Here is a 114,274-nt window from a genome sequence, read left to right on the forward strand (position 1 = left end):
CGGACCGGCGGCTCCCCGTCCGACGGGGGACGGTCGGCCGGGACCGGTAACTCCGGGGTCGGTCCGGTTCCGCCGGCTGGTGCGCCGGCCGGCGGCGGACTTCCGGTCGTCGGCGCGGACGGCCGTCCGGTGAGCGCGGCCAGGCGGAAACGGGCCCGCGCGGTGGCCCGGCGCATGGCGAGCCGGACCGGCCCGCCGAGCGGGGACACCTGCGCCGCGAGCGCCGCCCGGTCGGGCAGCGCCACCTGACCGGCGAACACCGCCGCCGCGCTGACCTGGCTGGCGGCCGGGTCGTACGGGGTGCCCTCGGGCGGGCAGCAGGACGGCTCCGCGCACAGGTAGGAGAACCAGCGGCCCTCGGTGACCCGCAGCGCGTCGAGCACCACCAGGCCGGTGGCGGTCAGCGCCTCGCCGAGCGCGTCCACGATCACCGTCACCCGGGCGGCCGGACCGTAGCCGACGACAGTGGCGGCATCGGCGTCCTGCCGGGCCACCACCTGCGCCAGGTGCCGGGCCGCCGGACCGGGGTCGGCACCCGGTGCGGGCAGGTCGCCACGGGCGGCGAAGACGACGCGCCGGCCGCGTACCGCGACCACCACGACGCTGTCGGCGGGGTGGAAGCCGAGCAGGTAGGGCACCGCCGCCACCATGTCGGCGGGCGAGCGGACGGAGAGACGCGCTGGCTCGGTGGAGTTCATGACGGGAGCGTGGGCGGCCGGGCGCCACCGCGTCAGCCCCTGTGGACGACACGCGGTCCATCCACAGATACGGAGCGTATCGGTGCAGGTCAGCGGCGATCGGCAACGTCGCACGGCACACGGATGTCCGGGGTACCCGCTACCTTGCGCACATGGACCTGGCGTACCTGCGGGCACACCCGGAGCAGCTGCCGACCTTCCTGACCCACCAGCGGATCCGGGAAACCCCGGTCTCCGGCGGTGACATCTGCGCCGCCTCCCGGCTCACGCTCGACGACGGGCACTCGGTGTTCGCCAAGACCTGGCCGGAACGGGCCGCGCGTCCGCTGCCGGAGGGCTTCTTCGCCGCCGAGGCGTCCGGGCTGCGCTGGCTGCGCGAGGCCGGTTCGGTGCCCGTACCGGATGTGCTCGTCGCCCTGCCCGGCCTGCTCGCGCTCGACTGGGTGGAGCCCGGCGAGCCGACGCCGGAGGCCGCGGAGGCGTTCGGCCGCGACCTGGCCGGGCTGCACCGCGCCGGGGCGCCCGCCTTCGGCGCGGACTGGGCCGGTTTCATCGGCGCGCTGCCGCAGGACAACACGCCTGCCCCCGGTCCGTGGGCGGGCTGGTTCGCCCGGTGCCGTCTCCTGCCCTACCTGCGCATGTCGGTCGACGGCGGCGCGCTCGACCACGCCGGTGCGGCGCTCGTCGAGCAGGTCGTCGACCGGATCGGCGAGTTCGGCGGGGACGAGCCACCGGCCCGGCTGCACGGCGACCTCTGGCCGGGCAACCTGCTCTGGGGTGCCGACGGGCGGGTCTGGCTGGTCGACCCGGCCGCGCACGGCGGGCACCGCGAGACCGACCTGGCGCAACTCGCGCTGTTCGGCGGCCCGCCGCACCTGGACCGGATCATGGCGGCCTACCGGGAGGCGTGGCCGCCGGGTGACGGGTGGCGGGAACGTGTGCCGCTGCACCAACTGCACCTGCTGCTCGTGCACACCGCGATCTTCGGAGCGGGGTACGCGGATGCCGTGCGCTCCACCGCTCGGGCCGCCCTCCGAGGGCTCGACCGCGCTACGGTCGACGGATGAGCGCCCCCCGGACGACGACCGACGGCCCTCTCGCCGACCGGTACGGCCGTGTCGCCCAGGACCTGCGGGTCTCGCTCACCGACAAGTGCAACCTGCGCTGCACCTACTGCATGCCGGCGGAGGGCCTGCCCTGGCTGGCCAATCCGCAGCTGCTCAGCGACGACGAGGTCGTCCGGCTGGTGGGTGTCGCGGTGAGCCGGCTCGGCGTCACCGAGGTGCGCTTCACCGGCGGTGAGCCGCTGATCCGGCCGGGCCTGCCGGGCATCGTGGCGGCGGTCGCCGCGCTCACGCCCCGGCCGCGCATCTCGCTCACCACGAACGGCATCGGCCTGGCCCGGATGGCGACGGCGCTGCGCACGGCCGGGCTGGACCGCGTGAACGTCTCGCTCGACACGCTGGACCGGGACCGGTTCACCGCGCTGACCCGCCGTGACCGGCTCGCCGACGTACTCGCCGGGCTGGCCGGCGCGGCGGACGCCGGGCTGACCCCCGTGAAGATCAATTCGGTGCTGATGCGGGGCACCAACGACGACGAGGCGCCCGCATTGCTCCGGTTCGCCCTCGCGCACGGCTACGAGCTGCGGTTCATCGAGCAGATGCCGCTCGACGCCCAGCACGGCTGGGACCGCTCGACCATGGTCACCGCCGACGAGATCCTGACCTCACTGCGGGCCGCGTTCGCGCTGACGCCGGACCCGTCCGAGCGGGGTGCGGCACCGGCCGAGACGTGGCTGGTGGACGGCGGGCCGGCCCGTGTCGGCGTGATCGCCAGCGTGACCCGGCCGTTCTGCGGCGACTGTGACCGCACCCGGCTCACCGCCGACGGCCAGGTGCGCAACTGCCTGTTCGCCACCGAGGAGTCGGACCTGCGCGGCGCGCTGCGCGACGGCGCGGACGACGAGGAACTGGCCCGGCGCTGGCGTGCGGCGATGTGGGTCAAGCGGGCCGGGCACGGCATCGACGACCCGGCGTTCCTCCAGCCCGCGCGTTCGATGTCGGCGATCGGAGGCTGAGGGTGGAGCTGACCGTCCGCTACTTCGCCGGCGCCCGCGCGGCCGCCGGACGATCCGAGGAGACCGCATCCGCCGGCCGGTCGCTGGACGAACTCCTCGACGAACTGGCCGCCCGGCACGGCGAACGCCTCGGCGTGGTGCTGAAGGCGGCGAGTTTCCTGGTCGACGGCGTCGCCTGTCATGATCGACGGGCGCTGTTGCCGGCCGGGGTGACGGTGGACGTGTTGCCGCCCTTCGCGGGCGGCTGAGGGGGGCACACGTGCTGGCCATGGCGACATTCCTGGGCTTCGTCGTGCTCGTGATCGGCCTGATCCACTTCTACCTGTGGAAGCGGCTGGTCCGGGACACCACGCGCCCCGGGCGGTGGCGCCGGGCCGGCACGGTGGCGATCGCGGCGCTGGCGGTGCTCGTACCGGTGACCCTGGCCGGCACGCGCAACGGCTGGTACTGGCTGGCCTGGCCCGGCTACCTCTGGGTCGCGCTCATGTTCTACCTGCTGGTGCTGCTGCTGGTGCTGGAGGTGCCGACCGCTGTGGTCCGGCTCGTGCTGCGCCGGCGGGCCCGATCGGCGGCCACCGCCGGCCTCGAGCCCGAGCCCGCGCCCGCGCTCGTCGGCGCGGCCACCGCGGATGGTCCGCCGCCGCCTGTCGACAGCACCGAGGCAGCGCCAGCCGGTACCGACGCGCCGGACCACGACCCCTCCCGGCGGCTGCTGCTCGCCCGTGGGGCGGCGATCTTCGCCGGGCTCACCGCCGCCGGCATCACCGGGTACGGCGTACGCACCGCGATGGGTCCGCCGCAGCTCGACCGGGTGCAGATCCCGCTGGCCAAGCTGCCCCGCGGCATGGACGGGCTGCGCATCGCCACCGTCTCCGACATCCACCTCGGGCCGTTGCGCGGCCGGGCGCACACCGAGCGGATCGTCGCGATGATCAACCGGATGGACGCCGACCTGGTCGCGGTGGTGGGTGACCTCGTCGACGGCACGGTAGCCGAACTGGGCGAGGCCGCCGAGCCGCTGCGCGACCTGCAGTCCCGGTACGGCAGCTTCTTCGTCACCGGCAACCACGAGTACTACTCCGGCGTGGAGGAGTGGGTCCGTGAGGTGGACCGGCTCGGCCTGCGGGTGCTGCAGAACGAGCGGCAGGAGATCCAGGCCCGGGGCGGTGTGCTGGACCTGGCCGGGGTGAACGACGTGAGCGCCGTCGGCACCGGGGTGGCCGGGCCCGCCGACTACGCCGCAGCGCTCGGCGACCGTGACCCGAGCCGGCCGGTGGTGCTGCTGGCGCACCAGCCGGTGGCCGCGCAGGAGGCGGCGAAGTTCGGCGTCGACCTCCAGCTCTCCGGGCACACCCACGGCGGCCAGATCGTGCCGTTCAACCTGGCGGTGAAGCTCCAGCAACCGGTGGTCTCCGGTCTCGGCGAGGTGGACGGCACGAAGGTCTACGTCACAAACGGCGCCGGTTTCTGGGGCCCGCCGGTGCGGGTGGGTGCACCGCCCCAGGTGACGCTCGTCGAGCTGCGCGCGCAATAGCGTGCCGGGGCGGCCGAGTCCAGCACCGCATTGCTCAGGTCACCCGTACGCGTGGCGGCGGGCGGGCGGGGGACCGGACGTGACAGGATGCGGCGTGCCTCCGTTCAGCGCCGCACCCCCCGGTGGCCTCCCGCCATACGTCGCGGATCTGCACATCCACTCGAAGTACTCCCGCGCGTGCAGCCGCGACCTGACCCTGCCGAACCTGGCCTGGTGGGCCCGGCGCAAGGGCATCGGCGTGCTCGGCACCGGCGACTTCACCCATCCCGCCTGGTACGACCACCTGCGGGAGACGCTGCACCCGGCCGAGCCGGGCCTGTACCGGCTCTCGCCCGACGCGGAGCGGGACGTCGCCCGGCGGCTGCCGCCCCGGCTGGCGAGCGAGGCGGAGGCCGACCCGGTCCGGTACATGCTGAGCGTGGAGATCTCCACGATCTACAAGCGCGACGACCGCACGCGCAAGGTGCACCACCTCATCTACCTGCCGGATCTGGACGCGGTGGCCCGGTTCAACACGGCGCTGGGCCGGATCGGCAACCTCGGCTCGGACGGCCGGCCGATCCTCGGGCTGGACTCCCGCGACCTGCTGGAGATCACGCTGGAGGCGAGCCCGGACGGCTTCCTCGTGCCCGCGCACATCTGGACGCCCTGGTTCTCCGCGCTCGGCTCGAAGTCCGGCTTCGACGCTATCGCCGACTGCTACGCCGACCTGGCCGGGCACATCTTCGCGGTGGAGACCGGCCTGTCGTCCGACCCGGAGATGAACTGGCGGGTCGGCAGCCTGGACCGCTACCAACTGGTGTCGAACTCGGACGCCCACTCGCCGCCCGCGCTGGCCCGGGAGGCCACGGTCCTGACCGCCGCCCGCGACTACTTCGCGATCCGCGAGGCGCTGCGTACCGGCGACGGGCTCGCGGGCACCGTGGAGTTCTTCCCGGAGGAGGGCAAGTACCACGCCGACGGGCACCGGCTGTGCGGGGTGAACTGGTCGCCGGAGCGGACCCGTGAGGCCGGCGGGCGCTGCCCGGAGTGCGGCAAGCCGCTCACCGTGGGCGTACTCAGCCGGGTCGAGGAGCTGGCGGACCGCCCGGCCGGGCACCGTCCGGCGCACGCGCGCGAGGTGACGCACCTGGTGCCGCTGGCCGAGATCCTGGGCGAGCTGAACCGGGTCGGCGCGCGGTCGAAGAAGGTCGAGGGCAAGCTCAACGAGCTGATCGCCGCGCTCGGCCCGGAGCTGGAGATCCTGACCCGTACCCCGATCGAGGAGATCGGCCGGGTCGGTGGCGAGCTGCTCGCGGAGGGCATCGGCCGGCTGCGCCGCGGCGACGTGCGCCGGGTGCCGGGCTACGACGGCGAGTACGGCGTGATCACCCTGTTCGACCCGGCGGAACTGGGCGGACCGGGTGCCGGGGCGGGGCAGGAGACGCTGTTCGACGTACCCGTGCCGGCGCAGCGGCGGCCGGCGGAGCCGGCGCCGAAGCCGAAGGCCAAGCGCCCGGCGGCGGCCCGGCCGGAGCCGAGGCGCACGCCGCCGCCCGCGCCTCCGATCGCGCCGTCACCGTCCCCACATGAGCCGTTCGAGCCGATGCTCGCCGGGATGGAGGAGGTCGGCACCGGCCTGCTGGACCGGCTGGACGCGATGCAGCGGGTGGCCGCGTCCGCGCCGGGGGGTCCGCTGCTCATCGTGGCCGGTCCGGGCACCGGCAAGACGCGGACGCTCACCCACCGGATCGCGTACCTGTGCGCGGAGCTGAACGTCTTCCCCGACCAGTGCCTGGCGATCACGTTCACCAGGCGGGCGGCCGAGGAACTGCGGCACCGGCTGGACGGGCTGCTCGGCCCGGTCGCCGAGGACGTCACAGTGGGCACGTTCCACTCGCTCGGCCTGACCGTGCTGCGGGAGAACGCGGCGGCGGCCGGGCTGCCGGCGGACTTCCGGATCGCCGACGACGCGGACCGGGCGGCGGCACGCGCCGAGGCCGGTGCCGACGACGAGCGGTACGCGGCGCTGCTGCGCAAGCGGGATCTGGTCGACCTGGACGAGCTGCTGACGCTGCCGGTGGCCCTGCTCAAGGGGGACCGGAAGCTGGTCCGGGAGTACCGCGAGCGCTGGAAGTGGATCTTCGTCGACGAGTACCAGGACGTCGACGCGGTGCAGTACGACCTGCTGCGGCTGCTCAGCCCGCCGGACGGGAACCTGTGCGCGATCGGTGACCCGGACCAGGCGATCTACTCGTTCCGGGGCGCCGACGTCGGCTACTTCCTGCGCTTCTCGCAGGACTTCACCGACGCCCGGCTGGTGCGGCTGAACCGCAACTACCGTTCCTCCGCGCCGATCCTGGCCGCCGCGGTGCAGGCCATCGCGCCGTCGTCGCTGGTGCGCGGCCGTCGTCTCGACCCGGCCCGGCTCGATCCGGAGGCGCCGCTGGTCGGCCGGTACGCGGCGAGTTCCGCCTACGACGAGGCCGACTTCGTGGTCCGTACCGTGGACGAGCTGGTCGGCGGCCTGTCCCACCGCTCGCTGGACTCGGGGCGGATCGACGGGCGGGCCACCTCGCTGTCCTTCTCCGACATCGCGGTGCTGTACCGCACCGACGCGCAGGCCGCGCCGATCGTGGACGCGCTGGCCCGGGCGAACATCCCGGTGCAGAAGCGCTCGCACGACCGGCTGCGTGACCGCCCCGGCGTGCCGGCCATCGCCCGCGAGCTGCGCCACGCCGGTCTGGACGGCTCGCTCGCCGCCCGGGTACGCCAGGCCGGGCAGATCCTGGCCGAGCGCTTCGCGGTGCCCACGCTGGACGGCTCCGGCGCGGTACGCCCCGAGGACGTCCGCACGGCGGTGGACCTGCTCACCCCGCTGGCCCGGCGCTGCGACGACGACCTGGAGCTGTTCCTCAACCAGCTCGCCACCGGCGCGGAGGTGGACGCGCTGGACCCGCGCGCCGAGGCGGTCACGCTGCTCACGCTGCACGCCGCCAAGGGGCTGGAGTTCCCGGTGGTGTTCCTGGTCGGCGCCGAGGACGGCCTGCTGCCGCTGCGCTGGCCCGGCTCCGAGCCGGATGACGACGCGGTGGCCGAGGAGCGCCGGCTGTTCTTCGTCGGGCTGACCCGGGCGCAGGACCGGCTCTACGTCAGCCACGCGGGTCGCCGCGCCCGGCACGGCGCGGAACGCGACACCCGCCCGTCGCCGTTCCTCGACGTGATCGACCCGGCGTTGTTCGAGCGCCTGGACGCGACCGAACCCCGCCGCCCGAAGGACCACCAGCTCCGGTTGATCTGAGCGGCGCGCGTCAGGTCAGCACGGCGGCGAGCCAGGCGCCGCCGAGCAGCGCCGGGCCGAACGGCACCGGCGTGTCAGGGCGTACCCGGCGGGCGGCGAGCAGGACGAGGACCGCGACTCCGGCGAGCACGTGCGGCAGGAGCAGCCCGAGGCGCAGGGCCGGCCAGCCGAGCCAGCCCAGCGGCAACCCGAGCGCGGCGGCGAGCTTCACGTCGCCGAAGCCGAGGCGGGCGCGGGGCAGCAGCGCTAGCACCGCGTACCCGGTGAAGGAGAGTGCGGCCCCGGCCACCGCGACGGCCAGGCGGCGCGGCTCGCCGGTCGCCGCCGTGGCTGCGGTGAGGCCGAGCCCGCCGCCGAGCGCGGCCACGCCGACCAGCGGGTCGGGCAGGCGCAGCGCGGTCAGGTCGGTGACCGCGAGGACCAGCCCGGCGACGGCGACGAGCAGCAGCGCGGGCAGCACCGGATCGGCACCCCGGGCGGCGGCGAGCCCGCCGAACGCCACGACGCCGGCCAGTGCGAACGCACCCCGGCTCGGCGCGTGCCTCCCGGCGATCCGATCCGTGCAGAACGACCGGCCGACCGGGACAGCAGCCCATCCGGTCGCCGCGCCGAGCAGCGCGACCCCCGTCACCAGCAGTGCCGACACGGGCGGGACGCTACCGCCCGGCGGGTTCTCCGGCCGTCCCGTCGACGGCTGGTGGCGGGGACCGGCGCGGGCGTTCGGTGCTGACCACCACCGCCACGCCGACCACGATGACCGCGCCGCCCATCAGCACCTGCGAGGTGACGGGTTCCGCGACGAACAACGCGCCGAGCGCCACCGCCACCACCGGATTCACGTACGCGTACGTGGACACCAGCGAGATCGGCGCGTGGGCGAGCAGCCAGACGTACGCGGTGAAGGCGACCAGCGAACCGGCCACCATCAGGTACGCCATCGCCGCCCAGGACCGCCCGGTCACGTCGGCGAAGGAGAAGCCGCGCAGCTCGCCCCGGGCCACGCCGACGAGCGCGAGCACCGCCGCGCCGGCCACCATCTCGTAGACGGTGGCCACGAACGGGTCGGCGGGCATCGGGATCTTCCCGGACAGGTACGAGCCGACCGACCAGCTCACTGCCGCGGCGACCACCGTGAGCGCCCCGGCCACCGGCACCGCGTCCACCCCGTCCCGGGGCAGCACGAGCAGGACCAGTCCGGCGAAGCCGAGCGCCACCCCGACGAACGTCCACGGCCGCGGCCGGTCGCCGCCTGCCGTACGCAGCAGCACCAGGAGCAGCGGCACGGTGGCGACGAGCAGCGCAGCCACACCGGACGGTACGGCGGTCCCGGCCGGGCCCGACTCGGCCAGCACCACCAGGCCGTTGCCGCCGGCCAGCAGCAGCACGCCGATCAGCGCGGCGGAGCCGACGCGGCGCGCGGGTACCCGCAACGCTCCCGGTCCGCGCCGCAGGCGCAGCACCACGGCGAGCACCACCGCGGCGGCGGCGAACCGCATCGCCGAGGAGACGAGCGGCGGCAGGGACTCGACAGCGACCCGGATGCCCAGGTAGGTCGAGCCCCACAGCAGATAGACCAGCACGAGGGCGGCCCAGATCAGTGCGGTGCGGGCCGGTGGCATCGCGGAATCGACAGCGTTCGTCGCACTCGTGGGGCGTGAGCTCATCGTGGGACCACGCTACGGTGACCACGGCGTCGGCGTCGCCAGTTGGTGGCCGGCCTCTCAGCACTGGCGTACGCAGGAGGCGTTCATGTCGAACTTCGGTCCACCGGGCGGCGGCTCTCCCGAGCCGTGGGGACGGCGCGACGACGGCTACGCCCCGCAGCCCGACCCGCGCTACGCCCCGCAGGGCGACCCGCGCTACGCCGCACAGCCCGATCCGCGGTACGGCCCGCCGGACGCGCGGCCGTACGGCCCGCCCGCCGATCAGTACGGGCCGCCCGACCAGTACGGAACGCCCACCCAGCAGTACGAGCCCGCCGACCGGTACGGCCCGCCGGCCGATCAGTACGGCCCGCCGACGCAGCGATACGAGCCGGGTCCGGCCTGGTCCCCCGGCCCGCCGCAGGGCCACCCGGCCGGCCCGTACGCCGGGCCGCCGCCCTACGCCGGGCCGACTCCACCGAAGCGCGGGAAGGGCCCGCTGCTGGTGGTCGTGATCGTGCTGGCCGTGCTTCTGCTGGGCGGCGCCGGGGCGTACTGGATGCTGGGCCGGGACGAGCGGACCCCGACCGGCGGCACGACCGCCGCCACCGCGCCGGCCGCGGATCCGACCGGGGCGGCACCGAGCGAACCGGCCGACACGACGCCCACGACGGCGTCTCCGGCCTCGTCGACCGATCCGCGTTTCGTCAAGGCGGGCCAGTGCGTCGCCAACGAGGGTGGCGGCGGCCAGCCCAAGCTGGTGATCGCCGACTGCGGCCCGAAGACGTACGAGGTGCTGCGCCGCATCGACGGCGCGACGAGCGGCAAGAAGGACGCGGAGGCGAAGTGCGGGAAGGTGGCCGGTTACACCGACTGGTACTTCTTCGACAGCGAGCTGGACACGCTCGACTTCGTGCTCTGCCTGAAGCGCCGCTGACGCTCCACGAGAGCCGGTAACCAAAACTAGGGCTGTCTAGCATCCACGCTAGACAGCCCTAGTTTCAGGTCGAGGCCGACACGCGGTAGCCGCCTCTACGCGCATCTAGCCTGGTCGCTAGAGAACCCGATACTGTGCGATTCGTGGATCCGGTCCGCAACCCGTACGCGCCGGGCGCCGGCCAGCGCCCGCCCGAACTCGCCGGGCGGGGGCGGGAACTGGACGTCTTCGACGTGGTGCTGGAACGGATCGCACGCGGCCGGCCGGAACGCAGCCTGATGCTCACCGGCCTGCGTGGAGTGGGCAAGACGGTCCTGCTCAACACGCTGCGCTCGGAGGCGATAAACCACCTCTGGGGCACCGGCAAGATCGAGGCGCGGCCCGACCAGTCGTTGCGCCGGCCGATCGCCGCCGCGCTGCACATGGCGGTCCGTGAGCTGGCGCCCCGGCACCGCGCCCCGGACCGGATCGACGCGTTCCTCGGCGTCCTCAAGGCGTTCGCACAACGCTCCGCGCCGACCGGCCGGGGTGGCACGGCGCCCAAGCTGCGCGACCGCTGGCAGCCCGGCATCGACGTACCGGCGAGCAGCGGACGCGCCGACTCCGGCGACATCGAGATCGACCTGGTCGAGCTGCTGAGCGACGCGGCGGCGGTCGCCACCGACGTCGGCACCGGTATCGCCGTCTTCATCGACGAGATGCAGGACGTCGGCGCCGAGGACGTCTCCGCGCTCTGCGCCGCCTGCCACGAGCTGTCCCAGCTCGGCGCACCGCTGATCGTCGTGGGCGCAGGCCTGCCGCACCTGCCGGCCGTGCTCAGCGCCGCCAAGTCCTACTCCGAGCGGCTCTACCGCTACCAGCGCATCGACCGGCTCGACCGGATCGCCGCCGACCAGGCGCTCTGCGCGCCGGCCGAGCGGGAGGAGGTCGAGTACGAGCAGAAGGCCCTCGACCTGCTCTACGAGAAATCCGGCGGCTATCCCTACTTCGTCCAGGCGTACGGCAAGGCCACCTGGGACCACGCTCCCCGCTCACCGATCACCGCGGCGGACGTCCGGGTGGCCGCGCCGGAGGCGGAGGCCGAGCTGGCGGTGGGCTTCTTCGGCTCCCGGTTCGAGCGGGCCACACCCGCCGAACGCGAGTACATGCGCGCGATGGCCACGCTGGCGCTGGTGGACGGCGAGGAGGGTGGCCGGGACGACATGGACGCGGCGGTGCCCACCGCCGAGATCGCCCGCGCGCTCGGCCGCAAGCCGGCCAGTCTCTCCCCGGCGCGGGACGCGCTGATCAAGAAGGGGCTGATCTACTCCGGTGAGCGGGGAACTGTGGCGTTCACGGTGCCGCACTTCGGCCGCTACCTGCGCACCCAGCCCGCCTGAGGGGCCGTTCGCGTCGGCTCAGACCCGCGACCAGGGCGCCGGGAAGACCACCTCGCCGGCCGGCGGCGGTGGCTCGTCGCTCGCCGACGGCGGCAGCACCAGCGCCTGCCACGGCTCCCCCAGCCCGGACCAGGGACTGGTCAGGCCGAGCCGGACCGCCGGGCCGAACCCGAACCGCCGGTAGTAGGCCGGATCGCCGAGCACCACCACCAGCCGTTCCCCCAGCTCGGTCGCGGCATCCAGTGCCGCCTGGACGGCGGCCGTGCCGTGCCCCAGCCGCTGCCGGTGCCGGGCCACCGCCACCGGACCCAGTGCCAGCGCCGGCCAGGTGCCGCGCCCGGTGCGTACATCGACGCGCGTGAGCAGCGCGTATGCCACCACCTCGCCGCCGTACTCGGCGACCATGGCCAGCTCCGGGATCCACGCCGGGCTGTGTCGCAGCTCCTCGACCAGACCCACCTCCGGTGGGGCGGCCACGTCGGGCCGGGCGAAGGCGGCGGCCAGCACCCGGGCCACCGGCGCCTCGTCGGCCGGGCCCTCCGGGCGCAGTCGCAGCGTCGTCACCCGCGCGACCTTACCGAACGCGACGGGTCCATCCGCGACTGTCGCTGAAATCGATACCGTTCGGACGTCCACGTCGGCCGATACCTTTCGTGTGTTGCGGGGATGACGACGCCCTCGACGGGGTAAGACTGAGCCATGAAGCCCGTGCGTTCCCTCGCCCGAGTCATGTTGAGCGGCATCTTCGTGGTCAGCGGCGCCCGTAACCTGCGCAACCCGGAACGCGTGGCGCAGGCCGCGGAACCGGTCACCGGGAAGGTCGCCCCGCTGATCCGGAACGTCCACCCCCGCATCCCCACCGACACGGTCTCGCTCATCCGCGCCAACGCCGCCGCCCAGCTCGCCGGCGGCCTGATGCTCGCCACCGGCCGGTTCACCCGGCCGGCCGCGCTGGTGCTCGCGGGCACGCTGATCCCGACCACCGCCGCCGGTCACCCCTTCTGGACCAACGACGACCCGGCCACGCGAACCAGCAACCAGGTCCACTTCCTGAAGAACCTCGGCCTGCTCGGTGGCCTCCTCCTCGCCGCCGCCGACACCGAGGGCAAGCCGGGGCTGCGCTGGCGCGCGGGCCACCGGATCGACCACTCGCGCCGGTCGGTGAAGCGTGCGGTCCGCACCGCGCGACGCGAGGCGAAGATCGCCGTACGCTCCGCGGCGACCGCCCGCCGCATGCCCGGCTGACCAGGCGTTTCGTACGGCCCACCACCCCCCGCAAGGCCATCAATCACCTGAACCGTCCGACACCCGTTAACGCGGTGGAAATGTCGCAAACACGTGTGGGATCGGACACGGTCGCGTAACGCGGGAGGCAGCAACGTGAGGCGCCGTTCTAGGCTCCGTTCTGGACCTGAACGGGTACGACGACGACCTTGGTACGGGGGTGGCCACGCCATGCCGACGACAGTCGGTAGACGGACCAACCGCCTCGCCCCGGCCTCCCGCGTCGACCGCCGGATCGCGATGCGTCTCGGCGTGGTCGCCGCCGTGTCGTACGCGGCGTGGCTCGCCATCGGCGCCTTCGGACGGCCCTACAACTTCTTCGACATGAAGATCTACCACGGCGCGGTGCTGTGGTGGGCCGGCGGCAACGAGCTGTACGACTTCGTCGCGCCCTCGACCACGCTGGGCTTCACCTACCCGCCGTTCGCCGCGCTGGTCATGCTGCCGATGTCCTGGCTCCCGGTCGACGGCGCCGGTTTCGTGAACGCGCTGGCCAGCATCGGCGCGCTCGCTGTCGTCCTAGCGGCGCTGCTCCGTCCCATCGTGGACCGGCTCGGCTGGCCGCTCTGGTTCAGCGTCGGCATCGCCACCCCGCTCGCCGTCGCCATCGAGCCGTCCCGGGAGACGCTCGGCTACGGGCAGGTAAACCTGCTGCTGTTCGCGCTGATCATGGCGGACATGGTGGGCCTGCGCTGGCGGGCCAAGCGGGGCACCCACCACGAGACGGCCGACTCGCCGCTGGCCCGGTTCGTCTACAGCGGCGCCTGGGCCGGTGTGGGCATCGGGCTCGCCACCGCCGTCAAGCTCACCCCGGCGCTGTTCGTGGCGTACCTGATGCTCACCCGGCAGTGGCGGGCCGCGCTCACCGCTGTGGCCACCACGATCGGCGTGACGATCGCGACGTTCGGCGTGCTCGGTGAGGAGTCCCGCGCGTACTTCACCGGCGTGCTCTGGCAGACCGAGCGGGTCGGCGCGGCGGACATGACCGCCAACCAGTCCCTCGCCGGCCTGCTGGCGCGGCTCTACGACTCGATCGAGACGCCCGGGCTGCTCTGGTTGGCGTTCTCGGTGCTGGTCCTGGCGCTGGGCCTGTCCCGGGCGATGAGCGCCCGCGCCGACGGCGACGAGCTGACCGCGTTCACGCTCGTCGGGCTCACCGCCAACGTGATCAGCCCGATCTCCTGGTCGCACCACCTGATCTGGGTCATCCCGGCGATCATCGTGCTGGCCGACGCCGCGGTACGCCGCCGCGAAGCCAGTCGCGGCCTGCCGCCGCGCGGCACCGGCAGCCCCTCGGCCACCGGCGTGCCGGCACTACGCCCGCCGATCTGGTATCCCACGCTGACCGGGCTCCGCCACGGTGCCGGCGCGCTGGTGCTCTACCTGCTGTTCCTGATCTCACCGATCTGGCCGTACGAGCACCAGCTCCCCGAGGTGTCCCACTACCAGGACGGCCTGTTCGGCGCGCTCATGGAGAACTCCCTGGCCATCGCCCTGATCGTGCTCGTCGCGGCGCTGCCGTGGCGCCCTGGCGCCGAGCCGGCGTTCTACCACGACCGGTTGGGCCGCACCGCCGCGCTCGCCGCCCGGCGCTGAGCCTTCAGGGGCAGTTCACCCACTCTTCGGTGCCGTCGTCGAAGACCTGGCGCTTCCAGATCGGCAGCCGCGCCTTCACCTCGTCGACCAGCCGGGCGCAGGCGGCGAACGCGGCCGCCCGGTGCGCCGTGCTGACTGCCGCTACCAGCGCCACGTCCCCGATCTCCAGCGGGCCGATCCGGTGCGACACCGCCACCGCGTAGACCAGCGGGTCGGCCGCGATCTCGGCCGCCACCTCGCGCAGCACCGCCTCGGCGGTGGGGTGGCCCTCGTATTCCAGCCGGGTGACCGCCCGCCCGTGGTCGTGGTCGCGGACGACGCCCTGGAAGGACACCACCGCCCCGGCCCGGCGGTCGGTGACCGCCGCCTCGTGCGCGGCCAGGTCGAGCGGCCGGTCGGAGACCGTCCCGATCGTCACGCCTGCTTTCACGGTCACGGCGTCTCCCGTCGGCTCGTTCGTCGCGCTCACCCGAATCGCTCCCCCGGGGTCAGCGGCAGCGGCACGAACGGCACCCGGTCGCCGGCCGCGCCGCTGGTGCCGGGCCGGATCACCGCGAAGCCGTCCGCGCCGGCCAGCCCGCGCAGCATCGCCGAGCCCACGTGCCGCACCGGGTACACCGTCCCGGCGACCCGGTCCCAGCGGGCCAGCGCCAGATGGGTGTAGCGACCGCGCCCGGCAACCGGCTCGGCGAGCGTCACGTGTGGCAGCACCGGCATCGGCCGGCCGGTGAGACCGGCGAGCAGCGGCGCGACGAGCGACACGAGCGCCACCACGGCTGACTGCGGGTTGCCGGGCAGGCCGGCCACGAACCGGACCCGCCCGTCGCCGTCCACCAGCCGGGCGAGCAGCATCGGGAAGCCCGGGCGCACCGCCACCGTGTTCACCACGTAGTCGGCGCCGAGCGCCTCCAGCGTCGGGTGCAGGTGGTCGACCGGGCCGTGCATGGTGCCGCCGGTGGTGCAGACCAGGTCGGCGTTGGCGAGCGCGCCCCGCACCGCGGCGACGTGCGCGGGCAGCGTGTCGGCGACCGGGCCGACCACGTCGGCCGCGCGCACCTGGCAGCCGTAGCGGCGCAGCCAGCCCGGCACCGACGGGCCGAGCGCGTCCCGGACCCGCCCGGCGCCGGGCGGACCCGAGGTGAGCAGTTCGTCGCCGAAGACCAGCAGCGCGGCCCGGGGTGGGCGGCGGACCCGCAGCGTGTCGTGCCCGCAGGAGGCGGCCAGGCCGATCACCGCCGGGTCCACCGGCGTGCCGGCGGGCAACAGCTCCTCCCCGAGGTACGCCTCCTCGCCCGGCTCCCGCCACTCCGGCGCCGGGCGGGGTGTGCCGGACACCAGGCCGTCCGCCGTACGTGTCGACTCCTCGATCCGCAGGATCGCCGTCGCGCCCTCGGGCACCATCGCACCGGTGGCGATCTCCACGGTGCTACCGTCCGCCTCCAGCGGCGGCGCGGTGTGCCCGGCGAGCACCCGCCCGACCACCCGCCACGGCCCGGGACCCCGCACCGCCCAACCGTCCACGCTGGAGGTCGGGAACGCCGGCAGGTCGGTGCGCGTGCCCAACGGCTCGGCCAGCGTGTGCCCGTCGGCCTCGGCCAGCGGGCGGGCGACAGCGGGCAGCGCGGCGGACAGGCCCACCGCGTACACCCGGGAGCGGGCCTCCTCCCACCCGGCCGGGGGTGGCGTGCCCGCCTCGGCTGCGGCGGCTTCGGTTTCCGTGCTCATCCGGCGAGCCTAGCGCCGGGGCACGTGCCTCGCGGGTTCAGTGGTCACCGCCGCGAAGCTGGTCCACGGCATGGCGCAGGATCGGCCCGAGCACGGCCAGGCCGTCGCGGGCGCCGCCGCGCGAACCGGGCAGGTTGACCACGAGCGTCCGGCCGGCGACCCCGGCCAGCCCTCGGGACAGCGCGGCGGTCGGCACGCTGTCGCGGCTGTGCGCGCGAATCGCCTCGGCGATGCCGGGGATCTCGTAGTCGAGCAGCTCGCGGGTCACCTCGGGCGTGCGGTCGGTCGGGGTGATGCCGGTGCCGCCGCTGGTCAGCACCACGTCGACGCCGTCGGCGCGGGCCGCCCGCAGGGCGTCGCCGACCGGTTCGCCGTCCGGCACCACCACCGGAGCGTCGACCTCGCACCCCAGCTCGCGCAGGCCGGTCACGAGCAGCGGGCCGCTGGTGTCCTCGTAGACCCCGGCGGCGGCCCGGTTGGACGCCACGATCACCCGGGCCCGGATCACGGCCGGTCCTCCGGCCGGACCCACTCGCCGGTCTTGCCGCCCTCCTTGCGGAGCACCCGGACGGCGTCCACCGAGGCGGCCGGGTCGACCGCCTTGACCATGTCGACCAGGGCGAGACCGGCGACCGCCACCGCGGTCAGCGCCTCCATCTCGACGCCAGTGCGGTCGGCGGTCCTCGCGGTCGCGGTGATCTCCACCGTGTCGGCGGTGAGGTCGAGGTCGACGGTGACGCCGTGCAGCGCGATCGGGTGGCAGAGCGGGATCAGGTCGGGTGTGCGCTTGGCCCCCATGATGCCGGCGAGGCGGCCGACGGCGAGCGCGTCGCCCTTGGGCAGGCCGTCGCGGCGCAGCAGCTCCACCACCTCGGCCGTGGTGCGGAGGCGGCCGGCGGCGACGGCGAGCCGGCCGGAGACCGGCTTTGCGGAGACGTCGACCATCCGGGCCGCGCCGGCCGGATCGACGTGGGTGAGCTGCGCGGGTTCGGTCACGGCCCGACCCTATCCGCCGGGTACGACACGACGCGGCACCCGACCGGTGGCGGGGAAGGGCGCCGCAGCGGCTGCTGGTGCACGACGCCCCTCCCTCGCCTGCTCACCGCCGATTCGTCTGGGAATCGGCGGTGAGGGTCCCGTCCGGCCGGGTCCGCTCCCCCGGGATGAACCCTCCCCGTGGCCGTTGCGGGGGACGCTAGCGAACGCCGCGATAAGAAATCGATAAGCCGCGGTCAGGCCGAGACGGAGAGCTGTCGGCGCAGGTCGTGGCGCTCGGGAGCGCCCGTCCGTTCGAAGATCGCCATCGCTCGCTGCCGGTAGCGGTCCGCCTCGGCGGGGTCGGTGACGGACAGATGGTCGGCCAGCGCGTTCAGGGCCCGGGCCTGCTCGTACGGATGCGCGATGCGGTTGGCGAGGGCGAGGGCCTCCAGGTGCATGGACCTGGCCTGGTCGGCGTGCCCGGCGGCGCTCAGCGTCAGGCCGAGGTCGTTCAACGCGGCCGCCCGCAGATGTCTGTCACTGGAGTCCCGCGCCAGGTCGAGCGAGAGTTCGTGCTGGACGCGGGCTTCGTCGAGCCGGCCCAGACGGCGGTACGCGATGCCGAGGTCGTTGCGGGCCTCCGCCTCACCGAACCGGTGCCCGGTCTCCTCGCGCAGCCGCAGCGACGCCTTGATCAGGCGCACCGCCTTGCGGTGGTTCCCGAGTCGGTTCTCCACCGAGGCGATGTGCCCGAGCGCGTTCGACATGTGGAACAGGCTGCCCTGGCACCGGGCCAGGAACAGGTGCTGCCGGTGAGCCCGGAGCGCTTCGGGATAGCGCCCGACCGCGGTCAGCGCGTACCCCAGGTTGGGCAGGGCCGAGATCGGGTCGACGGCGCCTCGCGTGTCCTCCCGCAGCAACTGCCGCCCGAGGCTCACCGCCCGCTCGGAGTTGCCGGTGAGCCAGTTGACGACCACGAGGTTCGCCCGGTAGCGGTACTCGCCGCGCCGGTCGTGCAGGTCGCGGGAGATGGACACCGCCACCTCGAGGTGGCGCAGCGAGTCCAGGTAGCTGCCGGTCCGGGTGTACGCGGACGCGAGGTAGTTGTGCATCACCGCCTCTGCCGCGCGGTCGCCGGTGCGCTCGGCGGCGGTCAGGCCGGCCTGGTGGGTGGCGACGATGTCCTCGAAGTACCCCCGCATGTAGCAGAACCGCCACATGGCCCGGGCCAGGCGCCACGCGTATCCGGGGTGCTCCTCGTCGAGGGCGAATCTGATCAGGGCGATGAGGTTGGGCCGCTCCCGTTCCAGCCATTCGACGTCGGCCCGGTCGGTCTCGTCGACCAGGTCGGGGCGCAGCGGCGCCCCGAGGCGCAGGTGGGTGGCCAGCACCTGCTGGTCCAGTGAGCCGGCCCGGACGGCCACCTGGTGCAGGACGTGGTCCAGCAGGCGCCCGGCCGCCTCGCGGCGTCGCTCGGCGTCCGTCGACTCGCGCAGGAGTTCGGCCGAGTACTGACGCATCAGGTCGTGCATCCCGTAGTGCCCGGGAGTGACCTCCTCGATCAGGTGCCGGTCGAGGAGGTCGTCGAGCATCCGTTCGGTGCCCTCGAGCGGGGAACCGGCGAGCGCGGCGGCCGTACGCGCGTCGAAGGAGTCGCCGGGATGCATGCTGACCAGCCGGAACAGCCACTTCACGGGTTCGCTCAGGTGCTCGTACGAGGCGGAGAAGGCGCCACCGACGGTCTGCTGCTCCACCGCCAGCTGCCGCAGCACCGTACCGCCGGCCTCGAGCCGCAGGGCCAGGTCGGCGACTCGCCAGGCCGGCCGGTGGGCGAGCCACCCGCCGGCCAGCCGGACGGCCAGCGGCAGATGCCCGCAGCGGCGGACCACCTCGGTCGCGGCCTCCGGTTCCCCGCTGATCCGCTCCGCACCGGCGGTCCGCGCCAGAAGCTCCACCGCCTCGTCGGAGGTCATCACGGGCAGCGAGACGGGCGGCCCGATGTCGCTGACCGACAGCCTCCGGCGGCTGGTGACCAGGACGGCCGGTCCCGGGCCGGCGGGCAGGAGCGGGCGCACCTGGCGGCTGTCGGCCGCGTTGTCCAGCACCACGACCACGCGACGTCCCCGCAACTCGCGCTGCCACAGTTCGGCGCGTTCCTCGTGATCGCCGGGGATCCGCGCGGCCGGCACCTCCAGCTGGCGCAGTAGCACCGTGAGCGCGTCACCCGGTTCGACCGGCGCCCCTTCGGTGTGGCCCCGCAGGTCGATGAAGAGTCGCCCGTCCGGGTAACGGTCGCCGAGCAGGTGCGCCAGGTGCAGCGCGAAGAGGGTCTTGCCGCTGCCCGCCATACCGTCGACCACCCGTACGGCCGGTCTCCCGCCGGCCGCCGAGCCCATCTCCGCCAGCGTCCGCTCGACGAGTTCCCGCCGTCCGACGAAGGGGGCGCCGCCGCGCGGCAGGTGGCGGGGGCGCACCCGCCGCGTGTCCGGGGCGTCCACGCCCGCCCGGCCCGACCCGGCCGGGGAGACCGCGCGTGCCGCGGCCGTGCCCAGCAGGGACCGTCGCAGGCTGAGCAGTTCGGGTCCCGGCTCGACGCCGAGTTGCCGGGTGAGGATCGACTCGGCCCGGTGGATGGCGGCGAGGGCGCCGCCGGCGTCCCCGTCCGCCTTCAGCGCGCCGGCCAGCAACGCGTGCGCCTGCTCCCGGTAGGGATGGCTGGTCACGTGGTCGGTGAGGAGGGCGATGGCCGCTCTGGTGCGGCCGAGTGCGACGTCGAGCCGCGCGCGGAGTTCGATCGCCGCCAGCCGCTGCTCCTCCAGCGCCGCCCGGCGTGCCGACAGGACCGGCCCCACCCGCAGGCCTGCCACCAGAGGGCCGCGCCACAGGCGTTCGCCCTGGCGGAGCAGTTCGTCGGCCCGCTCGTGCCGCCCGTCCGACCAGGCCGAGGCCGCGTCGCCGGTCAGGTGCTCGAACCGACGTACGTCCACCCGCTCGTCGGCCACGTCCAGGCGGTAGCCGCCGGCGAGCCGCACCAGGATCGGCCCGTGGTGCCGGTCGAACGTCCGCCGGAGGTTGCCCACGTAGGTCCGCACGTTCGCCAGGGCGGAACGGGGTGGGTCGTCGGGCCACAGTTCATCGACGAGGGTGTCGACGGTGACCAGGTGACCGGCGTGCAGCACCAGCACCGCCAGCGCCGTCTGCTGCTTGGGCGTGCCGAGCAGCAGGGGATCGGAGCCCTGCCACACCTCCGGCACACCCAGCAGCCGGATATCCACCAACTGTTCCCCCCGCGCGACGAACGCGGCGAATCCCTTTACCCGCACCCGTGTGGACCATGCGAAATGCAGACTTACGGAAGATAGCACCCAATACTCTGCCGACGTTCCGGTGCCGGAGAGCGACGAGGCTTTTTCTGTGAGTTGTCGTGGCGGATGTTACGCAAGGGGAAACCGAACGGCTACAGACACCCGGTGAGGAAGAGCTTGATAATCCCACTTGAAAGCACGCACTGAATATGCGTTCAGTCTCCACTCAAAGACCGAGCGTAACAAGAACCAGGTGCATTGGCGCAATATGCGCATATGGACATCTAATGGATGTATCCGGGCCTAAAAGCCATAACATGTTCGACGTCGGATGGGCCGGCTGGCGCCGGTTCCGGGGGTCGAACGAAGGGGCGAGGCCATGCGCGGCAACGACTGGCTGTGAAGCGAACTTCCGAGGGCGCCTGAGCGGGCCGTACAGTACGGACACACGCTCAGCTACGAACGAGCGCGGTGGAGGCAGACCACGTGACTCGCGCCCACGCACGCGACAATGGGACCGATCGGCGGCTCTTGCTGCTTGTCGGTCTCGTCGTGTTTCTGGCCGGGCTGGCCACGCTGGTGAGCATCCACCTGATCGGCGCCGGCGACCTGGCCACCCGGAAGGACGTCACCCGCGCGGCGACGATCACCTTTCTGGTCGCCGCGGCCGCGACGGTGAATGTGCGAATCCGCATTCGTGCCACCACCCACGGCGTTTCCTGGACGGACGCGGCCACCGTGATCGGGCTCGCCGTCGCACCCGTGCCATGGGTCGTCATCGCCACCGGCGTCGGTGTCGCCATCACCCGCCTCATCGGCCGCCTCCCCCCGATCAAGCTGGTCTTCGGCATCGCCAAGGAGATGACGCTGGCGGCGGCCGGAGGCCTGGTCCTCGTCGCCGCCGGCTGGTCCTGGCCCTGGTCCGGCCCGATCAGCCGCTCGCTGCCCGCCCTGGTGCTGGCCTACGTGACAGTCGTCGCCCTCGACGAGCTGCTCACCTTCCCGGTCCTCGCCTTCGCGACCGGAACACCGATCCGCAAGCGCTTCCGGGAGCAGTGGGACCTCCGGCTGGCGAGCGTGCTCGCCCGCTTCTCGGTGATCCTGTGCACGCTGCTCATCCTCCGGATCGACCCGACCTTCCTGATCGTCGTACCGCCTCTCGTGCTGAGCCTGCATCTCGCCTACTCCAGCCGGCTTCGCAATCGCGCCGAACGGGAAGCCTGGCAACGGCTGGCCCGGACGACTGACGCATTGAATGTAGTCGATCTCAATCGGGTGCTCACGACAGCCGTCACACAGGCGACCGAGCTGTTCTCCGCCGACGAGGTGGAAATCGAACTACGTGAGGAAGCGCTGGTGGTACGCGGCGTCGGCGGAGCGATCACCTACCGTGGCCCGGCCGGCGAACCCAGCACAATCGAAGGTTCGGTACTGACCAACCGCCTCGAAGGCCACGACCGGACCGTCGACGTCGGCGTGCTGCGGCTACGGTTCGCCGGGCCGGTCGAACTCTCCGAACGAGAGCAGTACACGCTGCGCACCTTCGCCTCCGCCCTCTGCACCGCCGTCCGCAACGCCCAGGCGTACGCCGAACTCGCCCGCATCGCCGAGGACCACGCCTACGCCGCCACCCACGACGCCCTCACCGGCCTGTCCAACCGCCGCCACCTGCTCGACGAGGGCGGCGCCCAGCTCACCACCCGGCACGCCGACGGCGTCACCGCCCTGGTGCTGATCGACCTCAACCACTTCAAGGAAGTGAACGACACCCTCGGCCACGGCGCCGGCGACCGGGTGCTCATCCAGGTCGCCGAACGGCTGCGCGGCGCGGCCCGCCCCGACGACCTCGTCGCCCGGCTCGGCGGCGACGAGTTCGCCGTACTGCTGCGCGGCCTGCCCGCCCCGGCCGTCGCCGCGCACCGCGCCGAAGCCCTGCTCGCGGCGCTGCACGACCCGCTCGACCTCGACGGCATGCGGATCAGCGTCGAGGCCAGCGGCGGCATCGCCGTCGCCCCCGCCACCGGCGGCATGGCGGAACTGCTACGCCGCGCCGACGTGGCCATGTACCAGGCCAAACGCGCCGGCCAACGGGTCGCCACCTACGCCCCCGCCCGCGACACCGCCGACCTGAGCCGGCTCACCCTCGGCGGCGAACTGCCCCGCGCCGTCGCCGACCACGAATTCACTGTCAACTTCCAGCCCATCGTCGACCTCGGCAGCGGCCAGGTGATCGGCGCCGAAGCCCTGGCCCGCTGGCACCACCCCACCCACGGACTCATCGACCCGCTGCGGTTCCTCGAAGCGGTGGAACGCTCCGGGCTGCTCCCCGCGTTCGCCGAGGCCATCCTCGACCAGGCGCTCATCGCCGCCGGCTCCTGGCGCGACGCCGGCTTCGACCTGCCCGTCTCGGTGAACGTGTCCCCGCGCAGCCTCCTCGACGCCCGCTTCCCCGGCGCGGTGCTGGCCCGGCTACGCGCCCACGACCTCCCGCCGGACCGGCTCGTGCTGGAACTCACCGAGACACTCACACTCAGCCAACTCGACGTCGTCGACCGCGTCCTCAGCCGGCTACGTGACTCCGGCGTCCGGCTGGCACTCGACGACTTCGGCACCGGATACTCGTCGCTCTCCCTGCTCTCCCGCATCCCCGTACACGAATTGAAGATCGACCGCAGCTTTGTCGGCGCGATGGAGACCGCCCCCGAAGCCGCCGCCGTCATCCGCTCCACCCTCGACCTCGGCCGCAGCCTCGACCTCACAGTCGTCGCCGAGGGCGTGGAGAGCGAACCGCAACGCCGCGCGCTCTGGGAACTCGGCTGCGCCGCCGGGCAGGGCCACCTGTTCGCCCGGCCACTGCCCGCCGCCGCGCTGCTCGCCACCCTCCAACGCGGCCACGGCGGCCGGACCGGCGCGCTCGCACCGGCACTGCACGACGCCGGCGCCGTGATCCGCCTCCCCGGCCGCCGCACCGGCCGCACCCGCCCGTCACCCCCCGCCGCCACCGGCGACGCCCGGCAACCCTGACCCGGCCGGGACACACCACAGGTCTGCCAGACTGGCCCGCGTGACCGCCCTCGCCGACCCACCGACCGCCCTCTCCCGCCGCTGGTCGGCGCTCGACACCGCAGCCGGCGGCCTCGCCCTCGACCTGGGCCTCTACGCCGCCGCCACCGCCTTCGCCGCGATCACCGCCGCCACCTCCACGCTCCCGCCGCACCGCGCCTGGGGAGCCGTCGCCACCATCGGGTACGCGCTCGCCGCGCTCGCCGCCACCACCCAACTGCTCGCCCGCCGCCGCGACCCCGGCACCACCCTGGCCCGCCTGCCCGCACGGTGGGCCATCACCGCCCTCACCTGGGCCACCACCGCGCTGCTGCCCGTCGTCACGCAGAGCGTCGAACGCGCCGCCGGACGCACCGACCGCGCCCAGGAGGAGGTGATCGTCGTCGAACACGCCGGCACCCGCCTCGCCGAGCACGGCACCCCCTACCTCGGACCCGACGCCATCGCCGCCCTGCCCCCCGGCGAGCAACTCCTCGGCTACACCCCCTACCAGCCCGGCATGGCACTGTTCGGACTGCCCAGAGCCGCCGTGGACGCCTGGTGGACCGACTCCCGCGTCTGGTTCGCAGTGGTCACCGCACTCACCCTCGTCGCCCTCGTCGCCACGCTGCGCGCACACGGCGGCCCCGCCGCACCCCGCCGCGACGCCGCCGTCCTGCGCGCCGTCCAGGCCGCCACCGTCCTGCCCGTCTGCGCGCTCACCCTCGCCACCGGCGGCGACGACCTCCCCGTACTCGCGCTCTGCCTGCTCGCCCTCGCGCTCGCCGCCACCGGACGACCCGGCCGCGCCGGCCTCGCCGTCGGCGTCGCCGGCGCGCTGAAACTCCTCGCCTGGCCGGTCGCCGTCGTCCTGATCTGCTGGGCCGCCACCCGCCGGGCCGCGCCCCGCACCGCCCTCGGCGCCCTCGGCCTCCCCGTCCTCGCCCTGCTCCCGGTACTGCTCGTCGACCGCGACGCCCTCGTCGAGAACGTGCTGCGCTTCCCCCTCGGCCACGGCCTCGTCACCAGCCCCGCCCAGTCACCGTTCCCCGGGCACCTCATCGCCGAGACCCTCCCCGCCGGACGCGCCGTCGCCGCCGCACTGCTCGTCGCCGCCGGACTCGCCATCGCCGCCCGACTGCTGCGCCGCCCGCCCCGCACCGCCGCCGCCACGGCGCTCATCTGCGGGTACGGGCTGCTCGCCGCGATCCTGCTGATGCCCTCCACCCGCTTCGGCTACCTGCTCTACCCGGCCGCCCTGCTCGTCCTCGCCCCCGCACTGGCGCTCACCCGACCGGGCGACCCGGCGGCATTCCCGGCAACCGCCCCGCGCGAGGGGGCCCGAAGGCGTACACCTGAGGAATGACCACCTACCGCGACCGGGCCGAGGCGGGACGGGAACTCGCCGAGCGACTCACCGACCTCGCCGGCCGGCCCGACGTCATCGTGCTCGGCCTGGTACGCGGCGGCATACCCGTCGCCCGGGTGGTCGCCGACCGGCTCGGCGCACCACTCGACGTGCTCGTCGTCCGCAAGCTCGGCGTGCCCTGGGCGCCCGAGGTCGCGTACGGCGCACTCGGCCCCGGCGGCGTGCAGGTCCTCAACGAGATGGTCGCCGGCCGGATCAGCGAGAACGACAGGGCCCAGGTCCGCCGCCGCGAACAGGCCGAACTGGAACGCCGCGAACAGCGCTACCGAGGCGGCCGGCCACCACTGGACCTCACCGGACGCACCGCCGTCATCGTCGACGACGGGCTCGCCACCGGCGCCACCGCCCGCGCCGCCGTCCAGGTCGCCCGCCACCTCGGCGCCGCCCGCGTCCTCGTCGCCGTCCCGGTCGGCTCCGAGCAGGCGTACGACATGCTCGCCGCCGACGCCGACACGGTCGTGAGCTGCCAACTCCCGCACGACTTCGCCGCCGTCGGCGCGTACTACGAGGACTTCCACGAGGTCTCCGACGACGAGGTCACGCAGGCGCTGACCGCCCCCGCGTGAGAACACCCGGTACCTTCGTTGTCATGCAGATGACCTGTCCCAAGTGCCGGGGAGAAATGCGCCAGTACGAGCGCAGCGGAGTAGTCATCGACCAGTGCGGCGAATGCCGCGGCATCTTCCTCGACCGCGGCGAGCTGGAGAAGCTGTTCGACGCCGAGGCCAACTGGAACCGGCAGCACGGCGGCGCTCCGCAGCAGACCGCGCCGACCGGTGCCGGCTACCCACCGCCCCCGCCCCCGCCCGCCGCCGCGCCGCACCAGCCCGGCTACGGCGCCGTCCCCCCGCCCCCTCCGCCGCCGCCCGGCCACGGCTACGCGCAGCCCGCGTACGGCCACGGTCAGCAGCAGCACTACGGCTACCACGGCCACTACCGGCGCAAGAAGAAGCACGGCTTCCTCGGCGAACTGTTCGACTGACCGCCGACCACACGCACGCCGGGCCGGTGCACCGCATCGACCCGGCGCGCTCGTCGCCGTGCCGCGCCTGCCACACCGTGGCAGGCTGCTCGGCATGAGCCCGATCCGGCAGCACGAGGCGCTGGCCCAGGCGTACGACGGCATCACCGCCGTGGTCACCCCGCTCGACGACGCCGGCCTGCAACGGCCCACCCGGTGCCGCGGCTGGCTCGTCGCCGACCTGCTCTTCCACGTGCTCTGCGACGCCCAGCGCGCACTCGTCGCCCTGGCCAGCCCCGCACCCGGACCGGCCGACGTGGACGACGTCAGCTACTGGCGCGCCTTCACCCCCGGCGACGACGACGCGAGCGCCGGGCACGCCTGGTGGGCACGCCGCTCCGCCGTCGCCTTCGACCGGCCCACCGGCGTGGTCCGCCTCTGGACCGACACCGCACCCGCCGCCGTCCGCGCGGCGACCGCAGCCGACCCCGACGGGTACGTGACCACGCAGGGCCACGTGCTGCGCGTACCCCATCTGCTCGCCACCCTGACCACCGAGGCGGTCATCCATCACCTGGACCTGGTGGTGGACCTGCCGGACGCGCCGCGACCGGCGGCGGACCCGACGCGGGTCGCGGCGACCACCATGGACGGCCTGCTCAGTGACGACGCGGTGCGTCCGGCCGGCTGGGACGACCACGAATACCTGCTGAAGGCGGCGGGACGGGTGCCGCTCACCGACCGGGACCGGCTGGAGCTGGGCGAGGCCGCCGGCTGGTTCCCGCTGCTCGGCTGACGCCGGTCAGACGATCGCCATGTCCACGAAGCGCGACAGGTGGAGCTGCGCCGCGACCGTCACGGTGTCGGTGGGCCCGTTTCTGTGCTTGGCGATGATGAAGTCCGCCTCGCCCGCTCGCGGCGACTCCTTGTCATAGTAGTCATCTCGGTGCAAAAGAATGACAACGTCTGCATCTTGCTCAATAGACCCGGATTCCCGCAAGTCGGACAATTGCGGCCGCTTGTCAGTGCGCTGCTCGGGACCACGGTTCAGCTGACTCACGGCGATCACCGGGCACTCGACCTCCTTGGCCAGCAGCTTCAGGCCACGGGACAGGTCCGCGACCTCCTGCTGCCGGCTTTCGGTGCGCTTCGGCGAGGTCATCAGCTGGAGATAGTCGACGACGATCAGCTTCAGGTCGTGCTTCTGCTTGAGCCGCCGCGCCTTCGCCCGGATCTCCATGAGGTTCATGCTCGGCGTGTCGTCGACGAAGAGCGGCGCCTCGCTGATCTCGCCCATGCAGCGGGCCAGCTTGGTCCAGTCGTCGTCGGAGAGCTGCCCGCTGCGCAGCACGTGCAGCGGTACGCGCGCCTCGGCCGAGAGGAGTCGCATGACGATCTCGACCTTGCTCATCTCCAGCGAAAAGATCGCCGACGCCTGGTTGGCGCGGATAGCCGCATTTCGGGCGAAGTCCATACTCGCCGTGCTGTTGTGCGTCGGGATCATCGAGCGGCCCGCCAGATACAGATGGTCGGGATTGTCGACAGTCACACAGCGCACCGGAACGCTCGGCACCGGACGGACGTCCACGATGAAACGCGAGTGGGAGCGGACGTCCGAGAGCGTCCGGCGCCGGGCCGCATGGGCGGTCCGCTTCCGGTCCAGCCGGAAGACCGGGTCCGGCGTGGAGAAGTTCAGCGTGTACGCGATCGACGATTCCTCGGTACGGCCGCGCACCTTGCGCTCGGTCATGGTGCACCGATAGCCCAGGCTGACGACGAGTTCCCGTACGCCGTCGATCAAACGCCGCGAGGTGGACGTGTACCGCAGGTTCCCGGTCGGCGCCACCGTGCCGTCGGTGTCCATGAGACCGGCGAGCAACGCCCGGCGCTGGGTCTCGGAGGCGCGTAGATAGTCGTCCGGAATGTGCTTGTCGTAGGCCACCCCGACTTCGCGGAGCAGGGCCAGGAAGGAACCGTTCCGTTCGTAGCACTCGGCGCAGCGGCGGGTTCCGGGGTTCTCCCGCAGGGCACGGGTGGAGCCGCCGCAGTCGACGCAGGTGCGGTCCGCCGTCCTGGCCGACGTGGGCAGATGCACGCTGTAGACCATGGGCCCGCTCGGGCGCACCAGGAAGCCGTCCTGGGCCACGAGGTCGAGCATCTCCGCGTCCGCGGTGGTGAAGCGGCTGGCCCCGGTGTGCCCGTCGCCGAGCCACACCCCGAGGGTGTACGGCGGGACGGCCAGGTCGCGTTCCGGAAGTCGGAGCGGTGCGCAGTTCCGCACGGCGTGGTTGAGACGGCGGTCGGCCGTCTCGGTACGAAGCGTGGCCGCGATCTGCGCCGTCGTGACGATCCCGTCATGCTCGGCGCGGCTGCCGGCGTTCACCGGTCGTTCCGCGCGTGCACCGAGGCCGGAGATCAACGCGCCCACCGGGTAGCCCGGAGCCGTCCAGTTGCGTGTCTTGCCGGCCCGGGTCACCGGGCGGGCGACCTTGCCGTTGGAACCCACCGTCTGCGCCACCGTGTGAAGCACGTTGCGGAATTCCGGGCCGACCTGTTCCAGGGTTTCCGCGAGAGTGACCAGGCGGTGCGGTTCGGCGGATGCGGTCGCCTCGGCCGCCCGTACCTTCGCCAACGCCGGCTCGGCCCAGTGGTGCCGCCGGCGTGCCTCCGGCTGGCGTCGGCCGGCGCGGGTGTTGGTCTTCCACAGGTGCTCGGCGTCCGCCACGATGACGCTTCCGTCGGAGAACTCGACCTCGTAGCAGGGGCGGTCGTACATCACGTCGAAGACGTTGGTGATCGTCGTCGGGGTGCCGTCCGCGGCGAGGAGCTGCTCACCGACGCGCACCTCACCCATGGTTGTCCAGCCCTGCGGGGTGGGCAGCGGGGTGTCGAGTGCGAGCGCCTTACCGAGACCAGGCCGGCCGGCCACGATGATGAGCTGGCCGGCGTGCAGGCCGTTGAGCAGGCGGTCGAGGTCGGTGAACCCGGTCGGCACGCCCGTCATCACCCCGCCCTGGGCGCCGACCGCCTCGATCTCGTCGAGCGTCGGCTGGAGCATGTCGGCCAGGACGGCGAAGTCCTCGCTGACGCGCTTCTCGGTGATCTCGTAGACGGCCTGCTGAGCGAGGTCGACGATGTCGTCCACGTCGCGGCTGCCGCTCGGGCCGGTGCCGTAGCCGAGCTGCACGATCCGGGTGCCGGCCTCGACCAGCCGGCGGAGCACTGCCCGTTCGCCGACGATGCGGGCGTAGTAGGCGGCGTTCGCGGCAGTGGGCACGCTCGCGATGAGCGTGTGCAGGTAGGGGGCACCGCCGATCCGGGCGAGGTCGCCGGAGTCGGCGAGCGCGGCCGCCACGGTGATCGGGTCGGCCGGTTCGCCGCGTCCGTAGATGTCGAGGATCGCGTCGAAGATGGTGGCGTGGACCGGGCGGTAGAAGTCGTTTGTCTTCAGGATCTCCACGACGTCGGCGATGGCGTCCTTGGACAGCAGCATGCCGCCGAGTACGCACTGCTCGGCGGCGACGTCCTGGGGTGGTGTCTTTTCGAACGCAGATTCGCGCGGCGGTGGCTCGGGCGATTGTCCCCCGGTCCGTTCCGCACGCGTCTCGTCGGTGACCGACACGGGTTCCCCCCTCGCTGCGTCGGATCGAGTCCAGCTCTATCGCCGGGGTATGACAACTCTGCGCCGACCCTCCGGTCGATCGGGGGTCATCGCCCGGCGGTCGGGGGCCAACGATACGGAACCCGAGGTCAGCCGCTCAACAAGGCCGGTGGATGAGCCTTGGGACAACCTGTGGACGCCTGGGGACAGGCATGTGCGCAGGGTGTGCACAGGGGTGTGGAAAAGTGATGGGGAATTCTGGGCGTATCGCCTCTGACCTGGGCTTTTCCTATCCCCACCCTGTGGACGGAAGATTTCCGGTCGAGCTTTGTCGTCGTTCGTCCCGTACTATCGCTGCGAACGGCGACACCTGGGACAGCGGGTTTACTTTCGGGTTGAGAGAGGTCACGCTCCGGCCGTGAGACACCGGGACTGGGCAAGCGGAGAGGACAGCCCGCGCGAGCGACGGCCGAGCGGTTCCTGGGACGAGCCCGCCGGGCCGCGCCGGGTCGACTCGTACGCGCCGGAGGGCTACCGCACGGCGAGCCGGCGGCGGGCGATCGAGCGTGGCCAGGACGAGCCGGTGGAGACGTACCTTCCGCGGTGGGCGCTGGAATCCGGGGTGAGTCGCGCGGACGGCGGCGGGCGGCATGCCGCGCCGGACGACGACGAGGTGGAGCCGCCCACCTCGGGAAGTGCCCGGCGGGATCTGCGCGCGATCGGTGCGGGTCCACTGTCGGATCACACCGCCGAGTGGACGATGGACGCCCCGCAGGAGCGGGGGTACGTGGGTAACCGGCGGGCGGACCAGGACGACGAGCCGGTGTCGGGGGCGGTGCCCCGGAGTCGTCCGCGTCGCGCGGCGACGCGCCGGCCGCAGGTGACCTGGTCGGGGCTGCCGGAGCCGGCGGGTTCGGGCGAAGGGCCGGCCGGGCCGGAGGGTGGGCTGCCGACGGGTCGGCGGCGCCGGCCGGCGTCGGGTTCCTCCTGGCCGCCGCCAGCGGGGTCGGACTCCGCCTGGTCGCGGTCGGCGGCTTCGGATGGCGCGTGGTCCCCGTCGGCGTCGGATGCCGAGTGGCCGGCGGCGCCGGATGCGGGCTGGTCGCCGTCGAGGGCCGCGGAGCGGGAGGCCACCTGGGGACGGGCGACGGAGACCGCGAAGGCGGCGGAGCCGGAGGCCACCTGGGGACGGACGGCGGCGTCCGCGAAGGCGGCGGAGCCGGAGTCGGCCCGGTCGCGGCCGGCGGCGGATCCGTGGCAGCGTCGCCGGGCGGCCGGGCGTGAGCCGGTGGACCCGCCCGCTGTGGATCCGTGGGACGCGTCCGGGCTGCATGCCTGGGACCGGCCGGTGCCCGCGAGCGGCCGGGGCCGGGCGGAGAGCCGGTGGGACCGTACCGAGCACACCGGTGAGTGGGACCGGTTCACCGACACGGGTTTCATGGAGCCGGTGCGGGACACCGACGACCGGTACGCGGATGCCGATCCGTGGGACCGTTCGGTGCCGCCGGTGCGGGAGGGCTGGGCGTCGCCGGAGCGGGCCGAGGCGTTCTGGTCGGGTACCCGCCTCTCGGGTGACGATCCGCGCTGGATGGAGACGCCGTCGACGGCCCCGCGTTCACCTGCGGTGGCGTACTCGGCACCGCGTCCGCGTACCGCGCCTCGTCGTCGCCCGGTGGAGCCGGCGCCGTCGACGTTGCGGCGGCGGGTGGAGACGATCGGCGGCGGTTCGTGGGGCCGGCGGCTGGAAGACGACCTGCTGGATCCGGATCCGGGTGGCCCGTTGCGTCCGCTGGTCTACACGGCGGCGTGTTATCTGGTGCCGGCGGTGCTGCTGGTGGTCGGTCTGCTGCTCCTGAGTGGTCAGCCTCCGGCGGGGTGCGTCACGGACATCACCGGTGGCGGCTGTGATTCCCCGCGCGCGCACGCGCTGGAGTCGTTGCTGTCGGCGGCACCGCGGTTCGGGTTGGCGATGGTGAGCAGTCTGGTGGTGGCGGTGTTGTTGCGGCAGGTCGGGACGACGTGGCGGTCGGCCACGGTGGCGCTGGCGGCCGCCGTGGTGGGTGGTGGGCTGTCCACGGTCGTGATCAGCGCGGTGACGGGCAAGCCGCTCGGTTGAGCGGCTTGCGTCGAGCGACTCCGGCCGAGCGCCGGGGATGCTGAAAGGCCCGCACCGGCAAGCGGTGCGGGCCTTTCACGTCGTGCTTCGGGTGTCAGCCCTTGACCACGTTCAGGTCGAACTTGGCGGTCACCTCGGGGTGCAGCCGGATGCTGACCGGGTAGGAGCCGAGCGCCTTGATGTGGCCGGGCATCTCCAGCCGGCGGCGGTCCAGGGTCGGGCCGCCGGCGGCCTTGACGGCGTCGACGATCTCGGCCGGGGTGACCGAGCCGAAGAGCCGGCCGCCGTCGCCGGCGCGGGCCTTCAGGTTGACCTTCAGGCCCTCGACCTGGGTCTTCACCTCGGTGGCGTGGCCGAGGTCGCGGATCTCGCGGGCCGAGCGGGCCCGCTTGATGACCGTGACCTGCTTCTCCGCGCCCTTGGTCCAGGCGATCGCGAAGCCCTGCGGCAGCAGGTAGTTACGGCCGAAGCCGTCCTTCACCTCGACGATGTCGCCCGGAGAGCCGAGGCCGGACACCTCCTGAGTCAGGATGATCTTCATGTCCGTGCCTCCTCTCAGCGGGCCGTGGCCGTGTAGGGCAGGAGCGCCATCTCACGGGCGTTCTTGACCGCACGGGCGATCTGCCGCTGCTGCTGCGAGGTCACGCCGGTCACCCGCCGAGCGCGGATCTTGCCGCGGTCGGAGATGAACTTGCGCAGCAGCGCGGTGTCCTTGTAATCGATATAGGTGATCCCGTCCTTGTCGAGCGGGTTCACCTTCTTCTTCGGCTTGCGCAGTGCCGCAGCCTTCGCCATTGCTCTTGCTCCTGGTTTGCGATCGCGGGCGCTCGGCGCCATCAGAACGGGGGCTCCTCGTCGAAGTTTCCGCCGCCCGAACCACTGCGGGAGGGGGCAGGGGCAGCAGAGGCCCAGGGGTCGTCGAAGTTGCCTCCGCCGCCACCCTGGCCGCCACCACCACCGAAGCCGCCGCCACCGCCACCGGAGCGGGACATCTTCTGCACCTTCGCCGTGGCGTAGCGCAGCGACGGGCCGATCTCGTCGACCTCCAGCTCGATGACGGTGCGCTTCTCACCCTCACGGGTCTCGTACGACCGCTGACGCAGCCGGCCGGACACGATCACGCGAGCGCCGCGCTGCAGCGACTCGGCGACGTTCTCGGCGGCCTGGCGCCAGACCGTGCACGAGAGGAACAGCGGCTCGCCGTCCTTCCACTCGCCGGAGGCCTTATCCATGAAGCGGGGCGTCGAAGCGACCCGGAACTTGGCGACCGCCGCGCCGGAGGGGGTGAATCGCAACTCGGGGTCATCGGTCAGGTTGCCGATGACCGTGATGGTGGTGTCTCCTGCCATGACCATCTCCTCGCGCACTCATCGTTGTGCCGTACAGGCTCTCAGAGCCGTACGACAGCGTGGATGAGGCTTGATCCGGACGTGCCGGGTCTAGATGCTCAGCGCATCTCCGGACGGATGACCTTGGTGCGCAGCACCGACTCGTTGAGTCGGAGCTGACGGTCCAGCTCGCCAACGGCCTCCGGCGTCGCCTGGAGGTCGATGACGGCGTAGATGCCCTCGGCCTTCTTGTTGATCTCGTACGCGAGGCGCCGGCGGCCCCACACGTCGGTCTTCTCCACCGAGCCACCCGCGGTCCGGATCACGTTCAGGTACGTGTCGAGCGACGGGGCGACGGTGCGCTCCTCGAGGCTGGGGTCGAGGATCACCATTACTTCGTAATGACGCAAGACGTGCTCACCTCCTGTGGGCTAAGCGGCCACGGTCCTTCCGTGGCAGGAGGTCGTGCGTCGCTGCCGCGGCCGGTGCCGGGGGAACCCGGCCGGACACGGACAACCGCACCAGGATAGCCGGTCCGGACGATCATGGCCGGGCCGGTGGCCCCGGTGCGCCGGATGCGTGACAGGGGTCCACCTCCGGATGAGAGGTGGACCCCTGTCCACGAGACCGCGGGGCGTCCCGTCCGCATTCCTTGGGTGGGACCTGGGGAGGAACGACCACACCGATGAGGTTGGATCGAAGACGCCCCGCGGAGCTTTATCGTGTTGTCACCTGGTCTGACCATACAATGGCTCTCGTCACCACTTGGGGTAAATGGAAGAATTGGTCCGACTGCTGGTCTCCCGTACCGGAATGACGAGCGGATCCCGCCCCGTCGCGCCGGGCCGCACGGCGGGGCGTCCCGTTGCCGGGGGTCCACCCTCGCCCGTACGTGCTGTGGACCACGTTCGGGCGGAGCGTCGACCATCGATCCCATCTCGGACAACGACCGCCGGGCCCGGTGGTGACGCGTCCGACCCGCCGGGCACCCCGCGCGAGCGCGCCGACCGTCGCAGGCGCGACGTAGGCTGCCCAGCATGCGAATCGGAGCCCACGTCGATCCGACCGACCCGCTGGCCGAGGCGACCGCACGGCAGGCCGAGGCGGTCCAGTTCTTCCTGGCCGACCCGCAGGGCTGGAAGGCCCCGAAGCCACGCGAGGACGCCGAGCGCCTGCGCTCCGCCGACGTCGACCTCTACGTGCACGCGCCGTACGTGATCAACGTAGCCACGCTCAACAACCGCATCCGCATCCCCAGCCGCAAGCTGCTGCTCGCCCACGCCGCCGCGGCGGCCGACGTCGGGGCCAGCGGGCTGATCGTGCACGGCGGCCACGTCAACGCCGGCCACGACGTCGCCGTCGGCTTCGACAACTGGCGCAAGACCTTCGCGTACGCGGCGGACTCCGGCGGCTTCCCGCTGCCGGTGCTGATCGAGAACACCGCCGGCGGTGACAACGCCTGTGCCCGGCACCTCGACTCCCTGGCCCGGCTCTGGGACGCGCTCGGCGACTACGAGGTCGGCTTCTGCCTGGACACCTGCCACGCGTACGCGGGCGGCGAGGAACTGCTGGGCCTGGTCGACCGGGTGAAGGCGATCACCGGCCGGATCGACCTGATCCACGCGAACAACTCCAAGGGCGCGTTCAACTCCGGCCAGGACCGGCACGACAACCTCACCGGCGGCACCATCGACCCGGAACTGCTGGTGGCGGTGATCCGCGCGGCCGGCGCACCGGTGATCGTGGAGACCCCCGGCGGCGTCGAGGGCCAGGCCGCCGACATCGCGTTCCTGCGGGGGCAGTTGGGCGCGACGGCGTGACGACCGAGCAGTCCGGCACGACCGGCCGCCGGTCCCGCGCCGAGAACCGGCCGGACGACGGCACGAACGCGCCGGACCGGCCGGATGACACGGCCGGGGCAGCCCTGCCCGGCGAGGCCGACACGGAAACCGCCGGGGCCGACAAGACCGCCGGGGTCCGGGACGGGGCCGCCGCCGACAGGGACGACGCCCGGCCGGACGACGGCGACGCCGGCACCGCCGATGACGGCGAGAGTGCCGACGCCGGGGACGAGAACACAGCGGGTACGGACGGCGACAAGCCCACCGACCCCTGGTCCGCGTTCGGGCCGGCGCCGGAGCCGGTGCTCGGCCGGCCACGCCGGGCGATCCGCGCGGTCGGCCGCTTCCTGGCGCACGAGTGGACGCTCGCCGCCGTCGCCGCGCTCGCGCTGGCCGCGGCGATGACGTGGCCCACGCTGCGCTATCCGCGGCACACGCTGCCGCAGGACTACTGGGACCCGAGCCTGCAGGCGTGGCAGATGGCGTGGTCCGGGCACATCCTGCGTACCGACCCGGCGATGCTGTGGCACGCCAACGCGTTCTATCCGGAGAACTGGAGCTTCGCGTTCTCCGACACGCTCCTCGGGTACGCCCCGGCCGGCCTGATCGGGGTCGGCCCGGAGCACGCCGTGCTGCGCTACAACATCATGTTCGTGCTGGCCCACGCGCTCGCCGCGTTCGGCGCGTACGCGCTGGCCCGGCAGCTCGGCGCGGGCCGCATCGGCGGTGCGGTGGCCGGGGCGAGCTTCGCCTACGCGCCGTGGCTGCTGGCCCAGGCGGGACACCTGCACATCATCTCCAACGGGGGCATCCCGCTGGCACTGGCCATGCTGGCCCGGGGTCACGGCTGGTCGCTGCGGTACGGCTACCGGCCGCGTCGCCGGCACGCGGGCTGGGCGCTCGCCGGGTGGCTGGTGGCCGCGTGGCAGCTCAGCCTCGGCTTCGGCATCGGGCTGCCGTTCGCGTACATGCTGGCCGGGGCCGTGCTGGTCTCGGTGGTGCTGTGGTTCGTACGGCGGCGCCGGGTGAGGCGTCCGTTCGGCCGGCGGCTGTTCCTGGCGGACGTGTTCGGCGGGCTCGCCTTCGCCGCGGTGGGCGCGGCGCTGGCGGTGCCCTACTTCAAGGTCGCCGAGCTGCACCCGAACGCGGAGCGGACACTCGGCGACATCGGGCTCTACTCACCACCCGCGAGCGGGTTCTTCACCGCGCCGGCCGAGTCGCGCGTCTGGGGCGGGCTGCACGAGGGCGCCCGCGCCGTGCTGCCCTGGCATCCGGAGATGACGCTGCTGCCGGGCTTCGCGCTCTACGCGCTCGCCGCCGGTGGCCTGTTCTTCTCGGTCTGGCGGGTCCGGCACCGGATCTTCCTGCTCGCCGGGGTGCTCGTGACGATGGCGCTGGCCATGGGAACGCGGTTCTTCGGCGGCCGGTTCACCTACGTGCCGTTGTTCGACTACCTGCCGGGCTGGAGCGGGCTGCGGACGCCGGGCCGGATGATGCTCTGGGCCACGCTGCTGCTGGGCCTGCTCGCGGCGGGCGCGGTCACCGCGTTCTGCATGCGGGTACGCGAGCTGGCCGCCGAGCGGGTGCCGCCGTGGCCGGGCCCGTGGCTGCGCCTGGCCACGCTGCTGCCGTTGGCGCTGGTGCTCGTCGAAGGGCTGAACGCCACGCCGCAGCCGGTGGTGCCGCGGCAGCCGGCGGCGCTGCGCACTGTGGACGGCCCGATGCTGGTGCTGCCGAGCAGCCAGAACCTGGACCAGCCGGTGATGCTCTGGTCGACCGACCGGTTCCAGCCGATGGTCAACGGCGGCAGTGGCTTCACGCCGCGCTCCCAGGCGCAGATCCGGGAGGCGACTGTGAGCTTCCCGGACTACGCGAGCGTCGACTACCTGCGGCAGATCGGCGTGAAGAACGTGGTCGTGTTGCGCGACGAACTGGCGGGCACCCCGTGGGAGGGGATGCTCGACCGGCCGGTCGACACGCCGGGAGTGACCCGCGAGCAGCACGGCGAGGCGGTCGTGTTCCGGCTGTAGACCGGAACACGACCGTCTCGGTCACACCGGGACGGGTTGGTCGGATCGTTCGGCGGCACGCGCCCGCCACCGCTGATGCCAGGGCGCGTCGGGGGCGCCGTCGAGCACCCCGCCGTCCGGGTCGTCGGCGTAGGTGTGCCGGACGACGTCCAGTTCGGGTCGCAGGACGTCCCGGATCACGAACCCGCAGAGCACCACGACGGTGATCAGTCGCAGGCTCGACGCCAGCACGAAGACGCCCTCGGGGAAGACCGGCCGGGACATGGCGGTGCCGAGCAGTTCGCCGTAGAACGCGGCGAAGTAGCAGACCTCGGCGATCTGCCAGGCCAGGAACGCGCCCCAGCGCGGCCGGGCGAGCACCGCGAGGGGCAGCAGCCAGAGCACGAACTGCTGGGACCACACCTTGCTGAAGATGAGGAACGCGGCGACCACCAGGAAGGCGAGCTGGGCCAGGCGAGGGCGGCGCGGCGCGAGCAGCGCCAGCCCGGCCACGCCGAGGCAGGCCAGTCCGAAGAGCAGGTACGACAGCCAGTTGAGGGTGGGGATGTTGGCGTTCAGCCACTCGAACGGCCCGAGTTCGCCGGGCGAGGACGGGCTGATCCGGCCGTCCAGGTAGCGGCCGATGTACCAGAGCGTGCCCCAGTCGATCGGGCGCGTGGTGTTCAGGTCGAAGAAGCGTTCCCAGTTCTCCCGGTAGGGGATCGCCACCGGCAGGTTCACGGCCACGAGCGTCACCAGGGCGGTCGTCGTGGCGACGAGCCCGGCCAGCAGCTTGCCGGCGCGCAACGCGAGCACCAGGATCGGCCCGAGGAGGAACAGCGGCCACATCTTCGCCGCACCGCCCAGTCCGATGAGGACTCCGGCCACTGCGGGCAGCAGCATCCCGTACCGGTCGGGTCGGGCGCGTGCCCAGGCCAGCAGACCGAACGCGGCCAGGCCGATGGCGAGCAGGTCCCAGTTGACGGTGGCGGTGAGCACTAGCGCCGGGGAGAGCGCGAACAGGGCGGCGTCCCAGGGTCGTCGTCGGCGCAGGCTGAGGATCACGGCGACGGTGGCGACGGCGAGCGCGCCGAGCACCAGCGCGTTCAGGTTGTAGAACCACTGACCCTGGTTGATGGCGGGGTTGTCGCTGCCGAGGGCGTGCACCGGCAGGCCGAGGGCGCCCATGAAGTAGCCGGTCAGCACCGGGTACTCCACCGGGTGGTCGGCGTAGGGCACCTTGCCCTCGTTGAGCCCTTCGGCGTAGTAGAGCGCCAGCACGTCGGTGTAGCACATCCGGGTGTACTGGACGTTGTTCTGCCAGGCGCCGTCCTGGCAGGGCGACTTCTGCACCCAGTGCAGGGCCAGCGTGAGGCAGACGAGCGCCAGCACGATCCGGCCGGCGGTCCAGAACCGGCTCTCGCGGTCGGCGGGCCGGTCCAGGGCGGCGGCGTGGTCGCCGAGTGGCCCGCCGATCAGACCGGAGGCACCGCGGACGAACCAGTCCGAGCGGGACGGGTGGTCGACCGTCTCTGCGGATCGTGGCGCCGCCTCGGACGCGCCGGGCTCATCGATGCCTGCGGGCGACTGGGTGCTCATGAAGACGCATCCTGCCGTACACCGGGGGTCGCCGTCCCGTCGCGCGCGGAGAAATTCCGGTACGCGAAACGCGGCGGCGGCCGGACCGAGGTCCGGCCGCCGCCGTCGGGTGGTACGCGTCAGTTCTGTCGTGCCGGTGGAGTGCTCGGTAGCAGCCCGCCGCCGCCACCGCCGCCGCCGGGACGTCCACCGCCGCCGGGGAGCCCGCCGCCGGGGTTGTTGCCACCGCCCGGGTTGCCGCCGCCGGGCGTGCCCCCGGGGCAGAACAGGCCCAGCGGGTCGCAGTTCTGGCCAGGCTGGCCGGGCTCGTTCGGGGGCGGCGCCGGGGCCTCGCCGTTGCCGGTGTCGTCCTCGCCGACGTTGGCCGCGGGCGGGAACTCTTCCTTGTCCTTGCCCTTGAGCGCGTCGTTCATGAAGCGCTGGAAGATGTCACCCGGCATCCGGGCACCGCTGATGTCCCGGCCGTCCTTGTATTTGATCGCCTTGCGGTCGGCCTTGTTGCCGACCCAGACGGCGGTGGCGAGCTGCGGTGTGTAGCCGATCATCCAGGCGTCGCCGTTGCTTGACGTCTTGTCGTTGAGTTCCCAGGTACCGGTCTTCTCGGCGACCTGCCGGCCCTCTTCGAGGCGCTTGTTGATCTGGCCCGGGTACTGCTTCAGCACGGACGTCACGTCGGCGACGACGTCCTTGTCGATCCGCTGTTGCCCCTTGAGCTTCTCCCCGCCGACCGTGTCCCACTTGCCGGTGACCGGATTCTGCTTCTCCACCTTGCGAATGAAGTGCGCCTTGTGGTAAACGCCCTGGTTGGCGAAGGTGGCCACGCCGTTGGCGTGGTCGAGCACGGTGATCGGGTACTGGCCGTAGCCGATAACGTGGAAGAACGGCGACGGCGCCAGGTCCTTCGGGTCCGCCTTGGTCAGGTCGTGCGCCTTGGCCGGGTTGGTGTCGGTCTGCCACATGGTGGTGACGCCGGCCTGCTTGGCCATGTCGAGCACCTTGTCCGGGCCGATCTTCTCGGTGATGTAGTAGAACGGCACGTTCAGCGACTTGAGCGTCGACAGTTCGAGCGTGCAGGAGTCACCACAGGAGACCTTGTCCGCGCCGGCGTTGCTGACCTTGAACTTGGTGTCCTTCGGGGTGAATGCCGAGCCCTTCCAGCGGGACTTGATCGAGATGCCTTCCTTCAGCGCCGCGGCGAGCGTGTAGATCTTGAAGCTCGAGCCCGGTGAGTGGCCACCGCTGACGACGCCGTTGTCCACGTTCTTCCCGGCGTAGTCGGTGCCGGTGCCGTTGTCGCCGCCGTAGTAGGCGAGCACACGCCCGGTCTTCGGGTCGATCGCCACCACGGCGGCCATCAGGTTCGACGGCTGGCCGGCGAGTTCGGAGCCCTTCTTGGCCCGCTGTGCCGCGGCGAGCGCCGCCTCCTGCATCTTCTTGTTGATCGTCGTGGTGATCTTGTAACCACCCCGGCTCAGCGCCTTGGCGCAGAGCGGCTTCTTCTCGGTCACCTCGGCCTCGTTGTCGGTGCAGAGCTTCATCTCGCGCAGTTCCTGCGAAACGTAGTTGACGACGTTGCCGTACGGGGTGTCGATGCCGAATCCGCCGCCGCTGTTCTTCGACGGCTTCGCGATGTTCTTCGGGTACTCGGTGGGGTGCGGCGGCATGTTCGGCGCATCGAGCCACTTCTCGGTGATCATGCCGTTGATCACGTAGTTCCACCGGTCCAGCGCGGCCGTCTGGTTGATCGCCGGGTCGTAGCCCTGGTGGGTGGCGCTCGGCTCCGGCTGCTTGATCAGGGCGGCCAGCACCGCGGCCTCGGCCACGTTCAGGTCCTTGGCGTTCTTCTTGAAGTACGTCTGCGACGCCGCCTGGATGCCGTACGCGCCGCGGCCGAAGTAGATGACGTTCAGGTAGTGCTGCATGATCACGCGCTTGTCGTACTTGTCGTTCAGCTTGGAGGCGAGGATCGCCTCCTTCACCTTGCGGCCGTACGTGTCCTGGTTCAGGTTCTCGAACGCGTTGCGCGCGTACTGCTGGGTGATGGTCGAGGCGCCCTGCTTGTCGCCGCCGGTGAGGTTGTTCCACGCGGCCCGGGCGATGCCCTTGTAGTCCACACCGGAGTGCCGGTAGAAGTTCCGGTCCTCCGCCGCGGCGACGGCGTGCTGGACGTGCTCCGGGATCTGGTCGATGGTGACGAGCTGCCGGTTCTGGTCGCCGATCCGGGCGATGGCCTCTTTGCCGCTCGAGTCGTAGATGGTGGTGGACAGCGGCGGGATGGTGTCCTCCGGGAGCACCACCTTGGTGGAGTACCAGGTGAAGCTCACCACGCCGATGCCGGCGAGCATGATGAACACGGCGAAGCCGGCGATCAGGATGTTGATCCGGCGGCGCTTCTTGGCGCGCGCCGGGTCCTCACCGCGGCCACCCCGGCCGGGGCCGGTCGGACCACCGGGACCACCGGGACCGCCACCGGAGGGGCCGGGCACCCGGGCACGGCCTCCGACCGCCGCGGCGCCGACGCTCGCGCGCCCGCCCACGCCTGCCCGCCCGCCGACGGCGGCCGCGCCCACGCTCGCCGCGCCCACCGAGGCACGCCCGGCCGGAGCGGCCGGTGAGACCGGCACAGACGCACGACCGGCGCCCGCGCGCCCGCCCGGTGCCGGCGACACCGGTACCGAGGCGCGGCCCGCGCCGGCCCGGCCGACCGAGGCCGATCCGGACGCTCCGCGTGGCGCCGGAGCGACGCCGCCGACCGGGGCCCGGCCGCCCGCGCCGTACGGTGTCACGGAGGCTCGCGCCGAGGCGCCGCCGTCCGCAGCGCCGGACCAACCGTTCCCGCCCCGGCTCCTGTCGGAACCGGGGTCGCCGTCCGGGCCCGGGATCTGGGCTCGCGCACGCGAAGAACTGGGATCGCCGTAGTTCATTCCTCACACCCTGCCGGTCGCGGTGGGACGCGGGGGCGCCGCCACCGGGTTGCCGTGAGCTGGAACACGGGACGCTACCCGCCGGTGATACCGGCGCGCGCCCGCCAAATCCGACCTATTCGGACCAATTACGCTTAAGGGCTGTCGCTCCTGCCGCCCGGGGAATGGGCCGGCAGCGATCGGGACAGCCGCGTTCACCGTTGCGCCTCTCGCCTTCGCCGAGGGGTGGAGCCGTTGGCCGCGACCGAGTCGTCCGCGTCCTCCGCCTCGCCCGTGAGACCGTCCCGTCCGAGCAGGAACTGCTCGACGAGATGGTTCCAGTCACAGCCGGGGCAGACCTCCACCACGAACACCTGGAACTCACGCAGCGTCATGGCCAGGACGGGCAACTCGGCCCGGGTACGCGCCTGGCCGGCCGACTGCTTGAGTTCGTCACCGTAAATGTAGTGGACGTGGATCAGGTTCTCGCTGCGGCAGATCGGGCAGCGGTGGTCGGTCGGCTCGCCGTGGAAACGAGCAGCGTTCTTCAGGTACGGCGAGGCGTCGCAGACGTCGTACGTGCCGACCCGCCCGGCGAGCAGTTCACGCAGCACAGCCCGCTTCTGAAGCGAGTAGTCGACGACCTGGCGCTGCGTACGCATGCGGCAAAGGGTACGCGCTCCGGCGAACCCAGGCGACCATGGTCACGAGGTGTGACGGCCGCGTCGCGTAAGCAGGGGGTTTGCCCCACCCTCACCTCTCCGCTAACGTGCGATGTATCGGTCCGATACATCGCGGTGGTTAGTGGTCCGCGCAGGGGGGAAAGAGGGGACGGCCCGTGCTCGAGCTCGCCATCCTCGGCCTCCTGCAGGAGGCGCCGATGCACGGCTACGAGCTGCGCAAGGAGCTGACCGCCAAACTCGGGGCCATCCGGGCGGCGATCAGCTACGGCTCGCTCTATCCGACCCTGCGCCGGCTACAGGCGGCCGGATGGATCACCGAGGCCGCTGAGGCACCCGCGACCGCCGAGGAGGTTCCCGCGCTGACCAGCCGACGCGGTCGGGTGGTCTACACCATTACCGCGGAGGGCAAGGAACGCTTCGCCCAGCTCATAGCGCAGGCTGGACCCGAGACGTACGACGACACGGGCTTCGGCGTGCACTTCGCGTTCTTCGCCCGGACCGACCAGGCCACCCGGCTCCGGATCCTGGAAGGTCGTCGCCGCAAGATCGAGGAGCGTCGCGAAGGCCTTCGTGACGTGCTCGGCCGGGCAGCCGAGCGGCTCGACGCGTACACCCTGGAACTGCAACGCCACGGGCTCGACGCCTGTGAGCGCGAGGTCCGCTGGCTGGAGGAGCTCATCGCCAACGAGCGCTCCGGCCGGGCCCCCGCCGACCCGCGACCCGGGACGGCCGGTGGCCGAGGAGACAACGACAGCCCGCCCACGCCTGGAACGTCCAGGAAAGAGCGGCCGTGATGAAGAAGAAGGAGGCAGACGCTATGGGCTCCGTCCGCGTCGCCATCGTCGGTGTGGGTAACTGCGCCTCGTCCCTCGTACAGGGCGTGGAGTACTACCGGAACGCCGACCCGAACGACCGCGTCCCGGGTCTCATGCACGTCACCTTCGGCGACTACCACGTCTCGGACGTGAAGTTCGTCGCGGCGTTCGACGTGGACGCCAAGAAGGTGGGCATGGACCTCGCGGAGGCGATCGTCGCCAGCGAGAACAACACGATCAAGCTCTGCGACGTGCCGCCGACCGGCGTCACCGTGCAGCGCGGCCCGACCTTCGACGGTCTCGGCCAGTACTACCGCGAAATCGTCGAGGAGTCGGACGCCAAGCCGGTCGACGTGGCGCAGGCGCTGCGCGACGCCCAGGTCGACGTGGTCGTCTCCTACCTCCCGGTGGGTTCCGAGGAGGCCGACAAGTTCTACGCCCAGGCCGCGATCGACGCCGGCTGCGCGTTCGTGAACGCCCTGCCGGTCTTCATCGCCTCCGACCCGGAGTGGGCGAAGAAGTTCACCGACGCCGGCCTGCCGATCGTCGGCGACGACATCAAGAGCCAGGTCGGTGCCACCATCGTGCACCGCGCCCTGGCGAAGCTCTTCGAGGACCGCGGGGTCGAGCTGCTGCGCACGTACCAGCTCAACTTCGGCGGCAACATGGACTTCATGAACATGCTGGAGCGCAACCGCCTGGTCTCGAAGAAGATCTCGAAGACCCAGTCGGTGACCTCGCAGATCCCGCACGAGATGCAGAAGAGCGACGTGCACATCGGCCCGTCCGACCACGTGCCGTGGCTGGACGACCGCAAGTGGGCGTACATCCGCCTGGAGGGGCGCTCCTTCGGTGACACCCCGCTCAACGCGGAGCTGAAGCTCGAGGTGTGGGACTCGCCGAACTCGGCCGGTGTCATCATCGACGCCGTCCGCGCCGCGAAGATCGCGCTGGACCGCAAGATCGGCGGCCCGATCCTCTCCGCCTCCTCGTACTTCATGAAGTCCCCGCCGGAGCAGTACGCCGACCACGACGCGCACGCCGCCGTCGAGGCGTTCATCGCCGGCGAGATCGAGCGCTGACGCGCCGAGAAGCAGAAGAAGGAAGGCCGGGTCCGCGCGGACCCGGCCTTCCTTCTTCTCGTACGTCAGGACCAGGCGCGCCGCAGCGCCACGGACGCCTCCAGCTCCAGCAGCGTCACCTTGCGCGGCAGTCCCCCGCCGAAGCCGACGAGCTTGCCGCCCGCGCCGACGATCCGGTGACAGGGCACGATCACCGGCACCGGATTGCGGTTGCAGGCCACCCCGACCGCCCGGGCGCCGCCGGGATCGCCGACCGCCTTCGCCACCTCGCCGTAGGTCTTCGTCTCGCCGTAGGGGATGCGGGTCATCTCCCGCCAGACCGCGCGCTCGAACTCCGAGCCGCGCGGGGCCGACACCGGCACTGTGAACCCGGTCAGCTCACCGGCGAAGTACGCCCGCAGCTCCGCCACCGCCAGCCGGGCCACCGCGTCGCCGGGGTCGTCGGCCGCCCCGTCCACCCGGCCGAAGTGCGCGCCGCGCACCGCGTCGCCGTCGGTGCCGACGGAGAACTCCCCGATCGGCGAGTCGAGCACGGTCCAGCGCATGCCACCCATTGTCCCGCCCACGCCGACATCCCCCGCGACCGGCTCTCCGGAGGCGGACCGGACGACCGCTGAGCGAAGTCGATGTTGCACGGCGTCGATACTGTGCAGGTCATGGCCACCGGGACGCTCATCTTCCTGATCATCGGCGGGATCGGGGTCGGCGTGCTGACCCTCGCCCTGCTCGGCTCGGGAGTGCTCCACCTCGGCCAGCCGGACGTCGACGGGCCGGTGTCGCTGGAGGCGGCCGCCGGGTTCACCGGGGCGTTCGGTTTCGGCGGCGCGATCGTCAACGAGCTGCTCGGCGGACGTACCCCCGGAATGATCGCGGCGGCGGTGGCCGGCGGCGCGCTGGCCGCCGTGCCCACCGCGTGGCTGGCGGCGCGGCTGAGCCGCGCGGCCCGCAACATGCGCACCGACGCCACCCCCACCCGCGACCACCTCGCCGGCGCGATCGGGCTGGTGGTGACGCCGATCCCCAGCGGCGGCTACGGGGAGGTGCGGGTACGCCTCGCCGGCCAGCCGGTGAAACTCAACGCCCGTGCCGACCAGGCGATCCCGGTCGGCGCCCAGATCTTCGTGGTCGAAGCACTGAGCGAGACCAGCGTGCACGTCGAGACCTACTGACACCACCACACAGACGGGATCATCCATGCCCCTGCTCGTCGCCATCGGCGGCGCGGTCCTCCTCGCCGTCGTCCTCGTCCTCTTCGTGTTGTCCCGGATCAAGGTGGCCGGGCCGAACCAGGCGTTCATCGTCACCGGCCGCAAGGGCCGCACCACCCAGACCGCCGACGGCGGCCGGGCCACCGACATGTCCGGGCAGAAGGTCGTGCTCGGCGCCTCGGTGTTCGTCCTGCCGGTGGTGCAGAAGCTCCAGTCGCTCGACCTGTCCAGCCGCCGGATCGACGTCAGCATCCGCGGCGCGGTGAGCAAGCAGGGCATCCGCACCGAGCTGCACGGCGTCGCGATCGTCAAGGTGGGTGGCACCGAGGACGCGATCCGTGCCGCCGCCCAGCGCTTCCTGAACCAGCAGGAGGAGATCGACAACTTCACCCGCGAGGTGCTCGCCGGCGCGCTCCGCTCGATCGTCGGGCGGCTCACCGTCGAGGAGATCATCCGGGACCGGGCGGCATTCGCCAGCGCGGTGGCCGAGGAGGCCGAGCACTCGATGACCAACCAGGGTCTGGTGCTCGACACGTTCCAGCTCCAGGACATCCTGGCCGAGGGCTCCTACCTCCAGGACCTGGGCCGGCCGGAGGCCGCCCGGGTGCTCAAGGACGCGGCCATCGCCGAGGCGCGGGCCCGCCAGCAGGCCGAGCAGGAGCGGCTGCTCGCCGAGGAGGCGATCGCCGAGGCGAACCGGAACCTGTCGCTCAAGCAGGCCGGCATCCAGGCCGAGATCGACGCGGCGAAGGCGAAGTCGGCCGCGGCCGGGCCGCTCGCGCAGGCCGAGCGGGACCAGGCGATCCTCTCCGAGCAGCAGAAGGTTGCCGAGCGCAACGCCGAGCTGAAGCAGCGCCAGCTCGACACCGAGGTCCGCAAGCCGGCCGACGCCGCCCGGTACAAGGTCGAGCAGGAGGCCGAGGCGGCCCGCAACGCGGCGGTGCTCAACGCCGACGCGCAGCGCCAGGCCACCATCGCCGCCGCGCAGGCCTCCGCCGAGCAGGCCCGCCTCACCGGTGAGGGCGAGCGGGCCCGCCGGGCCGCGCTGGCCGAGGCGAACGCGATCGAGGGCGCCAAGGAGGGCGAGGCGGAGCAGCGCCGTCGTTCCGCGATCGCCGAGGCGGTCGAGCGGGAGGGCCAGGCCGAGGCGGCCGCCATCCTGGCGAAGGGTCAGGCCGAGGCCGACGCGATGGCCCGCAAGGCCGAGGCGTTCGCCGCGTACGGCGAGGCAGCCGTGCTGGACCTGCTGGTCAAGGTGCTGCCCGAGGTGGTCGGCGCGGCCAGCGCCCCGATCGGCGCGATCGACAAGATGACAGTGATCTCCACCGACGGCGCGTCGTCGCTGACCAAGTCCGTGGCCGGCAACGTCGCCCAGGGTCTCCAGCTCGGCAGCGACCTGACCGGCATCGACCTGGCCGGTCTGCTGGCGCGGCTGGGCAGCAGCGCGCAGCCCAACGGCAAGGCCACCGTGGACGGCAGCACCGTCACCCAGTGACACGACGACGCCCGCCGGTTCCCCTCGGGGAGCCGGCGGGCGTCGTGCTGTGGTTCAGCCGGTGATGCCCTCGTCGCGCGCCCAGCGCAGCAGCTCCGCCTCGGCCTCGTCGCGGTCGAGCGGGCCGCGCTCCAGACGCAGCTCCTTGAGGTGCTGCCAGGCGCGGCCGACCACCGGCCCCGGCGGTACGCCGAGCAGCTCCATGATCGCGTTGCCGTCCAGGTCGGGCCGGACCCGGGCCAGGTCCTCCTCGGCGGCGATCCGGGCGATCCGCTCCTCCAGCGCGTCGTAGTCGGCCGCGAGCTGGGCGGCCTTGCGCCGGTTGCGGGTGGTGCAGTCGGACCGGGTCAGCTTGTGCAGCCGGGACAGCAGGTCGCCGGCGTCCGTGACGTACCGGCGCACCGCCGAGTCGGTCCACTCGCCCCGGCCGTACCCGTAGAAGCGCAGGTGCAGACCGACCAGCTTGACCACCTGGGAGGTGATCTCCTTGGAGTAGCGCAGCGCCTTCATCCGGTTCTTGGTCAGCCGGGCGCCGACCACCTCGTGGTGGTGGAAGCTGACCCGGCCGTCCGCGCCGACCGCCTTGGTGGCCGGCTTGCCGATGTCGTGCATCAGAGCGGCCATCCGCAGCACGAAGTCGCAGCCGTCGGTCTCCAGCGACATGGCGTTGCTGACCACCGTGAGCGTGTGCTCGTAGACGTCCTTGTGCTGGGCGTGCTCGTCGATGGTGAGCTTCAGGCCGGTCAGCTCCGGCAGGAAGCGCTCGGCCAGGCCGGTGTCGACGAGCAGGCGCAGCCCGGTGATCGGGTCGGCACCGCAGAGCAGCTTGGTGAACTCGTCCCGGATCCGCTCGGCGGTGATCCGGTCCAGGTCGCCGGCCATCTCGGCCATCGCCGCGCGGACGTCCGGGTGGACGGCGAAGCGGAGCTGGGCGGCGAACCGGGCCGCGCGCAGCATCCGCAGGGGGTCGTCGCGGAACGACTCCTGCGGCGTCCCGGGGGTACGAATGATCTTCGCGGCCAGGTCGGCGAGCCCGCCGTACGGGTCGGTGAACCGGTGATCGGGAAGGCTGACCGCCATCGCGTTGACAGTGAAGTCGCGACGCTTGAGGTCTTCGGTGAGGCTGGTGCCGTACTGCACCACCGGGTTGCGGCTGACCTGGTCGTAGACCTCCGCCCGGAACGTGGTGATCTCCAGGTTGAGGCCGTCGCGCTGGCAGGCGATGGTGCCGAACTCGCGTCCGGTCTCCCAGATCGACTCCGCCCAGCCGCGGATCACCTTGATCGTCTCGTCGGGGTGGGCGTCGGTGCAGAAGTCGAGGTCGTTGCCGAGGCGGCCGAGCAGCGCGTCGCGGACGGATCCGCCCACCAGGTGCAGTTCGTGACCGGCCCGGGCGAAGCGCCGGCCCAGCTCGTCGGCGACCGGTGAGACTCGGAGCAGTTCGGCGACGGCGTTGCGCTGCGCGGCGGTCAGCTCGCGGCGATCGGCGGCGTGGGAGGCGGAGGCTTCGGACATGGGATCGCCAGCCTATCGGGCCGGGGGTGGATCGACCGCGCCGGGCGCGGGTAACGGGCCCGGGTTGACTAAGGTTCCGGTTGGGCGGGGCCGGCCGGGCCCGGTCGCCACGTACCCCTTGGAGGCTGGCAGATGAGCGGCGGGCTCTACCGCAGCGCGAACGCGCACGGCGGCGGCCTGCCGCCGGACGACGGCGCCACCTTCATCTCGGCCGAGCCGCTGAACCAGCCCGGCGCCGAGGCCGTCGCGCCGCCACAGGAGGTGGTCGCCGAGACCAGTGCCGCGGCGAACAGCGCGGTGATGGCGATCGGCAGCCTGGTCAGCCGCGGCACCGGCTTCATCCGCAACCTGATGATCGGCGCGGCGCTCGGTGGCGCGCTGGTCGGTGACGCCTTCACCACCGCCATCTTCCTGCCGAACCAGGTCTACGAGTTCCTGCTCGGCGGCGTGCTCACCAGCGTGCTGATCCCGGTGCTGGTCCGGCGGCGCAAGTCGGACCCCGACCGGGGTGAGGCGTACTCCCAGCGGCTGCTCACGCTGGCCGTGCTGGCCCTCGCCGCCGTCGCGCTGATCGCGATGATCGGCGCACCGGTGCTGACCGCCATCTACGCGGGCGGCAAGGACGACAACTATCAGAACCTCGTCACCGGCCTGTCGTACCTGATGTTGCCGATGCTGTTCTTCACCGGCGTGAGCGCGCTGATCGCCGCGGTGCTGAACACGCGCGGGCACTTCGCCGCCCCGATGTGGGCACCGATCCTGAACAACCTCGTGGTGATCGGCGTCTGCGGGCTCTACATCGCGGTCTTCGGCGCCAAGATCATCGAGCCCGGCGAGATGGGCTGGGACCGGATCCTGCTCATCGGCGGTGGCACGCTGCTCGGCGTCGCGGTCCAGACCGCCGGCCTGCTGCCCGCGCTGCGCAAGGTCGGCTTCCGGTGGAAGTGGCGGTTCGACTTCCGCGCCCTCGGCCTGAGCGAGCTGGCCCGGCTCGGCGGCTGGATGTTCTGCTACGTCGGGGTCAACCAACTCGGCCTCTTCGTGGTGGTCAACCTGCTCACCCGGGCGGCCGGCGGCGACAACGCCGGCCTGCTGATCTACAACAACGTCTTCCTGCTGCTGATGATGGCGCACGGCATCATCGCGGTCTCGATCATCACCGCGCTGATGCCCCGGATGAGCGCCGCCGCCGCCGAGAACCGGTTCGGCGACGTCACCGCCGACCTGTCCCGCGGCACCCGGATGGTCAGCGCGGTGCTCGCACCCATCGCGGTCTGCTACGCGGTGCTGGCCGCCCCGATCTCGGTGGTGGTCTTCCGGTACGGCGCGTTCACCGGCGACAACGCGGTGGCCACCTCGACTGTGCTGCTGGTGGCGGCGCTCGGCCTGGTGCCGTTCGCGGTCAGTCAGCTCTTCACCTTCGCGTTCTACGCGCTGCCGGACACCCGCACCCCGGCTCTGGTCAACATCCCGGTGGTGATCCTGCGAGTTCTGCTCCAGGTTGGCCTGTTCCTGCTCTTCTCGAACACGTTCGCGGCGGCCGGGATGATGCTGGGCAACGCCGTGTCGTACCTGGCGGCGGCGATCATCTCGGCGATGCTGCTGCGGCCCCGGGTCGGCCGGATCGGGCTGGGCGGGATCATGCGGACGCTCGGCCGGGTGGTCGTGGCTGCCCTCGGCGCGGCGGTCGTCGGCCTGCTCGTGGTCGCGGTGCTCCCCGGCGACCCGGCGAACCTGAGCTGGCTCGCCGCCGCGGTGCAGTTGGTGATCGGCGGCGCGGCGATCGGCGCGACCTATCTCGGACTCGCCATGGTGCTGCGGATCGGCGAGATCACCGAGGTGGTCGGGATGGTCCGGCGCCGCCTCGGTCGTTGACGTCTCCGGTGACCGACGGTGAACGAGGATCACCAGCCTGGGGATACGGCTGTGGATAACTCGGAATTCCCCCGTCCACTGGGCCTCTCGGCCTGTGGACAACCAACCGTACGGACGAGGGAGCGCAGGCCGGGGCGGGGAAAACCAGTCCGCCGCCGCACCAGTACGCCCCTGTGCCGCCTCGTTGCCGTCAACCTCTAGATTGGCGGTGCGTGTCCGGCTCGCCCGCCGGGTGGGCGGGTGACCCGGCCGGGGCCCGTGGCGACTGGCCTTCCGGCCGGTCACAGCGGGAAGATGACATGTCGGAGAACCGGGCATCCCGGGTAAGGTCGCTCTCGACGGGTACGACCGGGATCGACGCGGCGTCGAGACCGCCGGCCGTTCCACCAAAGGCAGAGCGGGAAGCCACATGCCCAGCAGCACGGGTCCATCGATCGACGCGATCACCGAGGGAGGACGGGTGACCCAGGTCGGCGAGGGTCAGGAAGCGGAGGAGACCACTCCTGCGGACGTGACCCTCGGTGCTCCCACGGTCGGTGAGCTGCTCGCCGAGCGGTACGAGCTGGTCGAGCACATCAACAACGACAGCGCGGGCCGGCTGGTCTGGCGCGGTGTCGACGTGGTGTTGCGCCGTCCCGTCGCCGTGGTTCTCCGCTACCCGGGTGGCGACTCCGCCACCGAGATGCTCCAGGCCGCCGTCGCCGCGAGCCGCGTCATCCACCCCAACCTGGTCGGCGTCTACGACGCGATCGACGAGGACGACCGGGCCTACGTGGTCCGCGAGTGGGTCGACGGGCAGTCGCTGCGCGAGCTGGTCGCCGCCGACGGGCCGCTCGATCCGGCGCGGGCCACCGCGATCGGCAACGCCGTCGCCAGCGCCCTCGCCGCCGTGCACGCCACCGGGATGGTGCACGGCAACCTGCACCCCGGCACCGTGATGATCAGCGACGACGGCCGGGTGGTGCTCGCCGACGCGCGTACCGACGGGGCGGACAGCCAGGAGAACGACCTGCGCGCGGTCGGCGGGGTGCTCTACTTCGCCCTGACCGGGCACTGGCCGCACGGCGAGGCCCCGCTGCACGGCGCCACCGCCGGGCACGGCCGCGCCGCCCTGCCGGACGCCGTCCGGGACGCCGGCGGCTCCATCGCCGCGCCCCGGCAGATGCGCGCCGGGGTGCCGGCCTACCTCGACGACCTCACCATGGACCTGCTCGACCCGGAGATCCCCCCGCCGTCGTCGGACGTGCTGGCCGCCGAGCTGAGCCGGCTCGACATCCCTGCCGACGAGCAGTTCCTGGAGCAGGCCGGCCCGCTGCGCTTCACCGCCGAACCCGGCGAGGAGCCCTCCCCGCTGGCCGCCGCCGGCGGGCGCAAGGTCGCCATCGGCATCGCCGGTCTGCTGGCGGTGGCCCTGGTCGGGCTGCTCATCGGCATCAACGCGCTCGGTGGCGACGACGGCGACAAGGAGCCGGTCGCCCAGCCGTCGAACAGCGCGCCCGCCACCGGCGGCGGGGCCGAACCCGCCGCGCAGGTCCGCAAGCTCACCATCCAGGACGTACGGATCATCGACCCGGACGGCGACCGCGCCGAGGTGCGCAACGCCGAAAAGGTCATCGACGGGGACGACGACGAGGGCTGGGAGACCAACAGCTACCGCGACAGCGGCAAGTTCAGCGGGGTCAAGAAGGGCATGGGTGTCTGGATCGACCTGGGCGCCCCGCACTCGGTCAAGCAGCTGGAGGCCACGCTCTCGGCCACCGGAGCCACGGTCGAGCTGCGCACCGGCGCCCGCGGCGACTTCCCGTCCAGCTCCGCCGGCGACAAGCAGCTCATCAACGCCTACTCGACGCTGATCGGGCCGCCGAACGAGGACGGCGGCACGAAAATGATCTTCAACGCCTTCGAGCCGGACCAGAAGTACCAGTACCTGCTGTTCTGGATCACCAAGCTGCCGAAGAAGGAAGACGGCAACGGCTGGAAGCTCGGCGTCCAGGAGATCGTGGTCCAGGGCTCGTGACCCGGCCGCCGTCCCCGCCGCGCCACCACCGCCGGACGTGGTGATGGCGGAACGCGACGGCGCGCAGCCCGGCCGCTCCGACCTGGAGCTGCTGCGGGCGCACGCGGCCGGGGACCGGACCGCCTTCACCGAGCTGTTCCAGCGGCACCGGGACCGGCTCTGGGCGGTCGCGCTGCGGACCATCGGCGACCGCGAGGAGGCCGCCGACGCCCTCCAGGACGCCATGCTGTCGGCGCACCGCGCGGCGGCCCGGTTCCGGGGCGACTCGGCGGTCACCACCTGGCTGCACCGCATCGTGGTGAACGCCTGCCTGGACCGGATCCGGCGGCGTCAGACCCACGCCACCGTCCCGCTGCCCGACGGTGTGCACACCGACGGCGAGCCGGGCCGGCACACCGGCGGTCCGGAACCGGCCGCGCCGGCCCGCGACCACGACACCGCGCTCGTGGTCCGGCAGGCGCTCGCCGCACTGCCCGCGGAACAGCGGGCCGCGTTGGTCCTGGTCGACGTGCAGGGCTACCCGGTTGCCGAGGCCGCCGCCGTGCTCGGGGTCGCGGAGGGCACCGTCAAGAGCCGGTGCGCCAGGGGCCGGGCACGTCTCGCCGTGCTGCTCGGGCACCTGCGGACCGGCACCGACGCTCCGGCCGGTGACGTGCCGCGGCTCACTCCCGGGAACCGTCGGCGTTCCGAGGGCGTCGGATCCTCGTCGGGAGCTTCCCGTCAGGCCGTCAGCCAGGAGGAGCCGTGACTTCCCGGGAGTTCAGCGAGGTCGATCACGACCTGCTCGCCGACTACCTCGGCGGGGCGCTGGACGGCACCCCCGAGCAGGCCACCGTGGCGCGGCTGGTCGAGCAGGACCCGGCCTGGCGGGCCGCGTACGAGAATCTCGCCGACGCGGTCGACCTGGTCCGCGCCGACCTGGCCGGCTGGGCCGCGGCCCCCGCGCCGGAGATGCCACAGGCGGTGACCGACCGGATCACGGCGGCGCTCTCCGGGGCCGGACCGGCGCTGCGTGAGGGTACGCCGGTCGTGCCGGCGCAGTCCGGCGGCACGAGCCGGCCACCCGGCACGGCCCCCCGTACCGGCCGGCCCGGCGGTCCCGGCCGTCGTCCCCGGCGCTGGGCCCGCATCGCCGGGCCGGTGGCCCTGGCGGCGGCCTCGGTCGCGGCGGTGGGACTCGGTGTCGGCCGGCTGGCGGGCCCGGGCGACGGCGGTGCGGCCGACCGGGCCGGCGGGGAGGCAGCGCCGATGGCTGCCGCGCCGTACCGGACCACCGGGCCGGCAGTGCGCAGCGACACCGACTGGACGCCGGAACGCCTCGCCGCCGGCCGTGTGCCCGCCCTGGCGAAGTCGATGCCGGGGGACATGGCCGGGCCGTCCGGCGCGGCGAAGGACGGCGCGGAGACGCCCCTGTCCCGCGACGATCAGCGCCTCAGCGTCCTCGGCGGGCTGGACCGGCTGGTCCGGCCCGAGACACTGGCCGCGTGCCTCACCGCGATCGGGACCGAGCACGGCGCCACGCCGCTGAGCGTGGACATGGTCGACTACGCCCGGTTCGGTGGCGCTCCGGCGCTCGTGGTGACGTTCGCGGACGCGAGTGGTGCCCGCTGGGGCTGGGTGAGCGGGCCGGAGTGCGGGGTACCCGGGTCCGGCGCGGACACCCGGTTCCGGACGCGGGTAGGGTGAGGACGCGGTCACGACGCTTGTCCCGCCACGTGACCTGACCCACCGGATGACCGGCTCGGGAATCCCCGCTTCGTACGATGACGTTCTGCAAGTCAGGCGCCGGCGCCCCTGAGCGGTCGGCATCCGGGATCGACATCGGTGCGGCCGGTGACGAACACACACATCGGGAGACGGCAGTGGACGAGGTCCGCAACCTGATCATCATCGGCTCCGGTCCGGCCGGCTACACCGCGGCGGTCTACGCCGCGCGTGCGAACCTGAAGCCGCTGGTGATCGAAGGCGTGCAGTCGGGTGGCGCGCTGATGACCACCACCGAGGTGGAGAACTTCCCCGGTTTCGCCGACGGCATCCTCGGCCCCGAGCTGATGGACAACATGCGCAAGCAGGCCGAGCGTTTCGGCGCCGAGTTCCTCACCGACGACGTGACCCGGGTCGAGCTGAAGGACACCGGCGAGATCGGCTCCGACGCGGTGAGCACCGTCTGGGTGGGCGAGACCGCCTACCGGGCCCGCGCCGTGATCCTCTCCACCGGCTCGGCCTGGCGTCCGCTGGGCGTGCCGGGCGAGCAGGAATACCTGGGCCACGGCGTGTCGTCCTGCGCCACCTGTGACGGCTTCTTCTTCCGCAACCAGCACATCGTGGTGGTCGGCGGCGGCGACTCGGCGATGGAGGAGGCGAGCTTCCTCACCCGGTTCGCCGAGTCGGTGACGATCATCCACCGCCGTGACTCGTTCCGCGCCAGCAAGATCATGGCCGACCGGGCGCTGGGCAACGAGAAGATCAAGGTCGAGTGGAACTCCGTGGTCGAGGAGATCCTCGGCGACGACGGCAAGGTCAACGGCGTACGGGTGCGCAACGTGCACACCGGCGAGAGCAAGGTGCTCGACGTCACGGGTGTGTTCGTGGCGATCGGGCACGACCCGCGCAGCGAGCTGTTCCGCGACCAGGTGGAGCTGGACGACGAGGGATACGTGAAGGTGCAGGCCCCCAGCACCCGTACCAGCGTGCCCGGCGTGTTCGCGGCGGGCGACGTGGTCGACCACACCTACCGGCAGGCCATCACGGCGGCCGGCACCGGCTGCGCCGCCGCGCTGGACGCCGAGCGGTTCATCGCCACCATCCAGGGCTGAGGGTTCAAGGTTCGGAGGAGGAGAGTTCATAGTGGGAGCAACCAAGGCGGTCACGGACGCCAGCTTCGTCAGCGACGTGCTGCAGTCCGAGAAGCCGGTCCTGGTCGACTTCTGGGCGGAGTGGTGCGGCCCCTGCCGCAAGGTCTCGCCGCTGCTGGAGGAGATCGCGGGTGAGATGAAGGACCAGGTCACCATCGTCAAGCTGAACATCGACGAGAACCCGGAGACGGCCCGCGCCTACCGGGTGATGTCGGTGCCGACGCTGACCATCTTCAAGAACGGCCAGCCGGTGCAGTCGATCGCCGGCGCCAAGCCGAAGGGCGAGCTGGTCAAGCTCATCGAGTCGGCGCTCTGAGCCGTACCGACCCCTCCGGAACCCCCGTCACCCCACCCGGTGACGGGGGTTCCGGCGCTTCTGACCTGCATGAACACGAACCCGTCGGGTATCGGCCACGGTACGCTCCGTAAGCATCCGTCGGAGTTCCGGTCCGCCAACGTCCGTGCAGAGGGGGTCGTCGTGCGTCCGATCCGACCCGGTGACCAGGGACCGGCGGTGGCCGAGATCCGTACCGTCCTCGCCGGCCTGGAGCTGCTTCCCGCCGAGGCGGCGGGCGACGACTACGACGCCCAGACCGAACGCGCGGTACGGGCCTTCCAGCAGTCCCGGGGCCTCAGCGTCGACGGGCGGGTCGGCGCCGAGACCTGGCGGGCGCTCGACGCGGCCCGCTGGCGGTTCGGTGCCCGTGCCCTGTATCACGCCGTGCCCGAGCCGCTGACCGGCGAGGACGTCCGCTCGCTCCAGGAACGCCTGCTGGAGATGGGGTACGACGTGGGCCGCGCCGACGCCATCTACGGCATCCGCACCTCCCGCGCGGTGGCGCAGTTCCAGCGGGAGATGGGCCTGAAACCGGACGGCTCGTGCGGGCCGCACACCGTCAACGCGTTGCGCCGCCTCGGCCGCAAGGTGGTCGGCGGACGCCCGCAGTGGCTGCGCGAGTCCGACGCCATCCGGCAGGCCGGGCCGGCGCTCGTCGGGCGGACCGTGGTGATCGACCCGGGGCACGGGGGCACCGACCCGGGTGTGGTGGTGCCCGACGGCACGCTGCGCTGGACCGAGGCGGACCTCGTCCACGACCTGGCCAGCCGGCTGGAGGGGCGGCTCGCCGCCGCCGGCGTACGCGTGCAGCTCACCCGGGGCCCGTCGCCCGGCGACTGCCTGCCGGACGCGGACCGGGCCCAGCTCGCCAACTCCCTCGGTGCCGACGTGTTCATCTCCCTGCACACCGACGGGCACGCCAACCCGGAGGCCGAGGGGGTGGCCACCTACCACTACGGCACCGACAACGGCGTCACCTCGGCGACCGGTGAACGCCTGGCCGGGCTCGTGCAGCGGGAGATCGTGGCCCGCACCGGGCTGCGTGACTGCCGTACCCACGCCAAGGCATGGGAGCTGCTCCGGCTCACCCGGATGCCAGCGGTACGCGTCGAGGTCGGCTACCTCACCTCACCTGACGACCGGGCACGGCTCGTCGAACCGCGCTTCCGGGACCGGGTGGTCGAAGCCATCGTGGCCGGCGTGCAGCGGATGTACCTGCCAATCGAGCGGGACGTGCCGACCGGCTCGATCGACGTGAGCGAACTGCGGGCGATCGTCGCCGCCGGCAACATCGTCGACTGACCCGCGGCTCAGCCGGTGGAGCGGGTGGCGGGTGCCGGGCGCACCGGCCGCAGCAGCGTCTCCGGGCTCATCGAGCCGAGCAGCTTCTCCAGCGCGTACTCGACGTCCGACTTCCAGCTCAGCGCCGTACGCAACTCCAGCCGCAGGCGGGGGTAGCGCGGGTGCGGCCGGACCGTCTTGAAGCCCACCGAGAGGAAGAAGTCGGCGGGTGCCACACAGGCGCGGGCCGGGTCGTCCGCGTCGTCGCCGAACTTGGCGTCGCCGAACGCCTCGATCGCCTTGATGCCGCGCTTGGTCAGGTCGCGGGCCACGCCCTGCACCAGCATCCGGCCCAGGCCGCCGTCGGCGAAGGCGGGCACCACGTGCGCCGTCATCAGCAGCGCCGCGTCCGCCGAGACCGGCGAGGTGGGAAACGCCATCGAGCGCGGAACGTACGCGGGCGGGGCGTACATGACGAAACCGGCCGGCATGCCGTCGACGTAGACGAGCTTGCCGCAGGAGCCCCACTCCAGCAGCGTCTGGGAGACCCACGCCTCCTTCTCCAGGCCCGGGTCGCCCGCGGCGCAGGCCCGCTCGGCGGAGACCGGATCCAGCTCCCAGTAGACGCACTGCCGGCAGGATCGAGGCAGGTCCTCCAGCGTGTCCAGGGTCAGGCTGACCAGACGTCGCGACATGAGCGCACCCCACCACTAGGCTCGGAGCGCCGGTGAGTCCCGCGCCCTCCTACTCCCGACGAGCGATCGTACGCGTCTGTCCGGCGGGACGGGAGGGAACGCGCGAACGCCCACCCGGACGGCCGATCGACGGTCCGGGATGTGGACGTGTCCACACGGCCGGTGCCGCTGCCGTCACCGGGGACTACGATCGACAAACGGCCCCCGCCGCCAATGGATGTCGGCATCGCGGGTACCACACCGGGCGGCAGCCCCGCCGACACCCGATCGAGGTGATGTCCATGACCGGCACGACGCTCGACGACTACACCGACCGGTACGCCCGGCGTGTCCGTGGGATGACCGCCTCGGAGATCCGGGCACTCTTCGCGGTGGCCAGCCGGCCGGAGGTCGTCTCGCTCGCCGGTGGGGCCCCCTACATCGCGGCGCTGCCGCTGGACGCGGTCGGCGAGATGCTCGGCCGGCTCGGCTCCGAGCACGGCTCCACCACCCTCCAGTACGGCATCGGCCAGGGCACCCTCGAACTGCGCGAGCGGATCTGCGAGGTGATGTCGCTGTCCGGGATCGACGCCTCCTGCGGCGCCTCACCGGAGGACGTGGTGGTCACTGTCGGCGGCCAGCAGGCCCTCGACCTGGTGGCCCGCCTCTTCCTGGACCCGGGTGACGTGGTGCTCGCCGAGGGCCCGACGTACGTCGGCGCGCTCGGGGTGTTCCAGGCCGCCCAGGCCCAGGTGGCCCACGTGCCGATGGACGACGAGGGGCTCATCCCGGAGGCGCTGGAGACGGCCATCGCCGACCTGGCCCGCGCCGGGCGGCGGGTGAAGTTCCTCTACACGATCCCCACCTACCAGAACCCCGCCGGTGTAACGCTGAGCGAGGAACGGCGCGAACGGGTGCTCGACATCTGCGAACGCGCCGGACTGCTCGTGGTGGAGGACGACCCGTACGGTCAGCTCGGTTTCGAGGGTGAGGCGCCCGCCCCGCTGCGGGCCCGCCGCCGCGACGGCGTCTTCTACCTGAGCACGTTCTCCAAGACGTTCGCGCCGGGCCTGCGGGTGGGCTGGATCCTGGCGCCGCACGCGGTCCGCGACAAGCTGGTCATCGCCAGCGAGGCGCAGATCCTCTGCCCGAGTGCCTACGCGCAGGCGGCCGTCTCGACGTACCTCGGCACCATGCCCTGGCGGCAGCAGCTCAAGGTCTACCGCGAGGTCTACCGCGAGCGCCGGGACGCGCTGCTCGACGCGATGGCCGACCTCATGCCGGAGGGCACCACCTGGACCAGGCCGCAGGGCGGCCTGTTCGTCTGGGCGACGCTGCCCGACGGCCTCGACGCCAAGGCGATGATGCCGCGCGCCGTGGCCGCCCGCGTCGCCTACGTGCCGGGGACCGGCTTCTACGCCGACGGCACCGGCACCGGCAACATGCGGCTCAACTTCTCCTTCCCGACGCCGGAGCGGATCCGCGAGGGCGTCCGACGGCTCGCCGGGGTGATGGAGCAGGAGATCGCCATGCGCAAGGTCTTCGGCGCGGTCGGCACCGCCGGCCCCCGCCGTCGCCAGGGCGGCTCGGACGCGCCCGGCCCCGACTTGGCATGATGCCCGCATGTCCGACAGCACCGCCGCACCCTCTCCCGTGACCGGATCCGCCGTCGACGAGCTGCACGTGCTCGTGCTCGCGGGTGGCCTCTCCTACGAGCGGGACGTCTCGCTGCGCTCCGGCCGCCGGGTCCTCGACGCGCTGCGCGCGGTGGGCGTGCAGGCGGAACTGCGCGACGCCGACGTGGCGCTGCTGCCCGCCCTGACCGCCGACCCGCCGGACGCGGTGGTGATCGCCCTGCACGGCGCCACCGGCGAGGACGGCTCCCTGCGCGGCGTACTCGACCTCTTTGACGCGCCCTACGTCGGCTGCGACGCCCGCTCGTCCCGGCTCGCCTGGGACAAGCCGTCGGCGAAGGCGGTGCTGCGCGAGGCGGGCATCCCCACCCCCGACTGGGTGGCGCTGCCGCACGACCGCTTCTCCGAGCTGGGCGCGGTGGCCGTCCTGGACCGGATCGTCGAGCGACTCGGGCTGCCGCTGATGGTCAAGCCCGCGCAGGGCGGTTCCGGACTGGGCGCCGCCGTGGTCCGGGAGGCGGCGTCGCTGCCGGCCGCGATGGTGGGTTGTTTCGCGTACGACCAGACGGCGCTCGTGGAGCGCTACGTCCCCGGAATGGACGTGGCCGTCTCCGTGCTCGACCTCGGCGAGGGCCCGCAGGCCCTGCCCCCGGTCGAGATCGTGCCGCGCAACGGCGTCTACGACTACGCGGCCCGCTACACCGCCGGGCGCACGACCTGGCACGCGCCCGCCCGGCTCGACGCCGCGACCACCGCCCGGGTGACCGAGGTGGCGCTCGCCGCACACACCGCGCTCGGCCTGCGCGACCTGTCCCGGGTCGACCTGATCGTCGATGCCGAGGGCGAGCCGCACGTGCTGGAGGTGAACGTCTCGCCGGGCATGACCGAGACGTCGCTCCTGCCGCTGGCGATCCAGGCGGCCGGGCTGGACTTCGGCCGGGTCCTGGGCACGCTCGTGACCCGGGCCGCCGCCCGCCGGCGCTGAGCTCAGCTCTCCGGGGTACGCGCCCGGCCCGGCCGGTCGTCCGGCGTGTTCTCCCGGTCGTCCGCGTCTTCGCCGTCCGGGGCGGTGTTCGGCTTGGCATCCTGGGCGGCGTCCGGCTCCGGACCGTCCTGCGACTCCGGGTCGGGCTCCGACGGGCCCGCCGAGGGGTCTGAGAGGTCCGCTGCCGCGTCGGACTCCGGAATCTCGTCCGCTGCCTCGATCACCGACACGGTCTCCTCCTCGGGCTCCTCAGGAGTGTTGGCTGGGGAGGTCGGGGAGAGAGTCGACGGTGCCTGCCAATGGATGCGCGGCGGCTCGGCCAACGGACGGCCACCGAACTCGGCGAGCCACGCGGCCACCATCGCCAGGTTCTCCCGCCACTGCTCCTCGGAGATCGGCGGCAGGATCGAGTCCCACAGCGACAGGAACGTGCCCCGCAGTTGCAGTCGCCCGTACGGCCGGGCCAGGAACCACAGGTGCAGGTGCGCCGACCCGTCGCCCCACCGGTTCACGTGAACCCGGGCCACCCCGTCGAGCGAGCGCACGGCCCGCTCCAGGCGCACGGTCATCACGCCCAGCTCGGCGGCGAGCAAATTCGGCAGGTCGCCCAGATCCAGGTGGGAGCGGGACTCCAGGATCAGGACCATCGGCAGGCCGGTGGGCCGGTCCATGGCGCGTACGCGCCACCGCTCACCGACCCAGATGTACGCCTCGTCGGGCGCGTTGCAGGCGGTGCACTCCCGGTCCGCCTCGCCACGGCGGGGAGGTTCGAACGGTACGGGCTCGTCGAGCTGCTTGACGCGGAGATCGCCCTCGAAGGGGAACGACGGCCACTGGGTGAAGTCGGGAACTGAGGGAGGGGTGTCCGGCACGACGCTGACCCTAACCGAGTTGGCGACGCCTGTCCCTACCCGTTCCGCTGGCCGCACACAGGTTGTCCACCGCGTTGTCCACAGGCTGCCGAGATCACCAGCACAGCGCGTCATGCACTGCTCAGCAAGGGTTTCATCGCTTCGTTTCACGTGAAACGAAGCGGGCCTGTGGACAACGGCTGTGGATAACCGGGGATGACTCCGGGCCCGTTCTTCAAACGATCCGGCGACGGATCCGCACCGGGTCGCGGTGGCTCCTCGTGTTCGTTTCACGTGAAACGCGCGGTGGCCGTGATTCGCCTCTTGCTCGGCGGCTGTCGGCTGTCGGCTGTCGGCTGTCGGCTGTCCCAGACTCGGCCGTGCCCGGGCTGCTTCCTTCTCGTCGAGGGCCGGGCTACCGAGCTATCGCGAGGCGGCTCCTGAAGCGGCCGAGACGGTCACTCGTCGACCGGGGCCACATCGGCGTCGGCGGGATGGAGGCTTGGGCTGATACGGCTTGCAGCCATGCCGCCAGCCCGCGTGTCATCGTTGGCCGGCCTCACCGAAGCCGACGCGGCTGCTGTTTCACGTGAAACGGCTCGCCCTCGTCAGCCACTGCCCTGAGCGGATGAGCCTCGGGCCGGATGTCGTTTCGGCAGCGCGACGACCCGGTGCCGAATCTTCAGCCGTCTCATCCACGCCGGCTCGATCGCTCGGACCGTCGGACACTGCTCTGATGTACGTCCGCGCATGGCGAAGGCGGCGACGCGCCGCCGGATCCGCACCGGCGCGGACCGGCCTTGCGGCCTCGGCTCTCCTGGGCCGAACCCCGAAGTGTCCGCCCTCCGTCCACCGGGTGGCACCGGCGCATGGGGCGGCCAGGCCGGCGGTGTCGGTTCACCAGGATGCCGGTGGGCTCGTTTTCGCCGCCACGCTCCCGGTGGTCCGGCTCGCCACGGCCTGTCGAGCGTCGCTCGTACGAGGGCGGCATGTGTGAGATCGGGCTGCCCCACGCGAGCGCACTGATCCGGACTACAGCCGTCGGACCTTCTCACGCCAGGGCCGGGCACTCCGGTTGAGGAGTCCACGGCCACGGTTCGCGCCTCAAGGCTCGCCCTTCAAGCCTCGTACTCCATGATCTGGCGCTCTCGTGGCTCATGCTTCAGGGCTCCGCTCGCCGCGCCCCATCGTTCGACGCGCCACGGACGCTCCGCCCCTCAGGCTCTGGCCCGCCGATCTCCGCCGCTGGACTGGCCGCTCCTCGCTCGGTACTTCGCCTTTGCCTAGAGGCCAAATCGTCCGCCCGCCTGACATCTGACACCTGACGCTTGCCAGCTGCCAGCTGCCGCCTGACGCCCCCGCCGCCGCCATCGCCTGACGCCAGTCGCCAGTCGCCAGTCGCCAGTCGCCAGAACTCAGGGCTGGCGACCGAAGCATCGCTCGACCACGGCTCCCCGTTTCACGTGAAACGGCGGCAGGGGCGGGAGACTCGGCGACCGCTCACGGGCTGGCGAGAGCCCAAACTTCGACGCCTCGGCCAGCAGAGCAAGCAGGCCCCGTAACAGATCCGGCCGCACCGCCTCGTCGGGCGGTGCGGCCGGATCAACAGTCGGAGAAGTCGGGCTACGCCTCGGGCTGCCCCTCCTCGCCCATGCCGATGATCCCGACGATCCGCTCCAGGTCGTCAACGGTGGCGAACTCTATCGTGATCTTGCCCTTGCTGCGGCCGATGTCGACCTTCACCCGGGTGTCGAACCGGTCGGAGAGCCGGTCCGCCAGATCGGTAAGGGCTGGGGCGTGCGGCTTCGGCCGGCGCTTGGCCGCGGCCGACTTCGCCGGTTCCTCGGCGAGCGCCAGGTGCACGAGTTCCTCGGCGCCGCGTACGGTGATGCCCTCGCGGACGATCCGCTCCGCCAGCGCCTCCTGTGCCTCCGCGTTGTCCAGGCTGAGCAAGGCCCGGGCGTGGCCGGCGGAGAGAACGCCAGCGGCGACCCGGCGCTGCACGGCGGGCGGCAGGTTCATCAGCCGGATGGTGTTGGAGATCTGCGGGCGGCTACGGCCGATCCGCCGGGCCAGTTCCTCGTGCGTGGCGCCGAACTCCTCCAGCAGTTGCTGGTACGCCGCCGCCTCTTCGAGCGGGTTGAGGTTCGCGCGGTGGATGTTCTCCAGCAGCGCGTCGCGGAGCATCGCGTCGTCCTTGGTGTCCCGGACGATGGCGGGGATGGTCTCCCGGCCTACCGCCTGGGCGGCACGCCAGCGCCGCTCACCCATCACGAGTTCGAACTTCTCGGGGTCGAGCTGGCGAACCACGATCGGCTGGAGGAAGCCGACCTCCTGGATCGAGGTCTTCAGCTCCTCCAGTGCCTCCTCGTCGAAGACGTGCCGGGGCTGCTTCGGGTTCGGCACGATCGAGTCGACCGGGATCTCCGCGAAGCGGGCGCCGGGTACCGGGCTCAGATGAGACTCGGGCTCGGCCGGCGGAGGCGGGGCGCTTCCGACGCCACCGGTGATGGCAGCGGTCGCGCCGGCAACCGGGGCCGACGGAGACGCGGCGCCGGCCGGCGGCTCCGGCTCGACGGCAGCCGGTTCGGTGCCCGGTACCGGGCCGGTGGGGATGAGGGCGCCGAGCCCTCGGCCCAGCCCGCCGCGGGGACGGTTCTTCATACGATGCCTCCCAGCGACATCTCCGCACTACGCATTCCGGCTCACCGGCTCCTTGACGCCTCGCTCCGCGATCTCCTGGGCGGCCTCGAAGTAACTCGTGGCCCCCCGCGAACCGGGATCGTAGGTCATCACCGACTGGCCGTAGCTCGGTGCCTCGGAGACACGCACGTTGCGGGGGATGACGGCCTGGAGCACCTTGTCCCCGAAGTGGTTCCGGACGTCCTGCTCCACCGCGTCGGCCAGCCGCGTACGCCTGTCGTACATGGTGAGCAGGATCGTGGAGACCTCGAGCTGCGGGTTGAGGTGCTGGCGTACCAGGTTGATGTTGTTGATCAGCTGGTTGAGGCCCTCCAGCGCGTAGTACTCGCACTGGATCGGAATCAGCACCTCCTGCGCGGCCACGAGGGCGTTGACAGTGAGCAGGCCGAGCGACGGCGGACAGTCTATGAAGACGTAGTCGAAGTGCCCCGGGTATGCGGCGATGGCCCGCGCCAGACGCGACTCCCGGGCCACCACCGAGACCAGCTCGATCTCGGCACCGGCCAGGTCGATGGTGGCCGGCACGCACCACAGGTTGGGGATGCCCTCGACAGCCTGCGCCACCTCTTCGAGCGGCACGCTGTCGATCAGGCAGTCGTACACGTCGGGCACGCCTGTGTGGTGCGGCACGTTCAGACCGGTGGAGGCGTTGCCCTGCGGGTCAAGGTCGACCACGAGCACCCGGTTGCCGTGCAGCGCGAGCGCCACTGCGAGGTTCACTGTGGTGGTCGTCTTACCGACGCCGCCCTTCTGGTTGGCGACGCACATCACCCGGGTCCGGTCGGGGCGCGGCATGGTGACCTCGCCACTGGGATTCAGGATCTGCACGGCGCGCATCGCCTCCATAGCCAACGGTGGATCATCCTCTTCGCGCGTCGGGGTTTCACGTGAAACGTACGTGCTGGCGTCTACCTGGTCCCCGTACCCGTCCGCCTGTGGCGTGTCGGACGGTGCCACGGTGGCCTCGGGGGCGGCCTGGTGCGGCACGGCCGAGACAGGCGGCTGGGGTTCGTAGCGGGTGGGTACCGCGACGTTCGCCCGCACTGCGGGCGGACGCGGGGCCGGCGCGTTCACCGGGCCGTCGGCCGGGTCGAGCGGGTCGCGGGCCGGCGGCACGTTGGCAGGCGCGGACGAGACCGGGCGCACGCCGCCGACCGGTGACTCCCGTCGCTTCGACGGCTGGACCGGATGCGGGGAGGGCGGCTCGCCGGACTCGTTCACCGTCCACTCCTGGTAGTTGGTTTCACGTGAAACGGGGTCGGCGGAGGACTGGCCTCCTGGTCCGGTCAACCGTGGATCGTCGTACCTGCCGTCGTCATGCACCTGTCATCCCTACCCGCTCCGGATGGTCGGTCCGCACCCGTCGAATCGCGTCCGCGCCGCGCGCGGCGCCATCGGCTCGGCGGGAACCGTCGGGCTCGGGTGCCGCCCGGCACCGCCGTTTCCACACTATCGACGCGCGGTCAGCCTACGGCCGACGGGCGTGGTGGGTCCATGTCGGGTTGTGATCGATCACGTCACGCCCACCGGTCCAACGACCGGACCGGGCGTGCGGAATGGCGTACCGATCAGCGGTCGCCGCGACGGCGGCCGCCCCGGGACCGCTTCGGCTTCTTGGGACGGCGCGGGTTGACCACGCGCTCCCGGACCACCTCGACCACAGTCGCCGGGGGTTCGATCACGCCGGCACCGCACCTGTGCAGTTCCGGCGTTCCGCCGCCGAGACGGGTCACGGCCTCGGCGTGCTCGGTGATCTCGTCGGCCGCCGAGGCGCCCTTGAGCGCCACGAGCCGGCCTCCGGGCGCCAGGAGCGGCAGGCACCACGAGGCGAGCCGGTCCAGCGGCGCCACCGCGCGGGCCGTCACGATGTCGGCGCTCAACGGTTCCCGGTCACGCGAGCCGGCCGCCGCCTCCTCGGCCCGCCCACGGAACACACGCACGTCCCGGGTCAGGCCGAGGCGCTGTACCGCCTCGATCAGGAAGGCGGTGCGCCGGGCCAGCGGCTCCACAAGCGTCACCGTGAGGTCGGGACGCGCGATCGCCAGCACCAGGCCGGGCAGCCCGGCTCCGGAACCGACGTCGATCACTGTGGCTCCCTCCGGGATCCGTTCCGCCACCACCGCACAGTTGAGCAGGTGTCGTTCCCAGAGCCGGGGCGTCTCGCGGGGACCGATCAGGCCGCGGACCACGCCGTCGGTGGCGAGCAGTTCGGCATACGAGGCGGCCAGGTCGAGCCGGTCACCGAACAGCGCGCGGGCGGCCTCCGCCAGTTCCGGCGGGAGCGTCGCCGACGCCGGGTCGGGTGGCAGCGCGCTCGACTCCGGGTCGGGTGCGCCTGAACCGTCCATTAAGGACGGCGGCTCCTCCGGCGGTTCCGCGAAGACCGGGTCGGCCTCCGTGACCGGAGCGGCGGGCGTGGCCTCCACCGGCTGCTCGCCGGAGAAGGCGGGCGTCACGTCCACCGCCGGATCGGCGGGCTCGATCCCCGCCACCACCGCCGGCTCGCCGGAGAAGGCGGGCTCGCCGGGGTCGGTCGCGGCCTTACCGGGGTACGCCGGGTCGGCCGGCCCGTCGTCGTCGGAGAAGATCGGGTCGACAGTGGGGTCAGGGCGCACAGCCGACGGCCCGGGCGGCGTACCGCCCGGGCCGGTCGCGGCTCCTGCCGTCGTCTCGTCGGAGATCACTGACCTCAGTCCGCCACCGGCCGGACGATGATGCGGCGGTTGGGCTCGACGCCCTCGGACTCGCTCTCCACCCCGCTCATCGCGTTCACCACGTCGTGCACGCACTTGCGCTCGAACGCGGACATCGGCTCCAGGCGCACCGGCTCACCGTGCTCCTTGACCTTCTCCACCGCGTTCTTCGCCACGGCGGCCAGCTCCTTGCGCCGGGCGGCCCGGTAGCCGCCGACGTCGAGCAGCAGCCGGCTCGGCGTGCCGGTCTGGCGGAACACGGCCAGCCGGGCCAGTTCCTGAAGCGCCTCAAGGGTCGCGCCGCGCTGGCCGACCAGGTTCTGCAGCCGGCCGCCGACCACCTCGACGACCGGGCGGCCACCGGACACCAGCTCGTCGATGTCGCCGTCGTAGTCGAGGATGTCCAGCAGACCCTCGACGTAGTCGGCGGCGATCTCGCTCTGCCGGAACAGGTCGCTCTCGGCCGGGGCCTTCTTCTCCCGGGCCTCGCCCGCGGTGTCGTCGGCCTCGGTGACAGCGGTAACGGGGGTCTCCTCGTCCAGGGACTGGTCGGCGCTGGGGGTGCTGGTCTCGGTCACGGGTCTCATCTCCGTACTCGCTCGGCCGGACCGTCGGGGGTCCGCTGGTCTCCCGGGGCCGGCGGGAGGTTCGCCGGGTGCCCTCGGGCACGTCTGTACGGGCCAGTTTCGCCCGTGTCCGCGCTCCGCGCGGCGATTCCGGCCCGGCGCCGACTCCTCGGATGGCAGCACGCGGCCGGAACGGGCCACCGTCGGCGTCGCGACGGTGGCCCTGTGGGCTCAGCCCTGTCGCTTGGCGGGCCGGTTGCCGCCCTTCTTCGGGTTGGTCGGCTTGGCGCCCGGCTTCGGGCCGGCGACCTTCGGCGCCGCGGCCGGAGCCTTCGCCGGCGGCTGCGCCGCCTTGCGGCCGAACAGGCCACCGGTCTTGGCCGGCTGCCCCGGGCCCTTGCCGGCGCCGGTGCCCTTGGCGGCGCTGGTGCTCTTGGCGGTCACCGGCGGCGGGAACTTCCGCAGCACCCACTGCTGCTGGCCGAGCGTGAAGAGGTTGTTCGTGACCCAGTAGATGATCACACCGATCGGGAAGATCGCGCCCGAGATCAGCAGCGACAGCGGGATGCCGTAGAGCATCAGCCGCTGCACCATGCGCTGCTGCGGGTCCTCGGCCCACCCGGTCTTGAGGATCATCTGCCGGCTGGTCAGGTAGGTGGTGGCGATCATGATCAGCACCAGGATGCCGGCGACCACCTTGACCGTGCCGGTGCTCGCGCCCAGCCGGCTCAGCTCCTCGGCGGTGGAGCCGAACTTGCCGGAGATCGGCGCGGTGAACAGCGTCGCGTTGGAGGCGCTGTTGAACTGGTCGACGGTCCAGCCGTACAGCGTCTTGCCCTGGTTGTCGGGCGTGAGGCGGCGCAGCGTGTGGAACAGGCCCAGGAAGACCGGGATCTGGAGGAACATCGGAAGGCAGCCCATGAGCGGGTTGGCCTTTTCCTTCCGGTAGAGCTCCATCATCTCCTTCTGGAGCGTCTCCCGGTCCCCCTTGTGCTTCTCCTGGAGCTCCTTCACCTTCGGCTGGAGCGCCTGCATGGCACGCTGCGACTTGATCTGCTTGACGAAGACCGGGAACAGGATCACCCGGACCGTCACCACGAGGAACACGATGGCGAGGATCCAGGCCCAGTTCGTACCGATCACGGTTCCGACCGGCACTCCGATGGCGTCCCAAGCCGAGTGCCAGGCCAGCAGGATCCACGAGATCGCGTAGTAGATCCAGTCGAGACTAAACACTCAGGCTCCAGTCACGTCGGAACGGCGGCGGTCGCCCGGCTCGGGGACCGGGTCGTGTCCACCTGGGTGGAAGGGATGGCAGCGCGACAGCCGACGGACCGTCAGCCAGGCGCCCCGCAGCGCACCGTGCCGAGACACCGCCTCCACGGCGTAGGCACTGCACGACGGGTAGAACCGGCAGCGGGCCGGCAGAGCCGGACTTATCCACCGACGGTACGCGATGATGGGCGCCAACAGGATGCGGGCACCGGTTGTGGGGGACGGCGTCGCCGTCGTCGGGCCGTTCACCGCGACCGCCGTCCCCGGGGGGACCGCGCGGCGGCGAGGGCTGCGTCCAGGTCGGCCCCGAGCCGGGCGTACGTCGTGTCGGCGGAAGCGGGCAGCGCGCGTACCACCAGGGTGGTGCCGGCGGGCAGCTCGGCCAGCCGCTCGCGGACCAGGTGCCGCAGGCGACGGCGGACCTTGTTACGGACCACCGCGCCGCCGACGGCCTTGGACACGACGAAGCCGGCGCGGCTGGGTGCGGAGGTCTCCGCACCGTTGCTCCGCGCCGGCTCCGGCGAGAGTGTCGCTGTGGTGCCGATCGGCTCGGGGATGGTCAGGTGGACCACGACGGCGCCACGGCCGACTCGTCGGCCACCGCGAACCGCTGCGGCGAAGTCGCTACTGCGCCGCAGTCGTTGCGCGGCGGCCAGCACGACTGCCCACGTCCCCGGACCGGACCTGTCGGCGTCAGGCCGACAGGCGCGCGCGGCCCTTGGAGCGACGGGTCGAGATGATGGCGCGGCCGGCACGGGTGCGCATGCGCAGCCGGAAGCCGTGGGTCTTCGCGCGCCGGCGGGTGTTCGGCTGGTAGGTGCGCTTGCTCACGTCAGGCTCTCCGTTGTCGTACGCCCCGCGCGGCGGATCGCCCGGGGTCGTGTGCTGGTCCAGATCACCTGTCGGTGACCTCCGATCGGCGCTGCCGTGACACGCGCCCCGGCGATGCGGGGTGACAGCCACGGACAGCAAGCATCAATCACCCTAGCAGAGGGCGAGAGAGCAGCCGCTCCAGCCTACGCAGGGGCGCAATGACCGTCAAACGTCACACTCGGGCGTCCGACCTGCGCGCAACCGCGGCCGAAGGGGCGGTTTTCACTGATGTTGCCAAGGTCGTCAGGGTGTCGCCGGTTGATGCTGTGGGGTCCGCGCTGTTAGCGTGCGCGATTGCGGTCGGCGTCGGGGTCCGGGGTTTGTCGCCGATCGGCAAGACCGGACACGCTGTTGAATCGTTCGGCACGGTGAACCCGCTTCAACGCCTCCCTGGATCGAGGGGGGGCAGGTCCGACCCGCGTCCGGTGGGCGGCCACAATCGGTCGGTACACAGGCTGTGGATAACTTGTGGATGACGACCGGTCAGCCGTCCGGGCGGGCGTGAGAAGGAGCAGGCGAGGGGGTGGCACGACGGTGACCGGAGCGACCGACCTTGCCGCGGTGTGGACGGCGACCACCGACGAACTCGCCGACGAGATCATCTCCGCGCAACAACGGGCGTACCTCCGGCTCACCCGGCTACGGGCGATCGTCGAGGACACCGCGCTGCTCTCGGTGCCCGACGCCTTCACCCGGGACGTGATCGAGTCCCGGCTCCGCCCGGCCATCACCGAGGCGTTGAGCCGGCGGCTCGGCCGGCCGATCCAGGTGGCCGTCACCGTACGGGTCGCCGACGACGCCGGTGCCCGCCCGGCCGGCACGGTCTACCGCAGCAACCCGGAGCCGCTGCCCGAGCACGACGGCGCCGCCCCGCTGCCCGGTTTCGACCAGCCCGGCCCGCCGGCGTCCGGCCCGCCCTTCCCGTCTCGGCGCCCGGAATCCGGGTACGGCGAGCCGGGGTACTCCGATTCCGGGTACGGCGAGCCGCGGCCGGAGCAGCCGATGGACGAGCCGGCACCCCGCCAGCGGACCGCCGACGGTTCCCGCCCGCACCTGATCCCGGCCGGCCGCGACGCGCAGGACACGCTTTTCGGCGCCGCGTTCGGCGAACCGGTGCGTAACGCGCCCGACCGCCGCGCCTTCGACGAACGCACCCGGGTCGAGCCGCACGTGCCCGACGCCGGGGGATACGAGCCCCGGTACCGGGAGAGCCCGGCCGCCGACCCCGCGCCGATGCGCGGCCTGCCCCGCGACGGCGCCACCGACAACGGCCCCGGCCGGGGCGGCGCCGACCACCGCCGCCCGGGTGGCGGCCAGGCCGACCGCAGGCTCCCCGGCGGTACGGAGAGCGGCGGCAACCGGCTCAACCCGAAGTACATGTTCGAGACGTTCGTCATCGGCTCGTCCAACCGGTTCGCGCACGCCGCGAGCGTGGCGGTGGCCGAGTCACCGGCCAAGGCGTACAACCCGCTGTTCATCTACGGCAGCTCCGGGCTGGGCAAGACCCATCTGCTGCACGCCATCGGGCACTACGCCACGACGCTCGGCAACGCGCGCTCGGTCCGGTACGTCTCGACCGAGGAGTTCACGAACGACTTCATCAACTCGCTGCGCGACGACAAGACGAGCGCGTTCCAGCGCCGCTACCGGGACGTGGACATCCTCCTGATCGACGACATCCAGTTCCTGGAGAACCGGGAGCGGACGCAGGAGGAGTTCTTCCACACCTTCAACACGCTGCACAACGCCAACAAGCAGATCGTGATCACGTCCGACCGCTCGCCGAAGCAACTGGCGACGCTGGAGGACCGGCTGCGTACCCGGTTCGAGTGGGGCCTGCTCGCCGACATCCAGCCGCCGGACCTGGAGACGCGGATCGCGATCCTGCAGAAGAAGGCGGCGCAGGAGCGGCTGTACGCCCCGCCGGACGTACTGGAGTTCATCGCGTCCCGGGTGTCGAACTCGATCCGCGAACTGGAGGGGGCGCTGATCCGGGTCACCGCCTTCGCCAGCCTCACCCGATCCTCGGTCGAGCTGTCGCTGGCCGAGGAGGTGCTGCGGGACTTCATCCCGGACGGCGCCGGCCCGGAGATCACCGCCGACCAGATCATGGTGTCGACGGCCGACTACTTCGGGGTGAGCCTGGAGGACCTGCGCGGCCACTCCCGCTCCCGGGTGCTGGTCAACGCGCGTCAGGTGGCCATGTACCTGTGCCGCGAGTTGACCGACCTGTCGCTGCCCCGGATCGGGCAGGCGTTCGGCGGCCGCGACCACACCACTGTGATGCACGCGGACCGCAAGATCCGTCAGCAGATGGCGGAGCGGCGCTCGCTCTACAACCAGATCGCCGAGCTGACCAACCGCATCAAGCAGAACACCTAACCCTGCCCGCCTCTCGCCTCTCGCCCTCACCGCCCGGCCACTTCGGCGGTGATCAAGGAGTTTGTGTAGGCCGGGCATGTGTTTTCCGACCAAAACTCCTTGGTCAACAGGAGAAGCCGGGCGCGGGGGCGTAGCTGGGGTTGGGTTGGTCCCGCCTGGGGCGCCAATACCGTGATCGACGCGCCGCTTGGTCGCTCGACACGCTTCGTCCGGAGCGAAGGGTGGGCTCCGTCGCAGATCTTGGAAGTTCTACGCCCCTGTGGCGGCCGTTTCATACCAAGATCGCGCAGAGCCAGCCGAAGCAGGCCGGAGTGGAAGGCCAGTGCGGAGCCGGAGCGGAGCGAGAAGCCGGAGCTGAACCGACAGCCGGGCCTTGGGAACAAGGTCGGAGACGGGCAGCCGTAGTTGGCCGCGCGGGGCGACCAAGAGTCGGCGCCGCGGTGAGTCCGCCTCGTCCAGCCATTCCCTGGTCCGCGAGTCCGCCCGTCTACCAGGGCTGACGGGCTGACGGGCTGACGGGCTGACGGGCTGACGGGCTGACGGGCTGACGGGCTGACGGGCTGACGATGAGGCTACCGGCGACAAATCGGACGCCCGAGGCCGTCAACCTCATGATCGACGCGAGCACGCGCATAAGCGGGAGCGGGAGCGGGAGCATCGGCCGGAAGCCGGGGCGGCGAGCCGGCTCACGTGAGTGAGGCGACGTCGTTGGAGGGCGCCACGGGCCGGGTCGGGCGAGTGGCGGCAAGCCGACAACGGAACTTGTTGACCCTCGACCCGGTGGAGGGCCGAGGATCGGTCCCGTGCTTGTCCACAGCTCGTACCCGTTGTCCACAGCCCCTGTGTCACAGGCGGTGGACAACCACGCTTCGCACTCGGCCGGTTACCCACAGACTGTGGACAACTCCTGGGGACGAGCCTGTGGACGCCTGGGGACGACTGTCACGTTGTCCCCAGACGGTGGCCGGCCTGTGGGCGGGCTGTTGAAGGTTCTGGGGATAGCGGTCGTCGGCGCTGCCACGGTTGTCCACAGAGCTGGGGAGAAAACCGGTGGATTACCGGTGGACAACCGGTGGACAGCCGTGGAAAACCCGGCGGCTGGCGAGGGCTGTGGACCGGGACACGAGTTTTACCCCTGGTTCTCCACAGCCAAACCACCTGTAGATAACGTGTCTGAGCTGCGCGGACGCGGGTTCTCCACAGTTTGCACAGGTGCGATGAAGACGATGAGTTATCTCTTCTAAACAACAAAAACCAATCATCACCGTTGGACTTCCTGTGGATCGGGCCGAAGCACTGCCGTCGGCAGTCGCCCGGGCACCTGGATCCACGGGGTCGGGCGCACAGCCGATGCCCGCGCGCCCTAAGGTGCGATGGGTACCCGCACGGTCGGGCGGGACGGGTGGCAGCGGTCGGCATGAGAGAGTTGTCGCTGACGTCGACGCGGAGGCATTGATGAAGTTCCGAGTGGAGCGCGACGCGCTCGCCGAGGCGGTCGCGTGGACCGCCAAGAGCCTGCCCAACCGACCCTCCGTACCGGTGCTGGCCGGGGTGATGCTCCGGGTGACCGACGGCAACCTCCAGGTCTCCGGCTTCGACTACGAGGTCTCCAGCCAGGTGACCGTCGAGGTGCAGGGTGACGCGGACGGCGCCGCCCTGGTCTCCGGCCGTCTGCTCGCCGAGATCACCAAGGCCCTGCCGGCCAAGCCGGTGGACATCGCCGCCGTCGGCGCCCACCTGGAGCTGGTCTGCGGCAGCGCCCGGTTTACGCTGCCCACCATGCCGGTGGAGGACTACCCCACGCTGCCGGAGATGCCGGAGAGCGCCGGCACCGTGGACGCCGCCGCCTTCGCCGCCGCCGTGGCCCAGGTGGCGGTGGCCGCCGGCCGCGACGAGACGCTGCCGATGATGACCGGCGTACGCATCGAGCTGAGCGGCGGCACGATGGCCATGCTCGCGACCGACCGCTACCGCCTCGCGCTGCGCGAGATGGAGTGGAACCCGGACGACCCGGAGATCAGCCTCAACGCGCTGGTGCCAGCCCGCACGCTGCACGACACCGCGAAGGCGCTCGGCCCGCTCGGCGGCCACGTCACCATGGCGCTGTCCTCCGGCGGTGCCGGTGAAGGCATGATCGGCTTCTCCGGCGGCACCCGCCGGACCACCAGCCGGCTGCTCGACGGCGCCAACTACCCGCCGGTGCGGTCGCTGTTCCCGGCCGACCACAACGCCGAGGCCCGTGTCGCCGTCTCCTCGCTCATCGAGGTGGTCAAGCGCGTCGCGCTGGTCGCCGAGCGCACCACACCGGTCCTGCTCAGCTTCAGCGCCGACGGTCTGGTGGTCGAGGCGGGCGGCACCGAGGAGGCCCGGGCCAGCGAGGCCATGGACGCCACCTTCAGCGGTGAGCCGCTGACCATCGGGTTCAACCCGCAGTACCTCATCGACGGTCTGACCAACCTGGGCGCGCAGCACGCGCTGCTCCGGTTCGTCGACGCGTTCAAGCCCGCGGTCATCTCCCCGGCCGGCGAGGATGGCGAGGTCATCCCGGGGTACCGGTACCTCATCATGCCGATCCGCGTGTCCCGCTGATCGCAGGCAGCACGACCCTGACGTACGGAGGTAGGAGCAGATGCAGCTCGGCCTGGTAGGACTCGGCCGGATGGGCGGCAACATGCGGGAGCGGTTGCGCGACGCCGGGCACGAGGTGGTCGGCTACGACCACAACCCGGAGATCAGCGACGCCGCGAGCCTGGCCGAGCTGGCCGAGAAGCTCCAGTCGCCCCGCGCGATCTGGGTGATGGTCCCCGCCGGCGTCACCGACGCCACCATCGACGAGCTCGCCGGTGTGCTCGGCGAGGGCGACATCATCATCGACGGCGGCAACTCCCGGTTCAGCGACGACGCACCGCGTGCCGAGCGGCTGAACGAGCAGGGCATCGGCTACCTCGACGTCGGCGTCTCCGGCGGCGTCTGGGGCCGGCAGAACGGGTACGCGCTGATGGTCGGCGGCGCGCAGGAGCACGTCGAGCGCCTCATGCCGATCTTCGAGTCGCTCAAGCCCGAGGGCGAGTTCGGTTTCGTGCACGCCGGCCCGGTCGGCGCCGGCCACTACGCCAAGATGGTGCACAACGGCATCGAGTACGGCCTGATGCACGCCTACGCCGAGGGCTACGAGCTGATGGCCGCCTCCGAGCTGGTGACGAATGTGCCCGGCGTGTTCAAATCGTGGCGCGAGGGCACCGTGGTCCGGTCCTGGCTGCTCGACCTGCTGGACCGGGCTCTCGACGAGGACCCGGAGCTGGCCGAGCTGAGCGGCTACACCGAGGACACCGGCGAGGGCCGCTGGACCGTGGACGAGGCGGTCCGGCTCGCCGTGCCGCTCAACGTCATCACCGCGTCGCTCTTCGCCCGGTTCGCCTCCCGGCAGGACGACTCGCCCGCCATGAAGGCCGTCGCCGCGCTGCGCCAACAGTTCGGCGGACACGCCGTCCACAAGCGCTGACCGGTATCCACAGGCTGTGTACGTTCGCCGGCTCGAACTGGTCGACTTCCGCTCCTACGAGCGGGTCGGCGTCGACCTGGAGCCGGGCCCGAACGTGCTCGTCGGCGCCAACGGCGTCGGCAAGACCAACCTGGTCGAGGCGCTCGGCTACGTGGCGACCCTGGACTCGCACCGGGTCGCCACCGACGCCCCGCTGGTGCGGATGGGCGCCGCCTCGGCGGTGATCCGCTGCGCCGTGGTGCACGAGGGCCGGGAGCTGCTGGTCGAGCTGGAAATCGTCCCGGGCAAGGCCAACCGGGCCCGGCTCGGCCGGTCCCCGGCCCGCCGCGCCCGGGACGTCCTCGGCGCGCTGCGCCTGGTGCTGTTCGCGCCGGAGGACCTGGAACTGGTCCGAGGCGACCCGGCCGAACGCCGCCGCTACCTGGACGACCTGCTGGTCACCCGCCAGCCCCGCTACGCCGGGGTACGCGCCGACTACGAGCGCGTGGTCAAGCAACGCAACGCGCTGCTGCGTACCTCGTACCTCGCTCGCAAGACCGGGGGAACCCGCGGCGGCGACCTGTCGACGCTGGCCGTGTGGGACGCGCATCTGGCCCGGCACGGCGCGGACCTGCTCGCCGGCCGCCTGGAGCTGGTCGCCGCGCTGACCCCGCACGTGGCGAAGGCGTACGACGCGGTGGCGGCCGGCCGCGGCGCGGCGGGCATCGCGTACCGGCCTTCGGTGGAGCTGCCCGAACCCGGCGCCGACCGCGCGGCGCTGGCGGAGGCGCTCACCGCCGCGCTCACCGCGAACCGCGCCGCCGAGATCGAGCGCGGCACCACGCTCGTCGGCCCGCACCGCGACGACCTGGCGCTGTCGCTCGGCCCGCTGCCCGCCAAGGGGTACGCGAGCCACGGCGAGTCCTGGTCGTACGCGCTGGCGCTGCGGCTGGCCGGGTACGACCTGCTGCGCGCCGACGGGATCGAGCCGGTGCTGGTGCTCGACGACGTCTTCGCCGAGTTGGACACCGGCCGCCGGGAGCGGCTGGCCGAGCTGGTCGGCGGCGCCAGTCAGCTTCTGGTCACCTGTGCTGTGGACGACGACGTGCCGGCGACCCTGCGCGGCACCCGGTACACGGTGGGCGACGGGACGGTGCGGCGTGTCTGACGACGAGGTGCGGCTCCCGCCCGCGCGGCTCGGGCCGGGGCGCGACGCGCGTACCCCGGGAAATCCGGCGGGCGGTGAGCCGGCCGCGAACCCGCCGGAGGGCGCGAGCGGGCCGGAACTGGCGCGGGCCGTGCTCGACGCGGCGAAGGCCCGGCGGCAGGCGGCGGCCCCGCGACGGCGCGGCGCGGTCCGCGGCGACGGCGAGAAGCGGCTGCGCGGCTACTCGGGCCCCGGGCCGGACCCGCGCGACCCGCAGCCGCTCGGCGCGGTGCTGGACAAGCTGATGAAGGCGCGCGGCTGGCAGCAGCCGGCGGCCGAGGCGACTGTGTTCGGCGCGTGGGAGAAGGTGGTCGGCGCGGAGGTCGCGCAGCACAGCCGCCCGGTCAAGCTGGAGGACGGCGAGCTGACAGTTGAGGCCCGCTCGACGGCGTGGGCGACGCAGTTGCGCCTGCTGGCGGGCTCGCTGCTCAAACAGATCGCCAGCGAGGTGGGCCACAACGTGGTGCGCAAGCTGCACATCCACGGGCCGGCGGCGCCGTCGTGGTCGCGCGGCCCTCGACGGGTACGCGGGCGCGGCCCCCGCGACACCTACGGCTGATCGACACCGCCCGAACGCCGTGCCTCCCGCCGGGCGCGCTTGAGTTCGCGTTGCTCGCGGCTCCACTGCTTGCGGCGTTCCAGGTCCTGCTTCCACGCCTCGCGGGCCAGCTTCGAGCCGCCCTGCACCGCGCCCTGCACCTGGGAGGGGCCGGCGAGGTTCTGGAAGACCCAGCCCAGCAGGCGGCCACCCTTGCCGGAGGCGTCGCCCACCTGCTCGTCGTCGCTCATCGGCCGCCCTCTCCGTCGCGGGGTTCGTGCACCACAATTGGTACACCACCCGGCTGTGGCGGGTGCGGTCAGGCGTCGGCGTAGACCGCGAAGCCCCGCTCCGCGCAGCGCCGGTAGAAGGCGGCCAGCACACTCAGCTCGGCGCAGGTGAAGTTCCACTGCGGCGGATCGCCGTTCTCGTCCCGTAGCCGGTCCAGCCGGCTGTCCAGCCAGCGGAGCTGCTGCTCGGCCAGCCGGCCGTCGCCGAGCAGCGCGCGCAGCACCTCGCTCACCGACTCGAACGTGACCGGCTCGCCGTACGGCCGGTGCCGGGCGACGAACTTCTCCACGCCCTCGGCGATCCAGGAACAGCCGTCCGGGTCGATCACCGGGTCCTCGTCCTCGACCGCGTTCTCCGTGGCGTAGAGCACATTCTCCAGGCCGAGGATCAGGTCGACCAACTCGGTGTACGCGGTCGCGCGTACCGTGCCGGTCTTGGCGATCAGCTCGGCGAGCGCCGCGGTCGGCGCGGAGATCCGGGGCATGTCCACGATCTCGCCGAAGTCCACGAACTCAGCCGGCGCGACCGGGTCGTAGAAGCGGCCGGTCCGCGGCCAGTGCACCGCGACGTTGTCCAGCCCCATCTGGCGTCACCTCTCACGAAGCGTTTTCGGACCATCTCCGACGATCGTCCCGGTTCCGGGCGCAAAAGATCAAGACCGCAACGGCGGCGCCGCAAAAGCTACGGCACGCCGGGCCCGGCCGCGACCCCCGGGCGGGTGTGTCCGCCGACCCCGGCCGGAAGACCGTCCCGGCTCACGGTGGCCGGTGGCGCGGTAACGGCCCGTTGGCGTGTGGGGGGAGTCGTGGGCGACGCGGTTCGTCCGGCTACGGCATTCTCAGCCGCCCCGGAGAGGGTGCCGAGTGGCGGTTTGGTCGGCTCCGCACAGTAAGATTGAGGGCGAGACGAAAGACCCGAGACGGAGCGACGGACAGGGGCCCGCATGAGCCCTCGATCATAGTCCCGCATCGGGTCCGAGCCGATCGCGATCCGCGGGCAACCGCGGCGCCCGGCGCACGTGATCCGAGCCTGGCGACCCCAGGGGCGGACCATGCGCGCCGACGTCGTGTCCTGTCCGCCGAACCCGCGCCTCCGCGCCCACGCGCGGCCGGTGCGAGAAAGTGGCCGAGCGTGGCAGCGGAGGACAACAAGAAGTACGGTGCCGAGTCCATCACCGTGCTCGAGGGCCTGGAAGCGGTCCGGAAGCGGCCCGGTATGTACATCGGGTCCACCGGCGAGCGCGGTCTGCACCACCTGGTGTGGGAGGTCGTCGACAACGCGGTGGACGAGGCGCTGGCCGGGCACTGCGACACCATCGACGTGGTGCTGCTGGCCGACGGTGGTGTCCGGGTCACCGACAACGGCCGTGGCTTCCCGGTCGACCTGCACCCCAAGCTGAAGAAGCCGGGGGTCGAGGTCGCCCTGACCGTGCTGCACGCGGGCGGCAAGTTCGACGGCAAGGCGTACGCCGTCTCCGGCGGCCTGCACGGCGTCGGCGTCTCCGTGGTCAACGCGCTGTCCACCAAGATGGCCGTGGAGATCCACAAGGACGGCTTCGTCTGGCGGCAGGAATACCACCACTCCAAGCCGACGCCGTTGGAGAAGGGCGAGGAGACCGACCGCACCGGTTCGGCCGTCTCCTTCTGGCCCGACCCGGACGTCTTCGAGACGGTCGACTTCGACTTCCACACCATCTACCGTCGCCTCCAGGAGATGGCCTTCCTCACCCGGGGTCTCACCATCCACCTGCTCGACGAGCGGGTGCCGGAGGACGAGGACGGCAAGACCCGCGAGGTCACCTTCCACTACGAGGGCGGCATCGCCGACTTCGTCCGGCACCTCAACGCCTCCAAGAGCCCGATCCACAAGACGGTGGTCGAGTTCGGCGCCGAGGAGACGGGCATGTCGGTCGAGATCGCCATGCAGTGGAACGAGTCGTACGGCGAGTCGGTCTACACCTTCGCCAACAACATCAACACCCACGAGGGCGGCACCCACGAGGAAGGCTTCCGGGCCGCGCTGACCAGCGTCGTCAACCGCTACGGCGCCGAGAAGAAGCTGCTCAAGGGCGACGAGCGCCTTTCGGGTGAGGACATCCGCGAGGGCCTGGCCGCGATCATCTCGGTCAAGCTCACCGACCCGCAGTTCGAGGGCCAGACCAAGACCAAGCTGGGCAACACCCCGGTCAAGGGCTTCGTGCAGCGGGTCTGCAACGAGTCGCTCGTCGACTGGTTCGACCGCAACCCGGCCGAAGCGAAGATCATCATCCAGAAGGCGTCCCAGGCGGCGCGCGCCCGGATCGCCGCCCAGCAGGCGCGCAAGCTCGCCCGGCGCAAGTCGCTGCTGGAGTCCGGCTCGATGCCCGGCAAGCTGGCCGACTGCCAGTCCACCGACCCGCGTGAGTCGGAGGTCTTCATCGTCGAGGGCGACTCGGCCGGCGGCTCGGCCAAGCAGGGCCGCGACCCGCGCGTCCAGGCGATCCTGCCGATCCGCGGCAAGATCCTCAACGTCGAGAAGGCCCGCATCGACCGGGTGCTGAAGAACAACGAGGTGCAGGCGCTGATCACCGCGCTCGGCACCGGCATCCACGACGACTTCGACATCGAGAAGCTGCGCTACCACAAGATCGTGCTGATGGCCGACGCCGACGTGGACGGCCAGCACATCCAGACGCTGCTGCTCACCCTGCTGTTCCGCTTCATGCGGCCGCTGGTCGAGCTGGGCCACGTCTACCTGGCCGCCCCGCCGCTCTACAAGATCAAGTGGAACAAGAAGGGCGACGACGCCCAGTACGCGTACTCGGACCGCGAGCGCGACGGGCTGATCGCCCTGCGCCAGCAGAAGAAGCCAAACGCCCGCCCGGACGACATCCAGCGGTTCAAGGGTCTCGGCGAGATGAACTACCCCGAGCTGTGGGAGACCACGATGAACCCGGGGACGCGTACGTTGCGGCGGGTCACGCTCGACGACGCCGCCACGGCGGACGAGCTGTTCAGCGTCCTGATGGGCGAGGACGTCGAGGCTCGCCGGTCGTTCATCCAGCGCAACGCCAAGGACGTGCGGTTCCTGGACATCTGACGGACGCGCCCGGGGCCGGCCGATCATCCACCGGCCGGCCCGGAAGTCCACAGAGTTATCCACAGTCTGAACGCTTTCCACAGCCGTTATCCACAGCGAGACCACGACTGAAGAGTCTGATAAGGGTTAACAGTGACCGATACTCCCGAGTCCACCCCGAACGAGCCGGAGACCCCGGAGGCACTGGCCGCGGTTGTCCAGCACGACCGGATCGAGCCGGTCGGCCTCGAGGTCGAGATGCAGCGCTCGTACCTCGACTACGCGATGAGCGTCATCGTCGGGCGGGCCCTGCCGGACGTCCGGGACGGGCTCAAGCCGGTCCACCGCAAGATCCTCTACGCCATGTTCGACTCCGGCTACCGGCCGGACCGCGGGTACGTGAAGTGCTCCCGCGTCGTCGGCGACGTGATGGGCCAGTTCCACCCGCACGGTGACTCGGCCATCTACGACGCGCTGGTCCGGATGGCGCAGCCGTGGTCGCTGCGCTACCCGCTCGTCGACGGCAACGGCAACTTCGGCTCGCCGGGCAATGATCCGGCTGCCGCCATGAGATATACGGAGTGCAAGCTCGACCCGCTGGCGATGGAGATGCTGCGGGACATCGACGAGGACACCGTCGACCTGCAGGACAACTACGACGGCCGGGCCAAGGAGCCCACCATCCTGCCGTCGCGGATCCCGAACCTGCTGATCAACGGTTCCGAGGGCATCGCGGTCGGCATGGCCACCAAGATCCCGCCGCACAACCTGCGCGAGATCGGCGCGGCCGTGCAGTGGTGCCTGGAGCACCCGGAGGCCGACGAGGCCACCACGCTGGAAGCCCTGCTGGAGATCGTCAAGGGCCCGGACTTCCCGACCCACGGCCTGATCGTCGGCCAGGCGGCCATCCAGGACGCGTACCGGACCGGGCGTGGCTCGATCCGGATGCGCGCCGTGGTCGAGGTGGAGGAGGACAAGCGGGGTCGGCCGGCGCTCGTGGTCAGCGAGCTGCCCTACCAGGTCAACCCGGACAACCTCGCCGAGCGCATCGCCGAGCTGATCAAGGAGGGCAAGCTCGCCGGCATCGCCGACATCCGCGACGAGTCCTCCGGGCGTACCGGTATGCGGATCGTGCTCGTGCTCAAGCGCGACGCGGTCGCCAAGGTGGTGCTGAACAACCTCTACAAGCACACCCAGCTCCAGGAGACGTTCGGCGCCAACATGCTGGCGCTGGTCGACGGCGTGCCGCGCACGCTCAACCTGGCCCAGTTCATCCGCTACTACGTCGAGCACCAGATCGAGGTGATCCGGCGGCGGACCGCGTTCCGGCTGCGCAAGGCCGAGGAGCGGGCGCACATCCTGCGCGGTCTGTCCAAGGCGCTGGACGCCCTGGACGAGGTGATCGCCCTGATCCGTCGCTCGCCCACTGTGGAGGACGCCCGGCAGGGCCTGATCCGGCTGCTGGACATCGACGAGGTCCAGGCGACCGCGATCCTGGACATGCAGCTGCGCCGGCTCGCCGCCCTGGAGCGGCAGCGGATCCTGGACGACCTGGCGAAGCTCGAACTGGAGATCGCCGACCTCAAGGACATCCTGGCCAAGCCGGAGCGGCAGCGGCAGATCGTCTCGGAGGAGCTGGGCGAGATCGTCGCGAAGTGGGGCGACGAGCGGCGCACGAAGATCGTGCCGTTCGACGGCGAGGTCTCGATGGAGGACCTCATCGCCCGCGAGGACGTGGTGGTGACGATCACGCGCACCGGGTACGCGAAGCGGACGAAGGTCGATCTCTACCGGTCACAGCGCCGCGGCGGGAAGGGCGTCAGCGGGGCGACGCTCCGCCAGGACGACATCGTCAGCCACTTCTTCGTATGCTCTACCCACGACTGGATCCTGTTCTTCACGAACAAGGGTCGGGTCTACCGGGCGAAGGCTTACGAGCTTCCCGAGGCCAGTAGGGTGGCCAAGGGCCAGCACGTGGCCAACCTGCTCGCGTTCCAGCCCGACGAGCAGATCGCGCAGATCATTGAAATCCCGAACTACCAGGTGGCGCCCTACCTGGTACTGGCCACGAAGAACGGCCTGGTGAAGAAGACGCGGCTCGAGGAGTTCGACTCCAACCGTTCCGGCGGCATCATCGCGATCAACCTGCGCGATGAGGACGAGCTGGTCGGTGCGGTGCTGGCCGCACCGGAGGACGACCTGTTGCTGGTGTCGAAGAACGCCCAGGCGATCCGCTTCAACGCCACCGACGACGCGCTGCGTCCGATGGGCCGGGCCACCTCCGGCGTGATCGGCATGCGCTTCAGCGGCGAGGACGAGTTGCTCGCCGTCGAGGTGGTGCGAGAGGGTCTTGACGTTCTGGTCGCGACGAACGGGGGTTACGCGAAACGTACCCCGATCGAGGAATACCCGGTCCAGGGCCGGGGAGGTAAGGGCGTGCTGACCGCGAAGATCACCGAGCGACGCGGTGGCCTGGTCGGCGCGGTCGTGATCGATCCGGAGGACGAGCTGTTCGCCATCACGAGCAACGGCGGCGTCATTCGGACTCCGGTGAAGCCTGTACGCCGTACGCGTGACCGGAACACAATGGGGGTCAAGCTGATGGACCTCCCGGACGGCGTGACTATCGTGGCGATTGCTCGCAATGCCGACGAGCCTGACGAACAGGACTAGTTGATGACGGAGACACAGGCGAAGTCGGGGAACAAGGGGACCTCGGCCAATCCGGTCGAGGAGGAGGCCGCGCAGGGCGGCACACCAGCGACCGGCCGCGCGGCCGTGGGCCGGGCCACGGTTCCCGCCGACGCGCCTGCCCCGAAGTTCACCCGGGCTCCCGGCATGACCCCGCCTCCGGACAAGCCGGGCGAGGACTCCGGTTCCCGGGACTCGACCGAGACCAAGGTCGACGCGCCGACGTCGGCCGACGGTCTGGCCGCTCCGGCCGCCAATTCCGCGAACGCCACGAACACCCAGGCGATCAAGATGCCGTCGGCGTCCGGCCGGGCCTCCACGGGCACGACCGGCACGCAGCCCCGGATCGGCGCCGGCCTGGGCACCGCCCCGAAGACGTCACCGGACGGCTCGCGTCCGGCCGGCGCCGGGAACGCCCAGAACCGGCCCGCAAACGGCGGCGGCCTGCCGCCGGGCATCAGCGGCGCGGCAGCCGTCGGCGCCGCGCGCGTGGGTGAGGCGGTACGCGCCGCGCGTACCTCGGTCGGCTCGGCCGCGTCGCGCGGACCGCGACGGGCCCGGCTGAACCTGAAGCGGATCGACCCGTGGTCGGTGATGAAGTTCGCCTTCGCGGTGTCCGTGGTTCTCTTCATCGTGGTCGTCGTGGCGACGTCGGTGCTCTACCTGGCGCTGGACGCGATGGGTGTGTTCAAGAGCGTCAACGACAGCCTGACCGACCTGGTGAACGCCGGGGGCGGCCAGGGTGGCGGCGGCTTCCGGATCACCGCCAAGGGCGTGATCCTGACGTCGGCGCTGATCGGCCTGGTGAACGTCGTGCTGTTCACCGCGCTGGCCACGCTCAGCGCGTTCGTCTACAACGTCTGCGCCGACCTGGTCGGCGGCATCGAGCTGACGCTCGCCGAGCGGGACTGATCGGCCGACGCCGGGGCACCGCGTAAAGCGGTCGCCCCGGCGTCGTGCGTCCGGGTAGGTTCGAGATGGCGCGGGTGCTTCCGCCGCGGACCCCGATTTGGGCGCGGTGGAGGCGATGGGTTAACCTAGCTCGTCGCTACGCGGGGCTATAGCTCAGTCGGTTAGAGCGCAGAGCTGATAACTCTGAGGTCGCTGGTTCGATTCCAGCTAGCCCCACCGCACATCGTCCGACGGCAGTCGAGCGCGAGGGGTCAAGCAACATGTTCAAGAAGCTCCTGATCCTGGCCGGCATCGTCGGTGTGGCCGCCGTCGTGGCCAAGAAGGTCAAGGCCTCGAACGACGAGCGCGCCCTGTGGCACGAGGCGACCACGGCACCCGACCTGCGCTGAGCACCGTCACGGGGCCCTAGCTCAACTGGCAGAGCACTGCCTTTGCAAGGCAGGGGTTAGGGGTTCGAGTCCCCTGGGCTCCACCAGCACTTTCCCCGGTTGGTGGCTGTCGAGCATGACCATGGCTAGGCGGGAGCCGTCGGCATCGCGCGAGCGGGCCGACCGCCTGACGCTGATTGACCGCTGGCGCCACTTCGTGCCGGACCGCCCAGTCCTCTTGAACGCCGGCGAGACGATCTGGATCGAAGACGGCCGCCTCCTGGTGCATCGGATCGATGGGCGGCTGGATACGTACCCCGGCTTGATGAACCGCTGCGATTGCCGAGATCGGCGAGACGATTGACAGCAGCCGGGGCACGGACAGAGACACGACAGTCCGCTGGGCTCCACCACATCACGTCGTCTGATCACCAGCGGCTGTTGATGCGGCCGTGTCGAGTGCCGCCTGGGCAGTCGGCTTCCATCGATCAGCGAAAGCCTCGGCGAACCGTTCATGATCTGATCGGCGTCGCACCCGGCCGACCTTCCGGCTGCGGTGTTGGAGCACGTGATGCCCGAGCTCGTGCAGCAGTACGTCGAACCGCATGAAGTCCCGCAACGATGCGGCTTTCGATAGCGGTTGCTCGTAGAGGACGATCTCGCCTGGCACTCGGGTCCTGCCGTAGACGACGAATCCGGGCCGGAAGTCCTCGGTCTGCCGCAGCTCGACAGCGCGCAACCCGTACCACGCCCAGGACCCGAGGGTCTCCAGCACGTCGCGAACGTCTTGTCCGCTCGCCGGGTGCGCGAACCCGGGCCGCGGTGCGTGAACGTGGATCCGCACCCGGTCGAGCCGGGGCGCCCGCCGGAGTGCCTGGCGGGAGCGGGAATCTGTTCGGAGGCTTCGGCTCACAGCGGCCATGCTCGACGGGCGGCACTACCTACGACAACGGGTTTCTCCGCACGTACTGCCGGTGAGGACGGAATCGGAGCCGGTGCCCTACCGATCGGTACAGAACATGATCCTGATCATGGACCGATCGGTACAGAACCCTGGTACGGTCGTTGCAGAACCGAGCGGTACAAAAACTCGCTCCAGTGATCGGCCCGGGGACACGGGCCGGCATCAACAGATGAGGAAGACCGATCATGAGCTCCACCGCGACGGATGCAGGCATGTCCACCCAGGAACTGCGGGACTTCTACCTGCGGTACGTCGAGCTGGCCAACAAGCGGGAGTTCGCCCGCATGGCGGACTTCGCCCACGAGGAGGTCATCATGAACGGCACCTCGGTCAAGATGGCCGACATGGTGGCCGAGTTCTACAAGCACGTGGAAGCGGTGCCGGACCTCCACTGGGAGATCCAGGACGTCGTCGTCGAGGGTGATCGAATCGCCGCTCGGCTCGTCGACACGGGCACCCCGGTCAAGGAGTGGAACGGTCTGACGGCCACCGGCAAATCGGTGTCGTTCACCGAGACCGCCTTCTACCGGGTCCAGGACGGCAAGTTCAAGTTCATGTCGTACCTGATGGACACCGACTCGGTGCGGCGTCAACTCGCCGGCTGACGCTTCGCGGCTCCAGCAGGCGGGGAATCCTGAAACGCGGTGCGCCCAGCCGATGAAGCATCGAGCTGGGCGCACCCGGGCAACTATGCGACGAAGCGGGAACGACGTCGGCGTCCGATGACGTAGCTGGCGCCACCGAGGAGCAGAAGCGCCCCGCCGACGCCGGCCACGGTCGCGATGTCGGTGCCGGTCACGGGTAGCCCGCCGCCCTCACCACCACCGGGCGCGCCGAGGCTGGCGGAGGGAGTGACGGGCGGTACGACGGTCGACGTGGCGCTGGGCGTCGCGGTCGGTGTGGGCGTGGGCCGAGACGGCGTCGGAGTCGGAGTCGGCGTCGGCTGGGACGCGCAGTCGAGCGCACGAGCCTCGTACAGGCCGTTGTTCAGGTACGCGAGGTATACCTCGACCGACGGGTTGTCGAGTACCTTCTGCGCGGCGGCTCGCACGTTGGGGCCGGCGCCCGTCATCGTCTGGCCGATCCTGACGCGCAGAGCCGTCGCCCAGCGATCCCGCACGTTCTTGAGGTATGCGCGAAGGTCGTCCGAGGTGCCCTTCAGCCGCTCCTCGATCTCGCCCGGCAGAACGGGCAACGATTCGGCCTGCGCCTCGGCCAGCAGCCGGTACGCCAGCAGACGAAGCTCGGAAACGGTGGCAGTGTCCAGGTCGATGGTGACAAGCTCGCGGAAATCCTTGTACACCTTGCGTTCGACCGTCTGGCAGGACTCGTTCAGCCCGGGCGCTGCGGTCTGCGCCGCCGCCGGCGCCGCCGGAATCAAAAAGGCCAGCGCCACCAGGGCACCGGCCGGAATCTTCCATCGCATGTGGACTTTCTCCCCGTGTAGATCAAAACATGGAGATGTTACCGGCGTCGGTCCGGAAAGCAAGGGCATTGATGTGGTCGATCGTGTGCGAATTCGCTAAGGGCACAGTCGATCAACTGCCTCTTTTATCGCCGCTATCCGGTTCGCCAGTGGGCCCGCCAGCACGTCGACGAGGTCGAATCCCGCCTCCCGGTACGTCAGTTCATGGACGCGTTCGAAGACGAGCGACTCCTCGAAGGTGATCCGACGCGCGGCGGTCGCCTCGACGAAACCCTGATTCCGTATGAAGAAGACGGTCCGCTCCGTCGTCATACCCTCGATCTCGTCGAGCAGGGCGGGTGGCGGCGTCAACCCCAGGTGACGGCACAACGCGAGCGTGCAAACGGGTGAGCGATCGTGGAACACCACGTCGCCGCCAAACAGCTCGGCTCGGCGGCAGCGCTCCCGCTGGAGATCCAGCACCTGCTCGGCGAAGTCCGGCTCACGCCACGGCTCCGGCCGCCCGAGTGCCTGGCGCAGCGCGATCACGTCGGTCGCGGCCTCCTCCACGACGTGGTACCCGTCGACCTCCAGGTGGCGCAGGATCGCTGTCTTACCGGAGCCGGGAGCGCCGGTGAGGATGTATCCGGGCATGACGTCCTCCGATTGCGGTAAACCTCTTGATAGGCAAGCCGCTGCTTGCCTATCGTGGGTGCCGTGGGCGACCTGTACCAGGCGCTGGCCGATCCCACCCGCCGCCTGATCCTCGACGAGCTGACCGAGCGCGACGGTCAGACCCTGTTCGAGATCTGCGGCCGGCTGGCCACCAAGCACCAGGTCACCTCGTCCCGGCAGGCGATCTCCCAGCACCTCGACGTCCTGGAGGCCGCCGGCCTGCTCGTCACGCGGCGGCAGGGCCGCTACAAGTTCCACCACCTCGACACCCGGCCGCTGCGATCGATCACCGAGCGATGGCTCAGGTCCGCCGCACCCACCCAGGAGAACCCATGAGAATCAACCTCACCAGCGTGTACGTCGACGACCAGGCGAAGGCCCTGCGCTTCTACACCGAGGTGCTCGGTTTCGTGAAGAAGACGGACGTGCCGACCGGGGAGTACCGCTGGCTGACTGTGGTGTCGCCGGACGCCCCGGACGGCGTGGAGTTGCTGCTGGAACCCGACGCGCACCCGGCCGCCAAGGCGTTCAAGGAGGCGCTCGCCGGCGACGGAATCCCGCTGACGCAGTTCGCCGTCGACGACGTGGCCGCCGAGCACGACCGGCTGCGCGGCCTCGGCGTGCTGTTCACCCAGGAGCCGGTCGACATGGGCCCGGTGACCACCGCCGTGTTCGACGACACCTGCGGCAACCTGATCCAGATCGCACAGTACCGGTAGCGGGCCGACGGTGGCCGGTTCGTGGCGGAGCCCGGAGTTGGCGGCCGCGGTGACCCGCCTGGAGGGCGAGATCCGGGACGCCTGGGCACGGCTGCGCGATGAGCTGGACGTCGCCGCGGGCTCACCGGAGGAACGCGAGCTGGCCTGGCTCGTCGTGGACGACCCCGGGGCGTACGACTGGCGGACCGTTGACGGTGCGGTGGACCGGCTGACCTGTCCCGACTGCGGGGCGCGACTGGCCGCCGGACCGGTGACGTGTGCGACGTGCGAGTTCCGCGACCGGATGCGGTTCGGCGCCCGGGAGCGGGACCGCCCGCAGGTGCCGCCCGGCAACGAGCACGCGCTGCGGGTGGCAACGGCGGTGACCCGAAACCGGCATCGCTACTCGCCACGGGCCCGGGCCGGCTACGAGCTGGTGCTGCCGGACCTGCTGGCCGGCGCCCTGCCCACGACTCCCCAGGCCCAGGCGGCGAAGGCGCTGATCAACAAGCTGACCGCCGACGAGTGTGACCGGGTCGCGAGCCTCGCCGAGGTGGAGGAACTGGCGAGAGGACGTTGACTCGGCGGGAACCGCTGGACACGGTCGGTCACCCTGACGGCATGACGGTGTGGCGGCGCCCGTACTCGCTGGACCTGACCACCTCCGGCGCGATGTGCGCGGTGGTGGGGACGGCCGCTTTCCTGGTGTTCTTCGTGGTCACGGGCGTTCGCGGCGTCTATCCGGTCCCGATGGCGGCGTTCGCTGCGGCTTGGACCGCCGCCGGTCTGGTCGTCTGGGCCCGCCGCGCGATGCTCGGCGTCTGGGTGAGCCCCGTCGGCGTACGCTCGCGCTCGCTGTTCCACACGACCACAGTGCCGTGGGCGTCGGTCGTGGAGATCCACAGCGGTACGGGTTCGATAGTGGGCCTGGACATGGGCCGCGACGCGATCGTCATCGAGCGGATCGACGGCGCGCCGGTGCAGACGCCGATCCAGTCCGGCGCCATCATCCGGCCGTTCCGCCTGGAGCTGACCCGGCTGGTCACCTGGCCGGAGCACTACGACGAGATCCTCGCGACCCTGCGGGAGTGCCACCGCAACGCCCGGCCCCCGGAGCGGCGCGGGCCGGCGGGCCCGGCGCCGGACCAGGTCCGCGCCGACCGTCCGGGCTGGACCCGCCCGCCCGCGCCGAGCGCCGGGCGGCGGCGCGACATCCACGCGCTGACCCGGCAGTACGAGCGTGGGGCGCTGACCGACGCCGAGTACGCGGCCCAGTTGGCGCGGCTGCGGGGCGACGGGTAGGCGTCAGCCGAGCCGGTCGAGAAGTTCGCGGCTACGGCTGATCACCAGAGCGGTCGCCTCGGCGTCGTACGAGGGCAGGGAACTGTCGGTGAACAGGTGCCGGTCGCCGGGGTAGACGTACAGCTCGCCGCGCTCGGGACCGACGATCGACACCAGCTCACGGGCGGCGTCCACGTCGCCTTCCAGCCCGAAGAACGGATCCTGCTCCATGCCGTGCACCTGTACCGCCACCCCGTCGGGCCACGGACCGATCGCCCACTCGCCGGTCACCGGCAGGCAGGCCTCGTAGAGCAGCGCGGCCCGGGCCCCGGCCCGGGTCTGGGCGAGCCGCTGGGCGGTCGCGGCGCCGAAGGACACGCCCGCGTAGACGAGGCCGGCGGGCAGGTCGGCGACGAACGCGTCCGCGCGCTGGTCGAGGACGTCGCCGCCGATCCGCTTGGTCAGCGCGGCGCCGTCCTCGATGGTGGCCGGCTGTTCGCCGTCGAACAGTTCGGGGGTGTGGACGGTGTGCCCACCGGAGCGCAGCGAGTCAGCGAGCGCGCGTACCCCGTCCGTGAGCCCTTGAATGTGGTGGAAGAGCACGATCTCGGCCATCACTACACTCCTGGATTGTCGAACCAGAGTTGTCGAACGAACCAGAATATTAGAACGGTCGAGAAATGTCGGTCAATCAGCGGATCCCGGACTACGACCTCGACGACCTGCTCGTGGTCACCGCACCGGAGCAGTTGCGCGCGCTCGCCGACCCGCTGCGGAGCACGCTGCTGGAGCTGCTCCTGGAGCGTGCCGCCACGGTCAACGAGCTGGCCGTCGCCGTCGGCCGGCCCAAGAGCAGCGTGGCCTACCACGTGAACCAACTGGTGGACGCCGGTCTGCTGCGCGTGGTGCGGACCCGCCGGGTACGCGCCATCGAGGAGCGGTTCTACGGGCGTGTCGCCCGCACCTACTACGTCGGCGCGCTCAGCCGGCCCGAGGACAAACGGGTGGCCGCCGGAATCAACGGGCTCGCCGAGGCGGCCGCCGAGTCCGCCGCCGCGCACGCCGCCGACGAGCTGCGCTGCACGCTCGTGCACGCCCGTATCCCGATCGAGGACGTCCGGGAGTTCTGGGCGGAGGTCCAGGCGCTGGCCCGGCGGTTCACCCAGATCCCCCGGGCCGGCGACCAGGTGTACGGCTTCGCCGCCGGCCTCTACCCGACCGACGCGCCCACGCTGCCGGACACGGACACGGACCCGGACACGGACCGCGGCCGGACCGACTGAGCCCGAGCCGTTGAGCTGTCACCGAGCCGGGCTGAGGCCGCCGACGGGGTCTTGCCGGGGCGGCGAACCCGGCAGGCTAGCGTCGGAAGCGTGAGCACCGGATCCCCGCGCGTCCTGCCGGCCGAGAGCGGCATCGACGAGGCAGCCGCCGTCCTGCGCGCCGGCGGGCTGGTCGCCTTCCCCACCGAGACGGTCTACGGGCTCGGCGCCAACGCGCTCGACGCCCGGGCCGCCGCGCGGATCTTCGAGGCGAAGGCCCGGCCCAGCTTCGACCCGCTGATCAGCCACCTCGCCGACGCCGCCGACCTGGCCGCGCTGGTGGGCGAGGTGCCGGCGGCGGTGGCCGAGCTGGCGAAGCGCTTCTGGCCCGGTCCGCTCACCCTGATCGTGGACCGGCCGGAGACCATCCCACCGATCGTCACCTCCGGCCTGGACACCATGGCGGTACGGGTGCCGGACGAGCCGTCGGCGCGGGCGCTGATCGCGGCGGCCGGTGTGCCGGTGGCCGCGCCGAGCGCCAACCGGTTCGGCCAGCTCAGCCCCACCCGCGCCGAGCACGTGGTGGCCGGGCTGGGCGGCGCGGTGGACGTGGTGCTCGACGGCGGTCCCACCCGGTGCGGCATCGAGTCGACGATCGTGGACGCCCGGGGCGAGCGGCCGGTGGTGCTGCGGCTGGGGGCGCTGCCGATCGAGGCGCTCGTCGAGGCGGTCGGCCCGGTCGAGGTGCGCCAGGGCAGCTCCGGTCAGCCGGTCGCGCCCGGGACGCTCGCCGCGCACTACGCCCCGCGTACCCCGTTGCGGTTGGGCACGGCCGCCGAGCCCGGCGGCGGCCGGCGGGGGTTCCTGGCCTTCCGGGAGCCACCGGCGGACGGTGACTGGGCGGCGGTGGAGGTGCTGTCGCCCGACGGCGACGTGACCGCGGCGGCGGCGCGCCTGTTCGACGCGCTACACCGGCTGGACGCGGCCGGGGTGACCGAGATCGTCGCCGAGGCGGTGCCGGAGACCGGCGTGGGTCGGGCGGTGAACGACAGGCTGCGCCGGGCCGCCGCCACCTGGCACTAAGAACCGGGCTGCGGCAGGCGGTCCATCAACTTGGTCAGCGTGCCGTTGGCGAACGTCGCGCCGAGCGCCGAGCCGGTGGCGATGGTCCAGCCCACCGGGCCGAGCGGGGTGCAGCCGAAGAACTGGCTGACGCCCGGCGTCTGCACCACCGCCACCAGCACGCCCACCGACGCGGCGGTGGCGGCGAGCACGCTGGGGCTGGTGCCGCCGGCCAGCACCGTCTGCCCGAGCTGGGTGCCGATCAGGGAGGCGAGCGCGACGGTGCTGGCGCGACGCTGGGTACCGGTCCACCTGGCGATCGTCCAGCCGGCCGTCGCGCCCAGCGTGGTCGACGCGGCGCGTAGCCCGATCTCCCGGGTCATGGTGACGCCGAGCGAGGAGTCCGGCCCCTCCCGCAGCAGGTGGTCGGCGCTGTCGTCGGCGGGTGGGCGGACCGCGATGGCGAGCGCGGGTGCCAGGTCGGTGAGCAGGTTGACCAGCAGCAACTGCCGGCCGCCCAGGGCGGACCGGCCGGTCGCGGCGGCGCTGAGCACGCTGAACGCGATCTCGCCGAGGTTGCCGCCGACCAGGATGCTCAGCGCGTGCCGGACGGACGACCACATGGCCCGGCCCTCGACCAGCGTGGCGATGATCGTCTCCAGCCGGTCGTCGGTGACCACCAGGTCGGCGGCGGCGCGGGCGGCGGGAGTGCCGCGCTGGCCGAGCGCGATGCCGACGTCGGCGAGGCGGATCGCCGGGGCGTCGTTGGCGCCGTCACCGGTCATCGCGACAGTGCGGTCCTGGCGCTGCAACGCCTGGATGATGCGTACCTTGTGCGCGGGCGTGCAGCGCGCCACCACGTCGGTGGCCATCAGGCGCTCGGCGAGCGCGGCGTCGTCCAGCCGGTCCAGGTCGGTGGCGGTGACGACGCGCTGGCTGCCGTCGTCCGGGCTGATGGTGGCGGCGATCGCCTCGGCCGTGGCCGGGTGGTCGCCGGTGATCATGACGGTGTGCACGCCCGCGGCGCGGATCCGGGCCACCGCCGGCCGGGCGCTGTCCCGCACCCCGTCGGCCAGGGTCAGGAAACCCACGAAGACCAGCCCGTCGACCTGCTCGTCGCTGACCTGCTCGGTGGCGACCGGGCACTCGGCCACGGCGAGGATGCGGTGCCCGGCGCCGGCCCGCCCGGCCAGCATCGCCTGCACCTCCTCGCGCCCGGCCGCGTCAAGCGGGCGGTCGCCCTCGGCGGTGCGCCGGGACGCGCAGCGCGGCAGCACCGACTCGGGTGCGCCCTTCACGCTCAGCAGCAGCCCGTCGGCGGCCCGGCCGACGGTGGCGCTGTAGCCCCGGGACGGCTCGAACGGCAGCCCGGCCGTGGCGGCCCAGTCCGCCGCACCGGTCCGCTCGGTGACCCCGGCGGCGTCCGCGCCGTGGCGTACCGCCCGGTCGGTCTGCTGCGGCAACTCGTCCGGGTCGTCCGCGGCCGGGGTGGCCCGCACCGCGGCGGCCAGCGTCGACCGGAGCGGGTCGTCCAGTTCGTCGAGCACGGCGTACCGGCCGTCGCCAGTGCCCACCCCGGCCAGCAGCAGCTTCCCCTCGGTGAGCGTGCCGGTCTTGTCGAAGCAGAGCACGTCGACCCGGCCCAGCGCCTCGATGGTCCGGGGGTTGCGGACCAGGGCGCCGTGCTCGGCCAGCCGCCGCGCCGCCGCCAGCTGCGCGGCGCTGACCAGGAACGGCAACCCCTCCGGCACCGACGCCACGGCCAGGTTCGCGGCGGTCGCCGCCGTTTCGGCAAGGGGTACGCCCCGAAGCAGCCCCGCCCCGGCGACAGCGATCGCCGAGGCGGCCGCCAGGGGTACGGCGCTGCTTGTCAGCTTGCCCAGCCGCGCCTCCACGCCACTCGCGGGCGCGGCCTGCCGCGCCATGGCGAGACTCCGTCCGGCCTCGGTCTCCGCGCCGGTCGCCACCACCACAGCGGTGCCGTGCCCGGCGGCCACTGTGGTGCCCTCGAACAGCATCGAGTGCCGTTCCGCGACGGCCGCCGCCACCACGGGTTCCGGGCTCTTGCGCACCGGCAGCGACTCGCCGGTCAGTGACGACTCGTCCGCCTCCAGTCCGTCGCTCGTCAGCACCCGGCAGTCCGCCGGTACGGCGTCCCCGGAGCTGACCGTGATCACGTCACCGCGTACCAGTTCCTCGGCGGGCACCACCCGCTCGGCGCCGTCGCGCAGCACCCGGGCGGTGACCGCCGAACGGGACAGCAACTCGGCCAGCGACCGTTCGGTGTTGCGCTGGTGCACCGCGCCGACCAGCGCCGACCCGCCCACCACGCCGCCGACCAGGGCGGCGTCGACCAGCGAGCCGAACGCGGCGGAGAGCACCGCACCGGCGGCCAGCACCGGGGTGAGCGGGTTGGACAGCTCCTCCACGAACGCGCGGAGCAGCCCGGCCGGGCCGCGCTCGTCCCCGACCTCGACCCGGCGGCGACGGACCGCCTCCTCCTCGGCCAGCCCTGACGGGTCGGTGGCGAGCTGGTCCAGGACGGTCTGCGCCGGCATGAGATGCCAGGCGGTGAGCGCGGGCATCGGGGCGCCGGTACGGTCCGGCAGCCGGTGCGCCCGGAGCACGCCGTGCGCGAACGCGAGCGCCGCCGCGCCGTTGACCGCCGCCAGGGTCGGGCGGGGCAGCCGCCGCCGGTCCGCGGTGAACGCGCCGAGTGCGCCGAGCCCACTGCCGGCCATGGCGATCCGGACGTTCTGCGCTGTCATCCGGCGGGCCACCCCGGCGGCGTCGACGAGCAGGGCGGGTATCCGCAGGTCGTCACCGACCAGCAGGTGCGCGCCCCACGGCGGCAGGTCGTCCGGGCCGTACACGCCGAGGCCGCAGTCCGAGGCGGCTAGTGCCGACCGCTCACCGGAGACCACCATCACCACGGCGCCCTCGCGTTGCAGGTCGTGCACCGCGTCGGCGAGCCGGGAACCACCGGGTACGAGCAGGTCCGCGAAGTCGTACCGGCCGTCGTCCGCGCCGCCGACCACGAGCCGCAGGCCCGCCTGCCGGGCGGCCGACGCCAGCGCGTCCACACCCGGCGCGGGCTCCGGCTCGACCCGCAGCACGGCGGCGAGCCGGCCGTTCTCGGCCAGCCCGAGCAGCCGTCCACCGTCGGCGCGCAGCCGGGCGCTGTCCGGGGTGTCACCGGGATCGTCGGCGCCGAGGCGGTCCAGCGGGCCGATCCGCCAGCCCTCGGCGGCGCGTACCGCGTCCGGCTCGGCCGGGTCGAACAACGCGAACGCCCGGGCGGCGACCTGCCCGGTGTCGGCGTCGGCCAGCGGCGCGAGGTCGGCCAGGACACCACGGTCCGAACCGAGCACCGCCGCGTCGAGCACCACCGTGTCGATCCGGTCCAGCTCCCGCAGCACGCTACGGTCCATCGCGATCACGCCGCGCCGGGCGAGCATCCGGCCGAGCTGGGCGCCGTACCCCTCGCGGCCGGAGCCGGGCGCCTTCGGCAGCGAGGACAGCGCCAGCGCGGCGGCCCGCTTCGGCCCCAGCACCGGCAGCGCCGCCGCTCCGGCGACCGCGCCGGCCGGGAGCACGCGCTTGGCGTACCGCTCGGGCTGCCCGTCCGGCACCGGGCAGGGCCGCTCGCCGTCAGGCACCCGGGCCACAGCCCGCTCCGGGTCACCGGTCAGGTGCGGTTCGGCCCGCCGCCACGCGGCCAGTTGCGCGGCGCCCTCGCCCCACTGCACCACGCGCTGCGCGCCGTCGAGCACGATGCCCGCCCAGCCGCCGGTGAGACCCTGCACCACCGCCTCGGCCAGCGGGAACAGCACCTCGGCACGCGGGTCGGCGCGGATCCCCAGGCCGGCCAGCGCGTGCAGCTTCGGGTGCAGGTCGACAGCGCCGAGCAGCCCGGCCACCTCGGCGGGGATGGGAGTGAGCGGCAGGACACGGGTGGCCGCGGAGATGCTCAACCCGAGCACGTCGGACAGCAGCGCGCCGAACGTCCGCGCGGTACGCGGACCGTCCTCGGGCGGCTGCGGCGGTTCGATCTCCGGGTCCGGCTCGTACGGGCAGGTCCGCTCGACGCGTGCCACCGTGGCGATCAGGTCGCGCAGCTTCGGCGCCGGATCCCCGGTGGCCACCACCACCCGGCCCGACGGCGCGTTGACCCGTGCCCAGGTCACACCCGGCATCGACTCCAGCGCCGCCTCGACCTGGCGGGCCAGCCGGTCACCGCCGTCCTGGCAGACGCCGTGCACCTCGATGTGGTGCCGGCCGTCCTGCGACCACACCCGGCGACTGGTCAGCCCGGTGAGGCGGGCCAGCCGGGCCGCCGCCGTACCGACGCTGCCCGCGACCTCGGTGACCTTGGCGGGCACGGCGTCGGTGGGCAGGGCCGACCCGACGGTACGCGCGACGCGCGCGGCCGCTCCCGGTACGGCCGTCGGCGACAGCAGGAGGCCGGCGAACCGTCCCAGCGCCATCTCGCCTCCCGGTCTCGTCCCGGCGGCCCGACTTCCCGGCGCGGCGTCCGTCATGCCACCCCGACGGCAGAAGTTTCCGGTCATGCGCCGCCGCTCCCTCCGTTCCGGGTGTCCCGCCGTGTCCGGCGTCCCGGGGGACGAGACGCGCGACACAGTTGACCTCAACCGGGGGTGAGGTCCGAGGCTGAACGCCATGACCAGCACCGCCGCCGTACCGGCTGATCCACCCGTCGACCTCTGGTCGCCGCGCCTGCGGGCGATGACTGTGGGCAGCGTGGCCCTGGTGTCCCTGCTCGCGTTCGAGGCGTTGGCGGTGGGCACCGCCATGCCGACAGTGGCGCGCAGCCTGGACGGGCTCGGCCTGTACGCGCTGGCGTTCGGCGGCCCGTTCGCCTCCGGCGTGGTGGCGATGGTCGCCTCCGGCATCTGGTGTGACGCGCGCGGACCACGTCCGGCCATGTGGCACGGGGTCGTCTGGTTCGTCGCCGGGCTGGTGGTGGCCGGTGCCGCGACGACCATGGGGGTGCTCGTCGTCGGGCGGGTGGTGCAGGGCTTCGGCTCCGGACTGGTCTCGGTGGCGCTCTACGTGGTCGTCGGTCAGGCGTACCCGGAGCAGTTGCGACGGCGGATCTTCGCCGCGTTCGCCGCGGCGTGGGTGGTGCCGTCGCTCGTCGGCCCGGCGCTGGCCGGGCTGATCGTGGAACACCTGGGCTGGCGGTGGGTGTTCCTCGCGGTGCCGGCGGTGGCGATCCCGGCGGCGCTGCTGGTCCAGCCGGGGCTGCGGGCGCTGACCGGAACCGTGGCGACCCGCCCGCCGGCGGGCGCACTGGCCCGGATCGGCTGGGCCTGCGGGGCGGGGGCGAGCGCCGCACTGCTGCACTACGGGGGGCAGCAGCGCGGCGTGCTCGCCGCCGGCCTGATCGCCGTGGCGCTGGCCGGGCTGCTCGCCTGCGTGCCGCACCTGCTGCCGGCCGGGTTCCTGCGTGCGGCACGGGGGTTGCCGACGGTGATCGGGCTGCGCGCGCTGGCGTCGGCGGCGTTCGTCGCCGCCGAGGTGGTGATCCCGCTGATGTTGTCCCGGGAGCGCGGTTTCTCGCCCACCGGGGCCGGCCTGGTGCTGACCGTCGGGGCGCTGTCCTGGTCGGTGGGCTCGTGGATCCAGGGCCGGATCAGCTCACCCCGCTCGGCGGCGACGCTGCCCCGGGCGGGGCTGGCCTGCATCACGATCGGTACGGCGGGCGTGGCGTCCGCGCTGCTCCCGGGACTGCCGGTGCTGCCGGCGGTGCTGAGCTGGTCGGTGGCCGGGCTGGGCATGGGCCTGCTCTATCCGTCGCTGTCGGTGCTCACCCTGGCCCAGTCCGCCCCGGCCGAGCAGGGCCGCAACAGCTCCGCGCTGCAACTGGGCGACTCGCTCGCCGCCGCCACCGTGCTGGCGCTCACGGGCGCGGTCCTGGCCGCCGGTTCGTCCCCCGGCCCGGCCGGCTACGCGACCACGCTGGCCGTGGCCGCCGCCTGCGGCCTGCTCGGCCTGGCTGTGGCCGGCCGAGTCTCCCCCCACCCCACCCCCTGACCCCCCGCCTACCGTCTCCCCTCATCCGTCCTCACCGGTTGATCAAGGAGTTTGTGTCAGAAGGTGGGCCGAGATCCGACACCAACTCCTTGGTCAACAAGGCGGACGAGGTCGGGGAGAGGGCGGGTGGGTGGCTCGGACGGGGTGATCCGGGCCGAGCGGGCCGCCGGATGGCGCAGGATCGGGTGAGGGCGCTGCCGGGCGGGCGGCTGTCACGATCCGGGTCGGCATTCCGTCCCACCGTGGAGCCGCTGTGTGGCGGCTGCGCGTGGGCGGGAGGAGTGGCGATGCGGGTGCTGGTGACCGGGGCGACCGGACGGCTCGGGCGGGTGGCGGTGCCGCGACTGCGGGACGAGGGCTTCACGCTGCGGGCGGCCAGCCGCCGGCCGCGTACCGGGGACGGGGTCGAGTGGGTGACCGCCGACCTGGCCACCGGTGCCGGGCTGGCCGAGGCGGTTGCCGGGACGGACGCGGTGCTGCATCTGGCGTCGTCGCCGCAGCGGCGTACCCACGACGTCGACGTGCTCGGCACCCGCCGTCTGGCCGTGGCCGCCGGGCACGCCGGGGTGCGCCACCTGGTCTTCGTCTCGATCGTCGGCGTCGACCGGGTGCCGCTCGGCTACTACCGGCACAAGCTGGCGGCCGAGCAGGTGGTGGCCGCCGGGCCGGTGCCGTGGAGCGTGCTGCGGGCCACCCAGTTCCCGGAGTTCCTGGCCGGGCTGCTGAGCGGCGCGAGCCGGCTCGGCCCGGTGGTCGGGGACCGCGCGGTGCTCGCCCAGCCGGTCGACCCGGTCGACGTGGCGGACCGGCTCGCGGTCCTGCTGCTGGCCGGGCCGTCGAACCGGGTCGAGGACTTCGGCGGACCGCAGGTGCTGCGCTTCGACGAGGCGGCTCGCACCTGGCTGGCGGCACGCCGGGTACGGCGTCCGCTGCTGCCGGTCCGGATCCCCGGGCGGCTCGGGCGGGAGCTGCGTGCGGGCGGCCTCACCACCACCGCCACGCCGACCGGCAAGCGGACCTGGGCCGACTACCTGGCGGACACGTACGGGGGAACCGGCGGAAGATGAGAACCGGTCGGGTCCGCACCGGCCTACGGTGACCGCATGCTGGTCTTCGTCGCCACAGTGGTCCTCTACGTATTCGGTTTCGTCTTCCTCTACGGCGTGATCCGGGTCGGCGTCCGGCACGGCATCGAGGACGCCGAGGCGAACCGTCCCGAGGCGCTGCGCCGCCGGCAGCTCACCACCACCGAGAGCCGGGACTTCGCCCAGGAGAACGCCTTCCTCACCAATCCCAACTGAAGGGCGCGGGCGGGGTCCGGCCGGTCGATCCGCGAGGCGGGTGCGAGGATCGCGGCATGATGGGGACGCTGAAGACGGAGCCGGCCCGGACCCGGCTCGACCTGCTGGCCCCGCCGGTCGCCGCAGCCCTGCGGGAGTGGCCGGCCGAGGCCCCGGTGGACGTGGACGACGTGCTTGTCGCCCCGATCGACGCCGACCTGGCCGACACCGCCGCCTTCTGCGAGGCGTACGAGGTGGGGCTGTCGGAGTCGGCCAACTGCGTGGTGGTCGCCGGTAAGCGGGGCGGCGAGACCCGGTACGCGGCCTGCGTCGTACTCGCCACCACCCGCGCCGACGTGAACGGCGTGGTCCGCAAGCTGCTCGACGTACGCAAGGCGAGCTTCGCGCCGATGGCCGAGGCGGTCGAGTCGAGCGGCATGGAGTACGGCGGGATCACGCCGATCGGCCTGCCGGCGGACTGGCCGATCCTCGTCGACTCCCGGGTGATCGCCACGCCGCACGTGATCATCGGATCGGGCGTACGGCACAGCAAGATCGCCCTGCCCGGGCCGGCGCTCGGCGCACTGCCCGGGGCGAGGGTGGTGGAGGACCTGGCCAAGCCGGCCTAGGTCCTCATCCGCATCGATCTTGTTCCACGTGAAACATCAGGCTGTCGCTTCGCGCTGCGCCACCTCGCGCAGCGCGGCGAGCAGCGTCTCCGGCTCCTGGGCGCCGGTGACCGCGTACTTCCCGGCCAGCACGAACGTCGGCACGCTGGAGACGCCGAGCTGGTGGGCGGTGCTCAGGTCGGCGGCCACCTCCCGGCGGCCCAGGTTCGACTCCAGGTACTGCCGCGCCTCGGTCTCGTCCAGCCCGGCCTCGCCGGCCAGCGTGACCAGCGCGTCGATCGACCCGACGTCGACGCCGTCGTGGAAGTGCGCACGGTAGAGCCGCTCGACCACCTCGGCGGAGCGGCCCTGCTCGGTGGCGAAGCGAACCAGCCGGTGCGCGTCGAACGTGTTCGCCGCCACCGCGCGGTCGAACCGCAGGTCGAGGCCCGCGCCCGCGGCGACGCCGGTGACGTGCGCGGCCATGCCCTCGGCCTTGTCCCGCCCGCCGAACTTGTCGCCGAGCGCCTCCAGCAGCGGCTTCGGCTCGGTGACCGGCGTCGGGTCCAGCTGGAACGGCCGGAACCGGACGTTCACCTCGCCGTCGTACGACTCCAGTGCCTGTTCCAGCCGGCGCTTGCCGATCCAGCACCAGGGGCAGACCACGTCGGCGTAGATCTCGATGTCCATGACCAGCGACAACCCGCGGATCAGGAGATCTGTTCCCGGACCTGGCGCTTGAGCCGGGCCAGGATGGCGGTGCCGCCGCGTACCCGCAACGGGCTGATCGCCTGCGCCAGGCCCATCCGCTGGTAGAGGTCGTCCGGTACGGCCAGCACCTCCTCGGCGCTCGCCCCGGCCAGCCCTTCGGCGAGGATGCCGGCGAACGCCCGGGTGGTGGGCGCCTCCGGCGGGCAGTCGAAGACGGTGCTCACGGTCTTGTCCGCGTTCACCTCGGCGCGCAGGAAGAACGCGGTCTGGCACTCGGGGACCTGCTCCAGCTCCTCCCGGCTCACGCCCTCGGGGAGGGGCGGGATCACGTCGGCGAACTCCAGCAGCATCTCCAGGACGACGTCGCGGGGCGCGGCGGCGAACTCGTCGACGATCTCGGCCAGCTTGGTCGGCATCTCGGGCATGAGTCGAGGCTATCCGCCAACCGGCGGTGCCGAGCGGGGCCCCGCGCCACGCGAGCGGGGGCCCACCCTCACACGTTCGGTGCGGCCTCGCTGATGTCGCTGAGCGCCGACTGGGGGTCGAGCTGCATGGCGAGGTCACCGAGGGAGACGATGCCGACGAGCTTGCGCTCGTTGTCACACACGAGGACCCGGCGGATGTTGCGCTCGCGCATCAGCGCCGCCGCCTCGTTCGCCGTGCAGTTCTGCTCGATCATCACCACCTCGCGGGTGATGATCGAACCGATGGTCGTGCTGCCGGGGTCGGCGCGCTCGGCCACCGCCCGGACCACGATGTCGCGGTCGGTCAGCATGCCGGCGAGCGTGGCGCCGTCGGTCACCACCACGTCGCCGATGTCCGACTCCTTCATCACCCGGGCCGCCTCGTCCAACGGGGTCTCCGCCGGGAGGTAGACCACCTGCCTGGTCATGACGTCACTGACACGGAACATGAGAGCCTCCGAAATGCTTCGGTCGATCCGTCTGCGGTACCCGGTGGCGCGATTGCTACACCCCGTCGCGGTGCGTCGCGCGTACGTCGTCGCGCAGTCGCTCCACGATGGCCTCCACCGGCAGTTCGGTGCGCTCACCGGTGGCCCGGTCGCGCAGTTCCACGTACCCCTCGGCCAGGCGGCGGCCGACCACGACGGCGCGTGGGATGCCGATCAGCTCGGCGTCGGTGAACTTCACCCCGGCGGAGACGTGCGTGCGGTCGTCGACCAGCACGCGCAGGCCGGCGGCGGCGAGACGCCCGCCGAGGTCGAGCGCCGCGTCGAGCTGCGGCTCTTTCCCGGCGGCGATCAGGTGTACGTCGCACGGCGCGACAGCGGCCGGCCAGACCAGCCCTCTGTCGTCGTGGTGCTGTTCGGCAACGGCGGCGACCGCCCGGGACACGCCGATGCCGTAGCAGCCCATCGTGGGTCGCACCGGCTTGCCCTGAGGGCCGAGCACGTCGACGGTGAACGCGTCGGTGTACCGGCGGCCGAGCTGGAAGATGTGCCCGACCTCGATGCCCCGCCGGAGGGTCAGCTCGCCGTCGGCGCAGGCCGGGCAGCTGTCACCGGGCCGCACCTCGGCCGCCTCGATCGTGCCGTCCGGTACGAAGTCGCGCCCGCACACCACGTCGGTGGCGTGCCGGCCCGGCTCGTTCGCGCCGGTCAGCCAGGTGGTGCCGGGCACCACGCGGGGGTCGACCAGATAGCGGATGCCGTGCTTGGCCAGGATCTGCGGCCCGATGTAGCCGCGGACCAGCTCCGGGTGGGCGTCCCAGTCCTCGAAGACGGTCACGGTGGCCGGGGCCAGCACCGCCTCGACGCGCTTGAGGTCCACCTCGCGGTCGCCGGGCAGGCCGATCACCAGCGGCTCGTGCTGCTCGGCACCGGGCCGGCGGACGGTGAGGACGACGTTCTTCAACGTGTCGGCGGCGGTCCAGCCGGTGCGCCCGCCCAGCTTCCGTGCCTCGGCCAGCTCGACCAGGGCGGCGATGGTCGGCGTCTCCGGGGTGTCGTGCACCTCGGTGGGCGGGTGGGCGTCCGGGTCACCGGCGGCCGGGGCGCGGGTCACCACCGCCTCGGTGTTCGCCGCGTAGTCGCAGGCGGTGCAGCCGACGAACGTGTCCTCGCCGACCGGCGTGGCGGCCAGGAACTCCTCCGACGCTGACCCACCCATCGCGCCGGACATCGCGTGGACGGTGGTGAAGTCCAGCCCGAGCCGGGTGAAGACGCGCGTGTAGGCGGCCCGATGCCTGTCGTAGGCCGCCTGGAGCCCGGCCTCGTCGAGGTCGAACGAGTAGGCGTCCTTCATCAGGAACTCGCGCCCGCGCAGCAGACCGGCCCGGGGCCGGGCCTCGTCACGGAACTTGGTCTGGATCTGGAACAGCGTCACCGGGAAGTCCCGGTACGAGGAGAACAGGTCCTTCACCAGTAGCGCGGCCAGCTCCTCGTGGGTCGGCGCGAGCAGATGGTCGGCGCCCTTGCGGTCGGCGAGCGTGAAGATGTCGTCCCCGTACTCGGTCCACCGCCCGCTGGTCCGGTAGGGCTCGGCCGGGAGCAGCGCCGGGAAGTGCACCTCCTGGTCGCCGATCGCTGTCATCTCGTCCCGCACGATCGCGGTGATCCGGTCCAGCACGAGCTTGCCCAGCGGCAGCCACGTGTAGCCACCCGGCGCGGCCCGGCGGACGTATCCGGCGCGCAGCAGCAGCCGGTGGCTCGGCACCTCCGCGTCGGCCGGGTCCTCGCGGAGGGTCCGGAGCAGCAGGGTCGACATGCGTAGCAGCATTGCCGCAGCTTATGGCGCGAGCGGACGGCCGGGCGACCCCTTTCGGTGTCCGTGCCGACCGATCGTCGCAAGCTCGGCGAGGTGGCGGTATCGACACCAGCGGGATGCCGCCACCCCGCCGAGGTGGCGCGGACGGGCCGGAAAATGTCGCGGGGGTCGGGTAGGAATGCAGCATGGCTGAGCGACCGCTGATGAAGCTGACGACCACGGTGCTGGACGCACCGTCCGCAGAGGACCTGGCCGCGTTCTACGAGCGGCTGCTCGGCTGGACCCGGCGCGAGCAGGAACCCGAGTGGGTGGTGCTCGCTCCGCCGGAGGGCGGCCACTGGCTGGCGTTCCAGGACGAGTCGGCCTACGTGCGGCCCGTGTGGCCGGCGGGTCCCGGTGACCAGCAGATGTCGGTCCACCTGGACATCAAGGTCGACGACCTGGAGTCGGCCGTGGCGTACGGGGTGTCGGTGGGCGCGACGCTGCCCGACTTCCAGCCGCAGGACGACGTCCGGGTGCTCCTCGACCCGGTGGGTCGTCCGTTCTGCTTCTACCTCTGATGACGGGTGGCGTCACCGCGTCGGCTCGCGCGACCAGCCAGTACGCGACGACGACGGGCAATCTGACCGCCCGGATGGCGTTGCACTCGTACGGCACCAACCCGCACGGCTGGTTCGGCTGGCTGGGCGAGCGGCTTCCACTGGGCGGGGACGTGCTGGAGGTCGGTGCCGGCACCGGCGAGCTGTGGCAGAGGGTGAGCCATCCTGGCCGGCTGATCCTCACCGACTTCTCGCCCGCCATGTGCGCGCGGCTGCGCGAGGTGCCCGGCGCCGGGGTGCTGCGCTGCGACGCCGCCCGCCTGCCGTTCCGTGCCGGATCGGTCGACGCGGTGATCGCCAACAGCATGCTCTACCACCTGGATGACCCGGACGCCGCACTGCGCGACTTCGCCCGGGTGCTGCGCCCACAGGTGCTGATCAGCGCGACGCGTGGCTCCCGCTGAGCCGGACGAAGGCACGCCAGGCGTCAGGTGTGAAGGTGAGTACCGGCCCGGCCGGGTCCTTGCTGTCCCGCACCCCGACCACCCCGGCCAGGTTGTCCGCCACCTCGACACAGTCGCCCTGGGTGCCGCTGCGGGTGGACTTTCGCCAGACCGCTCCGGTCAGCTCCACGAGGTCATCACGTCCTTCATCAGCTCGACCGACTGTCGGCGTGGTAGTGCCTCGCTGCGGACACTCTCCCATCTGGACAGCAGGATAGCCACGTCCTCGTCCTTGTCGACCACGACTCCGCCGAGTTGGTTCTCCAGGTGACCGACCCAGCCGCCGTCTGTATCCCGGGCCAGTGCGAACGGTCCGACCAGGCCGACGTGCATGGTGACCGAGGCCGGCACGATGTGGATGTCGATGTGCGGGTGCTCGGCCCATTCGGCGAGGTGTGCGATCTGCTCGGCCATGAGTCCGCGATAGCCCTCGTCGGCGCGGCGCAGGACGGACTCCTCGATGACGGCGATGTACTTCGGGTGACCGGCGTCGGAGAGAATCGACTGCCGGTCCAGCCGCACTGCGAGACGCCGCTCCACTTCGTCATCGCTGATCAGGTCATCTGTGCGGATCATCGCGCGGGCGTAGTTCTCGGTCTGGAGCAAGCCGGGTACCAGGGTCGGCTGGTAGGTGCGCAACTGCTGCGCCTGGCGCTCGGCTTCCAGCCAGGGGCGGAACCAGCTCGGCTGGCCGTCGCGCTCGGCGAGCTTGAGCAGCGACATCAGCAAGCCGCCCGTACCCAGCACCTCGTCGGCCCGGGCGAGGAAGAACCGGTCCAGCGGCCGGTGCCCCAGCTCGACCGCCGACACCTGGGAGCCGGAGAAGTGCACGAGCTTCCCGAACTCCTCCTGACTCAGCTCGGCCCGCACTCGCAGCCGCCGCAGTTGCGCGCGGATCAACTCGGCGGTCGGCTCGTTCTCCACACGCCCTCCTCAGTCGGCCGCCGGTCTCCCGGCCTCTCCCCGGACCGGCTCCGACGACTTCCGAGCGTAGTGTCGTGATCAGCAGACTGTCACGCATGAACCTTCCCGTACCCCGGCTCGGGCCGTACCCCGATCGGCCCCGCCCTGCCCGCCGGGCCAGCCGGCCCACCTGCCGATCCGGCCGCTCTGGCTCTGCCGCGCCTGCGGCGGGCCGTGGCCCTGCGCGCAGGCCCGCCTGCTGCTCAAGGCCGAGTACGCGGACCACCCGGTCGACCTGGCCGTCTACCTGTCCGGGCTCTACCACGAGGCCACCCACGATCTGTTCCGCCTCAACCCGCAGGACGGGCCGACGCCGCGTGAGCTGTTCGAGCGGTTCGTCGGCTGGGGCCCTTACCGGCGGGGCAACGCCGATACGATGCCCGCGACATGACAGCACCGGGGGACTTCGACCTGACCGTGGACGAGCTGCGCGAGGTGGCGCGGTACGCGGTGCGGCACGCGGAGGACGTCCTCCCGGTCTACGAGCGGGCGGTTCCCGGTGACGGGCGTCCCCGCGCGGCTGTCGACGCGGCCTGGACGTTCGCACGCGGAGCCGCCCGGACGAAACTCCAGCGGGTCACGTCCCTCGACGCGCACCGGGCCGCCCGGTCCGCGCCCACCGAGGCCGCGCGCCTGGCCGCCCGGGCTGCCGGTGACGCCGCGGCGGCCGCGTACCTGCACCCGATCGCGAAGGCCACCCAGGTCGGCCACATCCTGCGGGCCGCCGCCAACGCGGCGCGCGTCGCCGAACTGGAGGCCGGCGGCGACGAGACCGTGGGCGAGGCGGCGCTGGACCGGTACCGGCGGCTCGCCACACCCGTGCTGGTCGACGTGCTCCGCCGCTACCCGCCGGTGACCGGTGGCGGCAGCCGGGTCGCCCGGCTGATGAGCACTCTGGACCACGACCTGCGCCACGCCGGACCGGAGGCCGCGTCGTGATCCTGCCGAAGATCCGGGATCCCCGGTTCATCACGATCCGCCGGGGCGGCACGCTCACCGACGAGCACCACCACCTGCTGGCGCTCTGGGCCGCCACCTGCGCCGAGCACGTCCTCGGCCTGTTCGAGGCGGTCCGGCCGGACGACAGCCGTCCGCGCGAGGCGATCGAGCACGCCCGCGCCTGGGTGCGCGGCGAGGTCGGGATGATGCGGGCACGGGCGGCGGGCGGGCACGCCATGGGCGCGGCCCGGGACCTGCGCGGGGCGGCACGCAACGCCGCGTACGCCGCCGGTCAGGCCGCCGTCGTGGCTCACGTCGCCGCCCACGAACTCGGCGCCGCCGCGTACGCGATAAAGGCGGTACGCGCGGCGGCGCCCGACGGTCTCGGCGAGGTGGCCGGGCGCGACGAGTGCCGGTGGCAGCGCGACCGGCTCCCGGTGGAGATCCGCGAGCTGGTCCTGGACGACCAGAGCCTGCGCAACGACATCTGCTGGTCGGTCTTCGACTGCTGACGCCGGCCGGCCCGGCGAAAGAGTCACCGCCGGCGGCAACCATGGCGCGGGCAGGTGGCGTCTCGGAAGGCGTCACGCTGATGCACCACCTGACCCCAAGGACCGGCTCGTGTGGACCCTCTCCTGAATGAGTTCGACTTGTTCGTCCGAACTCGCACCCCCGCCTTACTGCGATCCGCATACCTGCTCACCGGCGACCAGCATCTGGCCGAGGATCTCGTCCAGTCCGCCCTGGCCCGTACCCACCGCGCCTGGAACCGGTTGCACGAGACCGGCAACGCGGAGGCGTACACCCGGAAGATCATGTACCACCTGCAGGTCTCCTGGTGGCGGCGCCGCCGGGTGGCCGAGTCGATGCCGGGCGACATGCCCGAGCCGCGCGGAGGCGACTCGGCCCCCGACCACGCCCAGCAGACCACGCTCCGGCTGACCCTCCGGGTCGCGCTGGCCCGGTTGTCCGCCAAACAACGGGCCGTCCTGGTCCTGCGGTTCTTCGAGGACCGCACCGAAGCCGAGGCCGCCGACCTGCTCGGCGTGACAGTCGGCACCGTCAAGAGCCAGACGTCCAAGGCGCTGGCGAAGCTGCGCAGCGTGGCCCCGGAGCTCGCCGAGCTGTATGTCACGGAAGGAACCGCCCGATGAACCAGGACCGACTGCGTTTCGACCTGTCCGACCTGGCCGAGGAGGTCACCCCGGTCGACCTGCGGGACCGCGCGCTGCGTACCTCGCGGCGACTCGGCATCCAGCGGGCCGTCGCCACCTCCGCTGCCGCGCTCGTGGTGCTGGCCGCCGCGACCGGAACCGCGCTGGCGATCCGGCCGAACAGCCAGGCGCCCGAACCCGCCGGGCCGTCGGTGACCGTCACCGCCCCGCCGGTCGAGCCGTCCCGTACGCCCTCCACCGACGCGAGCACCACTACCGGCCAGTCGCAGCCGGCGCTCACCGGTACCCGCTACTACCTGGAGCACACGTCCACCCGATCCCGGATCCACGAGGTCCGCGGCACGCGGGACCGGGTGGTCCACGAGGTCGTCCACGAGGCAGCCTCTCGCTGCGAGGCCAACAGCGTCAGCATCTCCCCGGACGGCAAGCGGGTGGTGTGGGTGCAGGACAGCGCCGACAACGCCAACGGGGTGCTGCTGATCGCCACCGTCGGAGACGAGGGGGCGACGACCCTCGCGGAGGGGATCAGTTGCCTCGGCGCCCGGCCGCTGCGGTGGAAGGGCGACGACCATCTGATGGTGCAGCGGAAGAACCGCCAGTCCGTGCTCTACGACGTGACGGCCAACAAGCAGGTCGTCGGCGACCCGGGCCAGGAGGTCAAGCGCTGCTGGTCCGCCGACGGCACCTGGCTGGCCGCCGAGTCGGACGGCAAACCCTACGTCACGGACGGTGAGAGCACCCGGCAGTACACCTACACGCCACCTCAGCAGGAGGCCACGAAGTGGGGCGGCTGGGAGGCCCGCAGCGTGTCCGCCGACGGCCACTACGTGGCAGTGGGCTGGATCGGCACCGACCCGTCCCGCCGGGACGGCAGCTTCGCGGTGGTCGACACCAGGACCAGCAAGGTCGTCGACCTGCCCGGCACGGGCGAGGTCCGCGGCATCCTGTTCAGCGCCGACGGCAGGGTGTTGCTGCGGCGCGGTACCGGCATCACGGTCCTCGACAGTGAGTTCAAGCCGCTCGGCACGGTGACCGAGCCGGCACCGACCCGGAACCGGGCACTGCTGGCGTACGTGCCCGCCTGATGACGGGCGACGCGGGGCAGGTCACCGACGGGTGGCCCGCCCCGCGTCGTTCAGCGCAGGACGGTGATCGCCGCGTCCGCGCTGACCTGTTTCCACGGCACCAGCACCACGGTGCCGTCGCGTTCCAGCACCTTCGCGTCGCTGCCCTCGGTGCCGGCCGAACGCGGCGCCTCGGCCAGCACGTCCACCTTCCCGGTGGCCGGGTCGATGCGGACCAGCCGGGGGGCGAGATCCCGCCGGTCGCCCACCTCCCACGCCAGCACACCCTGATCGTCGAGGCGGATCAGTTCCACCTCGCTGTCGGTGTGCCCGGCCGACACCCAGCGCCGCTTCCCGGTGGCCAGGTCGATCGCCACCACCTGGTCGGCCTGGCGCATGTCGTCGCCGACCGGTGAAGGCTCGGTGGGCAGGTAGAGCGTTTCCGTGTCGGCCAGGTACGGCCGGATCTCCGGCCCCTCGACCGTGTTGGATCGGTTGACGGGCAGGTCGCTGAACCGCGTACCGTCGACGGGGTTGCCGAACGTGGCCCGCTCCTTGCCGGTGGCGTCGCGCGCGACGAACGTCTCGGTGCTCAGGCCGGGCAGGCTGACCAGCGGGTCGACGCTCAGCACGCCGCCGCTCTGCTGTGCGGCCGGCAGTTGCTGCTGCCAGCGCGGCTTGCCGGTGGCCGGGTCCAGGCCGAGCAGTGCCCCCCGGTCGCCGTCGCAGAGCGCGGTGACCACGGCCTGGTCCCCGGCGGCCTGCGCGTCGGCCACGCGGCAGTCGCGGCCGGGCAGCAGCCGGTCCGCGTCGGTCTGCCACAGCCGCTTGCCGTCGGCCAGCGAGTATCCGAGGACGCTCTCGCCGCTGCGCACGACGACCTGCCCGTTCGCCACCGACAGGTCCGGCGCGGTGACAGTGGACCGGCCCTTGCGGCGTTCGACGGGGAACGTCGCCCGCCAGGTCTGGCTGCCGCCGGCCGCGTCGAACCCGACGAGCGTGTCGCAGGATTCGGCGGATCCGAGCGCCACCACACCCCGCCCCTCGGCCAGCGTCTGCGCGGCCGCGCACAGCGACGTCGCCTGTGGCGCGGGCACACCCCACGCCTGGGCGCCGTCGTCGAGCCGGTAGGCGATGATGCCGTCCGGCTGGGCCCGGACCACCGCGTCGCCGACCAGCCAGGCACCGAACATGTCCTGCCCGTCGTACGTCTTCAGCCCGTTGCGCTGCAGTTCCGGGAAGTCGAGCACCCACGCGGTACGCAGCTTCCGCCCGTCGCCGTCACCGCCGCCGACCAGCCGGGACACGCCGTAGGCGGTGCCGGCGGCGACCGCGAGCACCGCCACCAGGCCGCCGGCCACCAGTAACGCCACGCGCCCGCGCCGCTTCGGCGCCGCCGGCGGCGCACCGACCGGACCCGGCGGTGGGTACGCGGGCGGCGGGTACTGCTGGTGCTGATACGTCATCGGTCGTCTCCCGTTTCCGTCAGCCGTCCAGTTCGCGGACGTAGTCGGCCCAGCCGGCCTGGAACTCGTCGAGCGACACGCCGAGCACGTCCCGGGCGGCGCGGTCGGTCGGGGTGCCGGCGTAGACGGCCTCGACGAAGCGGAACAGCTTCGGCTCGCCGTGCTTCTCGGCGAGGTGGCTCATCGCGGTGTGCCCGAGCCAGTAGTGGAAGCTCAGCCGGTCGGGGTTGTCCCACTCGCCGTTGCCGGGCAGCTTCCCGTTCCACCCGTTGCGGACCAGCTGCCGGGCCGGCGCGGTGCGTTCGCTGGCGGTCAGCGGAAGGCCGCTGAAGGCGATGTACTCGGCGAAGCCCTCGACCACCCACTCGTCGAGCTTGCTGAACTCGTCCACGGCGGACAGGTCGGTGCGGAGCGTCATCAGCGAGTGCGCGATTTCGTGCCGCAACACCATGCGGGCGTCGTTGTCGCCGCCGGAGCGGGTGAAGTAGCGATCGGTGGTGTCCACCACGATGCGGGTGCCGCCGATCGTGGCCTTGCCGTCCTTGCGCTCGGCCGCGACCATGCCCACCGAGAAGCCCGCCGCGGTGGCCTTCTCGGTGCCGATCCGGTAGAGCGAGGTCATCTCGTCCTTGCCCGCGGCGAACGTGACGACGAACTTGTCCGTCATCGGTTCGGGCGGCGCGTTGGCCCGCCACACGGCCAGGTTGTCCGTCACCGACCTGTCGACGGCCAGGGCGTACCGCACCGCGAGGTCGGCCCGGGCCGCGTCGGTGATGATCAGGGCGTACGCGGTCCGCTCGACATGGATCTCCTGCCACTTGTCCCACGGCCCGGGGTAGTAGACGGTCTTCGAGTCGCCGTTGCCGCCGGCAGGTGCGCCGGTCACAGCGGTGACCCGGATCGGCGCGTCCTTGCCGGCGCGGACGATCGTCCAGCGGTACCACTCGGCGACCGGGGCCAGGTCGAAGCCGTCCAACTGGTGCACGAACGAGACGTCGAGCTGGAACGTGACGCCCTGTCCGAACGCGTCGCCGGCGCGGCCCTGCTTCTCGACCGTCTCGTAGCGGGCCACCGACAGCGGCAACTTCGCCAGGTTGCGGAAGAGCTGGGTCTGCCCGGCGATCAGCTCCTCGCGGGCCGGGTCGAACGCGGCCAGGTAGCCGTCCAGGTCCTTCGCCGCCAGCGCCTTGGTGTGCCGGTCGAGCAGGGCGGACAACTCGGCGTTCGTGACTGTGACACCGTTCGCGCCGGCTGCCGCCTTCGGCGCCGGGCCGTCCTCGTCGTCGCCGCGCAGGCCCAGCCCGACGCCGACCGCGGTGCCGGCGCAGACCGCGAGCGCGAGCGCGCCGGCCGCGAGCCCGATCCAGAGCCCACGGCGGGACCTCGGTGCCGGGGGCGGCGGCCCCCACGGGACCGGCTGCGCGGGCGGCGGTGTTCCGCCGTGCCGGGAGTCGGCGTTGCCGGGCGGCGGCCAGCCCGCCGCCGGAGGGTGCCCCTGCGTCATCTGGTTCCTCGCTCGTGCCGTGTGCGGGACCGGCCGGACGGTTCCGCGCGGCCGGGTGACGGCAGCCATCATCTCCGGTCCGGATGACGGATTCTGCCCCGGCGGGCGTGTCTGGTCGATTCGTCCCCGAGGTGCCGCTCGGGAACAGGACGTCGAGACATCCGCCACGTCCGGCGTGCAGGGCCAGCGGGACCGGTCCGCGCGGTGACAGACTGTGCGACGCACTTCTGCCGGGACGTCTGAGGGAGGCGCCGTGCGCTGGCGCAGCTACGTGGCGGTGGGCGACAGCTTCACCGAGGGCATGGACGACGCGTATCCGGACGGCAGCTACCGGGGCTGGGCCGACCTGGTCGCCACCCGCCTCGCCGCCGAGGCCGGTCCGGACTTCGGCTATGCCAACCTGGCCATCCGGGGCCGCCTGTTCCCGAACGTGGTGGCCGAGCAGGTGCCGTCCGCGCTGGCCATGAAGCCCGACCTGATCAGCTTCGCGGCCGGCGGCAACGACGTGCTGCGCCGCAGCTTCGACCCGGACGTGTTCGTGCCGCGCTACGACGCCGTGGTCCAGCGGCTCCGGGGCGGCGGCAGCGACGTGGTGCTGTTCCGGTTCGCCGACGTGATGGCCCGGCTGCCCGGCCAGCGACTGGTGGCCCCCCGGGTGGCAGTGCTCAACCGCGCGGTCGGCGAGGTGGCCGAGCGGCACGGCGCGATCCTGGTCGACCTGTACGCCGACGACACCTACCTCAACCCGCTGCTGTGGAGCACCGACCGGCTGCACCTGTCGGCCGCCGGGCACCGCCGGGTCGCCGCCCAGGTGCTCGCCGCGCTCGGCGTCGGCTGCGACGAGGAGTGGCTGCTGGTTCCGCCGCACCCGGCACCCAGCCCGTGGCTGGCAGCCCGCGCCGCCGATCTGCGCTGGGCGGGCAAGCACCTCGCGCCGTGGATCAAGCGACGGTTGACCGGGCGGTCCTCCGGGGACTTCGTCACCGCCAAGCGGCCGGTGCTCGGCCCGGTCGACGCCGACTGAGCGTGCGTACCGTCCACGCCGCCGACCTGCTGCGGCTGACACCCGACGACCCGCCCCGCGCGGGGTTGGCCGTCGTGGTCGCCGGTGACCGGGTCGAGGCGATCGTGCCGACGGCCGAGCTGCCCGGCGCGTACCCCGGTGTGCGGGTGCGGCGGTGGGCCGGCACGCTCGGGCCGGCGCTGGTGCACGACGGCCCGCTGCCTCCCGCGCCCACGCCCCGCGAGCGGGTGCACGCGTTGTTCCGGCTCGGCGTCGCCGCCGTGGTCGGGAAACACGTCACCGATCCGGCGCTGCGGTCCGCCGCGGCCCGCAACGACGTGGCGGTGCTGCCCGCCGCCAGGCCGCCCGCGCTGGTGGCCGGCGGGCGGGCCGACCTCGCCGTCTTCGATCCGGACGGCTCCTGCCGCGCCACTGTGGTCGCCGGGCGGCTGGTGCACCGCCGCGCCTGACCCAGCCGGACGGCTCGACGGCGTCCACCGGACGTCCTATGTGTCCCGCGCCTCGCCTATTGGGATCGCCCGATGTCCGCCCGCCTGGGTAGCATCCGCTGCCCCCGTCGATCAAGTACGGGGTGACACAGGGGAAAGGTGGATGGGGTTTGACCCTCATGCCTGACAGAAATCCACGTCGGACCGGCCGGCGAGGTCTGCTCGCCGCCGCGCTGGCGACAGTGGTCGTGGCCGGGACGGTGACCGCCACCGCGGCGCCGGCCGCCGCGTACGACATCCGCTACGAGACGAACACCTCCTGGGCCTGGACCGACTCGCGCTCACCCGCCAAGATCAATATCGATCAGCCCGGCGACGTGCCGGTCGGCACCTGGACGGACGCGAAGGGTCGCCCGCACACGTCGCGTGCCTACTTCACGTTCGACATCTCCCGGTACCGGGGAGCGGAGATCGAGACGGCCAAGCTCGACGTCACGGAGACGGCCGGGGCGGACTGCACCAAGCGCCCGAAGATCGAGCTGTGGCGCACCGCCGCCTACACCGCCCGGTCGAGCTGGCTCAAGCCACCGGCCGACCTGGCCCTCGTCGACAGCCGCCAGCTCACCGACCGGACCGTCTGCCCGGCGCCCCGGGTGGAGTTCGACGCGGTCGAGGGGCTGCGCCAGGCGCTCGCCGAGGGCCGGTCGACGCTGACCCTCTCGCTTCGGCTGCCCGCCGACGTCGAGCGGGATCCGGCGCTGGCCCGGAAGTACGCCACCAAGGTCGGCATCTCGATCGACTACAACTTCCGCCCCGGCGTGCCGACCGACCTGCGGACCACCGACGGAACGGCGTGCACCACGGCCGAGCCGTACCAGGTGATCCGCTTCCCCACCCTCTCCGGGGTGGTGCACGACCGGGACCGCAACGACGGCGGCGGCACTGACCATCTCACCGTCTCCTTCGCGGTCTGGCCGGTCGACGAGCCGGAGGCGCGCATCGAGCAGACCAACAACGCGCGCGACGGCCAGCGCGTCGTCGGCCGCTTCGACCACATCTATCCGTCGCCGTTCGAGCACGACCGGACGTACGCCTGGCAGATGCGTGCGGCGGACAGCCGGGCCACCGGCGAGTGGAGCCCGGTCTGCTACTTCCGCCTCGACATCCGTGGCCCGGCCACCCCGCCCACCGTCACGTCCACCGACTTCCCGGACGACCGTGAGTGGCACCCGGCTCTGCCCGGCGAGTTCACCTTCACCGCCAACGGCGCCGCCGACGTGGTGCGGTACGGCTACTCGTTGGACTCCGGCGTCGAGAAGACGGTCGACGCCGACCGGACGGGCGGTGCGGCCACCGTCACGCTCACGCCGGACCGCGGCCTGAACACGCTGCGGGTGTGGAGCCTGGACGCGGTCGGCAACCGCTCGACGACCACCGCGTACGAGTTCCTCGCCGAGGACGTGTCGCCGGTCATCGAGGGACGGCTGAACGAGATCGGCGTGCCGGCGACGTTCCAGCTCCGTCCGCAGATGGACGGGGTGGTGCGCTACCGCTACGCCCTGGACGGCGACCCGGAGCGGACGGTCGACGCCGCCGCCGACGGCTCCGCCGCGATCACCGTCACCGCGACCCGTGGTGGCTTCCGCACCCTCACCGTCACCAGCGTCACGGCGGGCGGCGTGGAGGTCAGCGGCATCCGGGAGTTCCACCTGCCGACCGAGCCGATGATCTCGGCCACCGTCTACGAGGAGTGGACCGGCGGCGGCGGACAGGGCATACCGGGTGTCTTCACCTTCACCCCGCGTATGCCGGACACGGTCAGCTACCGCTACCGCTTCGACGACGAGCCGGGCACGGTGGCCGCGAAGGCCGACGGCACCGCGTCGGTGACCTGGACGCCGACCGGTGAGGGGTGGGTCAACCTGGCCGTGTGGAGCGTGAGCCGGGACGGCACCGAGTCCGAGCCGGCGACCTGGTTCTTCCGGGTGTGGGACCTGCGTCCCGCCGTCTCCGCCGACCCCTACCGGGCCGACTGGCCCGCCGGTGGTCCGGGCCAGCCGGGCGAGTTCCGGTTCACCTCGGAGGTCCCGGAGACGGTGGCCTTCCTCTACCGGTTCGACGACGGCGCCGAACAGCGCGTCGAGAGCGGCGCCCGGGCGACGGTGAGCTGGACGCCCACCGAGGGCGGGCAGCACACGGTCACCGTTCGCGGGGTCACCGCGGACGGCACCCGCTCGCCCGAGACCGTCTGGACGTTCCTGGTCGACGACGCCCCGCTGGTCCGGTCGGCGGAATATCCGGAGGGCGGCAGCAGCGGCCTGCCCGGAG

105 protein-coding genes, 2 tRNA genes and 1 pseudogene (1 of these 108 running past the window's edge) are annotated in these 114,274 nt (G+C 72.3%); 64 read left to right on the forward strand and 44 right to left on the reverse strand.

The genetic code is table 11. From position 1 onward, the window contains the following. The coding region (locus AB0D28_RS04255; RefSeq protein ID WP_357382057.1) for a DUF4192 domain-containing protein at window positions 1-698 on the reverse strand (698 nt) is incomplete at its 3' end. A 152-nt stretch (window positions 699-850) separates the two neighbouring features. Between AB0D28_RS04255 and AB0D28_RS04260 the strand changes: the two genes are divergently transcribed. The 5 genes from AB0D28_RS04260 to AB0D28_RS04280 all read left to right on the forward strand — a co-directional run bounded on the left by AB0D28_RS04260 (window position 851) and on the right by AB0D28_RS04280 (window position 7,592). Beyond that, window positions 851-1,765, forward strand: a complete 915-nt coding sequence (locus AB0D28_RS04260; protein WP_357382059.1) for a fructosamine kinase family protein — start codon at window positions 851-853, stop codon at window positions 1,763-1,765. Further along, entirely contained in the window at window positions 1,762-2,778 is a 1,017-nt protein-coding gene (gene moaA / locus AB0D28_RS04265; RefSeq protein ID WP_357382061.1) for a GTP 3',8-cyclase MoaA, read from the forward strand. The genes AB0D28_RS04260 and moaA overlap by 4 nt, the downstream gene beginning before the upstream one ends. 2 nt (window positions 2,779-2,780) lie before the next feature. Then, window positions 2,781-3,026: a MoaD/ThiS family protein gene (locus AB0D28_RS04270; protein WP_357382063.1), complete on the forward strand. Its 246-nt coding sequence runs from the start codon at window positions 2,781-2,783 to the stop codon at window positions 3,024-3,026. A gap of 11 nt (window positions 3,027-3,037) precedes the next feature. Continuing rightward, complete coding sequence (locus AB0D28_RS04275) at window positions 3,038-4,312, forward strand: metallophosphoesterase (protein WP_357382065.1); 1,275 nt, start codon at window positions 3,038-3,040, stop codon at window positions 4,310-4,312. A gap of 94 nt (window positions 4,313-4,406) precedes the next feature. After that, window positions 4,407-7,592, forward strand: coding sequence for a UvrD-helicase domain-containing protein (locus AB0D28_RS04280; RefSeq protein WP_357382067.1), 3,186 nt, complete (start codon window positions 4,407-4,409; stop codon window positions 7,590-7,592). Window positions 7,593-7,602: 10 nt separating this feature from the next. Here the strand turns inward: AB0D28_RS04280 and AB0D28_RS04285 are convergent, their stop codons facing one another. Beyond that, window positions 7,603-8,238, reverse strand: coding sequence for an A24 family peptidase (locus AB0D28_RS04285; protein ID WP_357382069.1), 636 nt, complete (start codon window positions 8,236-8,238; stop codon window positions 7,603-7,605). A gap of 10 nt (window positions 8,239-8,248) precedes the next feature. Then, window positions 8,249-9,256 carry an EamA family transporter gene (locus tag AB0D28_RS04290; protein WP_357382071.1) on the reverse strand — a complete coding sequence of 336 codons (1,008 nt, stop codon included), beginning with the start codon at window positions 9,254-9,256 and terminating at the stop codon, window positions 8,249-8,251. Window position 9,257: 1 nt separating this feature from the next. Between AB0D28_RS04290 and AB0D28_RS04295 the strand changes: the two genes are divergently transcribed. Both AB0D28_RS04295 and AB0D28_RS04300 read left to right on the forward strand, forming a co-directional pair. Beyond that, window positions 9,258-10,172, forward strand: coding sequence for a flagellar basal body protein FliL (locus AB0D28_RS04295; RefSeq protein ID WP_357382073.1), 915 nt, complete (start codon window positions 9,258-9,260; stop codon window positions 10,170-10,172). Between the two features lie 143 nt (window positions 10,173-10,315). Beyond that, window positions 10,316-11,551: an ATP-binding protein gene (locus AB0D28_RS04300; RefSeq protein ID WP_357382075.1), complete on the forward strand. Its 1,236-nt coding sequence runs from the start codon at window positions 10,316-10,318 to the stop codon at window positions 11,549-11,551. Between the two features lie 18 nt (window positions 11,552-11,569). On the opposite strand, the gene AB0D28_RS04305 is transcribed toward AB0D28_RS04300, so the two are convergent. Next, window positions 11,570-12,115, reverse strand: coding sequence for an N-acetyltransferase (locus AB0D28_RS04305; RefSeq protein ID WP_357382077.1), 546 nt, complete (start codon window positions 12,113-12,115; stop codon window positions 11,570-11,572). Between the two features lie 135 nt (window positions 12,116-12,250). On the opposite strand from AB0D28_RS04305, the gene AB0D28_RS04310 reads away from it, so the two are divergent. Together AB0D28_RS04310 and AB0D28_RS04315 are read left to right on the forward strand one after the other, a co-directional pair. Then, window positions 12,251-12,796 (forward strand): DoxX family protein, encoded by a 546-nt coding sequence (locus AB0D28_RS04310; protein WP_357382079.1) that lies wholly within the window; start codon window positions 12,251-12,253, stop codon window positions 12,794-12,796. Between the two features lie 210 nt (window positions 12,797-13,006). Then, window positions 13,007-14,431: a glycosyltransferase 87 family protein gene (locus tag AB0D28_RS04315; RefSeq protein WP_357382081.1), complete on the forward strand. Its 1,425-nt coding sequence runs from the start codon at window positions 13,007-13,009 to the stop codon at window positions 14,429-14,431. Window positions 14,432-14,435: 4 nt separating this feature from the next. Here the strand turns inward: AB0D28_RS04315 and AB0D28_RS04320 are convergent, their stop codons facing one another. The 5 genes from AB0D28_RS04320 to AB0D28_RS04340 form a co-directional block, all read right to left on the reverse strand. Beyond that, a complete protein-coding gene (locus AB0D28_RS04320) occupies window positions 14,436-14,861 on the reverse strand; it encodes a molybdenum cofactor biosynthesis protein MoaE (protein WP_357382303.1) in 426 nt (141 codons plus the stop codon). Between the two features lie 35 nt (window positions 14,862-14,896). Continuing rightward, window positions 14,897-16,156: a molybdopterin molybdotransferase MoeA gene (locus tag AB0D28_RS04325; protein ID WP_357382083.1), complete on the reverse strand. Its 1,260-nt coding sequence runs from the start codon at window positions 16,154-16,156 to the stop codon at window positions 14,897-14,899. Between the two features lie 37 nt (window positions 16,157-16,193). Beyond that, window positions 16,194-16,664 carry a MogA/MoaB family molybdenum cofactor biosynthesis protein gene (locus AB0D28_RS04330; RefSeq protein ID WP_357382085.1) on the reverse strand — a complete coding sequence of 157 codons (471 nt, stop codon included), beginning with the start codon at window positions 16,662-16,664 and terminating at the stop codon, window positions 16,194-16,196. Beyond that, window positions 16,661-17,152 (reverse strand): cyclic pyranopterin monophosphate synthase MoaC, encoded by a 492-nt coding sequence (gene moaC / locus AB0D28_RS04335; protein WP_357382087.1) that lies wholly within the window; start codon window positions 17,150-17,152, stop codon window positions 16,661-16,663. Before moaC ends, AB0D28_RS04330 begins: the two co-directional genes overlap by 4 nt. A gap of 236 nt (window positions 17,153-17,388) precedes the next feature. Further along, on the reverse strand, window positions 17,389-20,457 hold the full coding sequence (locus tag AB0D28_RS04340) for a BTAD domain-containing putative transcriptional regulator (RefSeq protein WP_357382089.1): 3,069 nt from the start codon (window positions 20,455-20,457) through the stop codon (window positions 17,389-17,391). 468 nt (window positions 20,458-20,925) lie between these two features. Here AB0D28_RS04340 and AB0D28_RS04345 point away from each other — a divergent pair, with 468 nt between their 5' ends. From AB0D28_RS04345 to AB0D28_RS04365, 5 genes are all read left to right on the forward strand, one after another. Continuing rightward, entirely contained in the window at window positions 20,926-23,463 is a 2,538-nt protein-coding gene (locus AB0D28_RS04345; RefSeq protein ID WP_357382091.1) for a bifunctional diguanylate cyclase/phosphodiesterase, read from the forward strand. Window positions 23,464-23,503: 40 nt separating this feature from the next. After that, the gene (locus AB0D28_RS04350; RefSeq protein WP_357382093.1) at window positions 23,504-24,847 is read left to right on the forward strand and encodes a glycosyltransferase family 87 protein; all 1,344 of its coding nucleotides are present in this window, start codon (window positions 23,504-23,506) and stop codon (window positions 24,845-24,847) included. After that, the gene (locus tag AB0D28_RS04355) at window positions 24,844-25,476 is read left to right on the forward strand and encodes a phosphoribosyltransferase (protein ID WP_357382095.1); all 633 of its coding nucleotides are present in this window, start codon (window positions 24,844-24,846) and stop codon (window positions 25,474-25,476) included. The genes AB0D28_RS04350 and AB0D28_RS04355 overlap by 4 nt, the downstream gene beginning before the upstream one ends. Window positions 25,477-25,499: 23 nt before the next feature. After that, the gene (locus AB0D28_RS04360; RefSeq protein ID WP_357382097.1) at window positions 25,500-25,892 is read left to right on the forward strand and encodes a zf-TFIIB domain-containing protein; all 393 of its coding nucleotides are present in this window, start codon (window positions 25,500-25,502) and stop codon (window positions 25,890-25,892) included. Window positions 25,893-25,986: 94 nt separating this feature from the next. Continuing rightward, a complete protein-coding gene (locus AB0D28_RS04365; protein WP_357382099.1) occupies window positions 25,987-26,667 on the forward strand; it encodes a maleylpyruvate isomerase N-terminal domain-containing protein in 681 nt (226 codons plus the stop codon). A gap of 6 nt (window positions 26,668-26,673) precedes the next feature. Here AB0D28_RS04365 and dnaB read toward each other — a convergent pair whose 3' ends face one another. Then, entirely contained in the window at window positions 26,674-29,493 is a 2,820-nt protein-coding gene (gene dnaB, locus AB0D28_RS04370; protein WP_357382101.1) for a replicative DNA helicase, read from the reverse strand. Window positions 29,494-29,890: 397 nt separating this feature from the next. Here dnaB and AB0D28_RS04375 point away from each other — a divergent pair, with 397 nt between their 5' ends. Continuing rightward, complete coding sequence (locus AB0D28_RS04375) at window positions 29,891-31,588, forward strand: hypothetical protein (RefSeq protein ID WP_357382103.1); 1,698 nt, start codon at window positions 29,891-29,893, stop codon at window positions 31,586-31,588. A 94-nt stretch (window positions 31,589-31,682) separates the two neighbouring features. Here AB0D28_RS04375 and rplI read toward each other — a convergent pair whose 3' ends face one another. The 4 genes from rplI to rpsF form a co-directional block, all read right to left on the reverse strand. Next, window positions 31,683-32,129: a 50S ribosomal protein L9 gene (gene rplI, locus AB0D28_RS04380; RefSeq protein WP_357382105.1), complete on the reverse strand. Its 447-nt coding sequence runs from the start codon at window positions 32,127-32,129 to the stop codon at window positions 31,683-31,685. Between the two features lie 14 nt (window positions 32,130-32,143). Continuing rightward, a complete protein-coding gene (rpsR, locus tag AB0D28_RS04385; protein WP_007073789.1) occupies window positions 32,144-32,383 on the reverse strand; it encodes a 30S ribosomal protein S18 in 240 nt (79 codons plus the stop codon). Between the two features lie 41 nt (window positions 32,384-32,424). After that, window positions 32,425-32,955, reverse strand: coding sequence for a single-stranded DNA-binding protein (locus AB0D28_RS04390; protein ID WP_281588989.1), 531 nt, complete (start codon window positions 32,953-32,955; stop codon window positions 32,425-32,427). An 80-nt stretch (window positions 32,956-33,035) separates the two neighbouring features. Next, window positions 33,036-33,326: a 30S ribosomal protein S6 gene (rpsF, locus tag AB0D28_RS04395; protein ID WP_013289357.1), complete on the reverse strand. Its 291-nt coding sequence runs from the start codon at window positions 33,324-33,326 to the stop codon at window positions 33,036-33,038. A gap of 627 nt (window positions 33,327-33,953) precedes the next feature. Here rpsF and AB0D28_RS04400 point away from each other — a divergent pair. Together AB0D28_RS04400 and AB0D28_RS04405 are read left to right on the forward strand one after the other, a co-directional pair. Next, window positions 33,954-34,736: a deoxyribonuclease IV gene (locus AB0D28_RS04400; RefSeq protein WP_357382108.1), complete on the forward strand. Its 783-nt coding sequence runs from the start codon at window positions 33,954-33,956 to the stop codon at window positions 34,734-34,736. Continuing rightward, on the forward strand, window positions 34,733-36,787 hold the full coding sequence (locus AB0D28_RS04405) for a hypothetical protein (protein WP_357382110.1): 2,055 nt from the start codon (window positions 34,733-34,735) through the stop codon (window positions 36,785-36,787). Before AB0D28_RS04400 ends, AB0D28_RS04405 begins: the two co-directional genes overlap by 4 nt. 21 nt (window positions 36,788-36,808) lie before the next feature. On the opposite strand, the gene AB0D28_RS04410 is transcribed toward AB0D28_RS04405, so the two are convergent. The 3 genes from AB0D28_RS04410 to AB0D28_RS04420 all read right to left on the reverse strand — a co-directional run bounded on the left by AB0D28_RS04410 (window position 36,809) and on the right by AB0D28_RS04420 (window position 41,930). Then, complete coding sequence (locus AB0D28_RS04410) at window positions 36,809-38,365, reverse strand: glycosyltransferase 87 family protein (RefSeq protein ID WP_357382112.1); 1,557 nt, start codon at window positions 38,363-38,365, stop codon at window positions 36,809-36,811. A 119-nt stretch (window positions 38,366-38,484) separates the two neighbouring features. Further along, window positions 38,485-41,289 (reverse strand): transglycosylase domain-containing protein, encoded by a 2,805-nt coding sequence (locus AB0D28_RS04415; protein ID WP_357382114.1) that lies wholly within the window; start codon window positions 41,287-41,289, stop codon window positions 38,485-38,487. Window positions 41,290-41,483: 194 nt separating this feature from the next. Continuing rightward, on the reverse strand, window positions 41,484-41,930 hold the full coding sequence (locus tag AB0D28_RS04420; protein ID WP_357382116.1) for a DUF5318 domain-containing protein: 447 nt from the start codon (window positions 41,928-41,930) through the stop codon (window positions 41,484-41,486). 176 nt (window positions 41,931-42,106) lie between these two features. On the opposite strand from AB0D28_RS04420, the gene AB0D28_RS04425 reads away from it, so the two are divergent. Both AB0D28_RS04425 and AB0D28_RS04430 read left to right on the forward strand, forming a co-directional pair. Further along, complete coding sequence (locus tag AB0D28_RS04425; RefSeq protein WP_357382118.1) at window positions 42,107-42,745, forward strand: PadR family transcriptional regulator; 639 nt, start codon at window positions 42,107-42,109, stop codon at window positions 42,743-42,745. Window positions 42,746-42,768: 23 nt separating this feature from the next. Then, window positions 42,769-43,848 (forward strand): inositol-3-phosphate synthase, encoded by a 1,080-nt coding sequence (locus AB0D28_RS04430; protein WP_030499482.1) that lies wholly within the window; start codon window positions 42,769-42,771, stop codon window positions 43,846-43,848. Between the two features lie 65 nt (window positions 43,849-43,913). On the opposite strand, the gene AB0D28_RS04435 is transcribed toward AB0D28_RS04430, so the two are convergent. Then, complete coding sequence (locus tag AB0D28_RS04435; RefSeq protein WP_357382121.1) at window positions 43,914-44,393, reverse strand: methylated-DNA--[protein]-cysteine S-methyltransferase; 480 nt, start codon at window positions 44,391-44,393, stop codon at window positions 43,914-43,916. Between the two features lie 81 nt (window positions 44,394-44,474). On the opposite strand from AB0D28_RS04435, the gene AB0D28_RS04440 reads away from it, so the two are divergent. Together AB0D28_RS04440 and AB0D28_RS04445 are read left to right on the forward strand one after the other, a co-directional pair. Next, on the forward strand, window positions 44,475-45,017 hold the full coding sequence (locus AB0D28_RS04440; protein ID WP_357382123.1) for a hypothetical protein: 543 nt from the start codon (window positions 44,475-44,477) through the stop codon (window positions 45,015-45,017). A 25-nt stretch (window positions 45,018-45,042) separates the two neighbouring features. Further along, the gene (locus tag AB0D28_RS04445) at window positions 45,043-46,551 is read left to right on the forward strand and encodes an SPFH domain-containing protein (protein WP_357382125.1); all 1,509 of its coding nucleotides are present in this window, start codon (window positions 45,043-45,045) and stop codon (window positions 46,549-46,551) included. A gap of 54 nt (window positions 46,552-46,605) precedes the next feature. On the opposite strand, the gene AB0D28_RS04450 is transcribed toward AB0D28_RS04445, so the two are convergent. Beyond that, on the reverse strand, window positions 46,606-48,066 hold the full coding sequence (locus tag AB0D28_RS04450; protein WP_357382127.1) for a CCA tRNA nucleotidyltransferase: 1,461 nt from the start codon (window positions 48,064-48,066) through the stop codon (window positions 46,606-46,608). A gap of 132 nt (window positions 48,067-48,198) precedes the next feature. Here AB0D28_RS04450 and murJ point away from each other — a divergent pair, with 132 nt between their 5' ends. The 7 genes from murJ to AB0D28_RS04485 all read left to right on the forward strand — a co-directional run bounded on the left by murJ (window position 48,199) and on the right by AB0D28_RS04485 (window position 56,452). Beyond that, window positions 48,199-49,941 (forward strand): murein biosynthesis integral membrane protein MurJ, encoded by a 1,743-nt coding sequence (gene murJ, locus AB0D28_RS04455; protein ID WP_357382129.1) that lies wholly within the window; start codon window positions 48,199-48,201, stop codon window positions 49,939-49,941. Window positions 49,942-50,350: 409 nt separating this feature from the next. Further along, window positions 50,351-51,958, forward strand: a complete 1,608-nt coding sequence (locus tag AB0D28_RS04460) for a protein kinase family protein (protein WP_355509490.1) — start codon at window positions 50,351-50,353, stop codon at window positions 51,956-51,958. 43 nt (window positions 51,959-52,001) lie between these two features. Further along, complete coding sequence (sigM, locus tag AB0D28_RS04465) at window positions 52,002-52,706, forward strand: RNA polymerase sigma factor SigM (protein ID WP_357382131.1); 705 nt, start codon at window positions 52,002-52,004, stop codon at window positions 52,704-52,706. Further along, entirely contained in the window at window positions 52,703-53,644 is a 942-nt protein-coding gene (locus AB0D28_RS04470) for a hypothetical protein (RefSeq protein WP_357382133.1), read from the forward strand. The genes sigM and AB0D28_RS04470 overlap by 4 nt, the downstream gene beginning before the upstream one ends. A gap of 176 nt (window positions 53,645-53,820) precedes the next feature. Further along, window positions 53,821-54,774 (forward strand): thioredoxin-disulfide reductase, encoded by a 954-nt coding sequence (gene trxB, locus AB0D28_RS04475; protein WP_357382135.1) that lies wholly within the window; start codon window positions 53,821-53,823, stop codon window positions 54,772-54,774. 31 nt (window positions 54,775-54,805) lie between these two features. Beyond that, a complete protein-coding gene (gene trxA, locus AB0D28_RS04480) occupies window positions 54,806-55,129 on the forward strand; it encodes a thioredoxin (RefSeq protein WP_357382137.1) in 324 nt (107 codons plus the stop codon). Between the two features lie 162 nt (window positions 55,130-55,291). Further along, window positions 55,292-56,452: an N-acetylmuramoyl-L-alanine amidase gene (locus AB0D28_RS04485; protein ID WP_357382139.1), complete on the forward strand. Its 1,161-nt coding sequence runs from the start codon at window positions 55,292-55,294 to the stop codon at window positions 56,450-56,452. Between the two features lie 8 nt (window positions 56,453-56,460). Here AB0D28_RS04485 and AB0D28_RS04490 read toward each other — a convergent pair whose 3' ends face one another. Continuing rightward, entirely contained in the window at window positions 56,461-57,126 is a 666-nt protein-coding gene (locus AB0D28_RS04490) for a GNAT family N-acetyltransferase (protein ID WP_357382141.1), read from the reverse strand. A gap of 281 nt (window positions 57,127-57,407) precedes the next feature. On the opposite strand from AB0D28_RS04490, the gene AB0D28_RS04495 reads away from it, so the two are divergent. After that, a complete protein-coding gene (locus AB0D28_RS04495) occupies window positions 57,408-58,721 on the forward strand; it encodes a PLP-dependent aminotransferase family protein (RefSeq protein ID WP_357382143.1) in 1,314 nt (437 codons plus the stop codon). Between the two features lie 7 nt (window positions 58,722-58,728). Then, complete coding sequence (locus tag AB0D28_RS04500) at window positions 58,729-59,724, forward strand: D-alanine--D-alanine ligase (RefSeq protein WP_357382145.1); 996 nt, start codon at window positions 58,729-58,731, stop codon at window positions 59,722-59,724. 2 nt (window positions 59,725-59,726) lie between these two features. Here the strand turns inward: AB0D28_RS04500 and AB0D28_RS04505 are convergent, their stop codons facing one another. From AB0D28_RS04505 to AB0D28_RS04515, 3 genes are all read right to left on the reverse strand, one after another. After that, entirely contained in the window at window positions 59,727-60,596 is an 870-nt protein-coding gene (locus AB0D28_RS04505) for a hypothetical protein (protein ID WP_357382147.1), read from the reverse strand. 1,602 nt (window positions 60,597-62,198) lie between these two features. Then, a complete protein-coding gene (locus AB0D28_RS04510) occupies window positions 62,199-63,239 on the reverse strand; it encodes a ParB/RepB/Spo0J family partition protein (RefSeq protein ID WP_357382149.1) in 1,041 nt (346 codons plus the stop codon). A gap of 27 nt (window positions 63,240-63,266) precedes the next feature. After that, window positions 63,267-64,394, reverse strand: a complete 1,128-nt coding sequence (locus AB0D28_RS04515) for an AAA family ATPase (protein WP_357382305.1) — start codon at window positions 64,392-64,394, stop codon at window positions 63,267-63,269. Between AB0D28_RS04515 and AB0D28_RS04520 the strand changes: the two genes are divergently transcribed. Continuing rightward, the gene (locus AB0D28_RS04520) at window positions 64,297-64,515 is read left to right on the forward strand and encodes a hypothetical protein (RefSeq protein ID WP_357382319.1); all 219 of its coding nucleotides are present in this window, start codon (window positions 64,297-64,299) and stop codon (window positions 64,513-64,515) included. The two genes, AB0D28_RS04515 and AB0D28_RS04520, sit on opposite strands and share 98 nt — an antisense overlap. Window positions 64,516-64,846: 331 nt before the next feature. Here the strand turns inward: AB0D28_RS04520 and rsmG are convergent, their stop codons facing one another. The 6 genes from rsmG to rpmH form a co-directional block, all read right to left on the reverse strand. Next, window positions 64,847-65,626, reverse strand: a complete 780-nt coding sequence (gene rsmG / locus AB0D28_RS04525; protein ID WP_357382307.1) for a 16S rRNA (guanine(527)-N(7))-methyltransferase RsmG — start codon at window positions 65,624-65,626, stop codon at window positions 64,847-64,849. A 341-nt stretch (window positions 65,627-65,967) separates the two neighbouring features. Beyond that, the gene (locus AB0D28_RS04530) at window positions 65,968-66,558 is read right to left on the reverse strand and encodes a R3H domain-containing nucleic acid-binding protein (RefSeq protein WP_357382151.1); all 591 of its coding nucleotides are present in this window, start codon (window positions 66,556-66,558) and stop codon (window positions 65,968-65,970) included. Between the two features lie 210 nt (window positions 66,559-66,768). Further along, complete coding sequence (gene yidC / locus AB0D28_RS04535) at window positions 66,769-67,773, reverse strand: membrane protein insertase YidC (protein WP_357382153.1); 1,005 nt, start codon at window positions 67,771-67,773, stop codon at window positions 66,769-66,771. Further along, window positions 67,774-68,013 (reverse strand): membrane protein insertion efficiency factor YidD, encoded by a 240-nt coding sequence (yidD, locus tag AB0D28_RS04540; protein ID WP_013477538.1) that lies wholly within the window; start codon window positions 68,011-68,013, stop codon window positions 67,774-67,776. Window positions 68,014-68,057: 44 nt separating this feature from the next. Beyond that, the gene (gene rnpA, locus AB0D28_RS04545) at window positions 68,058-68,471 is read right to left on the reverse strand and encodes a ribonuclease P protein component (protein WP_357382155.1); all 414 of its coding nucleotides are present in this window, start codon (window positions 68,469-68,471) and stop codon (window positions 68,058-68,060) included. A 34-nt stretch (window positions 68,472-68,505) separates the two neighbouring features. After that, window positions 68,506-68,643, reverse strand: a complete 138-nt coding sequence (rpmH, locus tag AB0D28_RS04550; protein WP_091100492.1) for a 50S ribosomal protein L34 — start codon at window positions 68,641-68,643, stop codon at window positions 68,506-68,508. 576 nt (window positions 68,644-69,219) lie between these two features. Here rpmH and dnaA point away from each other — a divergent pair. From dnaA to AB0D28_RS04575, 5 genes are all read left to right on the forward strand, one after another. Next, window positions 69,220-71,067 carry a chromosomal replication initiator protein DnaA gene (gene dnaA, locus AB0D28_RS04555; RefSeq protein WP_357382158.1) on the forward strand — a complete coding sequence of 616 codons (1,848 nt, stop codon included), beginning with the start codon at window positions 69,220-69,222 and terminating at the stop codon, window positions 71,065-71,067. 1,455 nt (window positions 71,068-72,522) lie between these two features. After that, on the forward strand, window positions 72,523-73,656 hold the full coding sequence (gene dnaN / locus AB0D28_RS04560; protein ID WP_357382160.1) for a DNA polymerase III subunit beta: 1,134 nt from the start codon (window positions 72,523-72,525) through the stop codon (window positions 73,654-73,656). Between the two features lie 40 nt (window positions 73,657-73,696). Beyond that, the gene (gene gnd, locus AB0D28_RS04565; RefSeq protein ID WP_357382162.1) at window positions 73,697-74,569 is read left to right on the forward strand and encodes a phosphogluconate dehydrogenase (NAD(+)-dependent, decarboxylating); all 873 of its coding nucleotides are present in this window, start codon (window positions 73,697-73,699) and stop codon (window positions 74,567-74,569) included. 16 nt (window positions 74,570-74,585) lie between these two features. Beyond that, window positions 74,586-75,716 carry a DNA replication/repair protein RecF gene (gene recF, locus AB0D28_RS04570; protein WP_357382164.1) on the forward strand — a complete coding sequence of 377 codons (1,131 nt, stop codon included), beginning with the start codon at window positions 74,586-74,588 and terminating at the stop codon, window positions 75,714-75,716. Next, a complete protein-coding gene (locus tag AB0D28_RS04575) occupies window positions 75,709-76,314 on the forward strand; it encodes a DciA family protein (protein WP_357382166.1) in 606 nt (201 codons plus the stop codon). Before recF ends, AB0D28_RS04575 begins: the two co-directional genes overlap by 8 nt. On the opposite strand, the gene AB0D28_RS04580 is transcribed toward AB0D28_RS04575, so the two are convergent. Both AB0D28_RS04580 and AB0D28_RS04585 read right to left on the reverse strand, forming a co-directional pair. Then, entirely contained in the window at window positions 76,305-76,544 is a 240-nt protein-coding gene (locus AB0D28_RS04580; RefSeq protein WP_357382168.1) for a hypothetical protein, read from the reverse strand. The two genes, AB0D28_RS04575 and AB0D28_RS04580, sit on opposite strands and share 10 nt — an antisense overlap. Before the next feature lie 68 nt (window positions 76,545-76,612). Further along, window positions 76,613-77,167 carry a hypothetical protein gene (locus tag AB0D28_RS04585; RefSeq protein WP_120572509.1) on the reverse strand — a complete coding sequence of 185 codons (555 nt, stop codon included), beginning with the start codon at window positions 77,165-77,167 and terminating at the stop codon, window positions 76,613-76,615. A gap of 548 nt (window positions 77,168-77,715) precedes the next feature. Here AB0D28_RS04585 and gyrB point away from each other — a divergent pair. From gyrB to AB0D28_RS04620, 7 genes are all read left to right on the forward strand, one after another. Continuing rightward, window positions 77,716-79,662 carry a DNA topoisomerase (ATP-hydrolyzing) subunit B gene (gene gyrB, locus AB0D28_RS04590; RefSeq protein ID WP_357382170.1) on the forward strand — a complete coding sequence of 649 codons (1,947 nt, stop codon included), beginning with the start codon at window positions 77,716-77,718 and terminating at the stop codon, window positions 79,660-79,662. Window positions 79,663-79,794: 132 nt separating this feature from the next. Next, the gene (gene gyrA, locus AB0D28_RS04595) at window positions 79,795-82,314 is read left to right on the forward strand and encodes a DNA gyrase subunit A (protein ID WP_357382172.1); all 2,520 of its coding nucleotides are present in this window, start codon (window positions 79,795-79,797) and stop codon (window positions 82,312-82,314) included. 3 nt (window positions 82,315-82,317) lie between these two features. Next, window positions 82,318-83,244 (forward strand): DUF3566 domain-containing protein, encoded by a 927-nt coding sequence (locus tag AB0D28_RS04600; protein WP_357382174.1) that lies wholly within the window; start codon window positions 82,318-82,320, stop codon window positions 83,242-83,244. A gap of 142 nt (window positions 83,245-83,386) precedes the next feature. Then, window positions 83,387-83,460, forward strand: a tRNA-Ile gene (locus AB0D28_RS04605). Between the two features lie 44 nt (window positions 83,461-83,504). Next, window positions 83,505-83,633 (forward strand): DLW-39 family protein, encoded by a 129-nt coding sequence (locus AB0D28_RS04610; protein WP_013283222.1) that lies wholly within the window; start codon window positions 83,505-83,507, stop codon window positions 83,631-83,633. 10 nt (window positions 83,634-83,643) lie between these two features. Beyond that, window positions 83,644-83,719: transfer RNA gene (locus tag AB0D28_RS04615), tRNA-Ala, on the forward strand. A 29-nt stretch (window positions 83,720-83,748) separates the two neighbouring features. After that, the gene (locus tag AB0D28_RS04620) at window positions 83,749-83,976 is read left to right on the forward strand and encodes a hypothetical protein (RefSeq protein WP_357382177.1); all 228 of its coding nucleotides are present in this window, start codon (window positions 83,749-83,751) and stop codon (window positions 83,974-83,976) included. 51 nt (window positions 83,977-84,027) lie between these two features. Here AB0D28_RS04620 and AB0D28_RS04625 read toward each other — a convergent pair whose 3' ends face one another. Beyond that, window positions 84,028-84,387, reverse strand: coding sequence for a hypothetical protein (locus tag AB0D28_RS04625; RefSeq protein ID WP_357382179.1), 360 nt, complete (start codon window positions 84,385-84,387; stop codon window positions 84,028-84,030). Between the two features lie 401 nt (window positions 84,388-84,788). Here AB0D28_RS04625 and AB0D28_RS04630 point away from each other — a divergent pair, with 401 nt between their 5' ends. Then, on the forward strand, window positions 84,789-85,181 hold the full coding sequence (locus AB0D28_RS04630) for an ester cyclase (protein WP_357382181.1): 393 nt from the start codon (window positions 84,789-84,791) through the stop codon (window positions 85,179-85,181). Window positions 85,182-85,264: 83 nt separating this feature from the next. On the opposite strand, the gene AB0D28_RS04635 is transcribed toward AB0D28_RS04630, so the two are convergent. Both AB0D28_RS04635 and AB0D28_RS04640 read right to left on the reverse strand, forming a co-directional pair. Then, window positions 85,265-86,002 (reverse strand): ALF repeat-containing protein, encoded by a 738-nt coding sequence (locus tag AB0D28_RS04635; protein ID WP_357382183.1) that lies wholly within the window; start codon window positions 86,000-86,002, stop codon window positions 85,265-85,267. Between the two features lie 96 nt (window positions 86,003-86,098). Next, the gene (locus AB0D28_RS04640) at window positions 86,099-86,635 is read right to left on the reverse strand and encodes an ATP-binding protein (protein WP_357382185.1); all 537 of its coding nucleotides are present in this window, start codon (window positions 86,633-86,635) and stop codon (window positions 86,099-86,101) included. A 51-nt stretch (window positions 86,636-86,686) separates the two neighbouring features. On the opposite strand from AB0D28_RS04640, the gene AB0D28_RS04645 reads away from it, so the two are divergent. The 4 genes from AB0D28_RS04645 to AB0D28_RS04660 are packed head-to-tail and all read left to right on the forward strand — an operon-like array spanning window position 86,687 to window position 88,656. Further along, window positions 86,687-86,992: a helix-turn-helix domain-containing protein gene (locus AB0D28_RS04645; RefSeq protein ID WP_357382310.1), complete on the forward strand. Its 306-nt coding sequence runs from the start codon at window positions 86,687-86,689 to the stop codon at window positions 86,990-86,992. Next, the gene (locus AB0D28_RS04650) at window positions 86,989-87,375 is read left to right on the forward strand and encodes a VOC family protein (protein WP_120572498.1); all 387 of its coding nucleotides are present in this window, start codon (window positions 86,989-86,991) and stop codon (window positions 87,373-87,375) included. The genes AB0D28_RS04645 and AB0D28_RS04650 overlap by 4 nt, the downstream gene beginning before the upstream one ends. A gap of 49 nt (window positions 87,376-87,424) precedes the next feature. Further along, a complete protein-coding gene (locus AB0D28_RS04655; protein ID WP_357382187.1) occupies window positions 87,425-87,934 on the forward strand; it encodes a hypothetical protein in 510 nt (169 codons plus the stop codon). A 41-nt stretch (window positions 87,935-87,975) separates the two neighbouring features. After that, window positions 87,976-88,656: a hypothetical protein gene (locus tag AB0D28_RS04660; RefSeq protein ID WP_357382189.1), complete on the forward strand. Its 681-nt coding sequence runs from the start codon at window positions 87,976-87,978 to the stop codon at window positions 88,654-88,656. Window positions 88,657-88,659: 3 nt separating this feature from the next. On the opposite strand, the gene AB0D28_RS04665 is transcribed toward AB0D28_RS04660, so the two are convergent. Further along, window positions 88,660-89,250, reverse strand: coding sequence for a dienelactone hydrolase family protein (locus AB0D28_RS04665; RefSeq protein ID WP_357382191.1), 591 nt, complete (start codon window positions 89,248-89,250; stop codon window positions 88,660-88,662). Between the two features lie 65 nt (window positions 89,251-89,315). On the opposite strand from AB0D28_RS04665, the gene AB0D28_RS04670 reads away from it, so the two are divergent. Next, window positions 89,316-89,918 (forward strand): helix-turn-helix domain-containing protein, encoded by a 603-nt coding sequence (locus AB0D28_RS04670; RefSeq protein WP_357382193.1) that lies wholly within the window; start codon window positions 89,316-89,318, stop codon window positions 89,916-89,918. A gap of 114 nt (window positions 89,919-90,032) precedes the next feature. After that, complete coding sequence (locus AB0D28_RS04675; protein ID WP_357382312.1) at window positions 90,033-90,980, forward strand: L-threonylcarbamoyladenylate synthase; 948 nt, start codon at window positions 90,033-90,035, stop codon at window positions 90,978-90,980. Here the strand turns inward: AB0D28_RS04675 and AB0D28_RS04680 are convergent. Continuing rightward, the gene (locus AB0D28_RS04680; protein ID WP_357382195.1) at window positions 90,977-95,446 is read right to left on the reverse strand and encodes an HAD-IC family P-type ATPase; all 4,470 of its coding nucleotides are present in this window, start codon (window positions 95,444-95,446) and stop codon (window positions 90,977-90,979) included. The two genes, AB0D28_RS04675 and AB0D28_RS04680, sit on opposite strands and share 4 nt — an antisense overlap. A gap of 193 nt (window positions 95,447-95,639) precedes the next feature. On the opposite strand from AB0D28_RS04680, the gene AB0D28_RS04685 reads away from it, so the two are divergent. From AB0D28_RS04685 to AB0D28_RS04700, 4 genes are all read left to right on the forward strand, one after another. Then, window positions 95,640-97,016 (forward strand): MFS transporter, encoded by a 1,377-nt coding sequence (locus AB0D28_RS04685; RefSeq protein WP_357382197.1) that lies wholly within the window; start codon window positions 95,640-95,642, stop codon window positions 97,014-97,016. Between the two features lie 287 nt (window positions 97,017-97,303). Further along, window positions 97,304-98,083 carry an NAD(P)H-binding protein gene (locus tag AB0D28_RS04690; RefSeq protein WP_357382199.1) on the forward strand — a complete coding sequence of 260 codons (780 nt, stop codon included), beginning with the start codon at window positions 97,304-97,306 and terminating at the stop codon, window positions 98,081-98,083. Window positions 98,084-98,119: 36 nt separating this feature from the next. Further along, a complete protein-coding gene (locus AB0D28_RS04695) occupies window positions 98,120-98,317 on the forward strand; it encodes a hypothetical protein (protein ID WP_355509530.1) in 198 nt (65 codons plus the stop codon). A gap of 59 nt (window positions 98,318-98,376) precedes the next feature. Beyond that, on the forward strand, window positions 98,377-98,925 hold the full coding sequence (locus tag AB0D28_RS04700) for a YbaK/EbsC family protein (protein ID WP_357382314.1): 549 nt from the start codon (window positions 98,377-98,379) through the stop codon (window positions 98,923-98,925). A gap of 36 nt (window positions 98,926-98,961) precedes the next feature. On the opposite strand, the gene AB0D28_RS04705 is transcribed toward AB0D28_RS04700, so the two are convergent. From AB0D28_RS04705 to AB0D28_RS04720, 4 genes are all read right to left on the reverse strand, one after another. Further along, window positions 98,962-99,594, reverse strand: a complete 633-nt coding sequence (locus AB0D28_RS04705) for a DsbA family oxidoreductase (protein ID WP_357382201.1) — start codon at window positions 99,592-99,594, stop codon at window positions 98,962-98,964. A gap of 20 nt (window positions 99,595-99,614) precedes the next feature. Beyond that, window positions 99,615-100,040, reverse strand: a complete 426-nt coding sequence (locus tag AB0D28_RS04710; protein ID WP_357382203.1) for a SufE family protein — start codon at window positions 100,038-100,040, stop codon at window positions 99,615-99,617. Between the two features lie 68 nt (window positions 100,041-100,108). Next, window positions 100,109-100,528: a CBS domain-containing protein gene (locus tag AB0D28_RS04715; protein ID WP_357382205.1), complete on the reverse strand. Its 420-nt coding sequence runs from the start codon at window positions 100,526-100,528 to the stop codon at window positions 100,109-100,111. A 55-nt stretch (window positions 100,529-100,583) separates the two neighbouring features. After that, the gene (locus AB0D28_RS04720) at window positions 100,584-102,353 is read right to left on the reverse strand and encodes a proline--tRNA ligase (RefSeq protein ID WP_357382207.1); all 1,770 of its coding nucleotides are present in this window, start codon (window positions 102,351-102,353) and stop codon (window positions 100,584-100,586) included. Between the two features lie 173 nt (window positions 102,354-102,526). Here AB0D28_RS04720 and AB0D28_RS04725 point away from each other — a divergent pair, with 173 nt between their 5' ends. Together AB0D28_RS04725 and AB0D28_RS04730 are read left to right on the forward strand one after the other, a co-directional pair. Beyond that, window positions 102,527-102,901 (forward strand): VOC family protein, encoded by a 375-nt coding sequence (locus tag AB0D28_RS04725; RefSeq protein WP_357382209.1) that lies wholly within the window; start codon window positions 102,527-102,529, stop codon window positions 102,899-102,901. Continuing rightward, a complete protein-coding gene (locus AB0D28_RS04730; RefSeq protein WP_357382211.1) occupies window positions 102,901-103,344 on the forward strand; it encodes a class I SAM-dependent methyltransferase in 444 nt (147 codons plus the stop codon). Before AB0D28_RS04725 ends, AB0D28_RS04730 begins: the two co-directional genes overlap by 1 nt. On the opposite strand, the gene AB0D28_RS04735 is transcribed toward AB0D28_RS04730, so the two are convergent. Together AB0D28_RS04735 and AB0D28_RS04740 are read right to left on the reverse strand one after the other, a co-directional pair. Further along, the gene (locus AB0D28_RS04735; protein WP_357382213.1) at window positions 103,319-103,513 is read right to left on the reverse strand and encodes a DUF397 domain-containing protein; all 195 of its coding nucleotides are present in this window, start codon (window positions 103,511-103,513) and stop codon (window positions 103,319-103,321) included. The genes AB0D28_RS04730 and AB0D28_RS04735 overlap by 26 nt on opposite strands. Further along, window positions 103,504-104,307, reverse strand: coding sequence for a helix-turn-helix transcriptional regulator (locus AB0D28_RS04740; protein WP_357382215.1), 804 nt, complete (start codon window positions 104,305-104,307; stop codon window positions 103,504-103,506). Before AB0D28_RS04740 ends, AB0D28_RS04735 begins: the two co-directional genes overlap by 10 nt. 95 nt (window positions 104,308-104,402) lie before the next feature. Between AB0D28_RS04740 and AB0D28_RS04745 the strand changes: the two are divergent. The 5 genes and pseudogenes from AB0D28_RS04745 (at window position 104,403) to AB0D28_RS04765 (ending at window position 107,545) form a co-directional block, all read left to right on the forward strand. Further along, window positions 104,403-104,737: pseudogene (locus AB0D28_RS04745) on the forward strand (hypothetical protein). After that, window positions 104,734-105,285: a putative immunity protein gene (locus AB0D28_RS04750; RefSeq protein ID WP_357382217.1), complete on the forward strand. Its 552-nt coding sequence runs from the start codon at window positions 104,734-104,736 to the stop codon at window positions 105,283-105,285. Before AB0D28_RS04745 ends, AB0D28_RS04750 begins: the two are co-directional and overlap by 4 nt. Continuing rightward, complete coding sequence (locus tag AB0D28_RS04755; RefSeq protein WP_357382219.1) at window positions 105,282-105,797, forward strand: putative immunity protein; 516 nt, start codon at window positions 105,282-105,284, stop codon at window positions 105,795-105,797. Before AB0D28_RS04750 ends, AB0D28_RS04755 begins: the two co-directional genes overlap by 4 nt. Before the next feature lie 111 nt (window positions 105,798-105,908). Further along, window positions 105,909-106,439, forward strand: coding sequence for a SigE family RNA polymerase sigma factor (locus tag AB0D28_RS04760; RefSeq protein WP_357382221.1), 531 nt, complete (start codon window positions 105,909-105,911; stop codon window positions 106,437-106,439). Next, complete coding sequence (locus AB0D28_RS04765; protein ID WP_357382224.1) at window positions 106,436-107,545, forward strand: hypothetical protein; 1,110 nt, start codon at window positions 106,436-106,438, stop codon at window positions 107,543-107,545. Before AB0D28_RS04760 ends, AB0D28_RS04765 begins: the two co-directional genes overlap by 4 nt. 50 nt (window positions 107,546-107,595) lie before the next feature. Here the strand turns inward: AB0D28_RS04765 and AB0D28_RS04770 are convergent, their stop codons facing one another. Both AB0D28_RS04770 and AB0D28_RS04775 read right to left on the reverse strand, forming a co-directional pair. Next, a complete protein-coding gene (locus AB0D28_RS04770) occupies window positions 107,596-108,990 on the reverse strand; it encodes a PQQ-like beta-propeller repeat protein (RefSeq protein ID WP_357382226.1) in 1,395 nt (464 codons plus the stop codon). 19 nt (window positions 108,991-109,009) lie between these two features. Then, window positions 109,010-110,494 (reverse strand): hypothetical protein, encoded by a 1,485-nt coding sequence (locus tag AB0D28_RS04775; RefSeq protein ID WP_357382228.1) that lies wholly within the window; start codon window positions 110,492-110,494, stop codon window positions 109,010-109,012. A 253-nt stretch (window positions 110,495-110,747) separates the two neighbouring features. On the opposite strand from AB0D28_RS04775, the gene AB0D28_RS04780 reads away from it, so the two are divergent. From AB0D28_RS04780 to AB0D28_RS04790, 3 genes are all read left to right on the forward strand, one after another. Beyond that, window positions 110,748-111,518, forward strand: a complete 771-nt coding sequence (locus AB0D28_RS04780; protein WP_357382230.1) for an SGNH/GDSL hydrolase family protein — start codon at window positions 110,748-110,750, stop codon at window positions 111,516-111,518. A gap of 2 nt (window positions 111,519-111,520) precedes the next feature. Beyond that, window positions 111,521-111,967: a hypothetical protein gene (locus AB0D28_RS04785; protein WP_357382232.1), complete on the forward strand. Its 447-nt coding sequence runs from the start codon at window positions 111,521-111,523 to the stop codon at window positions 111,965-111,967. 158 nt (window positions 111,968-112,125) lie between these two features. Next, window positions 112,126-114,274, forward strand: partial view of a hypothetical protein gene (locus tag AB0D28_RS04790; RefSeq protein ID WP_357382234.1) — the 5' portion only. 785 nt of this gene lie beyond the right edge of the window; 2,149 of the gene's 2,934 nt are visible here — the first part of the coding sequence; it begins with the start codon at window positions 112,126-112,128; its stop codon lies beyond the right edge, outside the window.

It is taken from the genome of Micromonospora sp. NPDC048169, from assembly GCF_040652815.1.
GTDB lineage: Bacteria > Actinomycetota > Actinomycetes > Mycobacteriales > Micromonosporaceae > Micromonospora.

Excerpts from the sequence above, each read along its gene's own strand:
- AB0D28_RS04430 (WP_030499482.1), top strand. The coding sequence starts at position 42,769 with ATGGGCTCCGTCCGCGTCGCCATCGTCGGTGTGGGTAACTGCGCCTCG.
- AB0D28_RS04685 (WP_357382197.1), top strand. The coding sequence starts at position 95,640 with ATGACCAGCACCGCCGCCGTACCGGCTGATCCACCCGTCGACCTCTGG.
- AB0D28_RS04530 (WP_357382151.1), bottom strand. The coding sequence starts at position 66,558 with ATGAGACCCGTGACCGAGACCAGCACCCCCAGCGCCGACCAGTCCCTG.
- AB0D28_RS04260 (WP_357382059.1), top strand. The coding sequence starts at position 851 with ATGGACCTGGCGTACCTGCGGGCACACCCGGAGCAGCTGCCGACCTTC.
- AB0D28_RS04775 (WP_357382228.1), bottom strand. The coding sequence starts at position 110,494 with ATGACGCAGGGGCACCCTCCGGCGGCGGGCTGGCCGCCGCCCGGCAAC.
- AB0D28_RS04765 (WP_357382224.1), top strand. The coding sequence starts at position 106,436 with ATGAACCAGGACCGACTGCGTTTCGACCTGTCCGACCTGGCCGAGGAG.
- AB0D28_RS04580 (WP_357382168.1), bottom strand. The coding sequence starts at position 76,544 with ATGAGCGACGACGAGCAGGTGGGCGACGCCTCCGGCAAGGGTGGCCGC.
- AB0D28_RS04415 (WP_357382114.1), bottom strand. The coding sequence starts at position 41,289 with ATGAACTACGGCGATCCCAGTTCTTCGCGTGCGCGAGCCCAGATCCCG.
- moaA (WP_357382061.1), top strand. The coding sequence starts at position 1,762 with ATGAGCGCCCCCCGGACGACGACCGACGGCCCTCTCGCCGACCGGTAC.
- AB0D28_RS04400 (WP_357382108.1), top strand. The coding sequence starts at position 33,954 with ATGCGAATCGGAGCCCACGTCGATCCGACCGACCCGCTGGCCGAGGCG.
- AB0D28_RS04670 (WP_357382193.1), top strand. The coding sequence starts at position 89,316 with ATGTCGGTCAATCAGCGGATCCCGGACTACGACCTCGACGACCTGCTC.
- AB0D28_RS04705 (WP_357382201.1), bottom strand. The coding sequence starts at position 99,594 with ATGGACATCGAGATCTACGCCGACGTGGTCTGCCCCTGGTGCTGGATC.
- AB0D28_RS04440 (WP_357382123.1), top strand. The coding sequence starts at position 44,475 with ATGTTGCACGGCGTCGATACTGTGCAGGTCATGGCCACCGGGACGCTC.
- AB0D28_RS04660 (WP_357382189.1), top strand. The coding sequence starts at position 87,976 with ATGACGGTGTGGCGGCGCCCGTACTCGCTGGACCTGACCACCTCCGGC.
- AB0D28_RS04730 (WP_357382211.1), top strand. The coding sequence starts at position 102,901 with ATGACGGGTGGCGTCACCGCGTCGGCTCGCGCGACCAGCCAGTACGCG.
- AB0D28_RS04750 (WP_357382217.1), top strand. The coding sequence starts at position 104,734 with ATGACAGCACCGGGGGACTTCGACCTGACCGTGGACGAGCTGCGCGAG.
- AB0D28_RS04640 (WP_357382185.1), bottom strand. The coding sequence starts at position 86,635 with ATGCCCGGATACATCCTCACCGGCGCTCCCGGCTCCGGTAAGACAGCG.
- AB0D28_RS04720 (WP_357382207.1), bottom strand. The coding sequence starts at position 102,353 with ATGCTGCTACGCATGTCGACCCTGCTGCTCCGGACCCTCCGCGAGGAC.
- AB0D28_RS04490 (WP_357382141.1), bottom strand. The coding sequence starts at position 57,126 with ATGTCGCGACGTCTGGTCAGCCTGACCCTGGACACGCTGGAGGACCTG.
- AB0D28_RS04355 (WP_357382095.1), top strand. The coding sequence starts at position 24,844 with ATGACCACCTACCGCGACCGGGCCGAGGCGGGACGGGAACTCGCCGAG.
- rplI (WP_357382105.1), bottom strand. The coding sequence starts at position 32,129 with ATGAAGATCATCCTGACTCAGGAGGTGTCCGGCCTCGGCTCTCCGGGC.
- AB0D28_RS04725 (WP_357382209.1), top strand. The coding sequence starts at position 102,527 with ATGGCTGAGCGACCGCTGATGAAGCTGACGACCACGGTGCTGGACGCA.
- AB0D28_RS04620 (WP_357382177.1), top strand. The coding sequence starts at position 83,749 with ATGACCATGGCTAGGCGGGAGCCGTCGGCATCGCGCGAGCGGGCCGAC.
- AB0D28_RS04630 (WP_357382181.1), top strand. The coding sequence starts at position 84,789 with ATGTCCACCCAGGAACTGCGGGACTTCTACCTGCGGTACGTCGAGCTG.
- AB0D28_RS04680 (WP_357382195.1), bottom strand. The coding sequence starts at position 95,446 with ATGGCGCTGGGACGGTTCGCCGGCCTCCTGCTGTCGCCGACGGCCGTA.
- AB0D28_RS04290 (WP_357382071.1), bottom strand. The coding sequence starts at position 9,256 with ATGAGCTCACGCCCCACGAGTGCGACGAACGCTGTCGATTCCGCGATG.
- rpsR (WP_007073789.1), bottom strand. The coding sequence starts at position 32,383 with ATGGCGAAGGCTGCGGCACTGCGCAAGCCGAAGAAGAAGGTGAACCCG.
- dnaN (WP_357382160.1), top strand. The coding sequence starts at position 72,523 with ATGAAGTTCCGAGTGGAGCGCGACGCGCTCGCCGAGGCGGTCGCGTGG.
- AB0D28_RS04495 (WP_357382143.1), top strand. The coding sequence starts at position 57,408 with ATGACCGGCACGACGCTCGACGACTACACCGACCGGTACGCCCGGCGT.
- AB0D28_RS04365 (WP_357382099.1), top strand. The coding sequence starts at position 25,987 with ATGAGCCCGATCCGGCAGCACGAGGCGCTGGCCCAGGCGTACGACGGC.
- rsmG (WP_357382307.1), bottom strand. The coding sequence starts at position 65,626 with ATGGACGGTTCAGGCGCACCCGACCCGGAGTCGAGCGCGCTGCCACCC.
- AB0D28_RS04600 (WP_357382174.1), top strand. The coding sequence starts at position 82,318 with ATGACGGAGACACAGGCGAAGTCGGGGAACAAGGGGACCTCGGCCAAT.
- AB0D28_RS04315 (WP_357382081.1), top strand. The coding sequence starts at position 13,007 with ATGCCGACGACAGTCGGTAGACGGACCAACCGCCTCGCCCCGGCCTCC.
- sigM (WP_357382131.1), top strand. The coding sequence starts at position 52,002 with ATGGCGGAACGCGACGGCGCGCAGCCCGGCCGCTCCGACCTGGAGCTG.
- AB0D28_RS04445 (WP_357382125.1), top strand. The coding sequence starts at position 45,043 with ATGCCCCTGCTCGTCGCCATCGGCGGCGCGGTCCTCCTCGCCGTCGTC.
- AB0D28_RS04770 (WP_357382226.1), bottom strand. The coding sequence starts at position 108,990 with ATGACGTATCAGCACCAGCAGTACCCGCCGCCCGCGTACCCACCGCCG.
- AB0D28_RS04710 (WP_357382203.1), bottom strand. The coding sequence starts at position 100,040 with ATGCCCGAGATGCCGACCAAGCTGGCCGAGATCGTCGACGAGTTCGCC.
- AB0D28_RS04310 (WP_357382079.1), top strand. The coding sequence starts at position 12,251 with ATGAAGCCCGTGCGTTCCCTCGCCCGAGTCATGTTGAGCGGCATCTTC.
- AB0D28_RS04715 (WP_357382205.1), bottom strand. The coding sequence starts at position 100,528 with ATGTTCCGTGTCAGTGACGTCATGACCAGGCAGGTGGTCTACCTCCCG.
- AB0D28_RS04665 (WP_357382191.1), bottom strand. The coding sequence starts at position 89,250 with ATGGCCGAGATCGTGCTCTTCCACCACATTCAAGGGCTCACGGACGGG.
- AB0D28_RS04700 (WP_357382314.1), top strand. The coding sequence starts at position 98,377 with ATGGGGACGCTGAAGACGGAGCCGGCCCGGACCCGGCTCGACCTGCTG.
- AB0D28_RS04410 (WP_357382112.1), bottom strand. The coding sequence starts at position 38,365 with ATGAGCACCCAGTCGCCCGCAGGCATCGATGAGCCCGGCGCGTCCGAG.
- AB0D28_RS04435 (WP_357382121.1), bottom strand. The coding sequence starts at position 44,393 with ATGCGCTGGACCGTGCTCGACTCGCCGATCGGGGAGTTCTCCGTCGGC.
- AB0D28_RS04585 (WP_120572509.1), bottom strand. The coding sequence starts at position 77,167 with ATGGGGCTGGACAACGTCGCGGTGCACTGGCCGCGGACCGGCCGCTTC.
- murJ (WP_357382129.1), top strand. The coding sequence starts at position 48,199 with ATGAGCGGCGGGCTCTACCGCAGCGCGAACGCGCACGGCGGCGGCCTG.
- AB0D28_RS04450 (WP_357382127.1), bottom strand. The coding sequence starts at position 48,066 with ATGTCCGAAGCCTCCGCCTCCCACGCCGCCGATCGCCGCGAGCTGACC.
- AB0D28_RS04420 (WP_357382116.1), bottom strand. The coding sequence starts at position 41,930 with ATGCGTACGCAGCGCCAGGTCGTCGACTACTCGCTTCAGAAGCGGGCT.
- AB0D28_RS04510 (WP_357382149.1), bottom strand. The coding sequence starts at position 63,239 with ATGAAGAACCGTCCCCGCGGCGGGCTGGGCCGAGGGCTCGGCGCCCTC.
- AB0D28_RS04690 (WP_357382199.1), top strand. The coding sequence starts at position 97,304 with ATGCGGGTGCTGGTGACCGGGGCGACCGGACGGCTCGGGCGGGTGGCG.
- AB0D28_RS04635 (WP_357382183.1), bottom strand. The coding sequence starts at position 86,002 with ATGCGATGGAAGATTCCGGCCGGTGCCCTGGTGGCGCTGGCCTTTTTG.
- AB0D28_RS04695 (WP_355509530.1), top strand. The coding sequence starts at position 98,120 with ATGCTGGTCTTCGTCGCCACAGTGGTCCTCTACGTATTCGGTTTCGTC.
- gnd (WP_357382162.1), top strand. The coding sequence starts at position 73,697 with ATGCAGCTCGGCCTGGTAGGACTCGGCCGGATGGGCGGCAACATGCGG.
- AB0D28_RS04610 (WP_013283222.1), top strand. The coding sequence starts at position 83,505 with ATGTTCAAGAAGCTCCTGATCCTGGCCGGCATCGTCGGTGTGGCCGCC.
- AB0D28_RS04360 (WP_357382097.1), top strand. The coding sequence starts at position 25,500 with ATGCAGATGACCTGTCCCAAGTGCCGGGGAGAAATGCGCCAGTACGAG.
- AB0D28_RS04650 (WP_120572498.1), top strand. The coding sequence starts at position 86,989 with ATGAGAATCAACCTCACCAGCGTGTACGTCGACGACCAGGCGAAGGCC.
- AB0D28_RS04460 (WP_355509490.1), top strand. The coding sequence starts at position 50,351 with ATGCCCAGCAGCACGGGTCCATCGATCGACGCGATCACCGAGGGAGGA.
- AB0D28_RS04325 (WP_357382083.1), bottom strand. The coding sequence starts at position 16,156 with ATGAGCACGGAAACCGAAGCCGCCGCAGCCGAGGCGGGCACGCCACCC.
- AB0D28_RS04500 (WP_357382145.1), top strand. The coding sequence starts at position 58,729 with ATGTCCGACAGCACCGCCGCACCCTCTCCCGTGACCGGATCCGCCGTC.